An 84,222-nucleotide genomic window follows, 5' to 3' on the forward strand; every position below is an offset into this window, starting at 1 on the left:
CTCGTCGGTCTCACCCGTTACGCTTGGTGATCGTGCTGTCAGTTGTGCCCAGCCCGGTCGTCGTGCGCGCTCCTTCGAAGGTGAACCTGCATCTCGGAGTCGGTGATCTGCGTCCGGACGGATATCACGACCTGACCACCGTCTTCCAGGCGCTGTCCCTCGGCGACGAACTCGAACTCGCCCCCTCGGCCTCGCTCACCGTCCGGGTGAGCGGCGAGGGCGCCGCCGAGGTCCCCACCGACCGGACCAATCTGGTCTGGAAGGCCGCGGTGCGCCTGGCCCACCTGGCCGGTCGCGCGCCGCTGGTGGAGATCGCGATCGCCAAGGGTATCCCGGTGGCGGGCGGCATGGCGGGCGGCAGCGCCGACGCCGCCGCGGCGCTGGTCGGCCTCAACGAACTCTGGGACCTCGGGCTCGGCCGCGACGAGTTGAGCGCCGTGGCCGCCGAACTCGGCAGCGATGTGCCGTTCGCCCTGCACGGCGGTACCGCGCTCGGTACCGGCCGCGGCGAACGCCTGCTCCCGGTGTTGTCGCGCAACACCTTTCACTGGGTGCTCGCGCTGGCCAAGGACGGCCTGTCCACGCCCTCGGTGTTCCGCGAGCTCGATCGGCTGCGCGCCGAGGGCGATCCGCCGCGCCTGGGCGACCCGCAACAGCTCATGCAGGCTTTGGCCGCGGGCGACCCACACACCCTGGCGCCGCTGCTCGGCAACGACCTGCAGGCCGCGGCCCTCTCGCTGAAGCCGGAACTGCGGCGCACCCTGCGCGCGGGCGTCGGCGCGGGCGCCCTGGCCGGACTCGTCTCCGGCTCCGGCCCCACCTGCGCCTTCCTCTGCGAGACCGAGGAAGCGGCCATCGCGGTCGCGGCCGAACTGGCGGGCGCGGGCGTGTGCCGCAGCGTCCGCACCGCGAGCGGCCCGGTGCCGGGCGCGCGGGTAATCGACACGGAGGCGCAGCCCAAGCGTTGATCGCCTCCCGTACAGCGCTCGGGCAGGAGCCGCGGGGGACAGAACAGCCGCAGGCGGCGGTCCACTATGATCGCTGTCAACAGATCTTGCATGGACATGGGTAACTCGCCGGGGACGGGCTAACTGATCCAGCACTCCAACGTAAGCCGCCGGCCTGCCGCCTCCCCGCGCCTGAGTCTGGCCTGAAGTCGCGGGGAGGCGGAACGGCGAGCACCACTCATGTCCAACCTGATCAACCTGGAGCAGGTCTCCAAGAGCTTCGGCATCAAGCCGCTGCTGGACGACGTTTCCCTCGGAGTGCACGCGGGGGAGCGGATCGGGGTGGTCGGTCTCAACGGCGGCGGCAAGACGACGCTGCTCGAGGTGCTGACCGGGTTGGAAGCGCCGGACAGCGGTCGCGTGAGCCGGGTCGGTGGGCTGCGGATGGCGGTGGTCACCCAGCGCGGTGTGCTGCCCGATGACGCCACGATCGGCTCGGTCGTGCTCGCCGGCCTGTCCGACGACCTGTCGACGGCCGACATCGCCGAGCACGAATGGGCCGCCGACGCCCGCATCCGCTCGGTGCTCGACGGTATCGGCATCGCCGACCTCGGCCTCGACACCCCGGTCACCAACCTGTCCGGTGGCGAGCGCCGCCGCGTCGCGCTCGCCGCGGCCCTGGTGCGCGATCTGGATCTGCTCGTCCTCGACGAGCCGACCAACCACCTCGACATCGAGGGCGTGCAGTGGCTGGCCAGGCATCTGGTCGACCGGCGGACCGCGCTCGTCGTCGTCACCCACGATCGCTGGTTCCTCGACACCGTCGCCACCCGCACCTGGGAGGTCGTCGGCGGCAAGGTGGAGACCTACGAGGGCGGCTACGGCGACTGGATCTTCGCTCGCGCCGAACGCGCCCGCCAGGCCGACGCCTCCGAGGCCCGCCGCCAGAACCTGGCCCGCAAGGAACTGGCCTGGCTGCGCCGCGGCGCCAAGGCCCGCACGTCCAAGCCGCGCTACCGGGTGGAGGCCGCCGAGGCGCTGATCGCCGACGTGCCGCCGCCGCGCGACTCGGTGTCGCTGGCCGCCTTCGCGCGCAAGCGGCTCGGCCGCGTGGTGATCGAACTCGAGGACGCCACCCTCACCACGCCCGACGGCCGCGAGCTGGTCGGAGACCTGACCTGGCGGCTCGCGCCGGGCGAGCGCGTCGGCCTGGTGGGCGTGAACGGTTCCGGCAAGACGACGCTGCTGCGTGCCCTGGCGGGCGACGTGGAACCCGCCGCGGGCAAGCGGATCCAGGGCCAGACCGTGCAGATCGGCTGGCTGCGGCAGGAACTCGACGACCTGCCCACGGACATGCGCGTGCTCGAGGCCGTGCAGCAGATCGCCCAGCGAATCATGCTCGGCGACAAGGAGATCTCGGCGGGTCAGCTGGCCGAGCGGCTCGGCTTCACCCCCGCCAGGCAGCGCACGCCCGTCGGCGATCTGTCCGGTGGCGAGCGCCGCCGCCTGCAGCTCACCCGCATCCTGATGGCGGAGCCGAACGTGCTGCTGCTCGACGAGCCGACCAACGATCTCGACATCGACACCCTGCAGCAGCTCGAGGACCTGCTCGACAACTGGGCGGGCACCCTCGTGGTCATCAGTCACGACCGCTACCTGGTCGAGCGCATCTGTGATTCCACCTGGGCGCTGTTCGGCGACGGCAAGCTGACCAATCTGCCGGGCGGCATCGACCAGTACCTCGCCAAGCGCGCCGACCAGGCCGCGGCCGCCAAGCCGACCGCCGCGAAACCAGCTGCGGCGTCGACCAGTTCGGCCGATCACCGCGCCGCCCGCAAGGAACTCTCGCGCCTGGAACGCACCATCGCCAAGCTCGACGAGCGCGAACAGAAACTGCACACCGCGCTCGCCGAGGCCGCCACCGACCCCGACAAGCTGGTCTCCCTCGGCGCCGAACTCAAAGAGGTCGTCGCCGAGAAGGAAACGGCCGAGGAACGGTGGATGGAACTGGCCGAGCTGGCCGAGGGCTAGGTCGCGGTCTCCCGGCCGTCGCTGATGACGACGGGTAGACAGGTCTGCACGAAGTCCGCGCCGAACTCGGTGAGAATGATGCTGCGGTAGCTCACCTTGGTGCCGAAGCCGCGCTTCATCGCGTCGCGCACCTGCTCCTGCGCCTCGATCAGCTGATACCGGCTCGGATTGCCGACCGGCTCGCGAGTGAATTCGAGGAGGCCCAGCCTGCGCAGATTCGGCAGGTACTGCGGCACCCGGTTGGGGAAGCGCAGCCCGGCGTGCTCGCCGAGCAGCGTGAGCCCGCTGACCAGGCGCTCGCCGCCGAACGCGCGCTGTCGGCCGGTGCGCACGTCGATGGCCGGCTGCGGCCCGTCGACATGCACGAACCGCAGGATCCGCGCCTCGTCGGGCGTGATCTCGGCGAGGATGCCGGGGTACGCGGGGTGCGTATCCGGCTGGGCGGCATGGGTACTGGCCGACAGGCGCAGCAGTTCGGCGCCCTGCTCGCGCAGCGTCGGCATCCCCGATTCGCCGTACTGATCGGCGCTGGTCGGCAGGCCGAGCGCGTGTCGAAGCCGGTCGCGCACTTCACCTTCGGCCTCGGCGAGCACGTCCTTGGGCGGGGTACCGGCGATGCTGCCGCGCAGCACGGTGACGGTCACGCCGAGCGCGGTGTCCAGCGTCCACAGCGTCATCCCGGAGGCCGCGGTCAGCGCGACGCGCGCGACCCCGGTCGCGGCTCGCACGGTGCGCACCGGCGAGACCGGCAGCACCCCACGGCGTTCGCCGGCGGGCGCGGGCGGGCGCCCGGGTTGTCGGACCACCTCGGTGGACGGGCTCGGGTCTACATCCATGTGGTCGCCACTCCTGTTCCGAAGACCAGGATGTGAGCGTATCCGGCGAGGAGCCCCAACGCGCCGCCATGGACGAAAAGCAACCATTCGTCCTGTTTGATGGCCGAACGCAGCATGTCCACGAAGTCGTGCGGGGAAAGCGCGGACATTTGCCGGGCGATGTATTCGTTGACCTGCCTGCCCTGTTGGACGTTGAACTCGGGATCGGCGAAGGCCATCGGCGCGATCGTCATCGCCTCGGCGGTGAGCGTGGACTGCAGTGAGTCGTACTCCCGGCTGCCGAGCATGAACTTCACGGCGGGCCGCGCGGGGCCGAGGGCGCGGTCGGCGGCCGGGCGCAGGGTGTCCTCGAGCATCTGCAGCGTGCGGTCCGAGCGCGGGCCGTTGAGCAGTTCGTCGCCGATGTTGGCGACGGTCACGACCTCGGTGGAGACCAGCGCCGCGTAGCCTGCGGTGATCTCGGGCTGTCGCTTGATCAGCAGACCCTGCCGCCAGGGGCACCACCACTTGGGCGTGGCGGGCGCGAAGATCATATTGATGCCGACCCAGTTCACCACCCAGCCGATGATGATGCCGCCGACCGGCAGCACGATCAGCGGCGAGAGCCCGGTGGTGTGCAGCGCGAGCACCAGGAACAGACCGCAGGGTGCGCCGAAATAGAAGCCGAAGTTCTGCATGAATCGCAGTTCCTTGGCGCCGAGCACCTGGAACAGCTGATTGAGCAATTGCGGGCGGGCCTGGAAATAGCGGATGACCATCTGCTTCACGTCCAGCAGCTGATCGATATTGGTGCCGAGTTCGATGGTGAGTTCGCGCAGGATCTCCGGCAGCTGGGAACGCACACGCTGATGCACCATCTCCCGAACCTGGGTGGGCAGGTTGTACCAGAGCTGGGGATGCTCGCGCCGCAGGATCACCTCGACGATGTCGCTGATCTGCGCGTCGGCCACCTCGGCCAGATGTTCGGCGAGCTTCTCCGGATCCAGCTCGCGATAGAAGTCGGAGACGCTGCCCAATTTCGACAGCCCCTTGTCGACGGCGATGCTGGCCATCTTGTCGGCGCGCGAGGGCACGATGCCCTGCCAGCCGATCCGGCCGTCATAGCTGAGCAGGGGCAGTACTTGAATCCGCTTGGGCAGGTAGGGAAAAACCGCGCGCAAGCCGGGGAGCCGGATGCCGTAGAACTTGATCGGCTGGAACAGCATCAGGATGCCGGTCCAGTTGGTGATGTAACCGATCACCCCTGTGAAAAGCGGAATGGTCAAAATTTCGAGCAGGAGTGTCGGATGCAAACCGAACACACTCTCCAACACGACACCCTCCTGCCGTTACCCGGTGCCCACCGCCTCACCGGAAACCAAAATTAGCACCCCCGCGGCGAGGTGACCCTACTGTGAGGTGCGGAACCTGGTCCATTCGTCGTGCCCCAGGCCACAGGGTAGTGTCTGAGACATCAGTCACAGAACGTGTCCCGAATGCCGTACTCGCCCTGTTGAGTCGGAACAATGAGCACCACCACATCGTGGTGACGGGACACAACCGGCGCGGACAGGGGCGCGCCGCGTACGCACTGTGCCTGGAGCGTGGTCGGGCAATAATCTGTGGGCGAGCAGTTCACCTGGCGAGACTTCGGAGTAGGACGTGACAGACGACAGGACCGGACAGGACCTGGCCCGTGCCGGTACCCGCGCCGTCGAGCGCAGCTCGGATGTCGAGCAGCGACAGATCAGCAACGAAGCCCGGTTGATCCGCGGCGTGTTCCGCGCGGCCGGGCTGGCCGCGGGCACCGCGGTGCGCGGCAGTCAGTGGGCCGTCGGCACCACCTACGAGGTGACCAAGGAACTGGCTCAGGCGGCGCTGGACGGCGAGTCCTCGGCCGATATCGCCGAGCGCACAGGCAACGCGCTGCGCTCGATCGCGCGCAGCGCGCTCGGCGTCACCGAGGGGTCGGTGCGCGAGATCGTCAGCTACGTGCCGACGCCCAACGGGTCGACCCAGCAGGCCATCACCGTCGGGCCCTACCTGCGCTCGGCGACCACCGACGACCTGCGCCGCCGCGGCGACGCGCTGCTCGCCCGCTCGGCAGACGTGTACTTCACCGAGGACGTGCACCCGGCCTACGACCGCATCCTCGACGAGATCGCGCCGGACGAGGCCCGCATCCTGCGGTTCATGGCCCTCAACGGGCCGCAGCCCTCGGTCGACGTGCGCACCAACCGCCCGCTCGGCATCGGCTCGGAACTGGTCCAGGGCGACCTGACCTCGGTGCCGGAACAGGCCGGCGTGCGCTACCCGGATCGGGCCCGCTCGTACCTGATCAACCTCAACCGCCTCGGCCTCACCTTCACCTCCGACGATCCGGTCGTCCTGAGCCGCTACATGGTGCTCGAGGTGCAGCCGGTCGTCGAGGACGCGCTCAAGAAGGCGGGCCGCGCGCCCAAGATCGTCCGCAAGAGCCTGCGGCTGTCGGAGTTCGGCGAGGACTTCTGCCGCACCTGCTTCACCATCGGCCAGTAGCTGAGACAGCGCCACGCTCGGAGCCTCGAGGTCACGCTCAGGTGTCGGCAGTGATAGCGATCTGATACAGATCCGGCACTACCGGCGTTTCAGTGGGATCGTGGAGACATGGAGCAGGTGCCCGGCCCCCCGGACGTGCGGCCCGACGAAGAGGTCGCGCGCGCCTGGGTGCGCCCGGGGCCGGTGCTTCCCGGCGAGGAGGAACCGCTCGTCGCCGGTCCGGAGGCAGGGGAGGGCTGGGTGGCCGAAGAGCCGGAGCACGACGAGCCGGAGCCGATCACGCGCCCGCCCGATCACCCCGACGACATCATCGCGATCAGCAGGCTCAAGTTCCGCTACCTGCGCACGCTCGACACCAAGAGCTGGGACGAGTTCGCCGACACCATGATTCCCGAGGCGACCGCCACCTACAGCGAATACCTGCAGTTCGAGTCGCGCGAGGCGTTCCTCGCCTTCCTGCGCAACACCCTCGGCCCGCACGTGATCACCGAGCATCGCTGCGATCATCCCGAGATCGATGTCGACGGCGACACCGCCACCGGAACCTGGTATCTCGCCGACACGGTGATCATCCCCGAGCACAACATGTGCCTGCGCGGCGCCGCCTTCTACACCGACCGCTACGTCCGCTGCGAGGACGGGCACTGGCGGATCGCGCACACCGGCTACGAGCGCACCTACGAGGTGGTGCTCTCGCTCAGCGACCTGCCCAGCCTGCGCCTGACGGCCAGCCGCTGGGGCATGATCGCGCAGGAGAATCACATCGCCTCGGTGCAGCGCAACCCCGGTCCGGCCGCCTGAGGCCGACTCAGACAGTTGACCAGTTAGTCGGCCGTCGCGACGAGCGGCTCGAGCGTGAGCTTCGGATGCTCCTTCTCGATGTACTGCAGCCGCCATTTGTCGCTGAACAGGGCCAGGATCGCGCCGTCGGTGCGGGTGAACACCTCGACGCCGCGCTGCCGGTCCAGCTCCGGCGCCGACTCGGCGTCGGTGCGCCTGGCCAGGGTGAACGGCAGGAAATCCAGCTGGGTTTCCACATTGAACTCCGCCTGCATGCGGGCGGTGACCACCTCGAACTGCATCGGGCCGACCGCCGCGAGCACCGGTGACGCGTCACCGCGGGCGTCGTTGCGCAGCACCTGCACCACGCCCTCGGAATCGAGCTGGTCGATGGCCTTGCGGAACTGCTTGTACTTGCCCGCGCTCTGCGCCCGCAGCGTCGCGAAGTGCTCGGGGGCGAAGCTCGGGATCGGCGGGAACTCCACCTTCTTGTCCACGAACAGCGTGTGGCCCGGCGCGAGCGCGGTCGCGTTCACCAGGCCGACGACGTCGCCGGGGTAGGCGGTGTCGACGGTGGTGCGCTCGCGACCGAACACGGTCAGCGCGTACTTGGTGGCGAACGGGCGACCGGTCTGCGCGTGCGTCACCACCATGCCGCGCTCGAACTCACCGGACACGATCCGCATGAACGCCAGCCGGTCGCGGTGCGCGGTGTCCATGCCCGCCTGCACCTTGAACACCACGGCGCTGAACGGATCGCCGGTCTCGCGGTCCTTGCCCGCCACATCGGCGCGCGGGCCGGGCGCGGGCGCCAGCGCGACCAGCGTCTCCAGCAGCTGCCGCACGCCGAAGTTCAGCATCGCCGAGGCGTAGATGACCGGCGAGGTCTGCCCGGCCAGGAACAGCTCCTGGTCGTGGTCCTGCCCGGTCGCCGAGAGCAGCTCGCTCTCCTCGGCGGCGGTCGTCCACGCCTCGCCCTCGCGCGACTCGGCCTCGGCCGGGGTGAGCGATTCCTCCGGCGCGATCGTCGCGCCGCCCGCGGTGCGGGTGAAGTGGATGTACTCGGTGGCCTCGCCCTCGGGACCGCGGCGCAACAGCCCGCGGAAATCGCCCGCGATGCCGACCGGCAGGAACAGCGGGGTCGGCGTGAGCCCGATCCGCTCGCTGATCTCGTCGAGCAGTTCCAACGGGGCCTGGCCGGGGCGGTCCCACTTGTTGATGACCGTGATCACCGGGATGCCGCGATGGCGGCAGACCTGGAACAGTTTCAGCGTCTGCGGCTCGAGGCCCTTGGCCGCGTCGATGAGCATCACCGCGGCGTCGACCGCGGTCAGCACGCGGTAGGTGTCCTCGGAGAAGTCGGAGTGGCCGGGAGTGTCGACGAGGTTGATCACGTTGTCGATGTCGGAGCCCGCGGCCCGGTAGTTGAACTGCAGCGCGGTCGAGCTCACCGAGATGCCGCGCGCCTTCTCCATCTCCATCCAGTCCGACACGGTCGACTTGCGACCGGCCTTGCCGTGGATGGCGCCCGCCTCGGAGATCATCCTGGCGTGCAGGGCCAGCGCCTCGGTCAGCGTGGACTTGCCGGCGTCGGGATGCGAGATCACGGCGAACGTGCGGCGGCGCGCGACCTCGGCGGGTAGTCCGCGCGGAGTGGGGGCGGCGCTGTCTCCGGACTCGGTCAACGCGGAACCTTTCGCAGGTGGTAGGGCAACTTGTCCAGGGTAGAGGGCGCCGGTCCCGCGCCCGGTCGGCGGGGTGTTCACCGGCGCCGCCCCGGTTTTTCCGGGCGATGCGCATGCGGTATGGTGGTCGGGTTGTCTCGGCGAGGGTGATGCGCGCAAGCGTTCACCGTGATCGACGCGGCTCGGCTTTCCGGCCGTCCTCGTTCGTTCTTCGTCCGACGAGTAGACGTTGACCCCGCAGATGGGTCGCCCAAATGACCAGCCCGGAAGAGCCGTAGGAGCGCATTCAGTCATGTCCGACGTGAACCAGATCGAAGCCGCCGTCCGCACCGAATTCGGTAAGGGCGCCGCTCGCCGTACCCGTCGCGACGGCAACGTGCCCGCCGTGCTGTACGGCCACCAGGCCGAGCCGCAGCACCTGAGCCTGAACGCCAAGGCCTTCGCCGCGATCCTGCGTACCCACGGCACCAACGCCATCCTGAACCTGGTCGTCGACGGCAAGCAGCAGCTCGCGATGACCAAGTCGGTCGTGGTCCACCCGATCCGCCGCTACATCGAGCACGCCGACCTGCTGATCGTCAAGCGTGGCGAGCGCGTCGTCACCGACGTGAACGTCGTCGTCACCGGCGATGCCGCCGCGGGCACCCTGGTCACCCAGGAAGCCACCACCCTGTCCATCGAGGCCGACGCGCTGAAGCTGCCCGAGTCGATCGAGGTCTCGGTCGAGGGCGTCGAGGCGGGCACCCAGATCCTGGCAGGCAGCATCGAGCTGCCCGCCGGCGTCACCCTGGCCGGTGACGCGGAGGCGCTGATCGTCAACGTCATCGCCGCGCCGTCCGCCGCTGCCCTGGACGAAGAGGGCGAAGGCGCCGCCGAGGCGGAGGCCGCGGAAGAGTCCGAGTAGGACTCCCGCACTACGATTCGGCCGATGACCGAATCCACCGGGCCCGCACTCGTGATCGGGCTGGGCAACCCCGGCCCCGAATACGAGCGCACCCGCCACAATGTGGGCTTCCTGGTCGCCGACGTGCTCGCCGAGCGCGTCGGCGGCCGTTTTGCCGTACACAAGAAGTCCGGCGCCGACCTGTTGCAGGCGCGCCTGGACGGCAGGCAGATCCTGATCGCGAAGCCGCGCACCTACATGAATCTGTCCGGCCGGCCGGTGGCCGCGCTGGCCAAGTTCTTCTCGGTGCCCGCCGACCAGGTGATCGTCGTGCACGACGAGCTCGATCTGCCCTTCGGCACGATCCGGCTCAAGCAGGGCGGCGGCGAGGGCGGCCACAACGGCCTGCGTTCGATCTCGCAGGCGCTGACCACCAAGGACTACCTGCGCACCCGCATCGGCATCGGCCGTCCGCCCGGTCGCCAGGACCCGGCCGACTACGTGCTCAAGCCGTTCGCGGCGCCCGAGCGCAAAGAGGTGCCCGTGATCGTCGAGCAGGCCGCCGACGCGGTGGAGCTGCTGCTGAAGGTCGGTCTCGAGACCGCCCAGAACTCCTTGCACTGAGCCGAACACCCGGCGCGCCCAGGCGAATCCGCCGGGGCGCGCCGCGTGCGTGTCAGCGCAGGTGGACCGCCGTGGCCGCGCGGCGCAGCTTGCCCGACGAGGTCTTGGGCAGGGCGCCGGGGCCGAGGATGGCGACGGTGCGTGGGCGCGCGCCGACCTCGGTGAACACCTCGTGCACGATCTCGCGCTCCATCCGCTTCACCTCGTCGGGATCCTGGTGGTCGTTGGATTCCACGACCACCGCGAAGCTTTCGCGCTTCTCGCCCGCGTCCAGCCGCACCGCCACCGCGTTGCCGGGCCGGACACCGGCCACCCGCATCGCGGCCCGCTCGATGTCGGTGGGGTAGATGTTGCGGCCGCCCATGATGATGACGTCCTTCATCCGGCCGCACACCACGATCATGCCCGCGTCGGTGAAGTAGCCGATGTCGCCGGTGTCGAGCCAGCCCTCCTCGTCCTGCGCGGGCAGGAACCCGTCGACGGTGACGTACCCCGAAGTCACGGCGGGCCCGCGTAATTCGATGACGCCGACCGTGCGGACCGGCAGCGGCTGGCGCTCGGTGTCGACGACCCGGCCCTCCAGATCGTCGACCAGATGGCCCAGCGTCGGCAGCCGCCGCGGCGTGCCGTGATGGCCGTCCTCGGCGACCGGCACCGCCTTGCCCACGGCCTCGAGCAGATCGGCGTCGATCACGTCGAGCACCATGCCGTGGCCCGGGTCGGGAATGGAGACGGCCAGCGTGGTCTCGGCCATGCCGTACACGGGCGTGAGCGCCATCGGATTGAGGCCGAAGTGCTGGCCCGCCTCCGCGAGCGCGATCATCGTGTCCGGGTCGACCGGTTCGGCGCCGTTCCACATGTAGCGCACGCTCGACAGATCCATCGAGCCCGGCTCGGCCTGCCGCAACCGCCGCGCCAGCAGCGAGTAGGCGAAGTTCGGTGCCGCCGTGACGGTTCCGCGGTACTTGTCGATCAGCTCGGCCCACAGCAGCGGCCTGGCCAGGAAGTCCAGCGGGGTCACGCACACCACTTCGGCGCCGAATTGCATGGGCACGCTGAGGAAACCGACCATGCCCATGTCGTGGAACAGCGGCAGCCAGCTGATCATCACGTCGTCGTCGAGCTGGAACTTCACGCGATTGAACATCGCGTGCGCGTTGGTGTTGAAGTTCCCGTGGGTGATCCGGACGGCCTTGGGCGACCCGGTCGACCCAGAGGTCAACTGCTGCAGCGCGATATCGGATTCGGCGGTCGGCACCGGGTCGGTGTCGGCGCCGTCGTGCAGCTCTTCGATCTTGACCACGGTGATCCCGCGCTCGATCAGCACGGGCTCGGCCGCGGCGAACGGCGCGCCGAGTACCACCGCCTTCGCCTCGATCATGTCGAGCACGGTCTCGGTGTCGCGCACCCAGACCGCGAGATCGGTGCGCGGTGTCGGCTGATGCAGCATCGTGATCGAGGCGCCGCGCATCCAGATGGCCTGGCAGGCCGGGGCGATGTCGACGGGCAGCCCGGCGAGCACGCCCACCGCGTCACCGTGGCCGATCCCGGCGGCCGCGAGGCCACCCGCCATCCTGCGCGCGGTGCGGTGGATATCCCCCCAGGTCTGCCGCACCGGCGCCTCCGGTTCCCCGGTGACCAGCCCCCGCGGGGTGGTCAGCGCTGTGGCAAACATTTCGTCGGTGAACCTGCTCAACGTCGGACTCCCTTTACGCCAACGATCGGTTTCGGCCGTGCTCTCCCAACAGAAAATCCCCGCCCGCCAACCCGGCGTTAACCCCGACTGACACCGAGTTCCCCGCCGATCTCAGCGACGAAGGTGGCAGCGTAGCGGTCCATATATGGTCTACCCGATGCCGCGGCAATTTCCCGCATCAGCCGATCGGTTACCCCGTCGACCTGGCCCGATGAACCACTACCGGGTGCCGCTGTCGCCGGTGGACCTGGCGACCCGAGGCACCCGGGTCCGACAACGATAGCCGCTGGCCCGCGGCCGCGAGCAGCAGACCGGCCAACCCGTGATCTGGGCGAGCTAACCCGTGATCCGGGCGAGCGCGGCGGTGAAGCGGTCGAGGTCGTCGGTGCTCACGAAGTAGTGCGGCGAGGCGCGCACGATCGCGGGCAGGGCCCGTTCGGTCATGTCGAGCAGGGTCGAGCCCGCGTGGCTGACGGTGACCGTGACGGCGTGCTCGCGAAGACGGTCGCGCAGTTCGACCGGATCGTGGCCGTCGACGGTGAAGGAGACGATGCCGCTGTGCTCGGTGCCGAGATCGCGCACGGTGACCCCGGCCAGCTCGGGCAGGGTCTTGCGCAGATGGCTCGCGCGCGCGGCCACGCCGGCGTAGACCTCCTCGGGACCGAGCGTGAGCAGGTAGTCGACGGCGGCGCCGAGGCCGAGCCGGGCGGCCACATCGCACTCCCAGAACTCGAAGCGGCTCGCGTCGGGAGCGAGCCGGTACTCGGTCGGGCTCACCCAGGACGCGCTGTGCAGATCGAGCCTGGCCGGCTCCATGGTCCGCGCCAATTCTTCGCGCAGGTAAAGGAATCCGGTGCCGCGCGGTCCGCGCAGCCACTTGCGCCCGGTGGCCGAGAGTGCGTCGACACCGAGTTCGGCGACATCGATCGGCAGCTGACCGATCGATTGGCAGGCGTCGAGCAGCACCAGCGCCCCCGCCTCGTGCGCGATTCTCGTGGCCTCGGCGATCGGGTTCACGAGTCCGCCGTTGGTCGGCGCGTGCTGCAGGGAGATCCATCGGACGCGCTCGTCGAGCATGGCCGCGAGCGCGTCGGTGTCGAGGCGTCCGGTGGCGTCGCTGGGAATACGCTCGACCAGCGCGCCGGTCTGCTCGGCGCGCTGCAGCGCCGCGATCGCGTTGCTGGCGTAGTCGGCGCCCGAGATCAGGATCCGGTCGCCGGGGCGCAGGGGGATCGAGTACGCGAAATCGGCCCATGACCGGGTCGCACTGTCGCTGAGCGCGATGGTGTCCGCGGTCGCGCCGATCAGGCGCGCGATCGAGGTCTTCACCGCGGCGAGGTCGTCGAGACGCTCATTAGCCGCGCGGTAGCCACCGATCTCCGCTTCCCGTCGGAGATGGCCGATCACGGTGTCGGTGACCACCGTCGGCGGCAGCGATGACCCGGCGCTGTCGAGGAACACCTGCCCGCTCGCCAATCCTGGCGTGGCGGCTCTGATCGCGTCGAGATCCATCATGGCGACGACCATACCGGCGCACAGCTGTTCCCCATTTCGTCACTTTTTCTGTCGGTGCCCGTCGCTACTCTGGAATGACGCGGTCGCACGAGCCCGCGGATTTCCCGGCGGTACCCAGCACGCGGAGGTTGGTATGGCGGTCACCCTCGAACGTTCTTCGTGGCCCGATTCCGCCGCCGACCAGGGCGAACTCTCGTCCAGAGCGGCGGCGGAGGCCTATGTCGGCGGGGTCTGTTTCAAGTTGGGCCCCCCGGCGCTGATCGGCGCCGAACTGGAGTGGCTCACCGCCGATCCACTCGGTGCGCGCCCCGCCGTCGAGACGCTGGCGCTGGCCCTCGGGCCGCACGCGCCCACCTCGATCGCCCCGGCCTCGGCCGCGGCCGCCCTGCCAGGCGGGAGCAGGGTCACCATCGAACCCGGTGGACAGATAGAACTTTCCAGCGCCCCGTTCGCCGATCCGGCGGTGCTGACACAGAGCCTGCGCGCTGATGCGGCCCGTTTGCGGGACCTGCTCGCCGCCCACGGAATCGGCATGCGCGCCGCCGCGGCGGATCCGGATCGTCCCGCCCAACGAGTCCTTCGGCTGCCGCGCTACGCCGCCATGGAACGCCGGTTCGCCGGCGTCGGCCCGTTCGGCACCCTGATGATGTGCAATACGGCGGCCACCCAGGTCAGCGTCGACGCGGGCGCCGATCCCGAGCAGGTGCGGGCGCGCTGGACCGCCCTCTACGCGCTCGCTCCGGCGCTGATCGCCGCCTTCGCCTGCTCGCCGCGGTTGCACGGCGCGCCGCCGGGCGACTGGGCATCGCAGCGGATGCGTACCTGGTTGCGGCTCGATCCCTCGCGTACCCGTCCGCCCGTGGCCGACTGGGCCGATCCGATCACCGCCTACGCGCACTGGGCGCTGGACGTGCCGCTGCTGTGCGTGCGCTGCACCGATCACGATGCCGACTGGTCGCCACCGCCCGGCGCCACCTTCGCCGACTGGCTGTGCGGCGCCCTCGACGACGAGGTCGGCCGCCGTCCCACCCGCGCCGACCTCGACTATCACCTCACCACCCTGTTCCCGCCGGTCCGCGCCTCCGGTCATCTCGAGGTGCGCTACCTCGACACCCAGCCCGACGACAGCTGGACCACCCCGATCCATCTGTTCGACGCGCTGCTGTCGACACCGGCGGTCGTCGCCGAAGCCACCGCCCTGGCCGCTCCGGTCGCCGGCGAGTGGCTGCTCGCCGCCCGCTGCGGGCTCACCGACCCGGCGCTGCGCACCGTCGCCACCGACCTGCTCGAGCTGGGCCGCGAACACGCCCGATCGGCCGCCGCCGCACAGGAATTGGCCGCGGCCGCGCGCCGATGTCGCCGCGGCCTGCCCCCGGGCGCCGCGTCGCGGCACAACGGGAACGGGGCCGGATGACCGCGCCGAAGCGCCCGCGATCGACGTCGCCCCACTATCTTTCGGAGCCGAACTCATGACTCGTCCCCCTTCGACCGACCATCGCGACCGCGACCGCATGCGGGAACGGATCGCCGAGGTGCTCGACCGGGCGCGCGCCCGCACGACCTCGCTCACCGACGCCGTCGACGAAAACGACCTCGTCGCCCAGCATTCGCCGCTGATGAGCCCCCTCGTCTGGGATCTCGCGCACATCGGCAACCAGGAGGAGCTGTGGCTCGTCCGCGATGTCGGTGGCCGCGAGGCGGTCCGCGCCGACATCGACGAACTCTACGACGCGTTCAAGCACGCCAGGGCGAATCGCCCCGCGCTGCCGCTGCTGAATCCCGAGCAGGCGCGCGGGTATGTCGGCACGGTGCGCGAGAAGGTCTGGGACGTCCTGGGTTCCAGTGACCTGGCCGGTGATCCGCTGGTGGACAACGGTTTCGCGTTCGGCATGATCGCCCAGCACGAACAGCAGCACGACGAGACCATGCTCGCCACCCATCAGCTGCGGCTCGGCGCGCCCGTGCTGTCCGCGCCGCCCGCGCCGCCCGCGCCGTCCTCGCCCGTGCCGGTCGGTGGCGAAGTCGTCATCCCGGCGGGCGAGTTCCTGATGGGCACCTCCGCCGACCCGTGGGCCCTGGACAACGAACGACCGGCGCATCCGGTGTACGTGCCCGGTTTCGCCATCGACGTGGCACCGGTGACCAATGCGCAGTACCTCGCCTTCCTCGATGACGGCGGCTACGAGCGTCCCGAGCTGTGGTCGGAACGCGGCTGGGCGCACCGGCAGGAGGCCGGGCTCGTCGCGCCGCAGTTCTGGGAGCGCGACGGCGATCGCTGGACCCGCCGCGCGTTCGGGGTCCGCGCTCCGCTGCGGCCGAATCAGCCTGTCGTGCACGTGTGCTGGTTCGAGGCCGAGGCCTACGCGCGCTGGGCGGGCAAGCGGTTGCCGACCGAGGCCGAATGGGAGAAGGCCGCCCGTTTCGATCCCGCCACCGGCGCGTCCCGGCGCTATCCCTGGGGCGAGGACACTCCCGACGACCTCCTGGCCAACCTGGGCCAGCGCCACCTCGAGCCCGCCGACGTGGGCGCCTACCCGGCCGGTGCGTCGGCCACCGGTGTCCACCAGCTCATCGGCGACGTCTGGGAGTGGTGCTCCTCGGGTTTCGAGGCCTACCCCGGCTTCCGTGCCTTCCCGTACCGCGAGTACTCCGAGGTCTTCTTCGGCGGTGACTACCGGATCCTGCGTGGCGGCTCCTTCGGCACCGACGAGGTGGCCTGCCGCGGCACCTTCCGCAACTGGGACCACCCGATCCGCAGGCAGATCTTCGCCGGGTTCCGGCTGGCCCGCGACCTCCGACCGGAGGAAGTGGCCGCCTGATGTGCCGTCATCTGGGCTATGTGGGGCCGCCGGTCGCGGTCGGCGAGCTGATCGCGCGCGGCCCGCACTCGCTCTACGCGCAATCCTGGGCGCCCAGGGAGATGCGGCGTGGCGGCACGATCAATGCCGACGGGTTCGGCGCGGCCTGGTGGCGCCGCGCCGAGGTGGGCATCGACGGTGCCCGCGAGGCCGTCACCCGCTACCGCAACGCCGCGCCGATCTGGACGGACCCGGCCGTCGCCGAGGTCCTCGGCCAGCTGGAATCGCGCGCCGTCCTGGCCGCCGTGCGCTCGGCGACGGTCGGCATGCCGATCGAACGCGCGGCCTGCGCGCCGTTCGTCGACGAACACTGGGCCTTCAGCCACAACGGCGTCGTCCCCGACTGGCGCGCGACACTGCCGCTGGTCCTCGCCGACCTGGACGAGATCCTCACTCCCGCCGCGTCGCCCGTTCCGCCGCGCGGCATCGACGGCTTCGACCCCGACCTGCCCTCCGAACCCCTGCACACCGACCCGGAGACCGCCGCGTCGGTCGACTCGCAGGGCGCCGACTCTCCGGTCTGGCACGAGCCTGGCCTTCTCTCGGCGGACCGGGCCCAGCGACGGGGTGGACCGCCCGAACAGGCCGGATCGTCGCCCGACACCGCCGGGTCGCCGACCCGGAACGGGTCTCGCGACCATTCCCCGCAGCCGCCGGGCGATGTCGCGCGACCGCCGAATCGCACCGGCCGGCCGCCGAAAGCCGCAGGGCGGCAGGACAGCCCCGCCGTCGCGCCGGTATTCGGCTCACCCGCGGCCCTCCTGCAGGCCGAATCGCTGACCGATTCGGCCGCGCTGTGGGTCCTGCTGCGCGGCCTGTTGGGCGCCATCACGCCGGACGGACCGGTCCGCTCGCCCGGTGACGCCCTGAGCCTGCTCGTCGACACGGTCCTGCGATATCAGCCCAGCGCGCGGCTGAACCTGTTGCTCGGCAACGGTGCCGAGCTGTGGGCCACCACCTGCTGGCATTCGCTGTCGGTGCTGGTGGCCGACGACTACACCGTGCTCTCCTCCGAACCGTACGACGACGACCCGCGCTGGCAGCCGGTCGACGATCACCGGCTGGTGATCGCGGGCCCAGGCCACTGCACCGTCACCGCGCTTGCGCTTCCCACCACCGAAAGGGTCCGTTCATGACCGCGCCGCTGCTGGACATCCACCTCACCGACGACGATCTGGCCGCGGCCCTGCGCGCCGACGCCCGCACCGGCCTCACGGCCACGCCGAAGTCGTTGCCGCCCAAGTGGTTCTACGATGCGCGCGGCAGCGAGCTGTTCGAGCGGATCACCGAACTGCCCGAGTACTACCCGACGCGCACCGAGCGGGCCCTGCTGGAGCGCGTCGTCGGCGAGATCGCCGCGGCCGCCCGCCCGGAGGTCCTGGTCGAACTCGGGTCAGGGTCGGCCGCCAAGACCCGGCTGCTGCTGGACGCGCTGACGGCCGAGGGCTCGCTGAAAACCTACGTACCACAGGATGTCTCGACTTCGGCGCTGCGCGGCGCGGCGACCGAGATCGCGCGCGAGTATCCGCAGCTCGGTGTGCACGGCGTGGTCAGCGACTTCACCGACACCCTGCACAACCTGCCACGGGGCGGCCGCCGGATGATCGCCTTCCTCGGCGGCACCATCGGCAACCTGGTGCCCGCCGAACGCGCGGAATTCCTGGCCGGGATCCACGAGGTGCTCGAACCCGGCGAGCTGCTGTTGCTCGGCGCCGGTCTGGTCATCGACCCGGCCGTGCTCGTCCCGGCCTACGACGACGCGCAGGGCGTCACCGCCGAGTTCAACCGCAACGTCCTGCACGTGCTCAACCACCGCCTCGGCGCCGACTTCGACCCCGACCGGTTCGAGCACATCGCGTTGTGGGACGCCGAGAACGAGTGGATCGAGATGCGGCTGCGCGCCACCGCGCCGATGACCGCCACCATCGCCGATCTGGACCTGACCGTCGACTTCGCCGAGGGCGAGCAGATGCGCACCGAGATCTCCGCCAAGTTCCGGCCCGACGGCCTGCGCGCCGAGCTGGCCGAGGCGGGCTTCACGACGGCGCACACCTGGACCGACCAGGACGGTCGCTTCGCCCTGGTCCTGGCCGAACGTCGCTGAGGGCTACAGGTCGAGTTCGTCCGCGAGGTCTTCGCCGTCGATGCGGTCCTCGTCGCCGTCGTCGTTGTCGTAGAGGTCGCCGTCGACGCCGTCGTCGCCGACCACCCGGACGGCGGAGACCTCGGCGGGCCGCTCGTCCTCCGCGACGGCTTCGCGGGCGGCGCCGCGCTCGGTCCACTCCTCGCCGATTTCCTCGCTGATGCCGAGGAAGCCGTCGTCGTCCGCCTCGTGATTGCGGATCACGTAGTCCTCGGGCGGGTCCTCGACGTACCGCTCGTATTCGACGATGTCGTCGGCCTGATCGTCATCGCCCATGTCCATGTCCAGCGGTTCACGGCTCATGACCCCAGTATCGGCCTCGATCCGCGGTCAGTCACGAACGCAACGCCAGCGCTCAGCGGTCGACGCCGGCGAGCACGGCGGTGAACCACTCCACGAGCGGCCGCAGTTCCGTCCACGCGCGCCGGACCTCGGCGGCGGCCGCCGGGGTGCTCAGCCAGTCGGGCGCGCCGAACTCGCGGCTCACGGTGAGCGACTTGTGGCGCAGCAGGTCGATGCGGGGATGGTCGGCCGGGTAGCCCTTGGGCTTGGTCTTGAGGCGGTCGCCGCCGACGACATAGCCCGCCGCGGTCGCCTCGGCCAGGATCGCCTCGAGTTCCGCGCCGCGAACCTCGTCGTCGATCGTGGCGCGCAGCGTGGCCAGGCCCGCGGGCGACATCATGTAGCAGCCGCCCGCGACGAACAGGCCCGCCGCGCCGATCTGCACGTACCAGCCGACCCCGGGGACCGTGCCGGCCACCGCGCCCTGATGGCTCTTGTATGGCGACTTGTCCGCCGAGAACCGCACATCGCGATACGGCCGAAAGATCTTGGCCTGCCCGAACTCCGCCTCGAGCTCGGCGACCAGCGCCGTCATCGGCGCGCGCACCGCCTCGTCATAGGTGCGCTTGCGCGCGGTCCAGAACGCCTTGGAATTGTCGGCTTCCAGATCCTCGTAGAAGTCGAGCGCGGCGAGCGGGAAGCCAGTGAAAGTGTCCATCGGTGTTGCGGTTCTCAGTTCTGTGCGGGGATCAGGTCGGCATCGAAGAAGAACACCCGGATCGCCAATCCGGCAAGCAGCGCGGTCAGGGCCGCCACGGCGGACCAGTACCCGAGCCGTTCACCCCGGGTGTGGCCATAGAGCCCGCAGGCGATCCCGAGCGCACCGAAGATGATGGGGAACAACAGTAGCGCGATCACCGCCAGGACGAACCCGGCCGTCGACCAGGGCTGTTTGTCGGTCTCACCCCCGGTCGAGCCGACGTCGGGCGGTAGGCCGCGATAGGCGACTTCGGGACGACCGGACTGGGTCGACCGCTCCGCTCGCGACGCGTCCGCCGTCGGCTCATCCCGCAGGGAGTAGGACGTCGACGGGCGCTCGCGCTCCGCACGCCGCTCGTCCTCCGGCTTCGCGTGCCGCGGCCGGTACTCGCCGGGCTCGTCGGGAGTGCTCATCGAAACCTCCTGGATGGGGCGATTCCTCGGCTACCGCATCCAGTATCGCCCCGCTCCACTCATTCGATGTTGAAGGCGGCGATGAACAGCACAACGAGGAGCACGGCCAGCGCGGCGACGACGGCGTTGGCGATCGCCGCCCATTTGCCCATCTGCTCGCCCTTGTGGTGGGCGACGACGCCGAGCACGATGCCGGTCGGTGCGGTGAGCAGGATCGGCAGGCCACACATCATCGCCCCGCCGAAGATCGACGCCGCGACACAGCAGAAGCTCAGGATCGACATGATCGGGGTGTTGTCGGCGTACCCGTACCGCGGCTGCGGCCCCGGCGGGGGAACCTGCGCCGGATAGCGCGGCGCGCCGTAGCTCACCGGGCCGGGGACCGGATAGACGGGCTGATACACCGGTGGCGGCGGCGGGTACGGCGGCAGCTCGACCGGCGGCGCGGGCCGCTCGAGCCCGGCCCACGGCGCCTCGGCCCGCGCCGGACCCGGCGGCGGCGTCACCGGCGGGGCGGGCGGCGGCTCGACCGGCGGCGGCTCGACCGGCGGCAGCTCGCGCGGGGGCAGGTCGTCGGTCCACATCTTCTGGGTCGGCTGCGCGGGCGGCGCGTCCTGCGGCCGGTCCTTGCCCAGCTCGACCCGCCGTTCCGGTTCGTTGTCCATGGTGTCCCCCTCCGATGCCCTGGCCTCCATGACTACCACGCCCCGGCCCCGCGGACCAGAAACGGCCCCTCAGCTGCTGCCGAGGGGCCGTTCCTGGTGGATGTCAGCTCACGCGTTGCCGTTGAACAGCCCGGTGACCGAGCCGTTCTCGAAGACCTCGCGGATGGTGCGCGCCAGCAGCGGCGCGATCGACAGCACGGTCAGCGTGGGGAACTTCTTCTCCTCGCTGATCGGCAGGGTGTTGGTGATGACGACCTCGCGCGCGCCGCAGTTGGCCAGGCGCTCGGCGGCCGGGTCGCTCAGCACGCCGTGCGTGGCGGCGATGATGACGTCACCGGCCCCGGCCTCCTTGAGGACCTTGACCGCGCCGGCGATGGTGCCGCCGGTGTCGATCATGTCGTCGATCAGCACGCAGGTGCGGCCTTCGACGTCACCGACGACGCGGTTGGACTTCACCTGGTTGGGCACCAGCGGGTCGCGGGTCTTGTGGATGAACGCCAGCGGCGTGCCGCCCAGCGAGTCGGCCCACTTCTCGGCGACCTTCACGCGGCCCGCGTCGGGGGAGACGACGGCCAGGTTGTCCGAGGGGTAGTTGGTGCGGATGTACTCCGAGAGCTGCACCAGCGCGTGCATGTGATCGACCGGGCCGTCGAAGAAGCCCTGGATCTGATCGGTGTGCAGGTCGACGGTGATGATGCGGTCGGCGCCCGCGGTCTTGAGCAGGTCGGCGACGAGGCGGGCCGAGATCGGCTCGCGGCCGCGGTGCTTCTTGTCCTGGCGCGCGTACGGGTAGAACGGCAGCACGGCGGTGATGCGCTTGGCCGAACCGCGCTTGAGCGCGTCGATCATGATGAGCTGTTCCATCAGCCACTGGTTCAGCGGGGCGGGGAAGCTCTGCAGCACGAAGGCGTCGGAACCGCGCACCGACTCCTCGAACCGCACGAAGATCTCGCCGTTGGCGAAGTCGCGCGCGGTCTGCGGGGTGATGTCGACGTCCAGTTCCTTGGCGACCTGCTCGGCCAGCTCAGGATGTGACCGGCCGGCGAAGAGCATCAAGTTCTTCTGGTTGTCGATCGAGAACGCGGTCACTGCTGGTTGCCATCCTTTTGCTCGATTGTCTGATCAGACGTCTCGTTTGCCGCGATGGCCTCCGCCGCCGCGCGCGCCGCAGCGGTTCCTGGACGGTAACGCTGCACCCAGTTCTCAATGATGCGCTGTGGCCCACCTGACACCGCCAGTGCCCCCGGTGGAACGCTCCTACGCAGTACAGTACCCGCCCCGGTATAGGCGCCGTCACCCACGGTGACCGGGGCGATGAACATGGTGTCGCTACCGGTCCGCACATGGGAACCGACCACGGTGTGGTGCTTGTTCACGCCGTCATAGTTGACGAAAACGCTGGAAGCGCCGATGTTGCTGTACTCGCCGATCGTCGCGTCACCGACATAGGTCAGGTGCGGGACCTTCGAGTGCGCGCCGATCGACGCGTTCTTGGTTTCGACGAAGGCGCCGAGTTTGCCCTCGTCGCCGACGACCGTGCCCGGCCGCAGGTAGCTGAACGGGCCGATGGTCGCGCCGTCGCCGATCTCGGCGCGCTCGCCGTGCGTGCGGACGACGCTCGCGCCGGCGCCGACGACCACGTCGGTGAGCGTGGTGTCCGGCCCGATCTCCGCGTCCTCGCCGATGTGGGTCTCGCCGAACAGCTGGGTGCCCGGCCGCAGCACGGCGTCGCGGCCGATCCGCACGCTCGCGTCGATCCAGGTCGTCGCCGGGTCGATGATGGTGACCCCGGCGCGCATGTGCCGCTCGAGGATGTACCGGTTCAGGGTGGCGCCCGCCTGGGACAGCTGCACCCGGTCGTTGACGCCGGTCACCTTGTTGGAGTCGATCAGCCGCGCGCCGTGCACCGGATGCCCGGCCTCGCGGGCCAGCCGCAGCACATCGGTCAGGTACAGCTCGTGCTGGGCGTTGGCGGTGGACAGCCGCCCGATCATGGTGCGCAGCACCGAGGCGTCGAAGGCGTAGACGCCGGAGTTGACCTCTTTGATCTTGGCCTGGGCGGGTGTGGCGTCGGCGTGCTCGACGATCTCGGCGACCTGACCGTCCTCGTCGCGCACGATCCGGCCGTAGCCGTTGGCGTCGTCGGGGACGAACGTGAGCACGGTGACGGCGGGCCGCTCGGAATAGCTGCGGTGCTCGTCGAGCAGGGCCGCGAGGGTGTGCCCGTCGAGCAGCGGGACATCGGCCGAGGTGACCAGCAGGTCGCCGTCGAAGTCCGTTGGCACCGAGCCGAGCGCGCACTGCACGGCGTGGCCGGTACCGAGCTGCTCCTCCTGGACCGCGCAGACGATCTCGCGACCGAGTTCCTTGCCGACCTCGCCGACCGCGGCGGTGACCTTCTCGCGGTCGTGGCCGACGACGGTGATCAGGTGCGTCGGATCGATCTCCGCGGCGGCGTGCAGCGCGTGCGAGAGCATCGAGCGACCGGCCAGGGGATGCAGCACTTTCGGGGTCTTCGACCGCATTCGCGTCCCAGCACCTGCTGCGAGAACGACGACGGCGGTCTGCGGTGGCATGGATCTCCCTCGGCTGCCTGTCAGCGAGTGTGCTGTGGCGGGTTCGGTCGGTGATGGTGCGGGCCGACGATACGTCACTGTGTGTCCGTGTGCTCCGCCGCCAGGACTCGAACCTGAACTATCTGAACCAAAATCAGAGGTGCTGCCATTACACTACGGCGGATCGCCACACCAGTGGGCCGTCAGAGCCCACCACTGTGCTACGGCACGGCCATGATCCTCGCACACGATCCACCGAAGCGGCGAATCTTGCCGCTGCCTGTCGCGGCCGCCGTCAGGGCCCGTTGTTAGCCTTCTGGAACGCACGTACAGATCTCGTGAACCGAATCGTGGAGAGGCGGGGGACTACATGTCGTCTACGGAGTCCGGGCGGACCAGTAGGCCGAGGATGACGGGTACGCAGCGGCGGCAGCAGCTGATCGAGATCGGTCGCGCGTTGTTCGCCGAGCGCGGGTATGACGCGACATCGATCGAGGAGATCGCGCAGCGCGCCCAGGTCTCCAAGCCGGTGGTCTACGAGCACTTCGGCGGCAAGGAGGGCCTCTACGCGGTGGTCGTCGACCGCGAGATGTCGATGCTGCTGGACATGATCACCTCCTCGCTCACCCGCAATCGCTCGCGGGTACGGCTCGAGCAGGTGGCCCTGGCGCTGCTCACCTACATCGAGGAGCGCACCGACGGTTTCCGGATCCTGGTCCGCGACCAGCCGGCGGTGAACGCCGACGGACGGTATTCGAGCCTGCTCAACGAGGCTGTCAACCAGGTCGCGCATCTGCTCGCCGGCGATTTCGCGCGCCGTGATCTGGACACCGAGCTCGCCCCGCTCTACGCGCAGGCGCTCGTCGGCATGGTCTCGACCGCCGCGACGTGGTGGCTCGACGAGCGCACGCCGCCGAAAGAAGTGGTCGCGGCGCATCTGGTGAATCTGTGCTGGAACGGATTGAGCCACTTGGAAGCCGAACCGGGCCTCAGCTCCGAATGGAATACCGGGCAGTCGGGCGCGTCGACGGGGTAACCGGACGATTGCGTCCGCTGCCTCGGCGAATCCAGGATTCGGCTGCCGTGTGTCGGCCTGGTGGTACGGTTCACCCATCCTTTTGGGTGCTGCCGGGCGGTATGTCGATCAAACTTCTTCGATGTCGGTCTACTTCAGGATGGCTGGATTTTGGATGACAGGCGGATCTGATGGCTAGGCAAGCGCGCGCGGAGATCACCCGCGACTCGGTTCTCGCAGGCGCTGCCGATGTCTTTCTCCGTTTGGGCTACGCCAACGCGAGCCTCAGCGAAATCATCGCGCAGTCCAATGTGACCAAGGGCGCCTTGTACTTTCACTTCGGCTCCAAAGAGGAGCTGGCGCGGGCGGTGGTCGATCAGGGCAACGAGCGCCTCGTCGGTTCCTGCCAGGGATTCTTCGATTCCCGGGTGCCCGCGCTGGAGGCGTGCATCGGCATCACGTATGTGGTGGCCGACCTGTCGATGAACGATCCGATGGTCGGGGCGATGCTCAAGCTCACCCACCAGATCGGTGACTACCGCGGCGCCGCGGGCGACAACATCGCCAAGGTGTGGAGCGAGACGTACCGGGTGCTGGCCGAGCGGGCCATCGCGCAGGGCGATCTGCACGCCGACCTCGATGCCGAGATGGTCGGCCTGCTGCTGCACGAGCTCACCGCGGGCGTGCACATCGTGGCCGTCGGCACCGAGTCGATGGATCAGATGGCGGCCAGGATGGAACGCGCCTGGTACTTCCTGCTGCCCTCGATCGTGCCGACGGAGAAGCTGTCGTACTTCCGCGGGTTCGCGGCGCGGCGCCTGCGCCGCTACGTGGTCTAGCCGGTCAGACGCTGCGGTCGGTGGCGAGCACGGCGCGCACGTCCGCGTCGGCGCCGCTCGCCTCGATCCGCACCTCGTCGCGCCCGAACGCGTGCAGCAGCAGCTCGGAGGGCTTGCCGGTGAGCACCACCGGCTCGCCCGCCCCGCGATGGGCGGTGATCCGCTCGCCGGCCGGGTTCGCCAGCACGAGGGCGACCGGTGACTTGCGATAGGACCCGCGCGCGATCGCGCGCAGCGCCGACCACAGCCGCGCCTCGTCGGCGGGGGCCAATTCCCGTGGCTCCCAACCCGGTTCGGCCCTGCGGACGTCCTCGTGATGGACGAACATCTCGGTGAGATTGGCGAACGCGTCGACGGGGCGCAGCGGCGACCACCACGGCGGGCCGGTGCGGACCAGCTCGGCCAGCTCGGCGAACGGCCGCTGCGCGATCTTGTCCTGCGCCGCCTCGAGGTACCCAGCCAGCGGCTTGACCAGGATGCCCAGCGAGGCGTCGGGGCGGCGTTCGCGAACCACCAGGTGCGCGGCCAGGTCGTGCACCGTCCAGGTGCCGCACAGCGTGGGCGCCGACGGCCCCGCTTCGATCATCGTCGCCACCAGGGCGTGGCGTTCCCGCTGAGCCAGACTCACGACCTCGACGGTACGCGCGCTCGGCGGCGATCGCCGCCCTGAGGTGGGAAAGGAGGCGTGCGGAGACGTGTCGGAGCCGGTGATTAGACTTCGACGCGGAACATCCCGTCTGCGTATCAGGAGCGTTCATGTCCTCCCTTCGTCCTCCGCTCGCCGGTCTGGCCGAGGCGGCTGGGGGTGACGCCGCGCTGCGGACGGTTGCCGACCTGGTCGGCAAGTCCGGGGTGGAGCTGGTCGCTCCCTCGGCGGTCCGGCCGTTCGTCGCCCAGACCATCGCCGCGCAGCAGCCGCTGGTCGTCGTCACCGCCACCGGCCGCGAGGCCGACGACCTGACGATCGAGCTGACCGAGATGCTCGGCCCCTCGGTGGCGCAGTTCCCGTCCTGGGAGACGCTGCCGCACGAGCGGCTCTCGCCCGGTGCCGACACGGTGGGCCGCAGGCTCGAGGTGCTGCGCAGGCTGGCCCACCCCGACGACCCGGTGTATCCGGAGCCGCTGCGGGTGGTGGTCACCACCGTGCGCTCGCTGATGCAGCCGATGACGGCCGGTCTCGGCGACATCGAACCCATCGTGCTGCGGGTCGGCACGGAATCCGATTTCGACGAATTGCTCGCCCGCCTGGTCGAATTCGCGTACACCCGGGTCGACATGGTCGGCAAGCGCGGCGAGTTCGCGGTACGCGGCGGCATTCTCGACCTGTTCCCGCCGACCGCCGATCATCCGGTGCGCGTGGAGTTCTGGGGCGACGAGGTCACCGAACTGCGCCCGTTCTCGGTGGCCGATCAGCGTTCGCTGGGCGAGCAGACCGTCGAGACCCTCGTCGCGCCGCCGTGTCGCGAGCTGCTGCTCACCGAGCCGGTGCGCGAACGCGCCGCAGCCGTGGCCGTCGACAACGCGGCCGACGCCGCCCTGGTCGAGATGCTGGACAAGATCGCCGAGGGCATCCCCGTCGACGGCATGGAGGCCCTGCTGCCGGTGCTCGCCCCCGGCAAGCTGAGCCTGCTCACCGAGGCGCTGCCCGCGGGCACCCATCTGCTGCTGTGCGATCCGGAGAAGATCCGCACCCGCGCCGCCGATCTCGTGCGCACCGGCGAGGAGTTCCTCGAGGCCTCCTGGACCGCCGCCTCGTTCGGCAGCGACGCGCCGCTGGGCGCGCACGGCCTCGACCTGGCGGCCTCGGGTTACCGCAACCTGCCCGAATTGCACAGCAGCGCCGACGAACTCGGGCTGCCGTGGTGGACGCTGAGCCCGCTCAGTTCCGGCGATCCGGTGGAGGTGAACCTGCCGGTGCTGGCCGGTCCCACCGCGCGCGGGTCCGAGGAACTGGTCGCCACCATCTTCGCCTCACTGCGCGCGCATGTGGCCACGGGCGGGCGCGCAGTCGTCGTCGTCACCGGTCACGGCACTGCCCAGCGCGTCCTGGAACGGTTGGCGGATGCCGAGGTGCCCGCGGCGGCGCTCGACGCGGGCGCCGTGCCCGAGGCGGGTGTTGTCGGCGTGCTGTGCGGCTCCCTGCACGACGGCCTGGTCTTCGACGACGCGGGCCTTGTCGTCGTCGCCGAATCCGACCTCACCGGCAACCGGGTCACCGCGCCCACCGAGGGCAAGCGACTGCCCGCCAAGCGCCGCAACCAGGTCGACCCGCTGGCCCTGTCCGCGGGCGACATGGTGGTGCACGACCAGCACGGCATCGGCCGCTTCGTGGAGATGATCGAGCGCACCGTCGGCGGCGCCCGCCGCGAGTACCTGGTGATCGAGTACGCGCCGAGCAAGCGCGGCCAGCCGGGCGACCGGCTGTTCGTGCCGATGGAATCGCTGGACCAGCTCTCCCGCTATGTCGGCGGCGAACTGCCCAGCCTGTCCAAGCTCGGCGGCTCCGACTGGGCGAACACGAAACGCAAGGCGCGCAAGGCCGTTCGCGAGATCGCGGGCGAGCTGGTGCAGCTCTACGCCGCCCGGCAGGCCGCGCCCGGCCACGCCTTCGCCCCGGACACCCCGTGGCAGCAGGAGATGGAGGACGCGTTCGCGTTCACCGAGACCGTCGACCAGATGACCGCCATCACCGAGGTCAAGGCCGACATGGAGAAGGCCGTCCCGATGGACCGCGTGGTCTGCGGCGACGTCGGCTACGGCAAGACCGAGATCGCCGTGCGCGCCGCGTTCAAGGCCGTGCAGGACGGCAAGCAGGTCGTGGTGCTCGTGCCGACGACCCTGCTGGCCCAGCAGCATCTGCAGACCTTCACCGAGCGGGTCGCCGGGTTCCCGGTGACGGTGAAGGGGCTCTCGCGGTTCACCGACGCGGCCGAGTCCAAGGAGATCATGGCCGGGATGGCCGACGGCACCGTCGACATCGTGGTCGGTACCCACCGGCTGCTGCAGACCGGCGTGCGCTGGAAGGACCTCGGCCTGGTCATCGTCGACGAGGAGCAGCGCTTCGGCGTCGAGCACAAGGAGCACATCAAGGCGCTGCGCACGCACGTCGACGTGCTCACCATGTCGGCCACCCCGATCCCGCGCACCCTGGAGATGAGCCTGGCCGGCATCCGCGAGATGTCGACCATCCTCACCCCGCCCGAGGAGCGTCATCCGGTGCTCACCTATGTGGGCGCCTACAACGACAAGCAGGTCACCGCCGCCATCCGCCGCGAGCTGATGCGCGACGGCCAGGTGTTCTACGTGCACAACCGGGTGTCCTCGATCGACAAGGCCGCCAAGCGGATTCGCGACCTGGTGCCGGAGGCCAGGGTCGTCGTCGCGCACGGCCAGATGAACGAGGATCAGCTCGAGCGCACGGTGCAGGGTTTCTGGCAGCGGGAATACGACGTGCTGGTGTGTACCACGATCATCGAGACCGGCCTCGACATCTCCAACGCCAACACCCTGATCGTGGAACGCGCCGACTCCCTGGGCCTGTCGCAGCTGCACCAGCTGCGCGGCCGCGTCGGCCGTTCACGCGAGCGCGGCTACGCCTATTTCCTGTACCCGCCGGAGAAGCCGCTCACCGAGACCGCCTACGACCGGCTGGCCACCATCGCGCAGAACTCCGACCTCGGCGCCGGCATGGCCGTGGCCATGAAGGACCTCGAGATCCGCGGCGCGGGCAATGTGCTCGGCGCCGAGCAGTCCGGGCACGTCGCGGGGGTCGGGTTCGACCTGTACGTGCGGCTGGTCGGCGAGGCCGTCGAGGCGTATCGGGCAGCGGCCGACGGCAAGCCGATCGTCACCGAGGAGACCAAGGAGGTGCGCATCGACCTGCCGGTGGACGCGCACATCCCGCCCGACTACATCGCCAGCGACCGGCTGCGCCTCGAGGCCTACCGCAAGCTGGCCGCCGCGCACGACGACACCGAACTGGCCGCGGTGGTGGAGGAACTCGTCGACCGCTACGGTCCGCTGCCGGTGGAGGTGGGACGGCTGGTGTCGGTGGCGAAGCTGCGCCTGCTCGCCCGGTCCTACGACATCGCCGAGATCGTGGTCACCGGAACGACACTCAAGCTCGCGCCACTGTCGCTGCCCGACTCCAAGCAGCTGCGGCTCAAGCGGCTCTACCCCAGCGCCACCTACCGCGCCGCCAGCGGTCTGGTGCAGCTGCCGCTGCCGCGCGTCACCGACAGCGTCGGCGCCGACCGGGTCCGCGATGTCGCCGTGCTGCAGTTCGTGGCCGATCTGCTGCTGGCGCTGGACGGCAAACCGCAAGGGCTGGTGGATCTCTCGGTGGCGACGGAAGCGACGCCGGTCTGATGGGCGAGCCGAGCGAGGCCGCCGACACCGCCGTGGTCGCGGCGGGCCTGGCCGGCGCGGTCGAGGTGATGGACCGGCTGTGGAACTTCGGCGGCTGGGAGACCACCCAGACCCACGACTCGCTGCGCCCGTACCTGCTCGAGGAGACCTACGAACTGCTCGACGCCATCCAGACCGGCGACTACGAGACGATCAAGGAGGAACTCGGCGACCTGCTGCTGCAGGTGCTGTTCCACTCCCGGATCGCCGAAGCGGCAGGCGAATTCACCGTCGAGGAGGTGGCGGCGACGCTGGTGGACAAGCTCGTCCACCGGAGCCCACACCTCGTCGCCGCGGATCTGCCCGCGGGCACCTCGGTGACCGACAAGATCGCCGCGCAGGAAAAGGCTTGGGAGGAGCGCAAATCCGCCGAGAAGTCGCGCCGCTCGTGCCTGGACGGCATCGCCATGGCCCAGCCCGCCCTCGCCCTGGCGGAGAAGGTCCGCGCGCGCAGTGCGCGCGCCGGTCTGCCCGACGACCTGATTCCCGACACCCTGCGCGTGATCGAGCTCGGTGGACCGGAATCCGCCGAGGAACGGCTGCGCAAGGCCACCCTGGACTTCGCGGCCGCGATCCGGGCCGCCGAGGACGCCGCGGAAACCGCACGTGGGGAGCGGCTCCCGCTGTCCGCGCGGGAGTGGCGGGAGTTTTGGTTACCGGTCAGCTAACGGCCGGTCTGCGGCTGAGACGTTGCTGAGATCTGACGGACAATCGTGCGCGAGCCAGCGGGCAAGTGGCACACCGCTTTAGACTCGGGGTGGGCTCGCCGTCCGACGGCGTGCGCAGGATGTCCGACGATCGTCGAGGTGAGGTAGATGGCAACAGAAGTCGAACCGGCAGGGCAGGCGAACATGACTGATCATCCCGAGCTCGACGTGTTGCCGGTGTGGCCACAGGAGACCATCGCGGTGCTGGTGACGACCGATCCGGCCCCGCACGCCATCCCGGTGTCGTGGCCGGTCCGCGCGGGCGACCGGCGGATCCTGATCAGCCTCAAGTCCGACCGCGGCTCGCTGGCCCGGCTGCGGGCGCAGCCGGAGGTGGCGCTGCTGATCCTGGGCGGTGGCAATGTCGCGCTGTGCGCGCGGGGCCGGGCGAAGGTGATCGCCGAGCAGATGCCCGACGCCCAGGACTACACCGCGGTGCAGCTGGACGTCGACGTGATCGACGATCACCGGCAGTCGGCCTTCGCGGTGGATCGCGGGATCCAGCGCACGGTGCTCGACGAAACCGAACTGCGTGCGCTCGAAGGTCGCGTCGAGACGCTGCGCTCCTGGACCGAGAAAGGAAACTGAACACATGACCGTCACCCTCGCCAAGGGCGGCAACGTCTCGCTGTCGAAGCAGACCGACAATCTCACCAAGGTGGCCGTCGGTCTGGGCTGGGACGTGCGCACCACGACCGGCGCCGATCACGACCTCGACGCCAGCGCGCTGGCGACCGGCGCCAACCTGAAGGTGCTCTCCGACCAGCACTTCGTCTTCTACAACAACCTGCGCTCGCCGGAGGGCACCATCGAGCACACCGGTGACAACCTCACCGGCGCGGGCGACGGTGACGACGAGGTGATCAATGTCGACCTCGCGGCCACGCCGCCGACGATCACCAACATCTTCTTCCCGGTGTCGATCCACGACGCCCAGGCCCGCGGCCAGTCCTTCGGGCAGATCCGCAACGCCTACATCCGCGTCACCGACGCCAACACCGGCGTCGAGCTGGCGCGCTACGACCTGTCCGAGGACGCGTCCACCGAGACCGCGATGGTCTTCGGCGAGCTCTACCGGCACAACAACGAGTGGAAGTTCCGCGCCATCGGCCAGGGCTACGCCTCCGGCCTGGCCGGCATCGCCAGGGACTACGGCGTCAACATCTAGGCGTCCGCCGCTCGCGCGCCGGTGCGCTCGAGCGGCGAAAGTCGGTGGTCCGCGATGACGACGGCGCTGTACGCTGCCCGGCGTGAACAACAGGGGGAAGCGGCTGCTCGCCGACGTCGCGGAGCTTTCGGTGCCCGAGCGGCGCACGGTGTTCGCGCGTACCGCGCGGGATCTGGCGGGTTCGGGTGAATTAGCGGATCTGCTCCGTGAGCTGTCTGCCGAGGGACGCTATGGCCTGTTGACGGCGCTCGGAATGGCAGTCGTCGCCGGTGATCGCGGGTACCTGCTCGAGCAGCTGGATTCCCCCGATACAGAGTGTGCCGGGCGGGCATTGAGCGCGCTGGTCCGGCTCGGCGTCGAACCCGACGTGGTGCTGCCGAGGTTGCCCCGGCTTTCCCAGCGAAACAGGCGGGGTCTGTGGCGCGCGATCGGCCGGACAGATCGGCAGCCACTCGCGGACGCGCTGCTCCCGGCCGTGCGCTTCGCGTTCGGTGACGCCGAAGCCGCGCGGTTGCTGCCGGGGTGTTCGGCCGCCGTGGTCGCCGAATCGCTCCCCGAGCTGGCCTATGCGGTGCCGAACTGGACCAGGCTGTGTCGTCGGCACATCGAGATCGTCTTCGGCCAGGTCGAAGCGATCGAATCCGGTGCCGGACCGGACGAGTGGCGGCAATGGTGGTCCCGGCTCACGAAGCAGGTCTCGATCGCGGTCGACCACGATCCGGCCCGGCTGCTCGCCCTCGCCGGCCGAGCGATCGAATACGTGCCGATCGCTGGGTTGCAGCCGGTGGCGGGCATTTTGGCGCGGTACGACGCGGAGGCCGTCCATCGGCTGATGGTGCATCCCAGTGGGCGTGGCAGTGGTCTTGCGGGCCCGGTCGTCGTGCGGGCGATGCGGCGGCTTTCCGATGAGCGTCTGCGTCAGCTCTTCGAAGCCTGGCCCGCCTCGGCCCGGCAGCGTTTCCTGCGAGCCGTCCCGCCGTCGCGCCGCGCGGCGATCGCCACGCCGCTGCTGCTGCGGCCCGGAATCGCGCCTGCCGCTGTCGATGCCGCCGTGCTCGACGCTCTGCCGGTGCGGGAACGCACAGAGGTGGTCAGGGAGTTGCTCGGCCGACCAGGCGGCGCCGAGACGCCGGCGGTCGCGGACCTGCTGACGGCCAGGCTGCCTTGGCCCGATGCCGAACCCTCGCTGGCACGAGCCACCCGCAGCCCCGACGCCGACGACCGGGCGCGCGCCTACCCTTTGCTGGTGACAGCGGCGGCGGGAACGCGGGACCCCGCCGTGATCGGTGAACTGCTCGAATCGCTGGCCCGGCTCCGCAACGAGCAGGACCCGGTGCGGTCCAGCGCCCTGCGGGCCGTCGCCGCCATCCCGCCGTCGTTGTTGAGGCCCGCGCACGTGCCAGCGCTCGAACAGCTGGCCACCGACGCGTTGCAGGCCAGGGACCGTTCGTATCAGACCTCGCGCATCGTCGGCGAGCTGGCGCACACCCTGCTGACCCGCTGTGCGCACACCGGTGACCAGGCGTTCACCGACAGCGCGCTGCGCATCATCGCCGGGCTCGCCGAAGTCCACCACCGCCCTGACTTCTACGGCCTGCACCGCGACCTGCCGCGCGGTGCCGAGCGGCTGTTGTTCGCGGCGCTTCGTGAGCGGCTCCGTGCTGACGCGGATCGGGGAAAATGGGATCTCACGCTCGCGCTCGCCGCGGGGTTGGCGCACCGCGCACACAACGTCCCCGAACTACAGCAGCTCGTCCTGCGGGCGTGCACCGCCTCCGACGACCACACGGTGTGGACGGCCGTCACGCTCGCGCTGGACCACGCGCCCACCCGCGACACCCACCTCGACGACATGCTGCACCGCGACCGCTCGCTGATCGCGCTGCCCGTCGTGCAGGGCATCGTCGGCCGTCGTCGCACCGACCTGCTCGACACCCTCCTCAACGGGTCGACCTCGGGCCGGTTCGTCCCCGATCGGATCAGGGCGGTCCCGCTGTTCCTGTCCGGATTCGATCGTTGGTCCCCGCATCAGGTCGACCATTACGCGCGCGTGCTCGACGGTCTTGCCCGGTCTTCCCAGGCCTCGATCGCCGAGCGGGCGTCGGCTGTCGGCAAGCTCGGCCTGCTGCCCGGCAGCTTCGACCGGCTGGTCCGCTATGTCGACTCCGACGACATCACCGTCGCCGAAGCCGCGCTCACCGCGCTGGGGCGCAGCGATGAACCAGACCGCGCGCTCTCGGTGCTGTCTCGGCACGTCGGCGACGATCGTGCCCGCGTCGCGGTTCCCAGCATGGCATCTTGCGCTCGCGCTATGCCCGCGGACCAGCTCGGGGAAGTCCTGGCCGTGCTGCTCGAATCGCCGAAGATCACCGCGGGAAAGGAGGGCGTTCGCCTGCTCGCCACCTTGCCCGCGCCGGGCGCGACCGGCGTCATCACAGCACTGTGGCACCGACCCGGCCTGCACCGCGACATCCGCAGGGCGATCGTCTCGGTCGCACCATGGCTGCTGCACACCGAGGGCACGTGGGCCTTCCTCGAGTCGGCCGTGACCGATCCCGACATCGCCGGCGCGGTCATCGGAATCTCGCCGCAGTTGCTGCCCGAACCGCAGCGCCGCCGGTTCGCCGCCTTCGTGCGTGATCTCGTCGCGAGTCCCGATCAGCGCGTGGCGGTGGCAGCGCTCGACGCATTGACCCGCTGGCATCGCTGGGCACCGCCGAATACCGGCGATGTCCTGGTCGACCAGTTGACCGACCTCACCCGGGCCGGAGTCTGGCAGAGCGCGACGCGGGCACTGCTGTCCGCCGTCACCGCCGGTGCCGAGCACGCCCCGGTCATCGACGCCGTCGACCGGCTCCGGCGCAACGACGCGACCTTCGCGGAGCGCGACCTGCCCGCCCGCCAACGGCTCGCGACGCTCGTGCAGTGGCTGGCTCCCGTCGTGCGCAACCACGATGTGGCCCGCTCGATCGTGGCACCGGTCACCGACCTGCTCGTCGGCGATCCGCTGTGGCACGAGCAGGTCATCGTGCTGCGCCTGGCCGCCGTGCGCTGGACGGAGCCCGAGCGCACGGTCGCCGCGATCGACTCGCTGGCGGCTGTGGCGGTTGGCGCGCTAATCGACCACCCGGGTCGTCGGTTGTCCGAACGCCTCCGGCACGACCTTCACCGAGTTCCCGCCGAGCATCTGCTGCCGATCGCCACCGGCTTGCTCGCCCGCCCCGACCCGAGCACGGCATTGGCGGCGTGCGCGCTCATCGCCGCCTGCGGTGCCCAGTTCGGCTGGGAAGCCCCGTGGCCAGGTCTGCTCGCGGGCTTGCGGGCACACCCGAACGTCGATGTCCGGCGTGCCGCGCACGAGGTGTTCACCGCCCCGGAGTGACAGCGTGCGGCGGGGCGGGGGCAGGCGATCACCAGGCGAGTGACGTCGCCCGGTGATCTCGGCCGTTCGCCGACGCTCACGCGGCTAGTGCGATTGGGTGGCCGGTACCCGCACGGTCGGTGTCGCACTCGCCGCGGTGAGCAGGGCGAAGTACTTGCGCAGCATGAGGAGCGCGGTGGTGGCCAGGCCCGCGGTGAGGCCCCACCACACGCCTGCCGCCTCGAGTCCGAGCGGGAACGCGAACAGCAGGGCCGCGGGCAGGCCGACACCCCAGTAGCCGACCAGCGACAGGCGGAAGCCCGCCGAGGTCTCCTTGAGCCCGCGCAGCAGACCGGTGCCGATGTTCTGCGCGGCGTCGAAGAACTGCAGCACGATGCCGATCAGCAGCAGGGTGTGCGCGATGGCGATGGTGTCGGTGTCGCCGGAGTCGAGGAACGGCGCGAGCACCAGGTCCGGCGCGGCCACGTAGACCACGCCGGTGACCGCCGCGACGATGCCGACATGCCGCAACGCCACCCAGGCCAGGTTCTTGGCGTGCCCGTACTCGTCACGCGAGACCGCATGACTGACCAGGATCGACGCGCCGTGCGAGATGCCGATCGCGACCTGGAACACGATGTAGATGATCTGGTAGACCACGTTGTGCGCGGCCAGCGCCGCGGGCCCGAAGCTGCCCATCACCAGCGCCAGCACCGAGAACATGCCGGCTTCCGAGCCGTAGGTGAGCGCGATCGGGGTGCCGAGGCGCAGTTCCTCGCGCACGATCGACCAGCGCACCGGCCACGGCGTCGAGGGCAGCGTGCGCCCGAGCTGCGCGTCGCGGCGGACCATCACCCAGAACACGCCGAAGGTGATGAGGAAGACCAGCGAGGTCGCGATGCCGACGCCGGTCAGCCCGCACGCGGGCAGGCCCGCCCAGCCGTGGATGAAGGTGAGCGCGAGCACCAGGTTCAACGCCACCGAGCCCAAGGTCACCAGCAGCAGCGCCTGCGGCCGCTGCATGCCGACGGTGTACTGCCGCAGCACCTGGAACCACAGGCAAGGCAGCAAGCCAGGCGCGAGCGCGATCATCATCGGCCGCGCGAGCTCGAGCACGGCCACGTCCTGGCCGAGCCAGGCCAGCGCCCAGCCGAGCCCGATCAGCACGGCCCCGCCGAGCAGACCGGCGATGGTCGCGATGACGAAGGCCGCGCGGACCACGCCGCGCACCTCGTCGTCGGCCGTGTCGCCGCGCTTTCCCGCCGCGCCGAGCGCGCCGGCGATCTGGTTGCCGGTGCCGGTGATCAACCCGACGCACATCGTGCGGATCTGGTTGAACAGCACCAGCGCCAACCCGCCCGCGGCGACCTCGGCCACGCCGAGGGTGCCCATCAGGGCGAGGTTGGTGGTCGAGACCGCGATCTGCGCCAGCTGGGTCAACGCGATCGGCGTTGCCAGCCTGGCCAGTGCGGCGCTGTCGGCCCTGGTCCCGCTCACCCGCTCGCTCCGCGGCGTCGGCGCGGGCGGCTGTTCGTGTAGCGCGCGTTCGCGCTCACCTGACCTCCATCAGTTCGTCGGTGCGCCGCAGCGGCGAATAGCGGCGCAGCAGCGTGGTGACCTCGCATTCGGCGGCGGGATCGAGCAGGTCGCGCGCGGCCATCCAGTCGTCGTCGAACACGGTGTCGAGATACTTCTCGCCACCGTCGCACACGATGGTGACCACGGTCGACCCGGCCGGGAACTCCTCGAGCCGCGTCAAGGCATTGTGCACCGAGCCGCCCGCCGAGCCGCCGATCAGCAGCCCGTGTGTCCTGGCGACGGCGCGCGCGGTGGCGAAGGCGTCCACATCGCTCACCTTCACCCCCTCGTCGAGCTGGGAGTAGTCGACGGCGGTGCCGATGGTCGCGCCGGGCGGGGTGCCGGTGCCGGACTGCCAGTACGGACCGCCCTCGCCGCCGAAGGCGATCGAGCCGACCGGCTCCACGCCGATCACCCGGGCGGGCAGGCCGAGTTCGCGCAACCGGGTCGCGGTGCCGAACAGGGAGCCGCCGGTGCCGACCGCTGAGAGCAGGATGTCGACCCGCTCGACGTCGGCGAGCAATTCCTCGGCCACCGCGTAGTAGCCGACGGCGTTGGCGTCGTTGTTGTGCTGCTCGGTGAAGTAGGCGTCGTCGCGGGCGGCCGCCATCGCCTCGGCGAGATCCTCCCGTGCCGAGGTGGCGAGTTCGTCGTCACCGTCGTCGGCGACGAACACCAGGTCGGTGCCCATGGCCTTCATCGCGCGCAGTTTGTCCTTACAGGCGTGGTTGTCGACCACGGCGGTGAATCGGTAGCCACGTTCGGCCGCGACCACCGCCAAGCCGAGTCCGGTGTTCCCGGACGTCGACTCGATGATATGCCCGCCATCGCGCAGCAAACCCCGCCGCTCCGCGTCGAGCACCATCGAGCGGGCCATTCTGATCTTGGCGGCGCCGGTGGGGTTGAACTGTTCGAGCTTGAGCAGCAACCGGGTGCCGGAGTCGGTGACGGCGAGTTCGAACAGCGGGGTGCGGCCGATCAGATCCGTCACGCGCGTGACGAGAGCCATGGGGTGTTCCTCCAGGGGGTTCAGCGGGCGGTGGCGTCGAGGGTCCAGCGCAGCCGGTCGCCGCGCTCGTGGAGCACGACCTTGGGCGGCAGCGGGAGTTCGTGGAACGGTGATTCGTTGGAGTCCATCTGGTACCCGGCGGTGTTCGGGTAGACGAGCAGGTCGCCGACGCGGGCGCGACGGGGCAGCGGGATCCGCCGCCTGCTCAACAGGTCGGATTCCAGACAAGTGGTGGCGCCGACGCAGGTAGGGGTCAGCTGCCCGGGCCGGTGTGGCCAGAGCACCGGATCGGGCAGGTATTCGCTGTCGAACCACTGTTCCGACAGGCTCAGGCTGGTGCCGTCGACGGTGAGGATGTCGTACGGTTCGCCGTGCGCGGTCCGGGTTTTCACGCCCTGCACCCGGAATACGGAACTGCCTGCCCGGTCCAGCAGCGCTCGGCCGGGCTCTGTCGCGAGCCGGATCGCGTTGGTCCGCAACAGAGCCGCGAGGTCGTTGTGTTCCAGGATGGCACTGAGCATGGCGGCGCCGGGTACCGGGAAATGGTAGGGGTAGTAGCCGTCACCCGGCGCATCGCCGTGGAACCACTTCTCGCTCAGGCTGTCCCGGAATCGAGCCCAGGACTCGGCGTCGAGGTAGTCGACACCGAAACCACCGCCGATGGAGATCATGTCGGCCGGGTGCCCGTCGGCCCGCGCCCGCAGGCAGTGCCCGACCAGGGCGACTGCGTGGTCCGCGCGGGCGACGGCGTCGTAGCCGGAGAGATGGAAACTGAAGCCCGACAGCGTGATCGGCGCGCGCACCGCCTGGACGGCCTGTTCCAGCTCGACCGGATCGAGCCCGAACCGGCTCGCCGAACCGACCGGCAGCGCCCGCAGCACGATGCGAGCGGGCAGGTCGAGGGCAGCGAGCCGGTCGAGTTCGTCGAGCGCGTCGATGGCGATCAGGGCGTCGTGCCTGGCCGCGAGCCACAGCAGTTCGTCGGACTTCGCGGGTCCGGTCACCATCAGATCCGCGCCGCGTACACCTTGCGCCAACGCGGCGATCAGCTCGCCGGTGCTGGCGACATCGATCCCCGCCCCGCTCTCCGCACAGGCCCGCGCCACGCACGCCGCCTTGTTCGCCTTCTTGCCGAAGTACACGAACCCGTCGACGCCCGCCGCGCGGAACGCCGCGTGAAAGGCATTGACATTCACCGCGACTCGCTCGGGAAACAGCACATGGAACGGCCCCCCGACGGCACCGGCGATGTCGTCGAGCAGCTGCGGATCATCGAGCAGCCGTTGTTCCAGCGCATCGGGTGCGGCGGGCATCGGCGGCGCGCAATGGGCCGGATCGGTGCCCGGATGCCGGACGACGCTCAGTCCCACAACGGCACCTCGACGCCACGCCCCTCGGCGATCGCCCTGGCCGCCAGCGCGTGCGCGACGGCGATGTCGGTGAGCACCAGGCCGCTGTTGTAGACGAAGATCTTCTCGTCGTCGGAACGCCTGGCTTGCGCGCCGCGGGTGAGGATCTGCGGCAGTTCCGCGTCGACCGAGCGCAGGGTCCCGTCCGGCCCGGCCATGTCGGTGCCGGTGAGCGCCATCTGCGCGGCACTCGTCGCGACCACCCGATCGGCGTCGACCAGCGTCGACGGCGCGAGCCCGTATCCGACCAGCACCGCCACCGAACCCGGTGCGAGATGGTGGGATTCGAGCGCGACCTCTGTGCCGGGCCCCGCGGTGGCCAGCACCACGTCGGCGGTGGCGGCCGCCGCGTACGGATCGTCGACCACCTCCAGTACGGCGTGCGGCACCGCGTCGGCGAGGTGGCTCTGCACCGCGGCGAGCCCCTCGGGATGCGTGCCGTACACCGCCAGCTTGCGTAACTGCGGATTCGCGGCAAGCAGGTGCGGTAACGCGTTGCGCCCCTGGGTGCCGGTGCCGATGAGCAGCGCGCTCTCGGCCCCGGGCCGCGCGGTCTCGCGCACCAGCAGTGCCGAGACCGCGGGCGTGCGCAGCGCGCCCACCCTGGCGCAGTCCATCATCGCGATGGGCGCGCCGGTGGTGTCGTCGTAGAGGGTGATGGTGGTGTAGTACCGCTTGGTGCTGCGGTCGTGGCCGGGATCGAACTTGTAGGAGGTCTTCATGGCCACCACCCGGCGCCGTCCGTCGCGGCCGAGCATCGCGTAGGACACCGAGGAGCCGCCGGGATCGGCGACGCTCAGCTTGCGCGGGTTGTCGGATTCGCCCGCCGCGAAGGCGAGATAGGCCTGTTCCACCGCCCGCACCACCTCCGCGGGCGTGATCGGCACATCGGCCAGGTCGCTGCGCGAGAGCACCCGCAGCGGGGTGCTCTTGTCACGGTTGTTCAACGGATCCTCGTTCATCTGCGCGTTCATCTGTCCTGCCCCGCTCTGCTGTCCGATCGGTGCTCGCCCGGAACGGCGCGACCACCCGTTGCCCGTACCCATTCTCGGACGACTCCAGCGCGCGCCGGCGACGTTCGGGCAACCGGATATTGACGCGCTTGAGCCAGCGATCGGTGCCGTCGTACCTGGCGCGGAACGGGACCCGGCCGTGCACGGCCACGTCGTTGTCCACCAGCAGCAGCTCGCCGGGCGCCAGCGCGGGCGCGTGGCACACCCGCGCGAACTCCTCGGTCAGCCGCGCGTAGGCGGCGCGGAAGGCGGGGTCGGCGTCGTCGAGCGGGGTGTAGGCGGGGTCGTAACGCAGTGTGGCGCGGTCGGTTTCGTCGAACCAGATCGTCGGCAGCGGTGGGGCGGGCTGGTCGAAGTCGGTGCCGTAGGACACGTCGGGCAGGATCGGCAGCGTCGGCACGGTCAGCGTCCGCAGGTCCGCTTCGGACAGGCGCACCTCCCGCACCGAGGACACGGTGGTGGCGACCCGGTCGGGATTGCGCACACACGCCAGCATCAGCAGATTCGCGCGCGCGGCGTGGAAGGCGTCCTCGGTGTGCGGGCTGAGCAGGGTGGAGCTGCTGGCGCCGGACTGTTCGTCCTCGTGGCCGACGGCGGGCACGATGTTGTTCACCAGCCGCCCGTTCTGCTGGCCCGCCCAGCCGAACGGCTCGCCGGCGCACCGGGCCAGCAGCAGCATCGCGATGTCGAGTTCGAGCGAACCGAGATGTCGCGGGTCGGCGGCGGTGACCGCCGCGGCCTGCCAGTCCTGCGGTGTCGGGCCGAATTCGGCGTCGTCGACGGGGAATCCGCGCACGACCGTAGCCCCGGCCGGTGTGGCAGGCGGGCGGACCGCGTGGCGGACGGCGACGGGGAGTTCGGCGGCGCGCTGCTCGATCTGGTCCAGCAGGGCTGGATCCTGCAGCGTGCCGGTATGAGGTCGGTCACCTAATCGGTGCCGGATGTCGGACGCGAGGGCGCGCACGGCCGCGGCGGCGGCGGGCGGTAGCTCGCGATGTTCGATGTCGTGCAGGTGAATCGTCATACGTTCGGAGAGAACGCTTTTCACCGGCCTTCCCTTCTGCGCATCGGTCGATCGCGGGTGAACTTCAGACTCGATGTGCGAAGGTAGTGCCTCGGTGATATTTAGGCAAGACTTACCTAACGTGTCCGCAGGTAGATAGCCGATTCATATAACACGAAGTTGTACCGGACGCGGATCGGTGCTCGTCAGTGGGGGTGGGCGAGCGGGCTGCGGTTGGGTGTCGGTCGGCAGGAACGTCACCACTCGGGCATGATTTTAGGCTAGCCTCGCCTGGTTTGCGGCGCCAGGAAGCGAGGCGCTCCGCGCGGGGTTCGAGGAGGCAACACGATGGGGTTCACACGCAGGCAGCTCCTGCAGTCCGGTCTCGGCGTCACCGCACTACTGCTGGTGGCAGCCTGCTCGCGGGACGAGGACGGCGCCGACGGTCCTGCCAAGTCGGGCGGCACCCTGCGCGTCGGCGCGCTCGGCACCGCCGCCCGCAGCGAGCGAGATCCGCACGCCAATCTCAGCAATGACAGCGACTTCCTGATCGCCTCGCTCGTCTACGACGCGCTCACCGTGCCCGGCGCCGACCCCACTGTCGCGCCGCGGCTTGCCTCGCGCTGGGAGGCCGACGCCGAGAACCGCCGCTGGACCTTCACCATCGCCGAGGGCGCCACCTTCCACAACGGCGCGCCGGTCACCGCCGAGGACGTGGTGTGGTCGATGCGGCGCCTGCGTCAGGTCGGCGGGGCGTCCAAGATGCCGGTGGCCGAGAACGACATCGTCGCCGACGGCCCCAACCGCGTGGTGTTCACCGTGCCCGCGCCCAATACCCAACTGCCCCTGCTGCTTCGGCTGATGACATTCACCGTGCCCCAGGGCACCACCGACTTCACCGCCGCGATCGGCACCGGTCCGTTCAAGCTCGAGTCCTACCAGGGCGGCAACGCCAGGCTGGTCCGCAACGAGCGGTGGCACGGCGCCCCGCCGCTGCTCGACGCGATCGAGGTGACCATGTTCGACAGCGCCACCGCGCTGGGCAACGCGGTGCTCGGCGGCCAAATCGACCTCGCCTCCAATGTGGGCGCGATCGCGGGCCGCACCGCCGCGGGTCGCGGTGACCTGCAGGTGGTCCGCCGTGCGAACGACACCATGCTCGGTGTGGCCATGCGGGCCGCGGACGGGCCGTTCGCCGACCCGCGCGTGCGCACCGCGCTGCGCCTCGGTGTCGACCGGGCCGCGCTGGTCAACCAGGTGCATTCCGGGTTCGGCACCACCGCCGCCGATGTCCTCGGCACCGCCGACCCGCTCTACGACACGGCGCTGCGCCGGGACCGTGATCTGGATCGCGCGCGAACCCTGTTGCGCGAGGCGGGTTTCGACACGAACCGCAGCTACCCGTTCGTCACCAAGGTCGAGGTGCCCGGCGAGGTGGAGTCGGCGAAGGTGATCGCCGCGCAGCTCGCCGAGATCGGCGTGCGTCTGGACGTGCAGACCGTCGAGTCCGCCGCGTTCTACGACCAGACCTGGCTCAACGCGCCGCTGTACACGGTGTCGTGGGGCACCAACGATTCGGTCCTGTTCCTCGCCGAGAAGCTGATGACCTCGGCGTCCAACCGCAACGAAACCGCCTTCCGCGACCCGGAATTCGACGCCGCGACGGCCAAGGCCATGGCGACCTCAGGTGACGACTACACCAAGGCGGTGCGCGAGCTCCAGCGCATCCAGTTCGAGCGCGGCGGCTACCTGGTGTGGGGCATGGCCGACGGCGTCGACATCGCCGCTGCGTCCGTGCGCGGGCTGCCGACCCTCGGCGGCTTCGCGCGCGTCCAGCTGGAACGTGCCTGGTTGGCGTGATCGCCGTGAAAGCGTTCGCCCTGCTCGTGCTCCGGCGCGTCGCGCTGCTGCTGACACTGCTGGCCCTCGTGTTCGTCGCGGTGGACCTGCTGCCGGGCAGCGCGGCCAGCTCGACGCTCGGTCGCGACGCGAACCGGGCCGAACTCGCCGCCAAGGAGCACGAGCTGGGCCTGGACCGGGCGCTGCCGGTGCAGTTCTGGCACTGGCTCTCCGGTGTGCTCACCGGCGATTTCGGCCAGACCTCGCGCGGGAACTCCGTCGGCGCGCTGCTGGCCGACAAGTTCCCGCAGACCCTGCTGCTCGGCGGCATCGCGCTGCTGCTGACGGTGCTCGTCTCACTGGCGCTCGGTTGCTGGTGGGCTCTGCGGCCCCACGCCTTCGGCGCCCGGCTGCTGCAACCAGCGAGCACGATCGCGGTCGCGGTGCCCGAATTCGTTTGCGGCACACTGCTGATTCTCGTGTTCTCGCTGGCGACCGGTCTGCTGCCCGCGGTGACCATCACGGACCGCTCCGGCTACCCCGCCAGTCCCGACATGCTGATCCTGCCCGTCCTTGCCTTGGCGATCCCGCAGATCGGCTGGAACGCCAGGGTGGTCCGCTCGGCCCTGCAAGACGTCGCCACCGCGCCACACGTGGAAAGCGCCGTCCTGGACGGCCTTCCGGCCCGCACCGTGCTGCTGCGCCACATGCTGCCCTTCGCCGCGCCCACCATCGTCGTCGGGTTCGCGACGACCGTCGGCATGATGTTCGGCGGCGCGTTGGTCGTCGAGACCCTGTTCAACTATCCGGGAGTGGGTGCGGTGCTGGCCGGTTCGGTGGCCGACCGCGACACCGCGACGGTCGCCGCCGTGGTGGCGCTGACGGCCATCGTCACGATGGTGTTGCTCGCGGTGGCCGATGTGGTCCGCCGCTGGGCTGCGGAGGGTGCGCGATGATGGGCCGGGGTCATGGTCGCGTCCGAGCCGACAGCTGGTGGCGCTGGTCGGTCGGGGCCGGGGTGGCGCTGGTCATCCTGCTCGCTGTGGTCGGGCCGCTGTTGGCTCCGTATTCCGCGGAGCGAGCCGTCGGCATGCCGTTCGCCGGGCCGGGTGGGGGAGCGGTGCTCGGGACCGATCGGCTCGGGCGCGACGTGCTGAGTCATCTGCTCACCGGCGGATTTCAGCTGCTCGTGGTCTCGGCGGTGATCGCCGTGGCGGTGACCGTGTTGTCGGCATTGCTCGGCGCGGTGGCGGCGGTGCGGCCACGCGCGGCGACGGTGATCGCGCTCGGTGGCGACCTGCTGATCCTGCTGCCCGCGGTCCTGGGCATCCTGCTCGTGCTCACCGCGTGGCCGCAGGGCGGGGTGTTCGCGCTGATCGCGGTGTCGCTGCTGTTCGGCGTGCCCTACTGCGCCAGAATCTTCGCCTCCGCGGCGGCCGGTATCGCCGCCACCGGCTATGTCGAGGCCGCGATCGCCAGCGGTGAATCGCTGACGCACCTGGTCTTCCGGGAGATCCTGCCCAACCTGCGGTCGATCTTCACCACCCAGCTCGGCCTGCGCTTCGTCGTCGCGGTCTACCTCGTGAGCACCGTCGCCTTCCTCGGCGTCTCGGCCCTCGACGACGACAACTGGGCGAACATGGTCCGCGACAATGCCTCCGGCCTGCTCCTCAACCCCTGGGCGACCCTCGCCCCCAGCGCCGCCATCGCCGTCGTCGCGGTCGGCGTGAATCTGGTGGTCACCGGCGGACCGGCGCGGACGTCGCCCGGCAGAGCGAACCTCCCGGCGCCCTCCGATGACGCGGTGTCCGGCCCCGATGCGAAGTCGTCCGCGGTGGGCGCGGGGCATGATCGCGGTGCGGAGTCGCCCGCGGTCGAAGCCGTGCCTGGTCGCGATGAGACGCCATCCGCTGTCGCCGCGGGGTCGGTGGTCGCCGCGAAGCCTCCCGCCGACGGTGCCGTGGCGGAGAAGACCGGGCGCCGAGCGGGAACCGATGGGCTCGATTCCGCTGAAAACGTTGCACCGAGCGCTCTTTCGAAGCGTCCGGGGGGCGACCCTCGTCCGGACGACGGGGCGGCTGTAGTCGTCGAGGACTTGACGGTGGTCGCCCATTCGGGTGCTGTTCTGCTGGCGCCCTTGTCCTTCCGGTTGAAGCCCGGCACCGTCACCGCGCTGACCGGCGCGTCGGGCGCGGGCAAGTCGACCGCCATGCGGGCCTTGCTCGGGCACGTTCCCCCCGGAGTGACGCGGACAGGGACGGTGCGGGTCGCCGGGCACGACGTGTTCGCGCTGGATCCGGTTGCGCTGCGGACCTTTCGGCGCACCACGATCGCCTATGTCGGCCAGGACCCCGGCTCGGAACTCAATCCGCTGCTGCGCGTGCGCACCCTCCTCGCCGAGGCCGCGCCCACCGCGTCCGACGCCGACCGCCTCGCCGCACTGGAGACCGTCGGGCTGGACGCCACCCACCTGCGCCGCCGCTGCGGACGCCTCTCCGGCGGTCAGCAGCGCCGCGTCGCCCTGGCCCGGGCTCTGCTGCGCCGCCCCGACGTCGTCGTCCTCGACGAACCACTGGCCGGCCTGCACGGCGCGCTGCGCACCGAGATCGCCCACCTCATCGCCGGCCTCGCCACCGACGGCTCCACCGCCGTCCTGCTTTCCGGCCACGATACGAAGACCATCCACGCCATCGCCGACACGGTGCTCGAGGTCCATCCACCCGGTGGCCTCCCGGACCGCGCCGAACGTCTCGCTACCGATGGGCGGCGCAGCACCCCCGCACAGAACGCGGCGGAATCGCCTCGGCGCGCTACCGATCCGATCGACAGCCCTCGGCCCGATGGCTCCGACGTCGACACAGAGTGCGGCGCAGCGGCTGAGGTCGGTGCGCCCGAGTCTGCGTGGGACGCTACGACGCCAGCTGTTCGAGCCGAGCGCGCGTCAGCCGGATCCAGCAGGGCGGATGCCGGGTCATCTGCCGAGCCGGTTCCAGGCAAATCCCCGTCGGTCGCCAGTACCCAAGCCGCTACGTCGTACGACATCGCCAAGCACGACGCGACCGGGCACGGCGTCGGTGGCGTACATACCAACGGCGAGGCGCCCGGGCCATCCAGCGCTGCCGTTCTGCCCGACGTCGAGGGCGAGACGCCCGGATCGTCCGGCACGGCCGATCCGCCCGAACGATCGATAGCCCTGCGTGCCAAGGCGATCCGCGCGAGCGCGAACGGCGAGGACCTCCTCCACGACATCGGTTTCACCGTCCGCACCGGCGAAGCTCTGGCCGTGGTCGGCCCGTCCGGGGCGGGCAAGACGACACTGGCCCGCGTGCTCGCCGGACTGCACCGCACCGCCACCGGCACACTCGAATTGCGCGGCACCCCGATCCGGGTCGGTCGCCGACGGCGAATCCGCGCGGGCGCCAACGGCATCCAGCTCGTCACCCAGAACCCGCTCGGCGCGCTGAACCCACGCCGCACCGTCGAGCAAACTCTGGCCCGTCCGCTGCGGCGCATCGCGGGGGTGCCGAAGGCCGAGCTGGGCGCGCGCGTCGAATCCCTGCTCACCGCGGTCGACCTGCCCGCCGACCTCGCGTCCAGGCACCCGGCCGAACTCTCCGGCGGCCAACGTCAGCGCGTCGCGCTGGCCAGGGCGCTCGCCGCCGATCCGGCCGTCTTGATCTGCGACGAGATCACCACGGCCCTCGACACCGCCACCGCCGCCGCGATCATGGCCCTGCTCGACGACCTGCGCGCCACCCGCGGCACCGCCGTCGTGCTCATCAGTCACGACATGGCGTTGGTCACCACGCACTGCACCGGACTGCTCGTGCTCGACCACGGCCGGATCGTCGAATCCGGCGCCCCCACAACCGTGCTGGCCACCCCTTCCCACCAGGCCACCGCCGACCTGCTCGGCTGACCCGCACTCTGAGAAGTCGCTGTGAGAGGTGCCTACGAGCCCGCGGATCTGGATGATTGATTACGTGTCTGTGAAGAAAGCCGGCGTCTTCGCCGCGGTGGCGGTGACCGCCTTGCTCGCGGGGTGCAGTTCGCTCGCGTCGATCCCCGGCGACATGCCACCCGGTCCCGGCGCCGCGCTGCCCGCGATCGACGTCGACGCGCCGGGGCGGGCGGCCGAGCAGTTGCGCGCGTGGGCCGACGAGCAGTCCGACGCGGTCGGCATCGAGCCTGTGGCGCTGGAGGCCTACGGGTACGCGGCGGCCGTGCTGGCGAAGTCCAGGCCCGAATGCGGGATCGCCTGGACCACCCTGGCGGGCATCGCGAGCGTGGAGAGCGGCCACGGCACTCATCGCGGCGCCGGCGTGGACGCCGACGGCACGGTGCGCCCCGCGATCATCGGCGTGGCTCTCGACGGCACCAAGGGCAACGCCACCATCGGCGACACCGACGGCGGCAGCCTCGACGGCGACACCACCTACGACCGGGCCGTCGGCCCGCTGCAGTTCATCCCCGAGACCTGGCGGCGCTGGGCGGTCGACGCCAACGGCGACGGCGTGCTCGACCCGCAGAACATCGATGACGCCTCGCTCACCGCCGCCAGGTATCTGTGCGTCCGCGGCGGCGACCTGACCTCGGCCGACGGCTGGCAGCGCGCCCTGTTCGCCTACAACCAGTCGAACAAGTACATGCGCGTCGTGCGCGACCGGGCCGCGACCTACAGCATCGGCCGCCGCGTGTAGTTACCGGCCGGCCGGAGTGCCGGTTACTCCACGTCACGCCGAGACGATAGGCTCGGCACCGCACGGACCATCCCGTGAGACCTACCGTGCCTTTCAGTCGTAAGGAGTCGTTTTCGTGGCCATCATCGAACAGGTCGGAGCGCGCGAGATTCTGGATTCGCGCGGCAATCCCACTGTCGAGGTCGAGATCGCCCTCGACGACGGCACCCTGACCAGGGCGGACGTTCCGTCCGGCGCCTCCACCGGCGAGCACGAGGCCGTCGAGCTGCGTGACGGCGGCGACCGCTACAACGGCAAGGGTGTCACCAAGGCCGTCGAGGGCGTCCTCGACGAGATCGCGCCCGCCATCATCGGTCTCGACGCCGTCGAGCAGCGCACCGTCGACCAGGTCCTGCTGGATCTGGACGGCACCCCCGACAAGTCCCGCCTCGGCGCGAACGCCCTGCTCGGCGTCTCGCTGGCCGTGGCGCGCGGCGCGGCCGAGTCCTCGGGCCTGGAGCTGTTCCGCTACCTGGGCGGCCCGAACGCCCACGTGCTGCCCGTGCCGATGATGAACATCCTCAACGGTGGCGCGCACGCCGACACCGGCGTCGACGTCCAGGAGTTCATGGTCGCCCCGATCGGCGCGCCCACCTTCCGCGAGGCGCTGCGCTGGGGCACCGAGGTGTACCACTCGCTCAAGGCCGTGCTCAAGGAGAAGGGCCTGTCCACCGGCCTGGGTGACGAGGGCGGCTTCGCCCCCGACGTCGCGGGCACCGTCGAGGCGCTCGACCTGATCAGCCTGGCCATCCAGCGCGCGGGCTACAAGCTCGGCACCGACGTCGCGCTCGCGCTCGACGTGGCCGCCACCGAGTTCTACACCGCCGGCGAGGGCTACAAGTTCGAGGGCAAGGTCCGCACCGCCGCCGAGATGGGCGAGTTCTACGCCGACCTGCTCACCCGCTACCCGCTGGTCTCCATCGAGGACCCGCTGTCGGAGGACGACTGGGACGGCTGGGTCGCGCTCACCGACTCGATCGGCGACAAGGTGCAGCTGGTCGGCGACGACCTGTTCGTCACCAACCCGGAGCGCCTGGAAGAGGGCATCGCCAAGGGCGCGGCCAACGCGCTGCTGGTGAAGGTCAACCAGATCGGCACCCTGACCGAGACCCTCGACGCCGTCGAGCTCGCGCACCGCAACGGCTACAAGACCATGATGTCGCACCGTTCGGGCGAGACCGAGGACACCACCATCGCCGACCTCGCGGTCGCCGTCGGTTCGGGTCAGATCAAGACCGGCGCCCCCGCGCGTTCCGAGCGGGTCGCCAAGTACAACCAGCTGCTGCGCATCGAGGACGCCCTCGGTGATTCGGCACGCTACGCCGGTGACGTGGCCTTCCCGCGTTTCACCGGCGAGTTCTGAGCAGTACCGCAGTACAGGTGAGATGACGGGGCGGTAGCGAATGACCGAGCGACGTGCGCGTGGGACCAGTCCGGCCGGACGAGGCGACCGCCGCACGTCGCGGGCCGCGCGCTCCCGCCCCAGTCATCTCGATTCACCCGGCCGCCCCGCCGCGGCCAAACGCACCACCAGGCGCCGCCCCGAGTCCACCTCGGGCGCCAAGCGCAAGCCCAGCAACAAGCTGACCCGCAGCGAGCACACCATCCTCGGTCTCTCGACCGGCAAGGCGGTGATCCTCGCCGCGGTGCTGTGCGGGCTGGCGCTCACGCTGGCCGTGCCGACCCGCACCTACTTCAGTCAGCGCGCCGAAGCGGCCGCGCTGGCCGAGCAGCGTGCGGAACTGGACGCCGATCTCGCCGCCCTGCGCGATCGCCGCGCCCAGCAGCAGGACCCGGCCTACATCCGCACCGAGGCCCGCGACCGGCTGCGGCTGGTGATGCCTGGCGAGACCCCCTACATCGTGCAGATTCCCGGCATCGAAGCCCCGGCGCCGCCGCCGATGAGCACCCGCGAAGCGGCGCCCGACCCCTGGTACACCGACCTGTGGCGCAGCATCTCCGAACCGGCCCCGGAAGGACCAAGGTGACAGCACCCGACGAGCGCGACCTCGAGATCATCGCCCAGCAGCTGGGCCGCGAGCCGCGCGGTGTGCTCGCCGTCGCCTACCGCACCCCGGACGGCCTGCCCGCCGTGGTGAAGACCGCGCCGCGGCTGCCCGACGGCACCCCGTTCCCCACCCTGTACTACCTGACCGATCCCCGGCTCACCGCCGAGGCGAGCAGGCAGGAGTCGGCCGGAGTGATGCGGGAGATGACCGAGCGCCTGGCCGCCGACCCCGAGCTGGCCGCCGCCTACCGCGCCGCGCACGAGAGCTACCTCGCCGAGCGCAACGAGATCGAGTCGCTCGGCACCGATTTCACCGGCGGCGGCATGCCCGACCGGGTGAAGTGCCTGCACGTGCTGATCGCGCACTCGCTGGCCAAGGGCCCCGGCGTGAACCCCTTCGGTGACGAGGCCGTGGCGCTGGCCGCCGACGCCGGACTGCGCGGCACCGCCATCCCCGCCGACTGGCCCGCGGCACGCGGGTCCGAAGAATCGGCATAATCGCGGACAACACGTGGCGCCGGTGCAGCACCAGTGCCGGGTGATCGGGCCGACCAGGAGGAACATCATGACCGAGCGCATCGCCGCGGTGGACTGTGGCACGAATTCGATCCGTCTGCTGATCTCCGAGGTGGGCGCCGACGGCACCCTCACCGACGTGCATCGGGAGATGCGCATCGTCCGGCTCGGTCAGGGTGTCGACGCGTCGGGCCGATTGGCGCCCGAGGCGATCGAGCGCACCAGGGTCGCACTGGCCGCCTACGTCGATGTGATGCTCGCGCAAGAGGTTTCGCGCGTGCGGATGGTCGCCACCTCGGCCACCCGCGACGCCGCCAACCGGGACGATTTCTTCGACATGACCCGCGCCGAACTCGGCCGGGTGGTGCCGGGCGCGGTCGCCGAGGTGATCACCGGTGACGAGGAGGCGCGGTTGTCCTTCGCCGGCGCGGTCGGCGAATTGTCCGCCGACGCCGGGCCTTTCGTCGTCGTCGACCTCGGCGGCGGCTCCACCGAACTGGTGGTCGGCGACAGCGCGGGCGTGCAGGCCGCGCACTCCGCCGACATCGGCTGCGTGCGGATCACCGAACGCTGCCTGCCCGGTAACCCGCCGACCGCCGACCAGGTCGCCGCCGCCCGCGAGTTCGCGCAGCAGAAGCTCGACGAGGCCTTCGCGAAGGTCCCGGTCGACAAGGTGCACACCTGGGTCGGCGTCGCGGGCACGATGACCACCATCACCGCGGTCGCCCTCGATCTCCCCGAATACGATTCCAGCCGAGTCCATCTCACCCGCCTGAGCCTGGCCGAAGTGCACGAGGTGTGCGACCGCCTGATCGCAATGGATCACGACCAGCGCGCCGCCCTCGGCCCGATGCATCCCGGCCGCGTCGACGTCATCGGCGGCGGCGCCGTGATCACCGAGGTCCTGGCCGACGAATTGGCCCAGCGCGCGGGCGTCACCGAACTCGTGGTCAGCGAACACGACATCCTCGACGGCATCGCCATGTCGATCCTGGGCGAAGCGTAGACAGTCGCTACCCGAGTGTCTCCGGCTCCGGCGCGGCGCAGAGGTCTTCGGCGCCGGGGTAGGCGCGCGCCAGCCGCCCGTCGGTGGTGATCAGCGGCATTCCATACTGCTCGGCGAGCTCGACATAGAGCGCGTCGGTGAGTCGGAGCGCCGCCCTGCGATCCCATGCGCCCATCGTCAGGTTCACGACGTGGTGGCGCGTCAGTGGCGCCCTGGACAGTCGGCCCAGCGCCGTCACCACCTCGTCGGAGGTGAGCAGGCCGCCTCGCTGCAGACGCCCGAGCGCGGAGAGCACTTCTACGTCGAAGTGCGTGGGGACGTGCAGGACCGTCGCGGAGATCCGCTGTACGACAGCATCGGTCCGGTCGTTGCGCACCAGCACATCCACCATCGCGCTGGCATCGAGCACGACCTGTTCGGCTTCGCTCACTGGTCGAACTCGTCACGGGCGGCGTCGAGCGCGGCGAGTACCCGATCGTGTGGGACTTCCGGTCGCTCGGCGATATCGGCAAGCCATGCCGAAGTGGCGTTCTTCTCGAGGGCAGCCACGATCGCGGCCTGGGTCAGCGCCGAGACGTTGACGCCCGCCGCTCGGGCACGTTCGGCCAGGTCATCGGGGACGTACACATTGAGCCTCGCCATGCCTCAACTATACACACCTGTGTGTGTATGGAGGCATGGCGAGGTTTGATCAGGGCAGGACCTGGGGGATGACGTCCGGGGCGACGGCGCCGACGGCCGCGCCGATCAGGGCCCCGACGAGTGCGTTGGGCAGGCCGATGAGGCCGACGCACGGCAGGTACAGGATCATCGTGGTGATCATCGGGACGCAGACCACCGCGGCGGCGATCAGGCCGACGCCCGCGCCGATCGCGGCGGCATTGTGCACCGGATCGGAGTTCTGCGCGGCCGGGTTGGTGGCGATGGTCTTCAGCTCGGCGGCGGCGGCCGGGGAGACCTGCGGGGTCGCCGTGACGGTGCGCCCGTCGGCGGAGATCTCGGTGGCCACGGTGATGGTGTTGCCGCCGACCGTGCCGAAGCTGGTCGGCACCTGGGCGATCGGGCTGCCGGTCGCTGATTCGACGGTCAGCGTGCCGTCTTCGGCGCGCACGAACCGCCCGTCGTCCACCGACGCGGTGACGGTGCGCAGGTCCGGCGTGACGGCGGTGCGGTAGCCGATGTTCTCGGCCTGCCCCGCCGAGGCCAGTCCCGCCGCGTAGCGCGCCTGCTGATCGGCGGTGACCTCGGCCGACGCCGTCCCGGCGAAGGCGACCGCGACGGCCAGGGGAAGTGCGGCGGCGAGCACGCGTCGTCCCGCACGGAAACTCGAGTTCTGGAACATGGTGGAGAAACTCCCTCACCGAACCCGCCCGAAGAATTCGCCTGCCCCGGGGGAATCCGAAATTTCGTGGTCGATGACGCAGATTATTCGGAGCGCACCGGGCGGCCGGATGGGCGGCGCCGGGCCGGTCAGCGGTGAATCGGACGAATCGGCGCGCGATATCGCCGGCGCGGACGGGATTTCGGTTCCGGCCCGGGGCCGAGTTCGGCCAGCAGGGCGCGCCGCCGCTCCGGGGCGATCGAACGCCGATCGCGATTGGTCAGCGCGCCCTCGAGTGCCCACAGCATCTCCGGCGTCAGGCCGGGCACCTCGGCCGCCCGCAGCCGCCGGTAGGTCTCGACGGCGCCGAGTTCGGCGAGGTCGTCCAGGGACCGCACGTCGGCACGGGCCAGCATGTCCGCGGCGGCCGCGCCGAGGACGTAACCGGCGCCGCGCCACTCCCGGATCCGCAGATGCGCCTCGCCCCTGACCTTTTCGGCTTCGTCCCATACCGCCACGCGCACCGAATCCGGGTCTGTCGGTGCGTCGGCGCGTCCGAGCACCTGGGCTCTGGCCTGCCGTGCGACGGAGGTCATCTGCCGGAATCGGCGGAACACCTGAATTTCCCCGTCGTGCCCGTAATTCCATTCGTCGAGATAGGTGTAGTCGGTGCCGTAGCCGTTGTACGAGGAATCGAGTCGGGCGGCATCGAGCGCCCAGCGGCGCGCGTCGTCGGGAGTGGCGGGACTGAGTACGAGAATTCCGCGCCGCCGCGAGATCTCACCGCGAACGCGCCGGTAGTCCGATTCCTCGGCCGTGAGTGCCTGCTCGAGGCCGAAGGTGTGCCACCGCACCGTCGACGAATCACCGCTCCGGGCAACCCGTTTCAGCTGCGCGGCCGAGTGCTCGTCGAACCGGGTGCACCAGCCGGGCGCGAGCACGATCGGATCGGCGGGGTCGGCGTCGAACGGCGTGGGAGTCAGGAATTCCCGATCGAGGAGCACCACGGTTCCCGGCTTGGCCTGGAACGACAGGCCCCAGAGCAGGCGTGCCAGCATTCGCGCGCCGCGGTCGTCGGAGAGCACGTGCCAGGTGTCGTGGAAACGATTCGTGCTGAAGCGCGCGTGCGTGCCCGGCCGCGGTGTGATCACCGTCCGCACGCCACGAACTCCCCGCACCGCGTGCCGGTGCAGTTTCATTCGGTCGCCGATATCCCGGGCATTTCCCGGCCGCTGTCTTTTCATCGCGTTCAGAAAGCCACAGCGTCGGACCCGACGGCAATCGATTTTTCGTCCGGATCGCCCTACCGTGGATTTCATGAAGAGCCAGCCAGTCCCCGGCGGCGTCGTCCACGAGCTGCCCCCCGACCTGTCCGAGGCGCTGCTCGCCAACCCCGCGGCACTGGCCGCCTGGAACGACATCACCCCGCTGGCCCGCAACGAGTTCATCTGCTGGGTCGAGGACGCCAAGCAGGCCGCGACCAGGGCTCGGCGCATCCGCCGCACCCAGGAGGAGCTGGAAGAAGGTCAGCGTCGCCCGTGCTGCTGGCCGGGCTGCGCGCACCGCGAACGCACCGGCCGCTGAGGGCCGGGCCCGCCGGATCAACTAGAACGTGTTCTATATTCGAGGCAAAGTTCCGGCGATCCCTCGGGAGTCCAGATATGTACCAGTGGTCCGACGAAGACCTGATGTTCCGCGACGCAGTGCGCGGGTTCATCGCCAAGGAAGTCACCCCGCACGTCGACCAGCTGGAAAGCGGCGCGCTGCCGCCCTTCGACATCATCCGCAAGCTCTACGCCACCTTCGGCCTGGACGAGATGGCGCGCGAGGGACTGGCCAAGGCGCTCGCCCGCGAGGAGTCGGGAACCACCGGTTCGGGCAAGTCGGGCGGCGGTTTCAGCGGCGCGGGCAGCATGGGCGTCATCCTGAACAGTGAGCTGGCCGGCGTCAGCCTGGGTCTGGTGGCGTCGATGGGTGTGAGCCTCGGCCTCACCGCAGCCACCATCCGCAGCCGCGGCACGCTCGCGCAGAAGAAGCGCTGGCTGCCCGAGCTGGTCACCATGGAGAAGGTCGGCGCCTGGGCCATCACCGAACCGGACTCGGGCTCCGACGCCTTCGGCGGCATGAAGTCCTACGTCCGCCGCGACGGCGAGGACTACATCCTCAACGGCCGCAAGACCTTCATCACCAACGGCCCGTACGCCGACGTCACCGTCGTCTACGCGAAGCTGGACGAGGAGGACGGCACCGACCGCCGCGACCGCAAGGTGCTGACCTTCGTGCTGGACAAGTGCATGCCCGGTTTCGTGCAGAGCGCCCCGTTCAAGAAGATGGGCATGAACTCCTCGCCCACCGGCGAACTGTTCTTCGAGAACGTCCGCATCACCCCCGACCGGCTGCTCGGCGAGACCGAGAACCCGGCCAAGGGCGACGGAAAAGACAGTGCCAAGGAATCTTTCGCGGCCGAACGCATCGGCATCGCCTCCCTCGCCCTCGGCATCATCAACGAGTGCCACCGCCTGTGCGTCGACTACGCCAAGTCGCGCAAACTGTGGGGCAAGGAGATCGCGCAGTTCCAGCTGATCCAGCTCAAGCTGGCCGAAATGGAGATCGCCCGCATCAACGTCCAGAACATGGTCTTCAACGCCATCGAGCGCACCGCCGCGGGCGACAAGGTGACCCTCGCCGAAGCCTCGGCCATGAAGCTCTACTCCTCCCGCGCCGCCACCGAGGTCGCGATGGAGGCCGTGCAGCTGTTCGGCGGCAACGGCTACATGGCCGAATACAAGGTCGAACAGCTCGCCCGCGACGCCAAGTCCCTGATGATCTACGCCGGCAGCAACGAAATCCAGGTCACCCACATCGCCAAGGGATTGATCAACGGATAGTTCTCGGCCGCTCCGGGGGCGTGCGCTCCCGGAGCACCGTCACGGCGCGCGCCGCGGTTCCGGCATCGCGCAGGTCAGCCCATCGGCCATCCCGGTCGGCCGCACACCCAGGCCCTGATTGAGCCGCGCCCGCTGGTTCTCCCACGCGATGGCCGCGGCCAATTCCATCAACTGCGCCTTGGACAGATGCGTGAGCAGTTCGGTGCGCAATTCCTCGAGCTCGACAGCGGGCGTCACCGTCATCGCCTCCGCGAACGCGAGCACCGCTTTCTCCAGCTCCGAATAGGCATCACTGGTCCGATACCGGCCCAGGTCGGTGATCTGCTCCCGCGTGAGCCCCGATGTGTGCGCCAGCGCCGACCCGATATCCAAACAGAACTGACACCCCACCAGCCCCGCCGTCTTCAACTCGGCCAGCTCTTTGAGCCGAGGATCCAGCTTGTTACTGAGCAACAGGGCCGTCTCATACATCACCGTCGCCGCCCCGATCTGCGGCCGCCGTCCCAGCCACCCGACCAGTTCCCCGCGATTCCGCCGCGCCCGCTTGATCGCCCCCGCATATCCCCGAACCCGCTCGACAACCCGCATCGCAGACACCTCTTCATGTCGCCGCTTCGCCTACCTACGAACCTACGCCCCAGGGTTCGGGCAGAGATAGAAGTGTCGACGTCTACTTTGCGGGCTCGACTATCACTGGATACGGTGACGCCGTGATTCTTTCGACCCAGAAGGGCGTTCTGCGCCTCAGCCGGTGATCGCCGGAAAGGGCCTGGCTCCCCGCGCGCGCCGTCGTGTGGGTGCGGTTCGGTCCACCTCTCGAGCGCGTTCGCATCGTCGGCGTTCGACTGCCGTGAGCGAGCTCGAGTTCGACTATCGGCCGGGACCGCCCGGACGTCCCGACGTCCACCAGATCATGCCGCGCATCGACACCATCCTGCTGACGGATCTCATCGACACCTACGAAACCTGCGCCCGGATGGAGCCCGCGGGTGACGCGTACGGCGGACTCGTTCCTCTGTTCTTCCGGTTCGAGTCGGCTATGGATCATTTCCGCGGGTTGTCTTTCCGCGGGCAGCAGAAGACCCAGGTGCTCGCGTGCAGTTGCGGGGAATGGGGCTGTTGGCCGCTGCTCACCCGCATCACCCTCACCGGCGACCTCGTCGTCTGGGACCGCTTCGAACAGCCCCATCGCCCCGCGCGTGACTACACGACATTCGGCCCGATCCTGTTCGACCGCAGCCAATACGACGTAGCCGTCGAGGCGCTCGACACCGCGCTCGACGGCACGACCCACGAGGACCCGTACGCGGCTACGAACTGAATGGGCCAGTCGACCAGGGCCAACAGCGCTGGTAGGGGCAGCCGTCAGCGCTGGTGAAGTGCCCCCACAGGGACTCGAACCCTGACTTGGCGGTTAGTGGTTCGGGGTCTCCCTGCGTTCACCGCTGATAACGGGGAGTCACTCTGCGCGTCCTACCAGTGGTTATGCCCGCTTGGCATAGTAATGGCGATCACTGTAGATCACGCACGATCACCCTGAAATTTTGGCGTATTTTTGGTCTGGATCAAGTTGACCAGGGTTCGCACTGGTTGTTCTTCGGGGAACAGCACGAAGCGACTGGCTTCTCATGCTGTGGCGGAACGGTGTATCCACGATGTGAATTGAGCAGACCTTCGCCATGCTGGATCCAGGCGGACATGAGGTGACTGATACACGAAACCACCTCGGCAGGGTCCTCTCGGATACTGCCGTCGAAGTGGCGGCGTTGTCCGTTTTCGGCGCGCAGGGCGGTGACGGGGCCACCGATTCGATCACCGCGCGACGCTTCGAGGGTGCGCTGTCGATGGGGCCGTTCGGGGACGAAGCAACTTGTGCTGCTCGCAGGCGTGGTCGCTGACCGGGCGGGACTGGCCGCACGGCGAACGCGGCGACCGCCGCGCGCCAATGTTCGGATCGTGGGCTGTTCGACCGTGCCGGTGCCCACCGGATGGGGTGGTGGGCAACCGACGCGGTCACCCGCGGCCCGGGGCTGCGGGTGCAGGGTGGAGAACCTGCATGCGACACGGTACACGTATGGCGAACGTACGTTCGTCGGTACTCTTCTCGCCGAGAGACGTACCTCGCGTGCAGCGGCGGCTGTCAAATAGGTTGCGTACGAACGTTTTTCAACGCCATCATCTGCGTCTCACGGGGAGGTGTCGGGCCGTCGGTGAGGGTGACGGTGGGCTGATGATTGCCGAGTGTCGGGATGTGGCTACAGGATCGGGATGTCGGGGGGAATCTGCAACGCGATGGCGACCAGGCCGTGGACGCGGCCCGCGATGACCGCGAGCAGTCCTTGGAGGGCTGTGGGCGCGACGTCGATCGCCGCCTGTAGTGTTCGCAGATCTGTTTGGAGGCGAGCCAGGCGGGCGGCGGTGTCGGCGTCGTCACCGGCGAAGGCCGTGGTGATCTCGTCGAGGGAAAGCCCTTGGGATTCCAGCTGTTTGACCAGCGTGATGCGGTCGACGTCGCTGGGATCGTAGAGGCGGTAGCCGCTTGCGGTGCGCTCGACCGGGCTCAGCAGTCCCTGGCTGGTGTAGTAGTCGACGGTGCGGGTGCTGACCTGGGCGCGGGAGGCCAGTTCGCCGATACGAATCGGATGTTCGGGCATCGGTGCTGTCCTTCCATCCGTGCTTTGGTATGTAACCGGTGCTCTGCACCCGAAACCTTACAGTGCCGCGTGCTACTGTGGCTCGCATGCCGGATGGTGAAGCTGACGACGAAGGTCCTTCTGAGTGGCCCCGTGCCGTGATGCGCGGTGACGGGGTGGCGGTGTGTTGACCGTCCTCAGCGTGGTCGCGGGCGTGGTGGTCGTCATGTTGATCACCGCGGTGACCGGGTATTTCGTGGCGCAGGAATTCGCCTATATGGCGGTGGACCGCTCGCGGCTGGCGGCGCAGGCCGAGGCCGGTGACGCCTCAGCGGGGCGGGCTCTGGCGGTCACCCGGCGCACGTCGTTCATGCTCTCGGGTGCCCAGTTGGGGATCACGGTCACCGGTCTGCTGGTCGGCTATGTGGCCGAGCCGCTGATCGGGCGGGGTCTGGGGGAGTTGTTCGGCGGGATCGGGGTACCGACGGCGGTCGGTGTCGGTGTCGGGACGGTGCTGGCGATCGGGTTCTCGACCATCGTGCAGATGCTGTTCGGTGAGTTGTTCCCGAAGAACCTCGCGATCGCCCGTCCTGAGCCGGTCGCGCGGTGGCTGGCTCGGTCGACCACGTGGTATCTGCGGGTGTTCGGTTGGCTGATCTGGCTTTTCGATCAGTCCTCGAATGTGTTGTTGCGTGCCTTGCGGATCGAACCGGTCCACGATGTCGAGCATTCGGCGACTCCCCGCGATCTCGAGCACATCGTCGCCGCGTCCCGCGATGCCGGTGAACTGCCGCGCGAGTTGTCGACGTTGCTGGATCGGATTCTGGACTTCCCGTCCGCGACCGCCGAGCACGCGATGATCCCGCGCTCGCAGGTGGATCTGGTCGATGCCGAGGAACCCGTCGCCGCGGTGCTGGCCCGGATGAGTACCGGACACACTCGCTATCCGGTGGTCGGTCGCTCGAGCGACGACCTGCTCGGCACGATCGAACTGCATGATCTGCTCGGCGCGACACCGACGGGGACCGCGAGCGATCATCTGCGGCACGCGGTGCTGGTTCCCGAGTCGCTGGCGTTGCCCGAGGTCGTCGCCCAGCTCGAGGAGGCAGGTCAGGAGATGGCGTTGGTCGTCGACGAATACGGCGGCTTCGCCGGCATCGTCACCGTCGAGGACATCGCCGAAGAACTCGTCGGTGAGATCGCTGACGAGCACGATTCCGGCACCAGTCCGCAGATCGTCGCCGACCGGGATGGTTGGCTCGTTCCGGGTGAGGCGCACATCGATGAGGTCGAGCGCGTGCTCGAGGTGGATCTGCCCGCGGGGGACTACGAGACCGTCGCAGGCTTGGTCATCCATGCCTTCGGTGGCCTGCCAGTCGTCGGTGATCGGGTCGAGATCGGGCTGCCGCGCAGCGGCGCGGACTTCCTCGCCGAGACCCTGAGTCCGGCCCGTGTCGTGGTGGCCGAGGTCAGGGCGGTGGGCAAGCATGTGCCGTCGTCGGTGTGGCTGAGCATTCACACCGAGCGTGACGGAGGCGAGGGTGAGTAATCCGTGGGTGGTCCTGGTGGCCACGATCGTGCTGATCGCGGCGAGTGCGTTCTTCGTCGCGGTCGAGTTCGCGTTGATCGCCGCGCGGCGGCACCGGCTCGAGGATGCCGCACCGCGCAGCCGTGCCGCGCGTGCGGCGTTGCGGAGCTCGGCGGAGCTGCCGGTGCTGCTGGCGGGGTCGCAGCTGGGTATCACGGTGTGCACGCTGGCGTTGGGTGCGATCACCAAACCCGCTGTGCACCACTGGATCACCCCGCTCATCGAACATTTCGGAGCACCGTTGTGGGCCGCCGATGTCGCCGGGTTCGTGCTGGCGTTGATCGTGGTGACGTTCCTGCACCTGGTGGTCGGTGAAATGGCGCCCAAGTCGTGGGCGATCGCGCATCCGGAGAAGTCGGCCACCATGCTGGCGCTACCTATGCGCGCGTTCATGGCGGTGACCCGGCCGCTGCTGACAGCGTTGAACCATGCCGCGAACTGGTGCCTGCGTAAGGTGGGCGTCACCCCGGTCGACGAGGTCGAGGCAGGTCAGGATCCGGCTGCGTTGCGGCACCTGGTCGAGCATTCGGCCACGGCGGGCACGCTCGATGAGCGTTATCGTGGAAACCTCACCAGCGCCTTGGAACTCGAGCAGCTCACCGTCGGCGACATCGTCGTCCCGAACCCCACGCCGAGCGCGGTCGCGCCGTCCGCCGATGTCGGCGAGATCCAGCGGGTGTCGCGGGAGACCGGGCACCTGCGGTTGCTGGTCCGCGACGGCCAGGACGTGCGGGGTGTGGTTCACGTGCGCGACAGTCTCGCAGCCGCGGCCGATGCGACGGCGACGGAGTTGATGCGCCCGGTGTTGCGATTCGATGCCGACACACCGGTCTACGAGGCACTGCGCGTCATGCGGGACAACCGTCGACACCTCACACTGGTCACCAGAACATCGGAGCCCGGAGCGGGGCTGGTTGGGCTGCTCACGATCACCGATGTCCTGCAGCGGCTGCTGCTGGCCGGTGCCGACACCGACGCCACCACCTGAGCCAGGCATGTCGAGGGGGAGACGATGGCCGATACCAGTAGCAACGAGGTCGGACCGGCGTGGGGACCGGGCGAGGTCGCTGCCAGATTGCGGGCGGCCGTGATCGCAGCGAGCCAGATGTCGGCGACGGCCACCCGGTTCACCGACCAAGCGGGTGTGCCGTCGAACCGGGACCTGATCGAACTGGTCGAGTTGCGACGCCGGGTGCTCACCCTGGCTGAGCAACTCGATCCCCACCCGCTCTCGGCGATCACCCGCACACCCGGCCCTGGAGTGGTGATCGAGCCCCCGACCCCTCCCGCGATCGTTCGCCAAGCTGTCCGGCAGCCGCAGGCGCAACCACCGGCGGCTACCGCAGACCTGATGGCCACCACACCGAGTTGGTGGCACAGGCAGTTTCACTCCACGAGGAAAGGAAAGACCATGGGTGTCAGTCTGGCCAAGGGCGGCAATGTGTCGCTGTCGAAGCAGGCGCCGAACCTGACCGCGGTCGCGGTCGGTCTCGGCTGGGACGTGCGCTCGACCACGGGCACCGACTTCGATCTCGACGCCAGTGCGTTGATCACCGGTCCGACTCAAAAGGTGCTCTCCGACGGGCATTTCGTGTTCTACAACAACCTGCGCTCGCCCGAGGGCAGCGTCGAGCACACCGGTGACAACCTGACGGGTGAGGGCGAGGGCGACGATGAGGTGATCAACGTCGACCTCGCGGCGACCCCGCCGACGATCACCAACATCTTCTTCCCCGTCTCCATCCACGACGCGCAGGCCCGCTCCCAGTCGTTCGGACAGGTCCGCAACGCCTACATCCGCGTCGTCGACCGCGCCACCGGTGCGGAGTTGGCCCGCTACGACCTCACCGAGGACGCGTCGAGCGAGACGGCGATGGTCTTCGGTGAGCTCTACCGCAGCGGGTCAGAGTGGAAGTTCCGCGCGATCGGGCAGGGCTATGCCTCCGGATTGGCCGGTATCGCCCGCGACTACGGCGTCAACATCTGATCGCCGGTCGATGACGAACGAAGATGTCGTGGTGGCGACCCGGTTGGTCGCCGCGCAGCGCACCCATCGTGGTCTGGTGCGATCGGCCAACGAGGACAGCGTCCACGTCGGCGCAAACGTCCTCGCCCTCGCCGACGGCATGGGCGGGCACGCGGCCGGCGAGATCGCCTCCGCGCTGATGATCGCGGCGTTGGCGCCGCTGGACCAGCCCAGCACAGGCGATCTGCTCGACAGGTTGGAACAGGCGGTGCTCGACGGTAATTCGGCGATCGCTGAGCACGCCCGCAACAGTACCGAGACCGCCGGCATGGGGACCACGCTGACCGCGTTGCTGTTCGACGGGGCCCGGTTCGGGCTGGTGCACGTCGGTGACTCGCGCGCCTACCGACTGCGAGAAGCCACGCTCAGCCAGCTCACTCGCGACGACACCTTCGTTCAATCGTTGGTCGATTTCGGCCAGATCACCGCGGAGCAGGCACGCACACACCCGCGGCGTTCGGTGATCATGCAGGCCTTGACCGGGCAACCGGTCACCTTGGCCCTTGCACTCGACCGAGCCGAGGTCGGTGACCGGTTCCTGCTGTGCTCGGACGGACTCTCCGACGTGGTCGGCGCCGATCAGATCGAGTCGGTGATGGCCGTCACACCCGATGTCGAGGGCTGCGCCGCCGCACTGGTCGAGCTGGCCTTGGCCGAGGGCGGCCCCGACAACATCACCGTCGTCGTCGCCGACCTCGTCGCCGCTGACCTCGCCGACGGAGTCTGAACGGAAACCCCACCGGCACTGCCGAACCCGGGTGAGGTCATCGGCGTGATCGTGCGGGATGGGTAAGAGAACGACCGCCTGCCCGGCGGTGTGACCCATTGTGTGTGGGTCGGTGTTACTGGGAGGAACAATCATGACAACACCTGGATACGATCCGTCGTTCGGCGCTGCCTCGGCAGTGGTGCCCGGCGGGCTCGGCAAGCGGGCCGCGGCGCGGTTCGTCGACTGGATCATCGCCGGAATCGTGGGAGCGGTGCTGTTCTGGCTGCTGAACAAGTCCGCGCACACTCCCGACTGGTTGTCGATCCTGCCCGGGGCGGGGTTCGGTTTCCTGTACTTCGTCGGCTTCGAAGTCGCAACAGGGTCCACGCCGGGTAAGAAGTTGCTCGGACTGCACGTCAACGGCTCCGGCGGAGCGGCCAAGCCGAGCCTGAAGGACTCGGCGCTGCGCAACTGCTACATGCTGCTCAACCTCATTCCCTGGATCGGCGGCGCGTTGTGGTTCGTGGCCGCACTCGCGATCGCGGTGACCGTCGGCACCAGCTCGACCAAACAGGGCTGGCACGACAAATTGGCCGAGGGTACCCAGGTCGTCGAGAACTGACCGATGGCGGGGCAGCTGAGGGTGCCCCGCCATCTCCTGTCAACCCCGAGCCGGATGGCGCGCCGCGCGATGCTCGACTCCTGAAGGAAAGGACAGCGTGTGTCTGTCACGCTCACCAAGGGACAGAACGGCCCACTGACCGTCGACGACGTCGTGGTCTCGGTGCGCCTGGCCGCCCCGGCCGATCTGTCGGCGCTGCTGGTCACCGATCAGGGCAAGGTCCGCACGGACGCGGACTTCGTCTTCTACAACCAACCCACCGGCCCCGGGGTGCGACTGCAGCCGACGAGCCCGGGCCACCCCGCGGCCGTGGCGGTCTCGCTGAGGCAGGTACCCGCCGACATCGCCGCGATCCGGGCGGTGATCACCCTGGAAGACTCCTCGGGGAGCTTCGGAACGATCGCGCCGCCAGTCGCCTCTATCACCGATGCCAGCGCAAACACGCTCTACGAGTACCGCATCGACGGGTTGAGCAGCGAGTCGGTCGTGATCGCGGTCGAGCTGTACCGCCGCCAAGGCAGCTGGAAGGTCCGCGCGGTCGGCCAGGGCTATGCGGGAGGATTCGCCGCGCTGGTCACCGACCACGGCGTCAGCGTCGAGGACCCCGCGCCCGCCGCGCCCCCACCCAGCCCACCGGTCTCGGCCCAGCCCGCCGCGCCGAGACCGGCTTACCCGCCGACGCCCGCGGTCACACCGTATCCGGTGCAGCAACCTCCACCGCCGACCTACCCGGCCACCCCGGCACCCGCACTGGGGCGAACACCGGCGGCGCAGCAGCCACCGCATCCCGGTGGTGAGGTCAGTTTGTCCAAGAATCACCCGGTCAGCCTGGCGAAGGGCCAGCGTGTCACGCTGCGCAAGGACGGCGGTGTCGCGCTGACCTTCATCCGGATGGGGTTGGGGTGGGATCCGATCACCAGGGGTGGGTTGTTCGGGCGCCGCGCGAGCGAGATCGACCTCGACGCCTCGGTGGCGATGTATGCCGGCACGGATCTGGTCGATGTCGCCTACTACGGACAGCTCACCTCGAAAGACGGCTCGATCCGTCATCAAGGCGACAACCTCACCGGCGAGGGAGAAGGCGACGACGAGGTGGTGCTGGTCGATCTCACCCGGGTACCGGCCCATGTCAGCACGCTGTTGTTCTTCGTGACCTCGTACAAGGGCCACACCTTCGAACAGGTCACCAACGCCTTCTGCCGGTTGATCGACGGCACCACCAACACTGAGCTCGCCCGCTACTCCCTGACCGGCGGTATGCCGTTCACCGCGATGGCGATGGCGAAGGTGTTCCGAGCAGGCGCCGACTGGAAGATGCAGGCACTCGGCGAAGGCTTCCACGCCACCCACCCGGGCGAAGCGATTCCCCAGCTCGCCCGATTCACCACCGGATGACCCTCGCGGACCCGCAGCGAATGTAGGCGGTGGCTGCCCGGCGCCCTGGTTGTGCTGCAGGTCCTCGGCATACTTGCTCGCGCGGCTCGCTGTGACGTGAATGTTGTTTTGCTGGTGCAGGATTCGCTGTAAACGGCTAGGTTCGACTCGAGCGGGTCGCCGGGAGCGCGAAGGGGCGGGGATGGCCAGGATCAGAGTGCGGGACCGGGCGAGATTCTGGTTCGACCGGACGATGGATCGCGGAACTCCGGCCTTGATCGGCTGGCTCGGGTTGGCTTCGGCCCTGCTGATCGCGGTCATCACGGGCCTGGCCACGCTCGTCGCACCCACTGATGTCGAGGGCGTCAAGGGTGGCTGGGTGGGTGTGGCGTGGATGAGTCTGCTGCGCACACTCGATCCCGGGACCATGGGAGGCGACGACGCCACCGTGTTCAGCGTGCCGTTTCTGCTGTTGATGCTCGCGGTGACCCTGGGCGGGGTCTTCATCGTCAGCTCGCTGATCGGTGTGCTGGTGACCGGCTTGGAACAACGGATCACCCAGCTGCGCAAGGGCCGGGCACCGTTGATCGCGTCCGGGCACACGGTGGTGCTGGGTTGGTCGGATCAGGTGTTCACCGTCGTGGCCGAGCTGGTCGGTGCGAACAAGGGCGCTCGCCGGTCGAGCGTGGTGATCCTGGCCGACCGCGACAAGGTCGACATGGAAGACCAGATCCGTACCCGCGTCCCGGAAACCGGCCGCACGAAGGTGATCTGCCGGTCCGGCAGTCCGCTCAAGCGGACCGATCTGGACCTGGTCAGTCTCGACACCGCCACATCGATCATCGTGCTGCCGCCACCGGGCGAGGACGCCGACGTCGATGTGATCAAGGTCTTGCTGCTGCTGAACAACCGGACGTGGCCGTCGCGGCGACCACATGTGGTCGCCGCGGTACATCAGTCACAGAATCTGGCGGCGGCGCGCTTGGCCGCCGACGGCGACACCGTCGTGATCGACGCCGAGGACATCACGGTCCGGATCGTGGTGCAATCGCATCGTCAGTCCGGTCTGTCCACGGTGTGTACCGACCTGCTCGACTTCGCCGGAAACGGCATCTACCTCAAACCCGAACCCGCGCTGGTCGGGGCGACCTACGGCGAGACGCTCGACCGCTACGACGACGGCTGTCCGATCGGTCTGCGCCGCCGTGACGGGACGGTGTCGGTGAACCCACCGATGAGCACCCTCGTCGAAACCGGTGACCAGATCATCCTGATCGCCGAGGGAGCGAGTTCGGCCAGGTTGCTCACCGAGCCGGTGCCCGTGGACACCGCCGCTATGGCGGCCGTCGCGGACTCGCCGCCGACCATCGAACCCGACCGCACCCTGCTGATCGGCTGGAACCCGCGTGGGCCCCGCATTCTGAGCTTGCTCGACGAGTACGTCCCACCCGGTTCGGTCCTCGACATCGCCGCCGCGTCCCCGCCGCCACAGGAGGTCACCGCCGAGCCGCGGTCCCACCTGCGTGTCGGCTATCAGTTCTGCGAGCCGACCAACAGGCGGTCGCTCGAGGCTCTCGACCCGGGAAGCTATCAGCATGTCATCGTGCTGACCGATGACAAACTCGACCAGGACCACGCCGATGATCGAACTCTGGTGACTTTGTTGCACCTGCGCGACATCGAGGTCCACATCGGCGATCCGTATTCGATCGTCACCGAGATGAACGACGACACCAACCGCGAGATCGCCCAGGTCACCAAGGCCGACGACTTCATCGTCAGCACCAAGCTGATCAGTCTGCTGCTGACCCAGCTGGCCGAGAACCGTCATCTGCAGGCGATATTCACCGACCTGTTCGATCCCAGCGGCTCCGAGATCTACCTCAAGCCCGCCCCGGAATACGTCAGCATCGGCGCGAAGGTCAACTTCGCCACCATCGTAGGCGCGGCACGGCTACGAGGGGAAGCCGCGATCGGCTACCGGCTCCACCACCTCAAGGATCAGCCACCGGCCTACGGTGTGACGCTCAATCCCCCCAAGGACTCCACCGTCACCTTCTCCGCTCTCGACAGCGTGATCGTGGTCGCCGAAGACTGACCCCGCCGCAGCGCCAAAGGCGCCGTTGAAACCAGACACCGGATCCTCGAGCGGTGCCGCAGCGTACCGCGAACCTAGGCGTGATCTGGCTCGACATGTGGTCAACGACCAGGCCTCAGGAGCGAACACTCTGGCTGAACCAGGCACCTTCGGCCTGCCGCAAACGCGTGGCCCGATCGACCTGAGAAGTTCGCCACGCTGTGGTCGAACATGCACCGGGGCGAGGCGCCGTCGCGCGGGCCTGCGCCCACGAGGTCACCATGTTGCCGCCATTCCTGGCCTATCGCTTCGGTCCGGAACGACCGAAACCTGTTCTCGCGGACACCGTCCCGTGTTCCTGGGCGCCGCCGCCAATGGCCGCGAGCATCCGGTGCCAGCATTTCGGCCCGAGTCTCCGGCGCTCCCCCTCGACGACGCCCAGATCACGCTCACCGCACTATCGGTGCCATCATGATTGGCCGCCCATCGACCACTGATCGACAAGGTACCGATACGAATCGGCCTTCTGGGCATAGTCGAAGATCGGACGCAAGGCGACGGTGACTTGACGGTCCGCCACCGGAGAGAAATCGGCGGCGTCGACCGCGAGGTCGGCGGCGACCTGTTCGAGCAGCGCGTCGACCTCCTCGTCGGTCATGTACACAGTCAGTGTGCACTCGAACGGCACCTGCGCCAGGTCGTAGTCATCGCCTTTCAGCCGCACCGCGGCCTCGGCCAGATCCGATACGGGCCCGAACCCGGTGACACAGGGAACCCGGTTCTCGGGATCGACCTTGCGCACGCTGCCCTCCAGCAGCAGTGCCACCGGATGAATCTCCTCGCTGGACACCGATCCCGGACCTTCACGGTCCGGCTTTCCCAGGCCGATGGCGACCTGCCAAATCTGGCGTTCGTTCATCGCAGCGCCTCCTCAACTAGCGTTTGGACGAGTGACTCTCGGTCCGGCAGTGCTTGAGCTTCATCCCCTGATCTCCTGCCGCCCTGTTGGCCTTGGCGTCGGCATCGCGCTCAGCGGCATCCTTGGTTTTACCCTTGCCGTCGAACTTGTGCGGCCCGGTGGCCCCTTGGCGGTTCATCTGCTCGAAGTAGCACGACCGCACCACGTAGTGCGTCGCCGCGAACTCGAACTCAAGACCACCGTGCTCTGCCTCGACCACTACCGCAGTACCGGTGTAGTCGAGAACCGACAAGGTCGGTGCACCGGGGGCCACACTCGACCGCGCAGCACCCGCCATGAGCACCGACGCGATCGCGGTCGTCGCCAGTACGGCACCCGTTGTGACAGCCTTCTTGACGCGCTTCATTCTGTGTTTCCTCCCCGATTCTCAGCCGTGAACGACACCGATCGGCCCGGACAGCAACTGAACCTGCAAAGAACCAGAGTGCCAGTCAGCGCGAAGCCCGATTCCATTGCAGATCAATGCCTTTCGGTCCGATCACTGGTTTGGACGCGGCGGGGTGAGGAATGGTTCCACGATGTGTCCGCCATCACAGGTCGTCGGCAGCGGTGCAATCGCGGCACGCCGGAGGTGAGAGTGAGTCCGTTTCGGGCGCAGTGGCCTGGCTTCGCCTGGCTCGGGTCGGCTTTCGAGGACTATTGGGCCGCTGGCAGACCCATCCCGATCGCTCGTCGCCGTCGAGCGATGATCGGTCTGGGTCAGCAAGGGGATCGACACTGCCACTTAGGGACGCGCCTGCGTGCGCGTCCACGGCGCACAGGTCAGCGCGCGTTCTTGTACTGCAGCGCGTAGGCCAGTTTGCCAGGCTTGTCATCGGTATAGGGCCGGGACAGCTTCGCGAATTCCTTGCTGTCGAAGGCAGAGAGCTTGCCGAGGGATTCGGCGGTGTGTCCGTCACTGACCTGCGCGCCGTTGTCGAGGGCGACGATGGCGGTGGAGATCGACCGGATCAGGGTGAGGTAGGCGCCGAGGTCGGTGCGATCGGTGTGGTCGGGCTGCACGGCGGGGTCGGACTGGGCCCGTAACCACCGGCCCCAGTAGAACTCTTGGAAAGCGGGGCTGTCGGCGTCCTGACTGAAGCCGATGTCGCGGGCGAAATACAGTGCCGCGCGGTAGCGGTCGTCGCCGAACTCCGACAGTCCGAGGCGCTGGGGAAGCTGGTGGGGACTGATGGGACGGTCGGCGGCATCGCGCAACCACGTCCACCCCTTCTCCTGCATGGTTTGCCAGAACGCGGCGGGATTGAGCCCCGACAGGTTGCCGGTGATGCGCACTCGGACGCGGAGATTCGGGCCGCCGTCAGGCGTTTCCCAGAACGAGGTGAACGTGTGGTGCCCATCGGTCAGATACAGCTGGCCGCCCGGTCCCACCACCGCGGTCTTCATCGGTCCGGTGGTCTGCGGGGTTTCCGAACCGACCGGCACCGCGCAGGTGAATGTGGCGGGGTCCGACAGCTTCGCCGCGGGCTGGGCTGTGAGGACTTCGCGTTGGCCGTTGGCTTCGCACCAATCGTCGAACCGCTTGTTGACCGCGTCCTTGCCGAGGGTGTAGCGGCCGAGCTTGTAGAACACCTCGTCATGGCCGAGCGAGGGTTGGGTGGGACGGAGTTCGGCCAGCGAGATTTCGACGAGATCGCCGGCCGCGAGGTCGCAGTAGCGCGCGGTGGTCGAGCCGTTGCCGACGCCGCACGGGAACAAGTCCCGCTCGGGTGCGGAATGGGCGAGGCTGCCGGTCGAGATGACGAGGCCGAGCGAGGCGAGGACTGCTACCAGCAGTCGACGCCCGGGGGTATTGCGCATGAAACTACTACTTCCTGTCAGTGTCGATTCCGGATCCGGCCGACTCGTCGCAGCTGTGTGTAGTCATCGTCTGCAACTGACAACCCGCCCCCGAGTGAACGGTCAGTGAACAGCCGCGTCTGTCAACACGTGCGTTCCCGCGCAATGGGATGCTCGGGCACGACGGCTATTCGACAGCTCGGCGGTGAACTCGATGCGTCCCGGATGCGCAGGCATCACGGCCGCAGCGCGGGTCGGGTCGAGTGCTCGTGGCGGCGTCGAATTCTGTGTCGAGGTCGGCGTCTTGGGGATTCGGGAAGCGGTCAACCAGGGCAGTCGGGTCGGATACCGTGGAACGTGCCGGGTCGCCAGAGGCGCGGGAGGGATCGTGGAACTGTTGCGGCGTCGGTCGGTGGCTGTGGCGGTCCTGGTTGTCGCGGCGTGTGGGCTTTCAGCAGCTGAATTGACCGGCTGTAGCGCTCACGCGCTCGAGCCCGGTGGTTCGTCCTCGGTCCTGGACCTTGCTCCGTCCCAGACCCCCATCACTGGTTCCTTGGTATCGAAGCCTGCCGCATCGGGCGCCGCGGCCGTGGTCGTCGAGTTCGATCCGTGTACTCAAGTCGGCGGTGATGTGATCGCCGGTCTGGGATTCCGCAGCGGGTCGCGCCACAGGACCTCGCCTGCCATCGACAGCTACCGGGCGCTCGGTTGCACCTTCGACAAGACAGCGGGCACTGGTGACCAGCGGTGGCAAGCGCAATTGACGGTGTGGTCTGTTCCGGTCCCGTTGCAGGAGCTCGCACGCCGTGTCGAGTTCACCGAGCGCCGCCAGCTCGACATCAACGGCCGCGAGGCATTCGGCTACCGCCGCAGTGACGACCCGTCCTACAGCATGGTCATGGTCGCCCCGACCGGCACGGTCGGTGTCACGATGATCCTGGCAGAGCCGACAGATCCCGATACTGCGTGGGACCGAGTCGAACACGCTGCCACGGCTGTCGAAGCAGTGGTGCCGCCGATGTGAGCTGCCGCCGTCACGGGCATGGACGCGGCAGGGACGGTGCCGGTGACGGTGAGCCGGAATGTTGTCGTGCGGTCCGATCGGAGGGAGGTGCCCGACGGATCCATCCATCCAGCGGTCGCAGGGGCGAACAAGCACGTGAGAGCCCGTCTCGCTCGCTCGGTTCTCGCCCATCGACCAGCGCGCCGTCAGCGCGATCAGGGGCTGGCCCGTCGGTCGCGGGAGTGAGCACAGCAACGCAGGAGGCAGCGGTCAGCGGGTCCTTATGATGGTCGGTGGCCTCGATTCGGCAGGGGCCGCAGATGGGAGACGCTGGGGAATGGAAGACCCGACACCGACGACACCGGTTCGCTACACGGTGCCGCCGGCATCCGGGCAGCGGCGGCGCGAGGACACTACGCGCCCTCGGCTCGATCAGCGCTCCTCGACGAGTGTGCACGGCGGCGCCGATGCGCCCACCGATCAGCATCCGGTCCACCGGCGTTCCGGATCCGCCCGATCCGGTGATGTCGGGACCGGGCGGGCGGTGACAAGGAGCGGTGCCGAGGCGCGGCGAGCTCGGCGCCGTCGGCAGGCCCGCCACGAGGACCCCGCACGGCAAGCGCGCCGCTTGGCGAAGAGCGCGGTGGTGCTCGCCGCGGTACTGGTGGTGACCGGCACCGGAGGTGCGTGGGGGTACATGCGTTCCACCGACAACGGGTTCACTCAGGTCGGGGCGCTGGATCTCGATTCCACCGATGTGGTCGATCCCGGTGCTCAGGTCGGTGATGAAACGTTTCTGATCGTCGGAACCGACAGCCGCGCCGGGGCCAACGGCCAGGTCGGTGCCGGTAGCGCCGATGCGGTGGAAGGCGCACGCGCCGACACGGTGATGCTGGTCAATATTCCGGCCAACCGGCAGCGGGCGGTGGCCGTGTCGTTTCCCCGTGATCTGGATGTGTACCGGCCGCAGTGCCAGGCGTGGGACAACCCCAGCGCCAGCTACACCGAGGAACTGATGCCCGCCGCCGACGGCGCCAAGCTGAATTCCACCTACGCCCTGGGCGGACCGCGGTGTCTGGTGAAGGTGATCCAGAAGATCACCGGCATCAAGATCGGTCATTTCATCGGTATCGATTTCGCCGGGTTCGAAGCGATGGTCGACCAGATCGGGGGTGTGCAGGTCTGCACACCGACTCCGCTCATCGACGACATTCTCGGTCCGGTCCTGCCGAGGACCGGACCTCAGCTGGTCGACGGCGAAACCGCGTTGAACTATGTGCGGGCACGCCATATCCGCAGCGATGGCACCAGCGACTACGGGCGCATCAAACGGCAACAGCGATTCCTGTCGTCGTTGCTGCGCTCGGCGATGTCGAACAAGGTCCTGTTCGACCCGGCCAAGCTCAACGGCTTCATCTCCGCGTTCACCCGCCAGACCTTCGTCGAGAATGTCACCACCAAAGACCTGCTCGCGCTGGGCCGGTCTCTGCAAGGAGTCAATGCCGGTGCGATCACCTTCTTGACCGTGCCGACGTCGGGCACCAACGACGTCGGCAACGAGATTCCCCGTACGACCGACATCAAGGCGATCTTCGGTGCCATCATCGATGACACCCCGCTGCCGGGGGAGCAACGCAACCCGGCCGCGGCGCCGACGGTCCCGGCAGCGGTGGCCCCTGCCCCGCCACCGGGTCCGGCGTTGACCGTCAGTCCCGCGCAGATCAGCGTCCGTGTCGCGAACGCCACCACGATCTCGGGGCTGGCCGCGGTCACCGCGGACTCGTTGGCTGACAGCTCGTTTCAGATCTACGAGATCACCAACCATCTTGAGCCGAGCACCCGCACCGTCATCCGCCACAACGCTGCTCTGACCGAGGCCGCGCAGACGCTGGCCGCGGCGATTCCCGGCGCTGTACTCGAACAGACCAGCAGCTCGGCCGGATATCTGGACTTGATCCTGGGCAGCGATTTCACTGGCAGCGTCAACTCGACCACCCTCGGCGAGTCCGGCCCGCAGCTCGCGGAGATCCCGGCCGACCTCACCGTCACCAACGCCGCCGATGACACCTGCACCTGACCGGGCGACCGTCGAGTGCCGCGAACCCCGTAGGAGGGGCAGCAGCGCCTCCACGGGGCCGACTCCACTCGGTCCTGGTGCACACTGGCCGGTTTCGAATCCCTCGACTCGACCGCACCGATCGTAGACGACGGCGGTGAGTGCACTGTTGCTGCAGGGACAATCCGGCGACCTCGACACCGACACCCTCATCGTCACCGTCGACAATCAGGCTGGCATCGATCTCGCGGCGCTGCTGTTGACCACCGCCGGAACCGTCACGCGATCCCACGCGGTGATCTCCGCCGGGCAACCACGCGGGCCCGGGATCGAGCTGCTGTGGGACCGAGATTCCCGGCCCGACGCGGGCGGCATCAACTTGTGAGCGATTCCCGCCGACGTCCACTGCATCAGGATCGTGGTGTCGCTGGCCGATCCCGGCGCAGGCATGAGGCGGCGGCGTCGTTGTACGACAGAATAATCGCGGTCGATTAAGAAGCGATGGCTGGAGCACTGTAGTGGATGTGCTCCGGCGGATGCCGATGGCCGCATTGAACGATGCTACGTCTGGTCTGCCGGGAGCGGTCGCAGGTTTGATTCCTCGGCAGGACACGCAAAACATGGGCAACCGGAAAACGCCTGGTCATCGCGGATTCTTACACAATCTAGCGATCCCGGTTCGCCGGTGTCGATCCTATCGTGTTCCCTTCTCCGATGTGCCCACGGCGGGGCACATCGGAGAAGGGGGCGCGGGCGACCTGCGGTTTTCGAGCGGTCAGTTGAGAACTGCTGGCTGTAGACGGGTCGGTGTTGTCTCGTGCAGGACAGGCGACCTGCCGACTCCGGTCCGACAGTTGAGCACTCCACGTTCCCGCCGCGCCAACAGCCCTAGACTCCGCCACTCGGCCGCCAACTCCACTTGTGCTGGACACCTGCCCGCGCGCCTTGCTGCATCACACCCCGCAGCGATATCGTGTCGGGCCGGATACCGGTCATGCTCTGTTTGCTCGGGAAGTACCGGCGATCGGGCATCGCGACATGCGCCGCGAAATTGTGACGGAGCGGTCGGTTTCGGGTTGAGGCGCCGTGTTAGGTGATCGACTCAGCCTTCGCCTGTCCGGGCCTGGTTTCTGGATCATTCACGGCCGCTGTTGTTTCCGTGGCGAGGCTGCGGTAGATGAAGTCGCGGATCGTGCGGGTGAGCTGTTCGAAGGCCGCCTCCGGTGGGTCGGTGAGGCGGTAGATGGCGGCAGCGAACAGCATGCCGTTGACGGCTCGTGCGGTGCTGTCCACGTCGAGGTCGCCGCGGAAGTAGCCGACGTCGACACCGTTCGATCACAGAGTCGTGTCCGCAATTCGAAGTCAGAGCGAACTGATGCCCAGCATCGCCGCGGCTGCGGCAGTCGGGACCAACATGCCGAATCCCAGCGAGACCAGCCTCGCTCCGGACGGACGAAATTCGCCGACGTGCGATATTGCCAGCCCGGCCAGCATGACGGCGGTGGCAAGTGCGATCGAATACAGCGGAGAGATCGCGGTCACAGTCACAGTGATACCGCCGAGGGCAAGCCCGGCCACGGCCCAGCGCCAGCGCCAGTCCTCGACTTCGAAACCGTCCGTCTGCCACACCTGGATCTCCTGCTGAACTGCAATTCTATCGCAGTCCGAAGTCCGCAACGGTTCGGTGGCCGAGGTCGCGCAACCCGGGCTGACGGTGGACATGAATTGTTGCGTCAGCGGCTCAGATCAACCGCTGGGCACGCACGGTCGTCGAGCTCAGCATCGCTTCGAGAGGGCCGCGGCGAAAGCGCTGCATCCAGATGGTCGCCGCCACGGTGGTGCCTGCGGTCAATCCGATCAAGACCACCATCGAACGTTCGGCAAGGGTATCGATGCCTGTCGCGTGGATCGCCCAGACCGCGCCGATGTGTGCGACGTAAACAGTCAGCGACATGGCGCCCACCGCGGTGACCGGACGAAGCGCGCGGGTGAGCATGCCGTGCTCGGCAGTGGCCAAGAGCGCGGTCGCGACGATCGCGACCGCGACACCGGTATTTCCGAGCACGGACAAAGTGGTTTGGCTGTGGGGAGCCGCGACCAGCAGCCAAGACCAATGCTCGGAGTTTCCGCTGTCGAATGCCCACCACAGTCGAGATCCACGCAATAGCGGGTCCACGCCCGGGACGGTGTCCATTGCCAGCCAGGACCCGCCGTAGCCGAGGACGGCTGTACCGACTCCGACCCAGAGCAACCCGAATTGAATCCGCGTCGAAGCCAGGTCCATCCGTGCCAGCGCCATTCCGGTCAGGATGAACGACACCCACACCAATGCCGGATACGTCCCTGTCACCACCAGCTCGCAGGCAGCTGTCGACGTGGACTCACACCAGGGCCGCGCGACGAAGAGCAACTGTGGACCGGCCAGAACCGCCGCGACCGCGGCGACGGAAAGAACGCGACCGCTCATCCGGACCAGCGGCAGAACGAGTACGAAGCACGCGCCGTAGAAGACGAGGATCACCTTCACCGGTGCGCCGGAGATGCTGAGGATCAGACCCAGCGCTATGAGAATTGCCGCCCGCACCAGAACCGCGACGGTTGTTCGTGTTCCGCCGCAAGTCCGCTCACGCGAGGTGATGTAGATCAGTGTGATGCCGGTCAGGACCGCGAACAACGCGGATGCTCGGCCGTCGGCGGCGTCGAGCGCGAAACCGACGACGCCGCCGCGGCCGTCCTCGGGGCCGAGGTGGGCGACGAACATCCCGAAAACCGCCAGTCCCCGCGCGAGGTCGAGCCCGGGAATCCGCCGGCGCCGCCGGGGCTCACTCTCGTCGTGTGCCGTGACTTCGCTCATCCAGGGCCTCCACGCCGAAACCGGTTCCACAACAACTCATCTGGTGACATTAGTTGTTCCGGAGGGCGCCGGGTTCGCCGGTGGATACCGCGTGCTCGACGAACCTTCGGGAAGGCCCGGGAATGAGCAGCCGATCAGACGGTGGTCGAGGGCGAATGAGTGCGGCTGTCGGCCTGTCGGCGGGTGTGCAGGGTGCGTACCGTGAAACTACGAGGTGCATCTCTCGCCAGGAGGCGCTGTGCGGTTGACGAGGCTTTCGATGATGTCGATCCTCGGCGTGATCGCGGTCGGCTGCGGGCCCGCGTCGGCGCCGGGAGTCGGTGAACTGCCGTTGCGTGAGGTCGGCGGTATCGCGCTGAGCGGTGGGACGGCGCGGTTCGACTACACCAGCCTCGACCCCGGGTCGGGTGCGTTGTACATCGCGCATATGGGTGCCGGAGAGGTGATCGAAGTCGACACCCGTGCCCATCGTGTCGTGCGGACGATCGCGGATCTGCCCGGTGTGCACGGCGTACTCGCTGTGCCGGGACGGCATCAGGTGTTCGCCACGGTGACCGACCGCAACCAGATGGCGACCATCGACGCCGACACGGGTGTTGTCGTTCGCACTACGCCGACCGGGGAGTATCCGGACGGGTTGGCCTACGATTCGCGCCGCGCCGCGGTGTGGACGACGAACGAACACGCGGGAACCGAGACCGTCATCGACGCCGATACCGGCGTAGTTCAGGCGACGGTGGGGCTCGGTGGTGAAGTGGGCAATGTCGTCTACGACGTCGCGATCGACCGAGTGCTGGTAGGCGTTCAGGGCCGCGGTGAGATAGCGGTCATCGATCCGGCAACGTTCGCAGTGACTGATCGGATCGGGGTACCGGGCTGCGCGGGGCCGCACGGGTTGGCACTCGATGGGCCGGATCAGGTGGTCTTCGTAGGGTGTGAAGGCAATGCCACCCTGGTCACGGTCGATCTGACCGCACGCAGGGTCACCGATCGCCACGGTGTTGGTCCGACCCCGGATGTACTGGTGTACGACGAGGCGGCCCGCAGGCTGTATGTCGCTGCCGAAAGCGGCTGGGTCAGTGTGTTCGACTACCACGGCGGGCGAACCACCGTCGTAGCATCGCGGTTCATGGCTGACGGGGCGCACACGCTCGCCCTCGATCCCGGCACTCATCACAGCTTCTTCCCGCTGCCGCGCAGTGCCGGCTCGGTGCTGCGCGAGTTCGAGCCCACGCCCTGAACGGGTGGCGCACCCCGCATCTGCGAGCTGCGGTCGAGTTGACACGAATGTCGCACGGCGGTTGTTTCGGCTGCTCAATGGTTCGTCGGGTGGCAGCCTGCGGCGAGCTGCTTGTTATCAGGTTCGCACCTGCGCACATATTGCATTAGCCTGGACGGTGTCGAGTGAGGTGAGCCAGGAGGTCGGCTGTGTTGGAGGTGCTGCGGCATCGAGGTTTCCGTCGGCTGTTCACCGCTCAGGTGGTCGCGCTGGTGGGTACCGGGCTGTTGACGGTGGCGTTGGGTCTGCTGGCCTTCGACATCGCCGGTGCCGACGCGGGTGCGGTGCTGGGCACGGCGCTGGCCATCAAGATGGTCGCCTATGTCGGTGTGGCGCCGGTGATTTCCGCGCTGACGGATCGGGTCCCGCGACGTGTGCTGTTGGTGTCGGCGGACGCGGTGCGTGCGGTCGTCGCGCTGGCACTGCCGTTTGTGAGCGATGTGTGGCAGATCTATCTGCTGATCTTCGTCCTGCAGGCGGCATCGGCGACCTTCACTCCTGCCTTCCAGGCCGTGATCCCCTCCGTGCTGGAGGACGAGGAGGACTACACGCGCGGGCTGTCGCTGTCGCGGCTGGCCTATGACCTCGAATCGCTGCTGAGCCCCGTGCTGGCCGCGGCGTTGCTGACGGTGATCAGTTACAACTTGCTCTTCCTGGGGACTACGGCGGGTTTCGTCGTGTCGGCGGCGATGGTTGTGGGTACCCGGCTGCCGCGCCGGGTGCCCGTCGATCGGTCGGTGCCGCTCACTCGGCGCATCACCGGTGGCGCGCGGATCATGGCGGCCGACCCGGTGCTGCGTGGCCTGCTCGCGATGAACCTCGCTGTTGGGGCCGCGACCGCGCTGGTCGTGGTCAATACCGTCGTCTACGTCCGCGACCTGCTCGCGGGCCCGGCGTCCGCGGTCGCCATCGCTCTGGGCGTCTATGGTGCCGGATCGATGGTCGTGGCGATCTCGGTGCCCCGGTTGCTCGCCGTGATGCCCGACCGTCGGTTGATGTTGACCGGCTGTACCGTGTTGCCCATCGGTCTGGCCATCGCGGCAGTCCTTGCTGCCGTCGAGCCTGCCCCGGTAGCGGGATGGGTTCTGCTCGCGCTGGCATGGTTGTTGCTCGGGGCGGGAGCGTCGATGATCAACACCCCGGCGGCGCGGCTGCTGCGGGCGCGATCCGACGACGCGACGCGTCCGGCGGTGTTCACCGCCCAGTTCTCGTTGTCGCACGCGTGTTTTCTGCTGACCTACCCCATCGCGGGCTGGGTCGGCGCGGTGGTGGGGCAGTTCGGCGCGGCGGTGGTGTTGGCAGTGCTGGCTACACTGGCCGGGATCACGGCCGCGCGGCTGTGGCCGCAGACGACGGCCACGGTGCCGCAGGCCCAGAGAGTCGAAAGTCGGTGAACCAGGATGACCGGGGAGCCCGGTTCGAACGCGAGTGCGCCGGTGGTGCCCAGTCTCGTTCATGCCGTCGAACCAGACTCCCCGCGTCTCGAGGCCGCGACGTCGGCGTTCCGGATGCTCGCTGATCCCACCCGCCTGCACATCCTGTGGATTCTGGCCAGTGGAGAAGCGGATGTCAGCGCACTGACCGAGGCCACAGCGGCCTCTCGGACCGCGGTGAGTCAGCACCTGGCGAAGCTGCGCTTCACCGGCATGGTCGAGACCCGCCGTGAGGGCCGACATATCGTCTATCGCATCAGAGACGGCCACCTCGCCCGGCTCGTTCGCGAAGGTCTCAATCTTGCCGATCACATGGTGACAGGAGAACAACCCCATGCATGAGTCGATCCGCGCACTGCCCGCGACAGCGGTCACGATCGTAATGCGAACCGCGGCGGCGTTCGTGGCCGTGCTCGCCGCGCTGGCGCTGACAGCCGGTCCAGCAGCGGCGCATGCCGCGCTGTCGGGCAGCGACCCCGCGGACGGCGCACGCATCGACACCGCGCCTACCCAGGTGAATTTGACCTTCAACGAAGCCATTCAGTCGACCTTCGCCGCGCTGACCGTGGTCGGACCCGACGGGCAGCACTACGAACGTAGCGAACCGAAGACACAGGGCAAGACCTTGTCGACCGACCTGACCGGCTTGGGCCCGGCGGGGGTCTACACGGTCGGGTTCCGTGTCGTCTCCGAGGACGGGCACCCGATCCAGGGCAGCTACACCTTTGATTTGACCAAGGCTGCCCCGACCACTGCGGCGGACAGCGGCACGCCCGCATCGCCGACAACGCAACCGGCCGCTGCCGAGACCGATGAGTCCAACGGGTTCCCGATGTGGATCTGGGCCGTGGCTGTGGTCGTCTTGCTGGGCGGTGGACTGGCAGTCGTTCTCGGTGCCGCCCGCCGCAAGAGCTGAGCCCCGAGTGCTACTGCGGCGCGGGGCGTAGACCTGCGTCGATCGCAGCAGTGGCGAGGATGTGAAAGGTCTGATCGACGGTTTCGGCCGAGGTCGTGAGTCCGCTCTCGATCCAGGTGCGAATGGCGGTGATGAGCATGCTGGTGACCATGGCGGCCTGCAGTGGCGGTGCCACGGAGGGAATTGTTGCGGGAGGTGCGTCGTTCGGTGAGGCGGGCGGTGAGGGTGTCGGTAATCTCGTCGTGGAGGGCGGACAGGAAAAAGGTGAGGCCCCGGTCCTTGGCCATGATCCGGTAGAGCTCCGGCTCGGCGCCGAGGTGATGCAGCGAGGGGTGCGTGTCGTTGGTGCTGGCACCGCTGGTCGTGGCGATCGGATGGGCACTCAACCTTGTGAGCGTGGCCGATTTCTTCGACTTCGAGTGAAGCTCGCCCTACACCAGCTCAGGAAAGTCGTCCTCGGCCGAACAGTTCGTCGCGACGATCACCGGTGAATCTCGACGTCGGCAGAGGGCCCGCCGAAGCCTCGCAGATCGGTGAATTCTGACGTCAACGCCTACTGGTGGCGCCAGACCTTGACTGATGAGATCAGCAGCAGCGCGGTCAGAATCGGAATGAGGGCGGCACTGGGAACCACACCGAGCAGCAGCCCGCCCACGACCGTTCCCGCGATCGAACCGGCAGCCATGACGAAGACGAATCGGGTATTGGCGCCCAGGATCTGGAAGCTGTCGTCGCGGCTGTAGCGGGCGAATGCGACCAACATGGTCGGCAACGACACCATCAGCGACAGGCTCCCGGCTACCTTGATATCCACGCCGAACAGCAACACGATCGTCGGAATCAGCAGCTCCCCACCGGCCACACCCATCAGCGCGGCCACGATCCCGATCCCGACCCCGGCTATCACTGCCGTGATGACTCGCGCCGACGTCGGCAACTCCACAGTGTCGAGGTGCCCGAGGTGACTGACCGCCAGGGCGGCGGCGATCAGGACCAACAGCCCGGCCAAGACCCGGTAGAGGGTGCGCGAATGCATCTTCGTGGCCCAACTCGCGCCGAGCCAGGCACCGACGAGGCTGCCCGCGAGCAGGTTCACCGCGATCGTCGCGTGCTGGCTCACTTCCGAATACGGCAGGGCAAGCAGCCTGGCGGGCAGGGCGGTCAGGACCACGATCAGGCTCATCGCCTTGTTCAGGATGACCGCGTGCAGGGCGGCGAATCCGAAGAGCCCGATCAGTAGCGGCAGCCGGAACTCCGCGCCTCCGAGCCCGATCCGCCCGCCCAATACACCGATCACCGCACCGGACGCGAAGACCAGCAGCAACGCGCCCCGCCGGGCCGTGGCCGTCGATCCGGTCGGCTCGTCAACTACCTCGCTCACACGCCGGACGGTACGGTGCCGCAGCGACCTCACCGCGCCCGGCCAAGGTGAAGTCAGGATTCACCGATACCGAAATCCGGCACCAGGATGCGATGTCAGACTTCGCCGATCGGTGACGTCGAGACTCACCCCCAGAACCATGGTCTCGACCACTCTGTCAGCGGTGGTGTTCGGGGGCTTGATCGTCTTGCCCGCGCGCTGTTTCGTACCGGGCTCGTCCCGCGATTGTCGGCAGGGCTGATCATTGCCGGAAAGTGCTGATTCTCCTGTTCGCGGCCGCGGAGAATTGGATGGTCCTCGGATCGGTGGCCATGCTGATCGGCTCAGTACCGTTGAGCGCGGTAGCGCTACGCGGCAGGGTCGGCCTGCCGCTCGATCCGGTGAGTGGCGCGTCGTTGCGGTAAGGGGAGGATGGGCGCCGCGATCGGTGCTGACGGAGGATCTGGATCTGTCCGGCGCTCGCGCGGATGGATTCGACGATCATGCCGGAGGTGCCCGCGGCGCTCTCTCCGGAGCCGGAGTGGTGGCGGCGTCGAGATTCGGCCCGCCATCGCGGCCGGTACTCGATGTACTTTGCCTGTCGCCAGGATCAGCACTGACCGATGGCCGCTGTTCAGAGAATCGGGATGTCAGGTGGGATCTGCAGCGCGATGGCGACCAGCGTGTGGACCCGGCCGGCGATGATGGCCAGCAGGCCTTGCATCGCTGTCGGCGCACCCTCGATCGTGGCTTGTAGCGTCTTCAGATCGTCGTCGAGGCGCGCGAGGCTCGACGCGACGTCGCCAGGTCCGCCGGACAACGCTGCCGCGATCTCCTCAAGCGAAATCCCTTGAGATTCCAGCTGTTTGATCAGAGCTATCCGATCGACGGCAGCGGGATCGTAGAGGCGGTAATTGCCTGCCGAACGACCGGCCGGTGCCAGCAATCCCAGGTTCGTGTAGTAGTCGACGGTCCGGGTGCTGACCTGCGCGCTCGTGGCCAGTTCGCCGATCCGGATCAGTCGTTCGGACATCGGCGCATCTCCCTTCGCGTGGCCTTTCGCTACCCCTAACCATACAGTCCAACGTGCTACTCTGGCGGGCATGCCTGATGGAGAAACCGACGACGAAGGTCCGTCTCGATTGCCCCGCGCTGTGGTGAGTGTTCTACTGCGCAGTGACGGGGTGAGAGTGTGCTGACTGTACTCAGCGTGGTTGCGGGCGTTGTAGTGGTCCTGTTGATCACCGCGGTGACCGGATATTTCGTTGCCCAGGAATTCGCCTATATGGCGGTGGACCGGTCGCGGCTGGCCGCGCAGGCCGAGACCGGCGACGCATCGGCGGGTCGCGCGCTGGCGGTCACCCGGCGGACGTCGTTCATGTTGTCGGGGGCCCAGCTCGGGATCACGGTGACCGGCCTGCTCGTCGGCTATGTGGCCGAACCGCTGATCGGCCGTGGCCTCGGTGAATTGTTCGGGGGAGTCGGGATACCGGCCGCGGTGGGTATCGGCATCGGTACGGTGCTGGCGATCGGATTCTCGACCATCGTGCAGATGCTGTTCGGTGAGCTGTTCCCGAAGAACCTCGCGATCGCTCGTCCCGAGCCGGTCGCGCGCTGGCTGGCCCGTTCGACCACCCTGTATCTGCGGATATTCGGTTGGCTGATCTGGCTTTTCGATCAATCGTCGAACGTGCTGCTGCGCGCCTTGCGGATCGAACCGGTCCATGACGTCGAGCATTCGGCGACCCCACGCGATCTCGAGCACATCGTCGCGGCCTCCCGCGACGCCGGTGAACTACCACGCGAATTGTCGACGCTGCTCGATCGGATCCTTGATTTCCCGTCCGCCACGGCCGAACACGCGATGATTCCCCGTTCGCAGGTAGACCTGATCGAGGTCGATGAACCGGTCGCCTCGGTGCTCGCCCGGATGAGCGCCGGGCACACCCGCTATCCCGTGGTCGGGAGCTCGAGCGACGATCTGCTTGGCACCATCGAACTGCACGACCTGCTCTATGGAACCCCGACCGGTACCGCGGGTGATCACCTGCGCCCAGCCGTGCTGGTCCCGGAATCGCTGGCCTTACCCGACGTCATTGCCCGCCTGAGCGAGGCTGGCCAGGAGATGGCGCTAGTCGTCGACGAATACGGCGGGTTCGCCGGCATCGTCACCGTCGAGGACATCGCCGAGGAACTCGTCGGTGAGATCGCCGACGAACACGACTCCGGTACCACTCCGGAAATCGTTGCCGACGGCGAGGGTTGGCTCGTGCCGGGCGAGGTGCACATCGACGAAGTCGAACGGGTCATCGAGGTCGACCTTCCCGCCGGTGACTACGAGACAGTCGCCGGGCTGGTCATCCATGCTTACGGCGGTCTGCCGGGCGTCGGTGATCGGGTCGAGATCACGGTGCCGCGCAGCGGCGCCGACTACATCGCCGACGAACCAGGTCCGGCCCGCACGGTGGTGGCCGAGGTCAGGGCCATCGGCAAGCATGTGCCGTCCTCGGTGTGGCTGACCATCCGCACCGAACAGGCTGGAGACGTCGATGAGTAACCCATGGGTGGTCGTCGCGGTCACGATCGTGTTGATCGCCGCCAGCGCCTTCTTCGTCGCTGTCGAGTTCGCGCTGATCGCGGCGCGGCGACACCGGCTCGAGGATGCCGCGCCGAACAGTCGCGCCGCTCGTGCGGCATTGCGCAGTTCCGCGGAGTTGCCGGTGCTGCTGGCCGGGTCGCAGCTGGGCATCACGGTGTGCACGCTGGCACTGGGTGCGATCACCAAACCCGCTGTGCACCACTGGATCACCCCGCTCATCGAGCACATGGGCGCGCCGCTGTGGATCGCCGACGTCGCGGGATTCGTGCTGGCGTTGATCGTGGTGACCTTCCTGCATCTGGTGGTCGGGGAGATGGCTCCCAAATCGTGGGCCATCGCGCATCCGGAGAAGTCCGCCACCATGCTGGCGATCCCGATGCGGGCGTTCATGGCGGTGACGCGGCCACTGCTGACGGCGTTGAACCACGCCGCCAACTGGTGCCTGCGCAAGGTCGGCGTCACCCCGGTCGACGAGGTCGACGCCGGGCAAGATCCGGCCGCCCTGCGCCACCTTGTCGAACATTCCGCGACCGCGGGCACCCTCGACGAGCGCTACCGCGGAAACCTCACCAGCGCATTGGAACTCGAGCAGCTCACCGTCGGCGACATCGTTGTGCCGAATCCGGCCCCGAGCGCGGTCGCACCGGCCGCCAAGGTCGGTGACATCCAGCAGAGATCGCGCGAGACCGGTCACCTGCGGCTGCTGGTGCGCGACGGCGACGAGGTCTTGGGCGTGGTCCATGTGCGCGATAGTCTGGCGGCGTCACCACAGACGACCGCGGCCGAGCTGATGCGGCCGGTGCTGCGGTTCGATGCCGATGTGCCGGTCTACGAGGCGTTGCGGGTGATGAGGGAAAAGCGCCGACACTTCACACTGGTCACCACGTCGGCCGAATCAGAGTCGAGGATCGTCGGTCTGGTCACCATTACCGATGTCCTGCAGCGACTGCTTCTGGCGGGCGCGAGCAGCGACGCCACCACCTAGTCAGGGCAGGTCGAGGGGGAGACTGTGGCCGACACCAACAACGAGGTACCTGCACCGGTATGGGGTCCGGGCGTACTCGCTGCCCGATTGCGTGATGCGGTGACGGCGGCGAGCCTGGAATCGGTGGCCGCCACCCGGCGGGCCGAGCAGGCGGGGTTGTCGTTGACCCGGGATCTGATCGAGCTGGTCGAGCTTCGGCGGAAAGTACTCGCCATCGCCGATCAACTCGACTCCCACCGATCAGTTCCCGCACTCCGCCCGCCCGGCAGCGGGATAATGATCGAACCTCCGGACACCGATCGCGACGCCACCGCAATGACCAGGTGGCACAGGCAGTTTCACTCCACGAGGAAAGGAAAGACCATGGGTGTCAGTCTGGCCAAGGGCGGCAATGTGTCGCTGTCGAAGCAGGCGCCGAACCTGACCGCGGTCGCGGTCGGTCTCGGCTGGGACGTGCGCTCGACCACGGGCACCGACTTCGATCTCGACGCCAGTGCGTTGATCACCGGTCCGACTCAAAAGGTGCTCTCCGACGGGCATTTCGTGTTCTACAACAACCTGCGCTCGCCCGAGGGCAGCGTCGAGCACACCGGTGACAACCTGACGGGTGAGGGCGAGGGCGACGATGAGGTGATCAACGTCGACCTCGCGGCGACCCCGCCGACGATCACCAACATCTTCTTCCCCGTCTCCATCCACGACGCGCAGGCCCGCTCCCAGTCGTTCGGACAGGTCCGCAACGCCTACATCCGCGTCGTCGACCGCGCCACCGGTGCGGAGTTGGCCCGCTACGACCTCACCGAGGACGCGTCGAGCGAGACGGCGATGGTCTTCGGTGAGCTCTACCGCAGCGGGTCAGAGTGGAAGTTCCGCGCGATCGGGCAGGGCTATGCCTCCGGATTGGCCGGTATCGCCCGCGACTACGGCGTCAACC

At 68.8% G+C, this 84,222-nt stretch carries 75 protein-coding genes, 1 tRNA gene and 2 pseudogenes; 45 read left to right on the forward strand and 33 right to left on the reverse strand.

Translation table 11 applies throughout. The features are described from left to right. Window positions 1-32 precede the first annotated feature (32 nt). The gene (locus DFR69_RS23480) at window positions 33-968 is read left to right on the forward strand and encodes a 4-(cytidine 5'-diphospho)-2-C-methyl-D-erythritol kinase (protein ID WP_110039858.1); all 936 of its coding nucleotides are present in this window, start codon (window positions 33-35) and stop codon (window positions 966-968) included. A 219-nt stretch (window positions 969-1,187) separates the two neighbouring features. Continuing rightward, window positions 1,188-2,978 carry an ABC-F family ATP-binding cassette domain-containing protein gene (locus DFR69_RS23485; protein WP_110039774.1) on the forward strand — a complete coding sequence of 597 codons (1,791 nt, stop codon included), beginning with the start codon at window positions 1,188-1,190 and terminating at the stop codon, window positions 2,976-2,978. Here DFR69_RS23485 and DFR69_RS23490 read toward each other — a convergent pair. Beyond that, on the reverse strand, window positions 2,975-3,814 hold the full coding sequence (locus DFR69_RS23490) for an Abi-alpha family protein (RefSeq protein WP_110039775.1): 840 nt from the start codon (window positions 3,812-3,814) through the stop codon (window positions 2,975-2,977). The genes DFR69_RS23485 and DFR69_RS23490 overlap by 4 nt on opposite strands. Next, window positions 3,805-5,127, reverse strand: a complete 1,323-nt coding sequence (locus DFR69_RS23495) for a DUF445 domain-containing protein (protein WP_186817397.1) — start codon at window positions 5,125-5,127, stop codon at window positions 3,805-3,807. The genes DFR69_RS23490 and DFR69_RS23495 overlap by 10 nt, the downstream gene beginning before the upstream one ends. 328 nt (window positions 5,128-5,455) lie before the next feature. Between DFR69_RS23495 and DFR69_RS35370 the strand changes: the two genes are divergently transcribed. Both DFR69_RS35370 and DFR69_RS23505 read left to right on the forward strand, forming a co-directional pair. Beyond that, entirely contained in the window at window positions 5,456-6,331 is an 876-nt protein-coding gene (locus tag DFR69_RS35370) for an Abi-alpha family protein (protein WP_110039777.1), read from the forward strand. A gap of 276 nt (window positions 6,332-6,607) precedes the next feature. Beyond that, on the forward strand, window positions 6,608-7,132 hold the full coding sequence (locus DFR69_RS23505; RefSeq protein ID WP_110039859.1) for a nuclear transport factor 2 family protein: 525 nt from the start codon (window positions 6,608-6,610) through the stop codon (window positions 7,130-7,132). A gap of 23 nt (window positions 7,133-7,155) precedes the next feature. Here DFR69_RS23505 and DFR69_RS23510 read toward each other — a convergent pair whose 3' ends face one another. Beyond that, window positions 7,156-8,796, reverse strand: a complete 1,641-nt coding sequence (locus DFR69_RS23510; RefSeq protein WP_110039778.1) for a peptide chain release factor 3 — start codon at window positions 8,794-8,796, stop codon at window positions 7,156-7,158. 292 nt (window positions 8,797-9,088) lie between these two features. Here DFR69_RS23510 and DFR69_RS23515 point away from each other — a divergent pair, with 292 nt between their 5' ends. After that, window positions 9,089-9,700 (forward strand): 50S ribosomal protein L25/general stress protein Ctc, encoded by a 612-nt coding sequence (locus DFR69_RS23515; protein WP_110039779.1) that lies wholly within the window; start codon window positions 9,089-9,091, stop codon window positions 9,698-9,700. Window positions 9,701-9,724: 24 nt separating this feature from the next. Further along, the gene (gene pth / locus DFR69_RS23520) at window positions 9,725-10,303 is read left to right on the forward strand and encodes an aminoacyl-tRNA hydrolase (protein WP_110039780.1); all 579 of its coding nucleotides are present in this window, start codon (window positions 9,725-9,727) and stop codon (window positions 10,301-10,303) included. Between the two features lie 52 nt (window positions 10,304-10,355). Here the strand turns inward: pth and DFR69_RS23525 are convergent, their stop codons facing one another. Both DFR69_RS23525 and DFR69_RS23530 read right to left on the reverse strand, forming a co-directional pair. After that, window positions 10,356-11,999: a fatty acyl-AMP ligase gene (locus DFR69_RS23525; protein WP_110039781.1), complete on the reverse strand. Its 1,644-nt coding sequence runs from the start codon at window positions 11,997-11,999 to the stop codon at window positions 10,356-10,358. Window positions 12,000-12,335: 336 nt separating this feature from the next. Continuing rightward, the gene (locus DFR69_RS23530; protein ID WP_110039860.1) at window positions 12,336-13,514 is read right to left on the reverse strand and encodes an aminotransferase class V-fold PLP-dependent enzyme; all 1,179 of its coding nucleotides are present in this window, start codon (window positions 13,512-13,514) and stop codon (window positions 12,336-12,338) included. A 133-nt stretch (window positions 13,515-13,647) separates the two neighbouring features. Here DFR69_RS23530 and egtA point away from each other — a divergent pair, with 133 nt between their 5' ends. From egtA to egtD, 4 genes and pseudogenes are all read left to right on the forward strand, one after another. After that, complete coding sequence (egtA, locus tag DFR69_RS23535) at window positions 13,648-14,928, forward strand: ergothioneine biosynthesis glutamate--cysteine ligase EgtA (protein WP_110039782.1); 1,281 nt, start codon at window positions 13,648-13,650, stop codon at window positions 14,926-14,928. Window positions 14,929-14,983: 55 nt separating this feature from the next. Next, entirely contained in the window at window positions 14,984-16,333 is a 1,350-nt protein-coding gene (egtB, locus tag DFR69_RS23540) for an ergothioneine biosynthesis protein EgtB (protein ID WP_110039783.1), read from the forward strand. Beyond that, a pseudogene (locus DFR69_RS23545) lies at window positions 16,333-16,761 on the forward strand (class II glutamine amidotransferase); the annotation flags it as partial. The gene egtB and the pseudogene DFR69_RS23545, both read left to right, overlap by 1 nt. Before the next feature lie 743 nt (window positions 16,762-17,504). Then, window positions 17,505-18,476, forward strand: a complete 972-nt coding sequence (gene egtD, locus DFR69_RS23555) for an L-histidine N(alpha)-methyltransferase (protein ID WP_110039784.1) — start codon at window positions 17,505-17,507, stop codon at window positions 18,474-18,476. Window positions 18,477-18,479: 3 nt separating this feature from the next. Here the strand turns inward: egtD and DFR69_RS23560 are convergent, their stop codons facing one another. From DFR69_RS23560 to DFR69_RS23590, 7 genes are all read right to left on the reverse strand, one after another. Further along, window positions 18,480-18,818 (reverse strand): hypothetical protein, encoded by a 339-nt coding sequence (locus DFR69_RS23560; RefSeq protein ID WP_186817396.1) that lies wholly within the window; start codon window positions 18,816-18,818, stop codon window positions 18,480-18,482. 52 nt (window positions 18,819-18,870) lie between these two features. Further along, window positions 18,871-19,515, reverse strand: a complete 645-nt coding sequence (locus tag DFR69_RS23565) for a DUF2461 domain-containing protein (RefSeq protein WP_110039785.1) — start codon at window positions 19,513-19,515, stop codon at window positions 18,871-18,873. A gap of 14 nt (window positions 19,516-19,529) precedes the next feature. Continuing rightward, a complete protein-coding gene (locus DFR69_RS23570; RefSeq protein ID WP_110039786.1) occupies window positions 19,530-19,970 on the reverse strand; it encodes a hypothetical protein in 441 nt (146 codons plus the stop codon). A 59-nt stretch (window positions 19,971-20,029) separates the two neighbouring features. Continuing rightward, entirely contained in the window at window positions 20,030-20,635 is a 606-nt protein-coding gene (locus DFR69_RS23575) for a hypothetical protein (protein ID WP_110039787.1), read from the reverse strand. A 108-nt stretch (window positions 20,636-20,743) separates the two neighbouring features. Further along, window positions 20,744-21,724, reverse strand: coding sequence for a ribose-phosphate diphosphokinase (locus DFR69_RS23580; protein WP_110039788.1), 981 nt, complete (start codon window positions 21,722-21,724; stop codon window positions 20,744-20,746). Next, window positions 21,721-23,211 (reverse strand): bifunctional UDP-N-acetylglucosamine diphosphorylase/glucosamine-1-phosphate N-acetyltransferase GlmU, encoded by a 1,491-nt coding sequence (gene glmU, locus DFR69_RS23585; protein ID WP_110039789.1) that lies wholly within the window; start codon window positions 23,209-23,211, stop codon window positions 21,721-21,723. Before glmU ends, DFR69_RS23580 begins: the two co-directional genes overlap by 4 nt. 92 nt (window positions 23,212-23,303) lie before the next feature. Next, window positions 23,304-23,374: transfer RNA gene (locus DFR69_RS23590), tRNA-Gln, on the reverse strand. Between the two features lie 225 nt (window positions 23,375-23,599). On the opposite strand from DFR69_RS23590, the gene DFR69_RS23595 reads away from it, so the two are divergent. Continuing rightward, a complete protein-coding gene (locus DFR69_RS23595) occupies window positions 23,600-24,226 on the forward strand; it encodes a TetR/AcrR family transcriptional regulator (protein ID WP_186817386.1) in 627 nt (208 codons plus the stop codon). 170 nt (window positions 24,227-24,396) lie between these two features. Beyond that, window positions 24,397-25,044, forward strand: coding sequence for a TetR/AcrR family transcriptional regulator (locus tag DFR69_RS23600; protein WP_110039791.1), 648 nt, complete (start codon window positions 24,397-24,399; stop codon window positions 25,042-25,044). 4 nt (window positions 25,045-25,048) lie between these two features. Here DFR69_RS23600 and DFR69_RS23605 read toward each other — a convergent pair whose 3' ends face one another. After that, window positions 25,049-25,672, reverse strand: a complete 624-nt coding sequence (locus DFR69_RS23605) for a TIGR03085 family metal-binding protein (protein ID WP_110039792.1) — start codon at window positions 25,670-25,672, stop codon at window positions 25,049-25,051. 128 nt (window positions 25,673-25,800) lie between these two features. Between DFR69_RS23605 and mfd the strand changes: the two genes are divergently transcribed. The 5 genes from mfd (at window position 25,801) to DFR69_RS23630 (ending at window position 34,708) form a co-directional block, all read left to right on the forward strand. After that, window positions 25,801-29,412, forward strand: a complete 3,612-nt coding sequence (gene mfd / locus DFR69_RS23610) for a transcription-repair coupling factor (protein WP_110039793.1) — start codon at window positions 25,801-25,803, stop codon at window positions 29,410-29,412. After that, window positions 29,412-30,119: a nucleoside triphosphate pyrophosphohydrolase gene (locus DFR69_RS23615; protein ID WP_110039794.1), complete on the forward strand. Its 708-nt coding sequence runs from the start codon at window positions 29,412-29,414 to the stop codon at window positions 30,117-30,119. The genes mfd and DFR69_RS23615 overlap by 1 nt, the downstream gene beginning before the upstream one ends. Before the next feature lie 147 nt (window positions 30,120-30,266). Next, window positions 30,267-30,746, forward strand: coding sequence for a pyridoxamine 5'-phosphate oxidase family protein (locus tag DFR69_RS23620; RefSeq protein ID WP_233000704.1), 480 nt, complete (start codon window positions 30,267-30,269; stop codon window positions 30,744-30,746). 4 nt (window positions 30,747-30,750) lie between these two features. Further along, the gene (locus tag DFR69_RS23625) at window positions 30,751-31,326 is read left to right on the forward strand and encodes a TerD family protein (RefSeq protein WP_110039796.1); all 576 of its coding nucleotides are present in this window, start codon (window positions 30,751-30,753) and stop codon (window positions 31,324-31,326) included. A gap of 82 nt (window positions 31,327-31,408) precedes the next feature. Beyond that, window positions 31,409-34,708 (forward strand): hypothetical protein, encoded by a 3,300-nt coding sequence (locus tag DFR69_RS23630; protein ID WP_110039797.1) that lies wholly within the window; start codon window positions 31,409-31,411, stop codon window positions 34,706-34,708. A gap of 84 nt (window positions 34,709-34,792) precedes the next feature. Here the strand turns inward: DFR69_RS23630 and DFR69_RS23635 are convergent, their stop codons facing one another. From DFR69_RS23635 to DFR69_RS23655, 5 genes are read right to left on the reverse strand one after another with little or no spacing between them, the layout of a single operon-like run. Beyond that, the gene (locus tag DFR69_RS23635; RefSeq protein ID WP_110039798.1) at window positions 34,793-36,184 is read right to left on the reverse strand and encodes an MATE family efflux transporter; all 1,392 of its coding nucleotides are present in this window, start codon (window positions 36,182-36,184) and stop codon (window positions 34,793-34,795) included. A gap of 55 nt (window positions 36,185-36,239) precedes the next feature. Then, on the reverse strand, window positions 36,240-37,274 hold the full coding sequence (locus DFR69_RS23640) for a PLP-dependent cysteine synthase family protein (RefSeq protein ID WP_110039799.1): 1,035 nt from the start codon (window positions 37,272-37,274) through the stop codon (window positions 36,240-36,242). Between the two features lie 20 nt (window positions 37,275-37,294). Continuing rightward, a complete protein-coding gene (locus DFR69_RS23645) occupies window positions 37,295-38,644 on the reverse strand; it encodes a type III PLP-dependent enzyme domain-containing protein (RefSeq protein ID WP_244198419.1) in 1,350 nt (449 codons plus the stop codon). Further along, window positions 38,635-39,645 (reverse strand): ornithine cyclodeaminase family protein, encoded by a 1,011-nt coding sequence (locus DFR69_RS23650; protein WP_186817388.1) that lies wholly within the window; start codon window positions 39,643-39,645, stop codon window positions 38,635-38,637. The genes DFR69_RS23645 and DFR69_RS23650 overlap by 10 nt, the downstream gene beginning before the upstream one ends. Beyond that, complete coding sequence (locus DFR69_RS23655; protein WP_110039800.1) at window positions 39,617-40,720, reverse strand: TauD/TfdA family dioxygenase; 1,104 nt, start codon at window positions 40,718-40,720, stop codon at window positions 39,617-39,619. The genes DFR69_RS23650 and DFR69_RS23655 overlap by 29 nt, the downstream gene beginning before the upstream one ends. Before the next feature lie 327 nt (window positions 40,721-41,047). Between DFR69_RS23655 and DFR69_RS23660 the strand changes: the two genes are divergently transcribed. From DFR69_RS23660 to DFR69_RS23700, 8 genes are all read left to right on the forward strand, one after another. After that, the gene (locus DFR69_RS23660; RefSeq protein WP_110039801.1) at window positions 41,048-42,559 is read left to right on the forward strand and encodes an ABC transporter substrate-binding protein; all 1,512 of its coding nucleotides are present in this window, start codon (window positions 41,048-41,050) and stop codon (window positions 42,557-42,559) included. Further along, a complete protein-coding gene (locus DFR69_RS23665) occupies window positions 42,556-43,494 on the forward strand; it encodes an ABC transporter permease (protein WP_110039802.1) in 939 nt (312 codons plus the stop codon). Before DFR69_RS23660 ends, DFR69_RS23665 begins: the two co-directional genes overlap by 4 nt. After that, window positions 43,494-46,457 carry an ABC transporter ATP-binding protein/permease gene (locus DFR69_RS35375; RefSeq protein ID WP_244198420.1) on the forward strand — a complete coding sequence of 988 codons (2,964 nt, stop codon included), beginning with the start codon at window positions 43,494-43,496 and terminating at the stop codon, window positions 46,455-46,457. The genes DFR69_RS23665 and DFR69_RS35375 overlap by 1 nt, the downstream gene beginning before the upstream one ends. A 52-nt stretch (window positions 46,458-46,509) precedes the next feature. Beyond that, entirely contained in the window at window positions 46,510-47,238 is a 729-nt protein-coding gene (locus tag DFR69_RS23680) for a lytic transglycosylase domain-containing protein (protein WP_373867045.1), read from the forward strand. Window positions 47,239-47,353: 115 nt separating this feature from the next. Then, window positions 47,354-48,640: a phosphopyruvate hydratase gene (gene eno / locus DFR69_RS23685; protein ID WP_019049143.1), complete on the forward strand. Its 1,287-nt coding sequence runs from the start codon at window positions 47,354-47,356 to the stop codon at window positions 48,638-48,640. A 40-nt stretch (window positions 48,641-48,680) separates the two neighbouring features. After that, entirely contained in the window at window positions 48,681-49,265 is a 585-nt protein-coding gene (locus tag DFR69_RS35600) for an FtsB family cell division protein (RefSeq protein ID WP_110039804.1), read from the forward strand. After that, window positions 49,262-49,783, forward strand: coding sequence for a DUF501 domain-containing protein (locus tag DFR69_RS23695; protein ID WP_110039805.1), 522 nt, complete (start codon window positions 49,262-49,264; stop codon window positions 49,781-49,783). The genes DFR69_RS35600 and DFR69_RS23695 overlap by 4 nt, the downstream gene beginning before the upstream one ends. A gap of 67 nt (window positions 49,784-49,850) precedes the next feature. After that, window positions 49,851-50,807 (forward strand): Ppx/GppA phosphatase family protein, encoded by a 957-nt coding sequence (locus tag DFR69_RS23700; RefSeq protein WP_110039864.1) that lies wholly within the window; start codon window positions 49,851-49,853, stop codon window positions 50,805-50,807. Between the two features lie 7 nt (window positions 50,808-50,814). Here the strand turns inward: DFR69_RS23700 and DFR69_RS23705 are convergent, their stop codons facing one another. The 4 genes from DFR69_RS23705 to DFR69_RS23720 form a co-directional block, all read right to left on the reverse strand. Further along, complete coding sequence (locus tag DFR69_RS23705; protein WP_244198421.1) at window positions 50,815-51,237, reverse strand: type II toxin-antitoxin system VapC family toxin; 423 nt, start codon at window positions 51,235-51,237, stop codon at window positions 50,815-50,817. After that, window positions 51,234-51,449 (reverse strand): type II toxin-antitoxin system CcdA family antitoxin, encoded by a 216-nt coding sequence (locus DFR69_RS23710; RefSeq protein WP_110039806.1) that lies wholly within the window; start codon window positions 51,447-51,449, stop codon window positions 51,234-51,236. The genes DFR69_RS23705 and DFR69_RS23710 overlap by 4 nt, the downstream gene beginning before the upstream one ends. A 49-nt stretch (window positions 51,450-51,498) precedes the next feature. Further along, window positions 51,499-52,149 (reverse strand): DUF8020 domain-containing protein, encoded by a 651-nt coding sequence (locus DFR69_RS23715; protein ID WP_110039807.1) that lies wholly within the window; start codon window positions 52,147-52,149, stop codon window positions 51,499-51,501. 128 nt (window positions 52,150-52,277) lie between these two features. Further along, entirely contained in the window at window positions 52,278-53,327 is a 1,050-nt protein-coding gene (locus DFR69_RS23720; protein ID WP_167456379.1) for a TfoX/Sxy family DNA transformation protein, read from the reverse strand. 118 nt (window positions 53,328-53,445) lie between these two features. Here DFR69_RS23720 and DFR69_RS23725 point away from each other — a divergent pair, with 118 nt between their 5' ends. Beyond that, window positions 53,446-53,712, forward strand: a complete 267-nt coding sequence (locus DFR69_RS23725; protein WP_110039866.1) for a YdeI/OmpD-associated family protein — start codon at window positions 53,446-53,448, stop codon at window positions 53,710-53,712. A gap of 77 nt (window positions 53,713-53,789) precedes the next feature. Continuing rightward, the gene (locus DFR69_RS23730; RefSeq protein ID WP_110039809.1) at window positions 53,790-55,016 is read left to right on the forward strand and encodes an acyl-CoA dehydrogenase family protein; all 1,227 of its coding nucleotides are present in this window, start codon (window positions 53,790-53,792) and stop codon (window positions 55,014-55,016) included. Between the two features lie 39 nt (window positions 55,017-55,055). Here the strand turns inward: DFR69_RS23730 and DFR69_RS23735 are convergent, their stop codons facing one another. Then, entirely contained in the window at window positions 55,056-55,604 is a 549-nt protein-coding gene (locus DFR69_RS23735; RefSeq protein ID WP_110039867.1) for a carboxymuconolactone decarboxylase family protein, read from the reverse strand. Between the two features lie 262 nt (window positions 55,605-55,866). On the opposite strand from DFR69_RS23735, the gene DFR69_RS23740 reads away from it, so the two are divergent. After that, window positions 55,867-56,337 (forward strand): hypothetical protein, encoded by a 471-nt coding sequence (locus tag DFR69_RS23740; RefSeq protein ID WP_110039810.1) that lies wholly within the window; start codon window positions 55,867-55,869, stop codon window positions 56,335-56,337. Window positions 56,338-57,271: 934 nt separating this feature from the next. Here DFR69_RS23740 and DFR69_RS23745 read toward each other — a convergent pair. After that, window positions 57,272-57,670, reverse strand: a complete 399-nt coding sequence (locus DFR69_RS23745; RefSeq protein WP_110039811.1) for a helix-turn-helix domain-containing protein — start codon at window positions 57,668-57,670, stop codon at window positions 57,272-57,274. A gap of 163 nt (window positions 57,671-57,833) precedes the next feature. Between DFR69_RS23745 and DFR69_RS23750 the strand changes: the two genes are divergently transcribed. From DFR69_RS23750 to DFR69_RS23780, 7 genes and pseudogenes are all read left to right on the forward strand, one after another. Then, the gene (locus DFR69_RS23750) at window positions 57,834-59,198 is read left to right on the forward strand and encodes a hemolysin family protein (protein ID WP_110039812.1); all 1,365 of its coding nucleotides are present in this window, start codon (window positions 57,834-57,836) and stop codon (window positions 59,196-59,198) included. Further along, window positions 59,191-60,225 carry a CNNM domain-containing protein gene (locus DFR69_RS23755; protein WP_110039813.1) on the forward strand — a complete coding sequence of 345 codons (1,035 nt, stop codon included), beginning with the start codon at window positions 59,191-59,193 and terminating at the stop codon, window positions 60,223-60,225. The genes DFR69_RS23750 and DFR69_RS23755 overlap by 8 nt, the downstream gene beginning before the upstream one ends. 423 nt (window positions 60,226-60,648) lie before the next feature. Beyond that, complete coding sequence (locus DFR69_RS23760) at window positions 60,649-61,224, forward strand: TerD family protein (protein WP_110039868.1); 576 nt, start codon at window positions 60,649-60,651, stop codon at window positions 61,222-61,224. A 10-nt stretch (window positions 61,225-61,234) separates the two neighbouring features. Next, window positions 61,235-61,972: pseudogene (locus tag DFR69_RS23765) on the forward strand (PP2C family protein-serine/threonine phosphatase); the annotation flags it as partial. Between the two features lie 151 nt (window positions 61,973-62,123). Continuing rightward, window positions 62,124-62,594, forward strand: a complete 471-nt coding sequence (locus tag DFR69_RS23770) for an RDD family protein (RefSeq protein WP_167456380.1) — start codon at window positions 62,124-62,126, stop codon at window positions 62,592-62,594. Between the two features lie 99 nt (window positions 62,595-62,693). Then, window positions 62,694-63,989, forward strand: coding sequence for a TerD family protein (locus tag DFR69_RS23775; protein ID WP_110039815.1), 1,296 nt, complete (start codon window positions 62,694-62,696; stop codon window positions 63,987-63,989). Window positions 63,990-64,170: 181 nt separating this feature from the next. Next, on the forward strand, window positions 64,171-66,066 hold the full coding sequence (locus DFR69_RS23780) for a CASTOR/POLLUX-related putative ion channel (protein ID WP_110039816.1): 1,896 nt from the start codon (window positions 64,171-64,173) through the stop codon (window positions 66,064-66,066). A 448-nt stretch (window positions 66,067-66,514) separates the two neighbouring features. Here DFR69_RS23780 and DFR69_RS23785 read toward each other — a convergent pair whose 3' ends face one another. The 3 genes from DFR69_RS23785 to DFR69_RS23795 form a co-directional block, all read right to left on the reverse strand. Continuing rightward, window positions 66,515-66,964 (reverse strand): hypothetical protein, encoded by a 450-nt coding sequence (locus tag DFR69_RS23785; RefSeq protein WP_110039817.1) that lies wholly within the window; start codon window positions 66,962-66,964, stop codon window positions 66,515-66,517. A gap of 16 nt (window positions 66,965-66,980) precedes the next feature. After that, window positions 66,981-67,370: a dsRNA-binding motif domain-containing protein gene (locus tag DFR69_RS23790; RefSeq protein ID WP_110039818.1), complete on the reverse strand. Its 390-nt coding sequence runs from the start codon at window positions 67,368-67,370 to the stop codon at window positions 66,981-66,983. Between the two features lie 416 nt (window positions 67,371-67,786). After that, entirely contained in the window at window positions 67,787-68,824 is a 1,038-nt protein-coding gene (locus tag DFR69_RS23795) for a ParB/Srx family N-terminal domain-containing protein (RefSeq protein ID WP_110039819.1), read from the reverse strand. Window positions 68,825-69,191: 367 nt separating this feature from the next. Here DFR69_RS23795 and DFR69_RS23800 point away from each other — a divergent pair, with 367 nt between their 5' ends. From DFR69_RS23800 to DFR69_RS23810, 3 genes are all read left to right on the forward strand, one after another. Continuing rightward, a complete protein-coding gene (locus DFR69_RS23800) occupies window positions 69,192-69,827 on the forward strand; it encodes a DUF3558 family protein (protein WP_167456381.1) in 636 nt (211 codons plus the stop codon). Between the two features lie 523 nt (window positions 69,828-70,350). Then, window positions 70,351-71,883 carry an LCP family protein gene (locus tag DFR69_RS23805; RefSeq protein ID WP_244198422.1) on the forward strand — a complete coding sequence of 511 codons (1,533 nt, stop codon included), beginning with the start codon at window positions 70,351-70,353 and terminating at the stop codon, window positions 71,881-71,883. 136 nt (window positions 71,884-72,019) lie between these two features. After that, the gene (locus tag DFR69_RS23810; protein ID WP_110039822.1) at window positions 72,020-72,247 is read left to right on the forward strand and encodes a hypothetical protein; all 228 of its coding nucleotides are present in this window, start codon (window positions 72,020-72,022) and stop codon (window positions 72,245-72,247) included. A 704-nt stretch (window positions 72,248-72,951) separates the two neighbouring features. Here DFR69_RS23810 and DFR69_RS23815 read toward each other — a convergent pair. From DFR69_RS23815 to DFR69_RS23825, 3 genes are all read right to left on the reverse strand, one after another. Continuing rightward, complete coding sequence (locus DFR69_RS23815) at window positions 72,952-73,155, reverse strand: hypothetical protein (RefSeq protein WP_110039823.1); 204 nt, start codon at window positions 73,153-73,155, stop codon at window positions 72,952-72,954. A gap of 69 nt (window positions 73,156-73,224) precedes the next feature. After that, a complete protein-coding gene (locus DFR69_RS23820) occupies window positions 73,225-73,584 on the reverse strand; it encodes a hypothetical protein (protein WP_244198423.1) in 360 nt (119 codons plus the stop codon). A 19-nt stretch (window positions 73,585-73,603) separates the two neighbouring features. Then, entirely contained in the window at window positions 73,604-74,716 is a 1,113-nt protein-coding gene (locus DFR69_RS23825) for a DUF418 domain-containing protein (protein WP_110039824.1), read from the reverse strand. Between the two features lie 331 nt (window positions 74,717-75,047). Between DFR69_RS23825 and DFR69_RS23830 the strand changes: the two genes are divergently transcribed. The 4 genes from DFR69_RS23830 (at window position 75,048) to DFR69_RS23845 (ending at window position 78,344) form a co-directional block, all read left to right on the forward strand. Continuing rightward, complete coding sequence (locus DFR69_RS23830; protein WP_244198424.1) at window positions 75,048-75,956, forward strand: YncE family protein; 909 nt, start codon at window positions 75,048-75,050, stop codon at window positions 75,954-75,956. Between the two features lie 188 nt (window positions 75,957-76,144). Beyond that, complete coding sequence (locus tag DFR69_RS23835) at window positions 76,145-77,389, forward strand: MFS transporter (RefSeq protein ID WP_110039826.1); 1,245 nt, start codon at window positions 76,145-76,147, stop codon at window positions 77,387-77,389. A 6-nt stretch (window positions 77,390-77,395) separates the two neighbouring features. Continuing rightward, a complete protein-coding gene (locus DFR69_RS23840; RefSeq protein WP_110039827.1) occupies window positions 77,396-77,770 on the forward strand; it encodes an ArsR/SmtB family transcription factor in 375 nt (124 codons plus the stop codon). Beyond that, on the forward strand, window positions 77,763-78,344 hold the full coding sequence (locus DFR69_RS23845) for a copper resistance CopC family protein (RefSeq protein WP_244198425.1): 582 nt from the start codon (window positions 77,763-77,765) through the stop codon (window positions 78,342-78,344). The genes DFR69_RS23840 and DFR69_RS23845 overlap by 8 nt, the downstream gene beginning before the upstream one ends. 10 nt (window positions 78,345-78,354) lie before the next feature. Here the strand turns inward: DFR69_RS23845 and DFR69_RS34590 are convergent, their stop codons facing one another. The 3 genes from DFR69_RS34590 to DFR69_RS23855 all read right to left on the reverse strand — a co-directional run bounded on the left by DFR69_RS34590 (window position 78,355) and on the right by DFR69_RS23855 (window position 80,737). Then, a complete protein-coding gene (locus tag DFR69_RS34590; RefSeq protein ID WP_167456382.1) occupies window positions 78,355-78,519 on the reverse strand; it encodes a hypothetical protein in 165 nt (54 codons plus the stop codon). A 378-nt stretch (window positions 78,520-78,897) separates the two neighbouring features. Then, window positions 78,898-79,758: a sulfite exporter TauE/SafE family protein gene (locus DFR69_RS23850; protein ID WP_341867804.1), complete on the reverse strand. Its 861-nt coding sequence runs from the start codon at window positions 79,756-79,758 to the stop codon at window positions 78,898-78,900. A 580-nt stretch (window positions 79,759-80,338) separates the two neighbouring features. Continuing rightward, entirely contained in the window at window positions 80,339-80,737 is a 399-nt protein-coding gene (locus DFR69_RS23855) for a helix-turn-helix domain-containing protein (protein ID WP_110039829.1), read from the reverse strand. 159 nt (window positions 80,738-80,896) lie between these two features. Here DFR69_RS23855 and DFR69_RS23860 point away from each other — a divergent pair, with 159 nt between their 5' ends. The 3 genes from DFR69_RS23860 to DFR69_RS23870 all read left to right on the forward strand — a co-directional run. Continuing rightward, complete coding sequence (locus tag DFR69_RS23860) at window positions 80,897-82,261, forward strand: hemolysin family protein (protein WP_110039830.1); 1,365 nt, start codon at window positions 80,897-80,899, stop codon at window positions 82,259-82,261. Further along, on the forward strand, window positions 82,254-83,288 hold the full coding sequence (locus DFR69_RS23865; RefSeq protein WP_110039831.1) for a CNNM domain-containing protein: 1,035 nt from the start codon (window positions 82,254-82,256) through the stop codon (window positions 83,286-83,288). The genes DFR69_RS23860 and DFR69_RS23865 overlap by 8 nt, the downstream gene beginning before the upstream one ends. Before the next feature lie 363 nt (window positions 83,289-83,651). Next, window positions 83,652-84,222, forward strand: a 571-nt coding sequence (locus DFR69_RS23870) for a TerD family protein (RefSeq protein WP_110039872.1), incomplete at its 3' end; no start/stop codon positions are given.

The organism is Nocardia neocaledoniensis (assembly GCF_003182135.1).
Taxonomy (GTDB): Bacteria; Actinomycetota; Actinomycetes; order Mycobacteriales; family Mycobacteriaceae; genus Nocardia; species Nocardia neocaledoniensis.

Excerpts from the sequence above, each read along its gene's own strand:
- DFR69_RS23655 (WP_110039800.1), bottom strand. The coding sequence starts at position 40,720 with ATGACGATTCACCTGCACGACATCGAACATCGCGAGCTACCGCCCGCC.
- DFR69_RS23490 (WP_110039775.1), bottom strand. The coding sequence starts at position 3,814 with ATGGATGTAGACCCGAGCCCGTCCACCGAGGTGGTCCGACAACCCGGG.
- DFR69_RS23780 (WP_110039816.1), top strand. The coding sequence starts at position 64,171 with ATGGCCAGGATCAGAGTGCGGGACCGGGCGAGATTCTGGTTCGACCGG.
- DFR69_RS23700 (WP_110039864.1), top strand. The coding sequence starts at position 49,851 with ATGACCGAGCGCATCGCCGCGGTGGACTGTGGCACGAATTCGATCCGT.
- DFR69_RS23720 (WP_167456379.1), bottom strand. The coding sequence starts at position 53,327 with ATGAAACTGCACCGGCACGCGGTGCGGGGAGTTCGTGGCGTGCGGACG.
- DFR69_RS23530 (WP_110039860.1), bottom strand. The coding sequence starts at position 13,514 with ATGATGGATCTCGACGCGATCAGAGCCGCCACGCCAGGATTGGCGAGC.
- egtA (WP_110039782.1), top strand. The coding sequence starts at position 13,648 with ATGGCGGTCACCCTCGAACGTTCTTCGTGGCCCGATTCCGCCGCCGAC.
- DFR69_RS23640 (WP_110039799.1), bottom strand. The coding sequence starts at position 37,274 with ATGGCTCTCGTCACGCGCGTGACGGATCTGATCGGCCGCACCCCGCTG.
- DFR69_RS23845 (WP_244198425.1), top strand. The coding sequence starts at position 77,763 with ATGCATGAGTCGATCCGCGCACTGCCCGCGACAGCGGTCACGATCGTA.
- egtD (WP_110039784.1), top strand. The coding sequence starts at position 17,505 with ATGACCGCGCCGCTGCTGGACATCCACCTCACCGACGACGATCTGGCC.
- DFR69_RS23785 (WP_110039817.1), bottom strand. The coding sequence starts at position 66,964 with ATGAACGAACGCCAGATTTGGCAGGTCGCCATCGGCCTGGGAAAGCCG.
- DFR69_RS23570 (WP_110039786.1), bottom strand. The coding sequence starts at position 19,970 with ATGAGCACTCCCGACGAGCCCGGCGAGTACCGGCCGCGGCACGCGAAG.
- glmU (WP_110039789.1), bottom strand. The coding sequence starts at position 23,211 with ATGCCACCGCAGACCGCCGTCGTCGTTCTCGCAGCAGGTGCTGGGACG.
- pth (WP_110039780.1), top strand. The coding sequence starts at position 9,725 with ATGACCGAATCCACCGGGCCCGCACTCGTGATCGGGCTGGGCAACCCC.
- DFR69_RS23680 (WP_373867045.1), top strand. The coding sequence starts at position 46,510 with ATGATTGATTACGTGTCTGTGAAGAAAGCCGGCGTCTTCGCCGCGGTG.
- DFR69_RS23660 (WP_110039801.1), top strand. The coding sequence starts at position 41,048 with ATGGGGTTCACACGCAGGCAGCTCCTGCAGTCCGGTCTCGGCGTCACC.
- DFR69_RS23770 (WP_167456380.1), top strand. The coding sequence starts at position 62,124 with ATGACAACACCTGGATACGATCCGTCGTTCGGCGCTGCCTCGGCAGTG.
- DFR69_RS23855 (WP_110039829.1), bottom strand. The coding sequence starts at position 80,737 with ATGTCCGAACGACTGATCCGGATCGGCGAACTGGCCACGAGCGCGCAG.
- DFR69_RS23745 (WP_110039811.1), bottom strand. The coding sequence starts at position 57,670 with ATGCCCGAACATCCGATTCGTATCGGCGAACTGGCCTCCCGCGCCCAG.
- DFR69_RS23730 (WP_110039809.1), top strand. The coding sequence starts at position 53,790 with ATGTACCAGTGGTCCGACGAAGACCTGATGTTCCGCGACGCAGTGCGC.
- DFR69_RS23735 (WP_110039867.1), bottom strand. The coding sequence starts at position 55,604 with ATGCGGGTTGTCGAGCGGGTTCGGGGATATGCGGGGGCGATCAAGCGG.
- DFR69_RS23795 (WP_110039819.1), bottom strand. The coding sequence starts at position 68,824 with ATGCGCAATACCCCCGGGCGTCGACTGCTGGTAGCAGTCCTCGCCTCG.
- DFR69_RS23650 (WP_186817388.1), bottom strand. The coding sequence starts at position 39,645 with ATGAACGAGGATCCGTTGAACAACCGTGACAAGAGCACCCCGCTGCGG.
- DFR69_RS23710 (WP_110039806.1), bottom strand. The coding sequence starts at position 51,449 with ATGGCGAGGCTCAATGTGTACGTCCCCGATGACCTGGCCGAACGTGCC.
- DFR69_RS23560 (WP_186817396.1), bottom strand. The coding sequence starts at position 18,818 with ATGAGCCGTGAACCGCTGGACATGGACATGGGCGATGACGATCAGGCC.
- DFR69_RS23790 (WP_110039818.1), bottom strand. The coding sequence starts at position 67,370 with ATGAAGCGCGTCAAGAAGGCTGTCACAACGGGTGCCGTACTGGCGACG.
- DFR69_RS23515 (WP_110039779.1), top strand. The coding sequence starts at position 9,089 with ATGTCCGACGTGAACCAGATCGAAGCCGCCGTCCGCACCGAATTCGGT.
- DFR69_RS23485 (WP_110039774.1), top strand. The coding sequence starts at position 1,188 with ATGTCCAACCTGATCAACCTGGAGCAGGTCTCCAAGAGCTTCGGCATC.
- DFR69_RS35375 (WP_244198420.1), top strand. The coding sequence starts at position 43,494 with ATGGGCCGGGGTCATGGTCGCGTCCGAGCCGACAGCTGGTGGCGCTGG.
- DFR69_RS23565 (WP_110039785.1), bottom strand. The coding sequence starts at position 19,515 with ATGGACACTTTCACTGGCTTCCCGCTCGCCGCGCTCGACTTCTACGAG.
- DFR69_RS23595 (WP_186817386.1), top strand. The coding sequence starts at position 23,600 with ATGACGGGTACGCAGCGGCGGCAGCAGCTGATCGAGATCGGTCGCGCG.
- DFR69_RS35600 (WP_110039804.1), top strand. The coding sequence starts at position 48,681 with ATGACCGAGCGACGTGCGCGTGGGACCAGTCCGGCCGGACGAGGCGAC.
- DFR69_RS23615 (WP_110039794.1), top strand. The coding sequence starts at position 29,412 with ATGGGCGAGCCGAGCGAGGCCGCCGACACCGCCGTGGTCGCGGCGGGC.
- DFR69_RS23840 (WP_110039827.1), top strand. The coding sequence starts at position 77,396 with ATGACCGGGGAGCCCGGTTCGAACGCGAGTGCGCCGGTGGTGCCCAGT.
- DFR69_RS23620 (WP_233000704.1), top strand. The coding sequence starts at position 30,267 with ATGGCAACAGAAGTCGAACCGGCAGGGCAGGCGAACATGACTGATCAT.
- DFR69_RS23625 (WP_110039796.1), top strand. The coding sequence starts at position 30,751 with ATGACCGTCACCCTCGCCAAGGGCGGCAACGTCTCGCTGTCGAAGCAG.
- mfd (WP_110039793.1), top strand. The coding sequence starts at position 25,801 with ATGTCCTCCCTTCGTCCTCCGCTCGCCGGTCTGGCCGAGGCGGCTGGG.
- DFR69_RS23825 (WP_110039824.1), bottom strand. The coding sequence starts at position 74,716 with ATGAGCGAAGTCACGGCACACGACGAGAGTGAGCCCCGGCGGCGCCGG.
- DFR69_RS23600 (WP_110039791.1), top strand. The coding sequence starts at position 24,397 with ATGGCTAGGCAAGCGCGCGCGGAGATCACCCGCGACTCGGTTCTCGCA.
- DFR69_RS23865 (WP_110039831.1), top strand. The coding sequence starts at position 82,254 with ATGAGTAACCCATGGGTGGTCGTCGCGGTCACGATCGTGTTGATCGCC.
- DFR69_RS23820 (WP_244198423.1), bottom strand. The coding sequence starts at position 73,584 with ATGTCCACCGTCAGCCCGGGTTGCGCGACCTCGGCCACCGAACCGTTG.
- DFR69_RS23725 (WP_110039866.1), top strand. The coding sequence starts at position 53,446 with ATGAAGAGCCAGCCAGTCCCCGGCGGCGTCGTCCACGAGCTGCCCCCC.
- DFR69_RS23715 (WP_110039807.1), bottom strand. The coding sequence starts at position 52,149 with ATGTTCCAGAACTCGAGTTTCCGTGCGGGACGACGCGTGCTCGCCGCC.
- DFR69_RS23575 (WP_110039787.1), bottom strand. The coding sequence starts at position 20,635 with ATGGACAACGAACCGGAACGGCGGGTCGAGCTGGGCAAGGACCGGCCG.
- egtB (WP_110039783.1), top strand. The coding sequence starts at position 14,984 with ATGACTCGTCCCCCTTCGACCGACCATCGCGACCGCGACCGCATGCGG.
- DFR69_RS23760 (WP_110039868.1), top strand. The coding sequence starts at position 60,649 with ATGGGTGTCAGTCTGGCCAAGGGCGGCAATGTGTCGCTGTCGAAGCAG.